This is a genomic window from Telmatospirillum siberiense, from assembly GCF_002845745.1.
Classification (GTDB): domain Bacteria; phylum Pseudomonadota; class Alphaproteobacteria; order Rhodospirillales; family Magnetospirillaceae; genus Telmatospirillum; species Telmatospirillum siberiense.
On the sequence record NZ_PIUM01000002.1, the window covers coordinates 115,344 to 230,686 of the forward strand.

The 115,343-nt window shown below is 61.8% G+C and carries 101 protein-coding genes (2 of these 101 cut by a window edge); 62 read left to right on the top strand and 39 right to left on the bottom strand.

Annotation, left to right across the window (positions count from 1 at the left end; all coding sequences use genetic code 11):
- From flhB to CWS72_RS02500, 7 genes are all read left to right on the top strand, one after another.
- Positions 1-949 carry the 3' portion of a flagellar biosynthesis protein FlhB gene (flhB, locus tag CWS72_RS02470; protein WP_101248988.1) on the top strand. Its footprint begins 122 nt before the window's first position, so 949 of the gene's 1,071 nt are visible here — the last part of the coding sequence; its start codon lies beyond the left edge, outside the window; its stop codon occupies positions 947-949.
- A gap of 10 nt (positions 950-959) precedes the next feature.
- Positions 960-3,350, top strand: a complete 2,391-nt coding sequence (locus CWS72_RS02475; RefSeq protein WP_241911537.1) for a hybrid sensor histidine kinase/response regulator — start codon at positions 960-962, stop codon at positions 3,348-3,350.
- A 154-nt stretch (positions 3,351-3,504) separates the two neighbouring features.
- Positions 3,505-4,584, top strand: a complete 1,080-nt coding sequence (gene recA, locus CWS72_RS02480) for a recombinase RecA (protein ID WP_101248989.1) — start codon at positions 3,505-3,507, stop codon at positions 4,582-4,584.
- Between the two features lie 184 nt (positions 4,585-4,768).
- Positions 4,769-5,230, top strand: a complete 462-nt coding sequence (locus tag CWS72_RS02485) for a hypothetical protein (RefSeq protein ID WP_146002597.1) — start codon at positions 4,769-4,771, stop codon at positions 5,228-5,230.
- A 43-nt stretch (positions 5,231-5,273) separates the two neighbouring features.
- Positions 5,274-6,878, top strand: coding sequence for a sensor domain-containing diguanylate cyclase (locus CWS72_RS02490; protein WP_158240474.1), 1,605 nt, complete (start codon positions 5,274-5,276; stop codon positions 6,876-6,878).
- Positions 6,879-7,023: 145 nt separating this feature from the next.
- Positions 7,024-9,663, top strand: coding sequence for an alanine--tRNA ligase (gene alaS, locus CWS72_RS02495; RefSeq protein WP_101248992.1), 2,640 nt, complete (start codon positions 7,024-7,026; stop codon positions 9,661-9,663).
- Positions 9,664-9,818: 155 nt separating this feature from the next.
- Positions 9,819-10,169: a phasin family protein gene (locus CWS72_RS02500; RefSeq protein WP_101248993.1), complete on the top strand. Its 351-nt coding sequence runs from the start codon at positions 9,819-9,821 to the stop codon at positions 10,167-10,169.
- A gap of 163 nt (positions 10,170-10,332) precedes the next feature.
- Here the strand turns inward: CWS72_RS02500 and CWS72_RS02505 are convergent, their stop codons facing one another.
- A complete protein-coding gene (locus CWS72_RS02505; protein ID WP_199175514.1) occupies positions 10,333-12,120 on the bottom strand; it encodes an HD family phosphohydrolase in 1,788 nt (595 codons plus the stop codon).
- 141 nt (positions 12,121-12,261) lie between these two features.
- Between CWS72_RS02505 and CWS72_RS02510 the strand changes: the two genes are divergently transcribed.
- Both CWS72_RS02510 and CWS72_RS02515 read left to right on the top strand, forming a co-directional pair.
- Positions 12,262-13,785 (top strand): UbiD family decarboxylase, encoded by a 1,524-nt coding sequence (locus CWS72_RS02510; protein WP_101248994.1) that lies wholly within the window; start codon positions 12,262-12,264, stop codon positions 13,783-13,785.
- 71 nt (positions 13,786-13,856) lie between these two features.
- Positions 13,857-15,200 carry a TldD/PmbA family protein gene (locus CWS72_RS02515; RefSeq protein WP_101248995.1) on the top strand — a complete coding sequence of 448 codons (1,344 nt, stop codon included), beginning with the start codon at positions 13,857-13,859 and terminating at the stop codon, positions 15,198-15,200.
- A 359-nt stretch (positions 15,201-15,559) separates the two neighbouring features.
- On the opposite strand, the gene CWS72_RS02520 is transcribed toward CWS72_RS02515, so the two are convergent.
- Positions 15,560-16,489 carry a LysR family transcriptional regulator gene (locus CWS72_RS02520; RefSeq protein WP_158240475.1) on the bottom strand — a complete coding sequence of 310 codons (930 nt, stop codon included), beginning with the start codon at positions 16,487-16,489 and terminating at the stop codon, positions 15,560-15,562.
- Positions 16,490-16,916: 427 nt separating this feature from the next.
- Between CWS72_RS02520 and CWS72_RS02525 the strand changes: the two genes are divergently transcribed.
- The 11 genes from CWS72_RS02525 to CWS72_RS27645 all read left to right on the top strand — a co-directional run bounded on the left by CWS72_RS02525 (position 16,917) and on the right by CWS72_RS27645 (position 29,372).
- Positions 16,917-19,073 carry a TonB-dependent siderophore receptor gene (locus CWS72_RS02525; RefSeq protein ID WP_101248997.1) on the top strand — a complete coding sequence of 719 codons (2,157 nt, stop codon included), beginning with the start codon at positions 16,917-16,919 and terminating at the stop codon, positions 19,071-19,073.
- Between the two features lie 4 nt (positions 19,074-19,077).
- Positions 19,078-20,052, top strand: coding sequence for an iron-siderophore ABC transporter substrate-binding protein (locus CWS72_RS02530; RefSeq protein WP_158240476.1), 975 nt, complete (start codon positions 19,078-19,080; stop codon positions 20,050-20,052).
- A gap of 4 nt (positions 20,053-20,056) precedes the next feature.
- A complete protein-coding gene (locus tag CWS72_RS02535) occupies positions 20,057-21,064 on the top strand; it encodes a FecCD family ABC transporter permease (RefSeq protein WP_101248999.1) in 1,008 nt (335 codons plus the stop codon).
- Entirely contained in the window at positions 21,061-22,086 is a 1,026-nt protein-coding gene (locus CWS72_RS02540) for a FecCD family ABC transporter permease (RefSeq protein WP_199175515.1), read from the top strand. Before CWS72_RS02535 ends, CWS72_RS02540 begins: the two co-directional genes overlap by 4 nt.
- The gene (locus CWS72_RS02545) at positions 22,086-22,913 is read left to right on the top strand and encodes an ABC transporter ATP-binding protein (protein WP_101249000.1); all 828 of its coding nucleotides are present in this window, start codon (positions 22,086-22,088) and stop codon (positions 22,911-22,913) included. Before CWS72_RS02540 ends, CWS72_RS02545 begins: the two co-directional genes overlap by 1 nt.
- 106 nt (positions 22,914-23,019) lie before the next feature.
- On the top strand, positions 23,020-23,550 hold the full coding sequence (locus tag CWS72_RS02550) for an RNA polymerase sigma factor (protein WP_158240477.1): 531 nt from the start codon (positions 23,020-23,022) through the stop codon (positions 23,548-23,550).
- Between the two features lie 133 nt (positions 23,551-23,683).
- Positions 23,684-24,640 (top strand): FecR family protein, encoded by a 957-nt coding sequence (locus CWS72_RS02555; protein ID WP_158240478.1) that lies wholly within the window; start codon positions 23,684-23,686, stop codon positions 24,638-24,640.
- An 82-nt stretch (positions 24,641-24,722) separates the two neighbouring features.
- The gene (locus CWS72_RS02560) at positions 24,723-27,224 is read left to right on the top strand and encodes a TonB-dependent siderophore receptor (protein ID WP_101249003.1); all 2,502 of its coding nucleotides are present in this window, start codon (positions 24,723-24,725) and stop codon (positions 27,222-27,224) included.
- A gap of 50 nt (positions 27,225-27,274) precedes the next feature.
- On the top strand, positions 27,275-27,544 hold the full coding sequence (locus CWS72_RS02565) for a DUF3649 domain-containing protein (protein WP_199175516.1): 270 nt from the start codon (positions 27,275-27,277) through the stop codon (positions 27,542-27,544).
- Positions 27,541-29,049, top strand: coding sequence for a PepSY-associated TM helix domain-containing protein (locus CWS72_RS02570; protein ID WP_101249005.1), 1,509 nt, complete (start codon positions 27,541-27,543; stop codon positions 29,047-29,049). Before CWS72_RS02565 ends, CWS72_RS02570 begins: the two co-directional genes overlap by 4 nt.
- Entirely contained in the window at positions 29,046-29,372 is a 327-nt protein-coding gene (locus tag CWS72_RS27645; RefSeq protein WP_158240479.1) for a DUF3325 domain-containing protein, read from the top strand. The genes CWS72_RS02570 and CWS72_RS27645 overlap by 4 nt, the downstream gene beginning before the upstream one ends.
- 148 nt (positions 29,373-29,520) lie before the next feature.
- On the opposite strand, the gene CWS72_RS02580 is transcribed toward CWS72_RS27645, so the two are convergent.
- Positions 29,521-30,438 carry a diacylglycerol/lipid kinase family protein gene (locus tag CWS72_RS02580; protein WP_199175517.1) on the bottom strand — a complete coding sequence of 306 codons (918 nt, stop codon included), beginning with the start codon at positions 30,436-30,438 and terminating at the stop codon, positions 29,521-29,523.
- Positions 30,439-30,620: 182 nt separating this feature from the next.
- Here CWS72_RS02580 and CWS72_RS02585 point away from each other — a divergent pair, with 182 nt between their 5' ends.
- The 4 genes from CWS72_RS02585 to mutL all read left to right on the top strand — a co-directional run bounded on the left by CWS72_RS02585 (position 30,621) and on the right by mutL (position 36,176).
- Entirely contained in the window at positions 30,621-31,415 is a 795-nt protein-coding gene (locus CWS72_RS02585) for a UDP-2,3-diacylglucosamine diphosphatase (RefSeq protein WP_101249212.1), read from the top strand.
- A gap of 19 nt (positions 31,416-31,434) precedes the next feature.
- Positions 31,435-32,484 carry a glycosyltransferase family 4 protein gene (locus CWS72_RS02590; RefSeq protein WP_101249007.1) on the top strand — a complete coding sequence of 350 codons (1,050 nt, stop codon included), beginning with the start codon at positions 31,435-31,437 and terminating at the stop codon, positions 32,482-32,484.
- Positions 32,485-32,606: 122 nt separating this feature from the next.
- Complete coding sequence (pgi, locus tag CWS72_RS02595; protein ID WP_101249008.1) at positions 32,607-34,244, top strand: glucose-6-phosphate isomerase; 1,638 nt, start codon at positions 32,607-32,609, stop codon at positions 34,242-34,244.
- 120 nt (positions 34,245-34,364) lie between these two features.
- On the top strand, positions 34,365-36,176 hold the full coding sequence (gene mutL / locus CWS72_RS02600) for a DNA mismatch repair endonuclease MutL (RefSeq protein WP_101249213.1): 1,812 nt from the start codon (positions 34,365-34,367) through the stop codon (positions 36,174-36,176).
- Positions 36,177-36,242: 66 nt separating this feature from the next.
- Here mutL and CWS72_RS02605 read toward each other — a convergent pair whose 3' ends face one another.
- The 4 genes from CWS72_RS02605 to CWS72_RS02620 all read right to left on the bottom strand — a co-directional run bounded on the left by CWS72_RS02605 (position 36,243) and on the right by CWS72_RS02620 (position 39,974).
- Positions 36,243-37,637 (bottom strand): glycosyltransferase family 32 protein, encoded by a 1,395-nt coding sequence (locus CWS72_RS02605; protein ID WP_101249009.1) that lies wholly within the window; start codon positions 37,635-37,637, stop codon positions 36,243-36,245.
- A gap of 165 nt (positions 37,638-37,802) precedes the next feature.
- Positions 37,803-38,369 carry a 16S rRNA (guanine(966)-N(2))-methyltransferase RsmD gene (gene rsmD / locus CWS72_RS02610; RefSeq protein ID WP_101249010.1) on the bottom strand — a complete coding sequence of 189 codons (567 nt, stop codon included), beginning with the start codon at positions 38,367-38,369 and terminating at the stop codon, positions 37,803-37,805.
- Entirely contained in the window at positions 38,344-39,243 is a 900-nt protein-coding gene (locus CWS72_RS02615) for a pseudouridine synthase (RefSeq protein ID WP_101249011.1), read from the bottom strand. The genes rsmD and CWS72_RS02615 overlap by 26 nt, the downstream gene beginning before the upstream one ends.
- A complete protein-coding gene (locus CWS72_RS02620) occupies positions 39,240-39,974 on the bottom strand; it encodes a gamma-glutamyl-gamma-aminobutyrate hydrolase family protein (protein WP_420824041.1) in 735 nt (244 codons plus the stop codon). Before CWS72_RS02620 ends, CWS72_RS02615 begins: the two co-directional genes overlap by 4 nt.
- A gap of 140 nt (positions 39,975-40,114) precedes the next feature.
- Here CWS72_RS02620 and CWS72_RS02625 point away from each other — a divergent pair, with 140 nt between their 5' ends.
- Together CWS72_RS02625 and CWS72_RS02630 are read left to right on the top strand one after the other, a co-directional pair.
- The gene (locus CWS72_RS02625) at positions 40,115-40,531 is read left to right on the top strand and encodes a hypothetical protein (protein ID WP_146002599.1); all 417 of its coding nucleotides are present in this window, start codon (positions 40,115-40,117) and stop codon (positions 40,529-40,531) included.
- A gap of 226 nt (positions 40,532-40,757) precedes the next feature.
- Entirely contained in the window at positions 40,758-41,198 is a 441-nt protein-coding gene (locus CWS72_RS02630) for a nucleoside deaminase (protein WP_199175518.1), read from the top strand.
- Positions 41,199-41,211: 13 nt separating this feature from the next.
- Here the strand turns inward: CWS72_RS02630 and purD are convergent, their stop codons facing one another.
- The 4 genes from purD to CWS72_RS02645 all read right to left on the bottom strand — a co-directional run bounded on the left by purD (position 41,212) and on the right by CWS72_RS02645 (position 44,916).
- Entirely contained in the window at positions 41,212-42,486 is a 1,275-nt protein-coding gene (gene purD, locus CWS72_RS02635; RefSeq protein ID WP_101249013.1) for a phosphoribosylamine--glycine ligase, read from the bottom strand.
- Between the two features lie 71 nt (positions 42,487-42,557).
- Positions 42,558-43,649, bottom strand: coding sequence for a glycosyl transferase family 90 (locus CWS72_RS02640; protein WP_158240480.1), 1,092 nt, complete (start codon positions 43,647-43,649; stop codon positions 42,558-42,560).
- 59 nt (positions 43,650-43,708) lie between these two features.
- On the bottom strand, positions 43,709-44,083 hold the full coding sequence (locus tag CWS72_RS27650; RefSeq protein WP_158240481.1) for a hypothetical protein: 375 nt from the start codon (positions 44,081-44,083) through the stop codon (positions 43,709-43,711).
- Positions 44,084-44,091: 8 nt separating this feature from the next.
- The gene (locus CWS72_RS02645; RefSeq protein WP_101249015.1) at positions 44,092-44,916 is read right to left on the bottom strand and encodes a glycosyltransferase family 25 protein; all 825 of its coding nucleotides are present in this window, start codon (positions 44,914-44,916) and stop codon (positions 44,092-44,094) included.
- A 157-nt stretch (positions 44,917-45,073) separates the two neighbouring features.
- Between CWS72_RS02645 and xseA the strand changes: the two genes are divergently transcribed.
- The 6 genes from xseA (at position 45,074) to CWS72_RS02675 (ending at position 51,069) form a co-directional block, all read left to right on the top strand.
- Positions 45,074-46,597 carry an exodeoxyribonuclease VII large subunit gene (gene xseA, locus CWS72_RS02650; protein ID WP_101249016.1) on the top strand — a complete coding sequence of 508 codons (1,524 nt, stop codon included), beginning with the start codon at positions 45,074-45,076 and terminating at the stop codon, positions 46,595-46,597.
- Between the two features lie 91 nt (positions 46,598-46,688).
- A complete protein-coding gene (locus CWS72_RS02655) occupies positions 46,689-47,438 on the top strand; it encodes a glycosyltransferase family 2 protein (protein ID WP_101249017.1) in 750 nt (249 codons plus the stop codon).
- Between the two features lie 7 nt (positions 47,439-47,445).
- On the top strand, positions 47,446-48,162 hold the full coding sequence (locus CWS72_RS02660; protein WP_101249018.1) for a TVP38/TMEM64 family protein: 717 nt from the start codon (positions 47,446-47,448) through the stop codon (positions 48,160-48,162).
- Between the two features lie 239 nt (positions 48,163-48,401).
- The gene (gene groES, locus CWS72_RS02665; RefSeq protein WP_101249019.1) at positions 48,402-48,689 is read left to right on the top strand and encodes a co-chaperone GroES; all 288 of its coding nucleotides are present in this window, start codon (positions 48,402-48,404) and stop codon (positions 48,687-48,689) included.
- A gap of 18 nt (positions 48,690-48,707) precedes the next feature.
- Positions 48,708-50,351 carry a chaperonin GroEL gene (groL, locus tag CWS72_RS02670; protein WP_101249020.1) on the top strand — a complete coding sequence of 548 codons (1,644 nt, stop codon included), beginning with the start codon at positions 48,708-48,710 and terminating at the stop codon, positions 50,349-50,351.
- A 271-nt stretch (positions 50,352-50,622) separates the two neighbouring features.
- Entirely contained in the window at positions 50,623-51,069 is a 447-nt protein-coding gene (locus CWS72_RS02675; protein ID WP_101249021.1) for a response regulator, read from the top strand.
- Positions 51,070-51,229: 160 nt separating this feature from the next.
- On the opposite strand, the gene CWS72_RS02680 is transcribed toward CWS72_RS02675, so the two are convergent.
- Positions 51,230-51,904 (bottom strand): response regulator, encoded by a 675-nt coding sequence (locus CWS72_RS02680; protein ID WP_101249216.1) that lies wholly within the window; start codon positions 51,902-51,904, stop codon positions 51,230-51,232.
- 434 nt (positions 51,905-52,338) lie between these two features.
- Positions 52,339-53,325, bottom strand: a complete 987-nt coding sequence (locus CWS72_RS02685) for a sensor histidine kinase (RefSeq protein WP_158240482.1) — start codon at positions 53,323-53,325, stop codon at positions 52,339-52,341.
- 291 nt (positions 53,326-53,616) lie between these two features.
- On the opposite strand from CWS72_RS02685, the gene CWS72_RS02690 reads away from it, so the two are divergent.
- Positions 53,617-55,203, top strand: coding sequence for a peptide chain release factor 3 (locus tag CWS72_RS02690; protein WP_101249217.1), 1,587 nt, complete (start codon positions 53,617-53,619; stop codon positions 55,201-55,203).
- A 134-nt stretch (positions 55,204-55,337) separates the two neighbouring features.
- Here the strand turns inward: CWS72_RS02690 and CWS72_RS02695 are convergent, their stop codons facing one another.
- On the bottom strand, positions 55,338-55,640 hold the full coding sequence (locus CWS72_RS02695) for a hypothetical protein (RefSeq protein WP_101249023.1): 303 nt from the start codon (positions 55,638-55,640) through the stop codon (positions 55,338-55,340).
- A gap of 321 nt (positions 55,641-55,961) precedes the next feature.
- Between CWS72_RS02695 and CWS72_RS02700 the strand changes: the two genes are divergently transcribed.
- Positions 55,962-56,930 (top strand): cell envelope integrity EipB family protein, encoded by a 969-nt coding sequence (locus CWS72_RS02700; RefSeq protein ID WP_241911538.1) that lies wholly within the window; start codon positions 55,962-55,964, stop codon positions 56,928-56,930.
- Between the two features lie 7 nt (positions 56,931-56,937).
- Positions 56,938-58,071: a GGDEF domain-containing protein gene (locus CWS72_RS02705; RefSeq protein WP_101249024.1), complete on the top strand. Its 1,134-nt coding sequence runs from the start codon at positions 56,938-56,940 to the stop codon at positions 58,069-58,071.
- A 122-nt stretch (positions 58,072-58,193) separates the two neighbouring features.
- Here the strand turns inward: CWS72_RS02705 and CWS72_RS02710 are convergent, their stop codons facing one another.
- The gene (locus tag CWS72_RS02710; RefSeq protein WP_101249025.1) at positions 58,194-58,955 is read right to left on the bottom strand and encodes an SDR family NAD(P)-dependent oxidoreductase; all 762 of its coding nucleotides are present in this window, start codon (positions 58,953-58,955) and stop codon (positions 58,194-58,196) included.
- A gap of 143 nt (positions 58,956-59,098) precedes the next feature.
- On the opposite strand from CWS72_RS02710, the gene CWS72_RS02715 reads away from it, so the two are divergent.
- Together CWS72_RS02715 and gmk are read left to right on the top strand one after the other, a co-directional pair.
- On the top strand, positions 59,099-59,995 hold the full coding sequence (locus CWS72_RS02715; protein WP_338056139.1) for a YicC/YloC family endoribonuclease: 897 nt from the start codon (positions 59,099-59,101) through the stop codon (positions 59,993-59,995).
- A complete protein-coding gene (gene gmk / locus CWS72_RS02720; protein WP_101249026.1) occupies positions 59,992-60,657 on the top strand; it encodes a guanylate kinase in 666 nt (221 codons plus the stop codon). The genes CWS72_RS02715 and gmk overlap by 4 nt, the downstream gene beginning before the upstream one ends.
- 136 nt (positions 60,658-60,793) lie before the next feature.
- Here the strand turns inward: gmk and CWS72_RS02725 are convergent, their stop codons facing one another.
- The gene (locus CWS72_RS02725) at positions 60,794-61,900 is read right to left on the bottom strand and encodes a substrate-binding domain-containing protein (RefSeq protein WP_101249027.1); all 1,107 of its coding nucleotides are present in this window, start codon (positions 61,898-61,900) and stop codon (positions 60,794-60,796) included.
- Positions 61,897-63,099 (bottom strand): alpha-hydroxy-acid oxidizing protein, encoded by a 1,203-nt coding sequence (locus CWS72_RS02730; protein WP_146002600.1) that lies wholly within the window; start codon positions 63,097-63,099, stop codon positions 61,897-61,899. Before CWS72_RS02730 ends, CWS72_RS02725 begins: the two co-directional genes overlap by 4 nt.
- Before the next feature lie 405 nt (positions 63,100-63,504).
- On the opposite strand from CWS72_RS02730, the gene CWS72_RS02735 reads away from it, so the two are divergent.
- Complete coding sequence (locus CWS72_RS02735) at positions 63,505-64,356, top strand: LysR family transcriptional regulator (RefSeq protein WP_101249028.1); 852 nt, start codon at positions 63,505-63,507, stop codon at positions 64,354-64,356.
- Positions 64,357-64,450: 94 nt separating this feature from the next.
- Here the strand turns inward: CWS72_RS02735 and rsmA are convergent, their stop codons facing one another.
- The 11 genes from rsmA to fabI form a co-directional block, all read right to left on the bottom strand.
- A complete protein-coding gene (gene rsmA / locus CWS72_RS02740; protein WP_101249029.1) occupies positions 64,451-65,281 on the bottom strand; it encodes a 16S rRNA (adenine(1518)-N(6)/adenine(1519)-N(6))-dimethyltransferase RsmA in 831 nt (276 codons plus the stop codon).
- Positions 65,274-66,272, bottom strand: coding sequence for a 4-hydroxythreonine-4-phosphate dehydrogenase PdxA (pdxA, locus tag CWS72_RS02745; protein ID WP_101249030.1), 999 nt, complete (start codon positions 66,270-66,272; stop codon positions 65,274-65,276). Before pdxA ends, rsmA begins: the two co-directional genes overlap by 8 nt.
- 16 nt (positions 66,273-66,288) lie before the next feature.
- Positions 66,289-67,560, bottom strand: coding sequence for a peptidylprolyl isomerase (locus tag CWS72_RS02750; protein WP_101249031.1), 1,272 nt, complete (start codon positions 67,558-67,560; stop codon positions 66,289-66,291).
- A 3-nt stretch (positions 67,561-67,563) separates the two neighbouring features.
- Positions 67,564-69,906 carry an LPS-assembly protein LptD gene (locus CWS72_RS02755; RefSeq protein WP_146002601.1) on the bottom strand — a complete coding sequence of 781 codons (2,343 nt, stop codon included), beginning with the start codon at positions 69,904-69,906 and terminating at the stop codon, positions 67,564-67,566.
- Between the two features lie 15 nt (positions 69,907-69,921).
- Positions 69,922-71,043 (bottom strand): LPS export ABC transporter permease LptF, encoded by a 1,122-nt coding sequence (gene lptF, locus CWS72_RS02760; protein WP_101249033.1) that lies wholly within the window; start codon positions 71,041-71,043, stop codon positions 69,922-69,924.
- Positions 71,044-71,181: 138 nt separating this feature from the next.
- The gene (locus CWS72_RS02765; protein WP_101249034.1) at positions 71,182-72,591 is read right to left on the bottom strand and encodes an FAD-binding oxidoreductase; all 1,410 of its coding nucleotides are present in this window, start codon (positions 72,589-72,591) and stop codon (positions 71,182-71,184) included.
- A gap of 64 nt (positions 72,592-72,655) precedes the next feature.
- Entirely contained in the window at positions 72,656-73,600 is a 945-nt protein-coding gene (locus tag CWS72_RS02770) for an L-threonylcarbamoyladenylate synthase (protein WP_101249035.1), read from the bottom strand.
- A 285-nt stretch (positions 73,601-73,885) separates the two neighbouring features.
- Positions 73,886-74,668, bottom strand: a complete 783-nt coding sequence (cysQ, locus tag CWS72_RS02775; protein ID WP_338056141.1) for a 3'(2'),5'-bisphosphate nucleotidase CysQ — start codon at positions 74,666-74,668, stop codon at positions 73,886-73,888.
- A 73-nt stretch (positions 74,669-74,741) separates the two neighbouring features.
- Entirely contained in the window at positions 74,742-76,154 is a 1,413-nt protein-coding gene (gene amrB, locus CWS72_RS02780; RefSeq protein WP_101249036.1) for an AmmeMemoRadiSam system protein B, read from the bottom strand.
- A 230-nt stretch (positions 76,155-76,384) separates the two neighbouring features.
- On the bottom strand, positions 76,385-77,470 hold the full coding sequence (gene aroC, locus CWS72_RS02785) for a chorismate synthase (protein ID WP_101249037.1): 1,086 nt from the start codon (positions 77,468-77,470) through the stop codon (positions 76,385-76,387).
- 6 nt (positions 77,471-77,476) lie between these two features.
- A complete protein-coding gene (fabI, locus tag CWS72_RS02790) occupies positions 77,477-78,292 on the bottom strand; it encodes an enoyl-ACP reductase FabI (protein WP_101249038.1) in 816 nt (271 codons plus the stop codon).
- A gap of 110 nt (positions 78,293-78,402) precedes the next feature.
- Here fabI and CWS72_RS02795 point away from each other — a divergent pair, with 110 nt between their 5' ends.
- The 4 genes from CWS72_RS02795 (at position 78,403) to CWS72_RS02810 (ending at position 81,016) form a co-directional block, all read left to right on the top strand.
- Positions 78,403-79,710: a YihY family inner membrane protein gene (locus CWS72_RS02795; protein WP_101249039.1), complete on the top strand. Its 1,308-nt coding sequence runs from the start codon at positions 78,403-78,405 to the stop codon at positions 79,708-79,710.
- Positions 79,707-80,096 carry a copper resistance CopC family protein gene (locus CWS72_RS02800; RefSeq protein ID WP_101249040.1) on the top strand — a complete coding sequence of 130 codons (390 nt, stop codon included), beginning with the start codon at positions 79,707-79,709 and terminating at the stop codon, positions 80,094-80,096. The genes CWS72_RS02795 and CWS72_RS02800 overlap by 4 nt, the downstream gene beginning before the upstream one ends.
- Positions 80,097-80,174: 78 nt before the next feature.
- Entirely contained in the window at positions 80,175-80,414 is a 240-nt protein-coding gene (locus CWS72_RS02805; protein WP_101249041.1) for a hypothetical protein, read from the top strand.
- Positions 80,414-81,016, top strand: a complete 603-nt coding sequence (locus CWS72_RS02810; protein WP_101249042.1) for an ATPase — start codon at positions 80,414-80,416, stop codon at positions 81,014-81,016. The genes CWS72_RS02805 and CWS72_RS02810 overlap by 1 nt, the downstream gene beginning before the upstream one ends.
- A 47-nt stretch (positions 81,017-81,063) precedes the next feature.
- On the opposite strand, the gene CWS72_RS02815 is transcribed toward CWS72_RS02810, so the two are convergent.
- Positions 81,064-82,002 carry a DnaJ C-terminal domain-containing protein gene (locus CWS72_RS02815; RefSeq protein WP_101249043.1) on the bottom strand — a complete coding sequence of 313 codons (939 nt, stop codon included), beginning with the start codon at positions 82,000-82,002 and terminating at the stop codon, positions 81,064-81,066.
- A 223-nt stretch (positions 82,003-82,225) separates the two neighbouring features.
- On the opposite strand from CWS72_RS02815, the gene pdxH reads away from it, so the two are divergent.
- The 5 genes from pdxH (at position 82,226) to CWS72_RS02840 (ending at position 88,937) form a co-directional block, all read left to right on the top strand.
- Positions 82,226-82,819, top strand: a complete 594-nt coding sequence (pdxH, locus tag CWS72_RS02820; protein WP_101249044.1) for a pyridoxamine 5'-phosphate oxidase — start codon at positions 82,226-82,228, stop codon at positions 82,817-82,819.
- A complete protein-coding gene (locus CWS72_RS02825; protein WP_146002602.1) occupies positions 82,816-83,781 on the top strand; it encodes a cation diffusion facilitator family transporter in 966 nt (321 codons plus the stop codon). Before pdxH ends, CWS72_RS02825 begins: the two co-directional genes overlap by 4 nt.
- Positions 83,778-85,304 carry a bifunctional aminoglycoside phosphotransferase/ATP-binding protein gene (locus tag CWS72_RS02830; protein WP_101249045.1) on the top strand — a complete coding sequence of 509 codons (1,527 nt, stop codon included), beginning with the start codon at positions 83,778-83,780 and terminating at the stop codon, positions 85,302-85,304. Before CWS72_RS02825 ends, CWS72_RS02830 begins: the two co-directional genes overlap by 4 nt.
- An 85-nt stretch (positions 85,305-85,389) precedes the next feature.
- Complete coding sequence (locus CWS72_RS02835) at positions 85,390-86,262, top strand: universal stress protein (protein WP_101249046.1); 873 nt, start codon at positions 85,390-85,392, stop codon at positions 86,260-86,262.
- Positions 86,263-86,471: 209 nt separating this feature from the next.
- Positions 86,472-88,937: an ATP-binding protein gene (locus tag CWS72_RS02840; protein WP_101249047.1), complete on the top strand. Its 2,466-nt coding sequence runs from the start codon at positions 86,472-86,474 to the stop codon at positions 88,935-88,937.
- A gap of 124 nt (positions 88,938-89,061) precedes the next feature.
- Here CWS72_RS02840 and CWS72_RS02845 read toward each other — a convergent pair whose 3' ends face one another.
- Positions 89,062-90,465 carry a sigma-54 interaction domain-containing protein gene (locus CWS72_RS02845; protein WP_241911539.1) on the bottom strand — a complete coding sequence of 468 codons (1,404 nt, stop codon included), beginning with the start codon at positions 90,463-90,465 and terminating at the stop codon, positions 89,062-89,064.
- A gap of 357 nt (positions 90,466-90,822) precedes the next feature.
- Here CWS72_RS02845 and CWS72_RS02850 point away from each other — a divergent pair, with 357 nt between their 5' ends.
- From CWS72_RS02850 to CWS72_RS02875, 6 genes are all read left to right on the top strand, one after another.
- A complete protein-coding gene (locus tag CWS72_RS02850) occupies positions 90,823-92,226 on the top strand; it encodes a GntP family permease (protein ID WP_101249048.1) in 1,404 nt (467 codons plus the stop codon).
- A gap of 106 nt (positions 92,227-92,332) precedes the next feature.
- Positions 92,333-93,115 carry a 3-hydroxybutyrate dehydrogenase gene (locus tag CWS72_RS02855; protein WP_101249049.1) on the top strand — a complete coding sequence of 261 codons (783 nt, stop codon included), beginning with the start codon at positions 92,333-92,335 and terminating at the stop codon, positions 93,113-93,115.
- A 52-nt stretch (positions 93,116-93,167) separates the two neighbouring features.
- Entirely contained in the window at positions 93,168-93,833 is a 666-nt protein-coding gene (locus CWS72_RS02860; RefSeq protein ID WP_101249050.1) for a CoA transferase subunit A, read from the top strand.
- Positions 93,823-94,485, top strand: a complete 663-nt coding sequence (locus CWS72_RS02865) for a 3-oxoacid CoA-transferase subunit B (RefSeq protein WP_101249051.1) — start codon at positions 93,823-93,825, stop codon at positions 94,483-94,485. Before CWS72_RS02860 ends, CWS72_RS02865 begins: the two co-directional genes overlap by 11 nt.
- A gap of 414 nt (positions 94,486-94,899) precedes the next feature.
- Positions 94,900-96,225 carry a GH1 family beta-glucosidase gene (locus CWS72_RS02870; protein WP_101249052.1) on the top strand — a complete coding sequence of 442 codons (1,326 nt, stop codon included), beginning with the start codon at positions 94,900-94,902 and terminating at the stop codon, positions 96,223-96,225.
- A 56-nt stretch (positions 96,226-96,281) separates the two neighbouring features.
- Positions 96,282-98,066 (top strand): ABC transporter ATP-binding protein/permease, encoded by a 1,785-nt coding sequence (locus CWS72_RS02875; protein WP_101249053.1) that lies wholly within the window; start codon positions 96,282-96,284, stop codon positions 98,064-98,066.
- A gap of 29 nt (positions 98,067-98,095) precedes the next feature.
- On the opposite strand, the gene CWS72_RS02880 is transcribed toward CWS72_RS02875, so the two are convergent.
- On the bottom strand, positions 98,096-98,767 hold the full coding sequence (locus CWS72_RS02880) for a TetR/AcrR family transcriptional regulator (protein ID WP_199175519.1): 672 nt from the start codon (positions 98,765-98,767) through the stop codon (positions 98,096-98,098).
- A 110-nt stretch (positions 98,768-98,877) separates the two neighbouring features.
- Between CWS72_RS02880 and CWS72_RS02885 the strand changes: the two genes are divergently transcribed.
- Complete coding sequence (locus CWS72_RS02885) at positions 98,878-100,086, top strand: multidrug effflux MFS transporter (RefSeq protein ID WP_101249054.1); 1,209 nt, start codon at positions 98,878-98,880, stop codon at positions 100,084-100,086.
- Here the strand turns inward: CWS72_RS02885 and CWS72_RS02890 are convergent.
- Positions 100,081-101,445, bottom strand: a complete 1,365-nt coding sequence (locus CWS72_RS02890; RefSeq protein ID WP_101249055.1) for a GH1 family beta-glucosidase — start codon at positions 101,443-101,445, stop codon at positions 100,081-100,083. The two genes, CWS72_RS02885 and CWS72_RS02890, sit on opposite strands and share 6 nt — an antisense overlap.
- Before the next feature lie 115 nt (positions 101,446-101,560).
- Between CWS72_RS02890 and CWS72_RS02895 the strand changes: the two genes are divergently transcribed.
- The 8 genes from CWS72_RS02895 (at position 101,561) to CWS72_RS02930 (ending at position 109,551) form a co-directional block, all read left to right on the top strand.
- Positions 101,561-102,919, top strand: a complete 1,359-nt coding sequence (locus CWS72_RS02895) for a GH1 family beta-glucosidase (protein WP_101249056.1) — start codon at positions 101,561-101,563, stop codon at positions 102,917-102,919.
- A gap of 61 nt (positions 102,920-102,980) precedes the next feature.
- Positions 102,981-103,238, top strand: coding sequence for a hypothetical protein (locus tag CWS72_RS02900; protein WP_101249057.1), 258 nt, complete (start codon positions 102,981-102,983; stop codon positions 103,236-103,238).
- A gap of 301 nt (positions 103,239-103,539) precedes the next feature.
- Entirely contained in the window at positions 103,540-104,292 is a 753-nt protein-coding gene (locus CWS72_RS02905; RefSeq protein ID WP_101249058.1) for an IclR family transcriptional regulator, read from the top strand.
- 30 nt (positions 104,293-104,322) lie between these two features.
- Positions 104,323-105,048, top strand: a complete 726-nt coding sequence (locus CWS72_RS02910; protein ID WP_101249059.1) for a PIG-L deacetylase family protein — start codon at positions 104,323-104,325, stop codon at positions 105,046-105,048.
- Positions 105,045-105,749 (top strand): 4-carboxy-4-hydroxy-2-oxoadipate aldolase/oxaloacetate decarboxylase, encoded by a 705-nt coding sequence (locus CWS72_RS02915; protein ID WP_101249060.1) that lies wholly within the window; start codon positions 105,045-105,047, stop codon positions 105,747-105,749. The genes CWS72_RS02910 and CWS72_RS02915 overlap by 4 nt, the downstream gene beginning before the upstream one ends.
- A 42-nt stretch (positions 105,750-105,791) precedes the next feature.
- Positions 105,792-107,060 (top strand): MFS transporter, encoded by a 1,269-nt coding sequence (locus tag CWS72_RS02920; RefSeq protein ID WP_101249061.1) that lies wholly within the window; start codon positions 105,792-105,794, stop codon positions 107,058-107,060.
- Between the two features lie 183 nt (positions 107,061-107,243).
- Positions 107,244-108,875, top strand: a complete 1,632-nt coding sequence (locus tag CWS72_RS02925; protein ID WP_158240483.1) for a methyl-accepting chemotaxis protein — start codon at positions 107,244-107,246, stop codon at positions 108,873-108,875.
- Between the two features lie 169 nt (positions 108,876-109,044).
- Complete coding sequence (locus CWS72_RS02930) at positions 109,045-109,551, top strand: DUF1993 domain-containing protein (RefSeq protein WP_101249063.1); 507 nt, start codon at positions 109,045-109,047, stop codon at positions 109,549-109,551.
- Between the two features lie 72 nt (positions 109,552-109,623).
- Here the strand turns inward: CWS72_RS02930 and CWS72_RS02935 are convergent, their stop codons facing one another.
- The 7 genes from CWS72_RS02935 to CWS72_RS02965 form a co-directional block, all read right to left on the bottom strand.
- Positions 109,624-110,799 (bottom strand): acetyl-CoA C-acetyltransferase, encoded by a 1,176-nt coding sequence (locus CWS72_RS02935; protein WP_101249064.1) that lies wholly within the window; start codon positions 110,797-110,799, stop codon positions 109,624-109,626.
- A 59-nt stretch (positions 110,800-110,858) separates the two neighbouring features.
- Positions 110,859-111,515 carry a 3-oxoacid CoA-transferase subunit B gene (locus CWS72_RS02940; RefSeq protein ID WP_101249065.1) on the bottom strand — a complete coding sequence of 219 codons (657 nt, stop codon included), beginning with the start codon at positions 111,513-111,515 and terminating at the stop codon, positions 110,859-110,861.
- A complete protein-coding gene (locus tag CWS72_RS02945; protein WP_101249066.1) occupies positions 111,508-112,170 on the bottom strand; it encodes a CoA transferase subunit A in 663 nt (220 codons plus the stop codon). The genes CWS72_RS02940 and CWS72_RS02945 overlap by 8 nt, the downstream gene beginning before the upstream one ends.
- A gap of 80 nt (positions 112,171-112,250) precedes the next feature.
- Complete coding sequence (locus tag CWS72_RS02950) at positions 112,251-112,895, bottom strand: CoA-transferase (RefSeq protein ID WP_101249067.1); 645 nt, start codon at positions 112,893-112,895, stop codon at positions 112,251-112,253.
- Between the two features lie 12 nt (positions 112,896-112,907).
- On the bottom strand, positions 112,908-113,564 hold the full coding sequence (locus CWS72_RS02955) for a CoA transferase subunit A (RefSeq protein WP_101249068.1): 657 nt from the start codon (positions 113,562-113,564) through the stop codon (positions 112,908-112,910).
- 2 nt (positions 113,565-113,566) lie between these two features.
- Positions 113,567-114,736 (bottom strand): thiolase family protein, encoded by a 1,170-nt coding sequence (locus CWS72_RS02960; RefSeq protein ID WP_101249069.1) that lies wholly within the window; start codon positions 114,734-114,736, stop codon positions 113,567-113,569.
- An 82-nt stretch (positions 114,737-114,818) separates the two neighbouring features.
- A protein-coding gene (locus tag CWS72_RS02965) for a beta-keto acid cleavage family enzyme (RefSeq protein ID WP_101249070.1) crosses the window boundary here: on the bottom strand, positions 114,819-115,343 show its 3' portion. 321 nt of this gene lie beyond the right edge of the window; 525 of the gene's 846 nt are visible here — the last part of the coding sequence; its start codon lies beyond the right edge, outside the window; it ends in the stop codon at positions 114,819-114,821.

Consider the following 115,343-nt stretch of genomic DNA (forward strand, 5'->3'; position numbering starts at 1 on the left):
GGCCGTTTTCGTTTGGCTGATTGCGCCGCTTTCGATGGTTCGGCTGCGCGATTATCTGGCGCGTTTCCTTGGGGAGCCGCACGCCATCCGCGTGACGACGGGCGAGGAATTGAGCGTCGTGACCAGCGATCTGCTCGCCAATATCGGCCTCGCCATGGTTATGCCGTTCGCCTTTCTTCTTCTCGTCGGCCTGACGGCGTCGGTCGGACAGACCGGATGGGTGGTGTCGACCGAAAAATTGACGCCCGACATCTCCAAGCTTAATCCGGTGGCGGGATTCGGCCGGCTTTTTTCGGTCCATTCGCTCGTCGAATTGTTGAAAAGCGTCGCCAAACTGGTGGTCGTCGGGGTCATTTGCTACCTGGTCCTCAGGCCCCGGGTTAGCGAGTTGGATTTGCTGCCGTCCATGGAGATGGCCGCCATCCTCACCTATCTGCATCAGCTCCTGGTGCGGCTGATGATGGTCGTCGCCACCGTCATGGTGGTGATTGCCGTATCCGACTGGTTTTATCAGCGTCACGCCTACATGCAGAAGCTGAAGATGACCAAGCAGGAGGTGAAGGAGGAGAACAAGCAGAGCGAAGGCGATCCGCTGATCAAATCCCGCTTGAGGGGATTGCGGATGGCTCGCGCCCGCCAGCGGATGATGGCCGCTGTGCCGAAAGCCGACGTCGTGGTCACCAACCCGACCCATTTCGCCTGCGCCTTGAAATATGACAGCGAAACCATGAATGCGCCGACCCTCGTGGCGAAGGGACAGGATCTGGTCGCTTTCCGCATCCGGGAGATCGCCAAGGAAAATAATGTTCCGATCGTCGAAAATCCCCCGCTGGCGCGGGCATTGTATGCGACAGTGGATTTGGACAGGGAAGTCCCGCCCGATCATTACAAGGCAGTGGCCGAGGTGATCAGTTATGTCATGCGTCTCAAAGGCAAGCTCCGCCGCTGAGGCGTTGCGAATGCCGGCGGTCTGGTCGATGGTGGTTTCCATCGGTCTGCTGACCGCCGCGGCTTTATTTCCCATGCCCGGTGATTGGTGGGCGCTCGGTCCCATTGCCGCGGCGGCGTTGGGTTCCGGCAGTCTGGTCTGCCTGTTGCGCGGGCTTACGCGGCGCGCGGAGGGGGCGGAGCGGGTTCGGCGCTTGTCCGCCGCCCTGAATGCCGATCATCGCGCAAGACTGGTTTATGATCAGAATGGCGTCGTTTTGGCGCGTAATGAGCTGGCCCGCACCCTATTCGGACCGGACGACGATCCTTGTGCCGTCCTCGCCAACCGCGCCCAGGGAGACGAACGCGCCGACGAGGAGTTTGCGCGGCTGAAGCTGGCGGCCCGGCGCGGGGGTACCTATGTCGCCGAAATTTCCGTGATCGGCGCCGACGGAATCCGCGATTGGCTGTCGGTCTCCGTCCATCCGTTGGATGGAGGAGGCGTGCTGTGGTCGGGCGAAGATATTTCGGCACGCCGGGCCATCGAGGAGACGTTGCGGCGCGAGCATGAAATGCTGGCCGATTTCATCGATTTCATGCCCGTCGGTTTCTATTCGGCGGATACCGAAGGACGCTTCCGCTTCGTTAATCAGCATCTGGCGGAATGGCTGGGGCATTCCGCCGACACCTTGATCGGCATGGACCTGGTCGATGTTCTGGGGGTCATTCCCAATCCGGAGGAGGATCGTGCCGAAATGCGCCTCAAAGGGCGCAACGGCGACGTCTTCCAAGCCTTTGTCACCCACACCGTGTTCGATGAGGGCGGCGAGACCCTGACCAGATCCGTGGTCGTGCGCGACCTGATGCCGGAGCGCCACTGGGAAAGGGTTCTCAGGACTTCGGAACGCAGGTTTCATTGGCTGTTCGATGATGCGCCGGTCGGTATCGTCCTGGTCGATCCCGACACCTCGGTCAGTTTGTGCAATGCGGCCTTCACCACGATGATCGGTCTGGAGGCGGATGCGGTGAACGGCCTTCCCGTCGCGGAATTCATCGCCGCCGAGGATCGGGCCGCGGCCACCGATCAATTGGCCCGTGTCCTGATGGGAACCAGCCCGGGCGCCCATCTCCCGGTTCGCCTGGCCGGCCGCGATCGCGAAATGGTCGCCACGCTGTTCGTCAGTCCGGCCGCCGAGGAAGGCGCGGTTTCCGGCCTGATGCTGCACTTCATTGATACGACCGAGCAGAAAAATCTCGAGCTGCAGTTTGCGCAAAGCCAGAAAATGCAGGCCATGGGGCAGCTTGCGGGCGGCGTGGCCCACGACTTCAATAATCTGCTGACCGCGATGATCGGCTTTTGTGATCTTCTTCTTCAGCGCCATGGACCGGGCGACGCGTCTTTCGCCGATATCATGCAAATCAAGCAGAACGCCAACCGCGCCGCCAGCCTGGTCCGCCAATTGCTCGCTTTTTCGCGGCGCCAGGCCTTGCAGCCCAGGCTTTTCGACGTTACGGATGCGCTGGCCGAACTCTCCAATCTGTTGCGGCGACTGCTGGGCGAGACCATTGAATTGTCGATCACCCATGGCCGGGATCTGGGCCTGGTGCGGGTCGACCCCGGGCAGTTCGACCAGGTCATCATCAATCTGGCGGTCAATGCCCGCGACGCCATGCCGGGCGGCGGCCAATTGACCGTCGTCACCAAAGCGATCCATATCGATCGCCCCTATCAGCGCGGTGCCGACGTGATGCCGCCGGGAAACTACGTCCTGATCGAGGTGGCCGACACCGGGACGGGCATCAGCCAGGACAATCTGGGCCGGATTTTCGAACCCTTCTTCTCGACCAAGGAGGTCGGGGCGGGGACGGGGCTCGGTTTATCGACAGTCTATGGTATCGTCCGGCAAACCGACGGATTCGTTTTTGTCGACAGTCAGCCCGGCCATGGTTCGACTTTTTCCATCTATTTGCCGCGCCTTGATCCGGCGGAGGCCGGCGCCAGGGTGAAATCTGTGCCGGTCGACCAGTCGCCGCATGCCGGCGATTTGACCGGCACGGGAACCATCCTCATCGTTGAAGACGAGGACGCGGTGAGGCTTTTCGGCGCGCGGGCGTTGCGCAACAAAGGTTATCGCGTGCTGGAGGCCCGTTCGGGCGAATCGGCGCTGGACGTCCTGCGCGGCGAGGACGGCATCGATGTGCTGGTCAGCGATGTGGTCATGCCCGGAATGGATGGAGCCACTCTGGCCCGTCTTGTCCGCATGGAGCGGCCGCGGATTCAAGTGATCCTGATGTCCGGCTATGCCGAAGACGTCGCTCTCGGCGAATTTTCCGGCGAGGACGGAATTCATTTTTTGCCGAAGCCGTTTTCGCTGAAACAACTGGCCGGCAAGGTCAAGGACGTGATGGGGGAGGTGCGGTGAACCCCGCCGAAGCCGGAGACGCCGTTCAACGACACTCGCCTTCTCGGGAAAAGAACAATAGGAGAACTTCTTTTCTTGCAAGATGGAACAAATAGGGTACAGTGTTGCGGATTGCATCGCCCTTGCAAGGTATGGAATAACTGGGGACCGCAACATGACTCAGACCGCACTTCGGCTGGTGGACAAGGATACGATGGATAAGCAGAAAGCTTTGGATGCCGCGTTGACTCAGATCGAGCGCGCGTTCGGCAAGGGCTCTATCATGCGCATGGGCAGCCATGACGTGGTCGATATCGAGTCCATTTCCACCGGTTCGTTGGGTTTGGACATCGGATTGGGCATCGGCGGCCTTCCGCGTGGACGCATCGTCGAAATCTATGGGCCGGAAAGTTCGGGCAAGACGACGCTGGCCCTGCATGTGATTGCCGAGGCGCAGAAGAAAGGCGGAACCTGCGCCTTCGTCGATGCCGAACACGCGCTCGATCCGGCTTATGCCCGCAAGCTGGGGGTCAACCTCGATGAGTTGCTGATTTCCCAGCCCGACGCCGGTGAACAGGCGTTGGAAATATCCGATACTCTCGTCCGCTCCGGCGCCATCGACGTGCTGGTGGTGGACTCGGTGGCGGCATTGGTCCCCCGGGCCGAACTGGAAGGCGAGATGGGGGATTCCCATGTCGGTCTTCAGGCCCGGCTGATGAGTCAGGCGCTGCGCAAATTGACGGCGACGGTGTCGCGCTCGAATTGCATGGTCATCTTCATCAACCAGATCCGCATGAAAATCGGTGTGATGTTCGGCAGTCCGGAAACAACCACCGGCGGTAATGCGCTGAAGTTCTACGCCTCCGTCCGTCTGGACATCCGTCGTATCGGCAGCATCAAGGACCGTGACGAGGTCGTCGGAAACCAGACCCGGGTCAAGGTGGTGAAGAACAAGATGGCTCCCCCGTTCAAGGTCGTCGAGTTCGACATCATGTATGGCGAGGGCATCTCCAAAACCGGCGAACTGATCGATCTTGGGGTTAAGGCCGGAGTGGTCGAGAAGTCCGGGGCCTGGTTCTCCTACAACTCCCAGCGGATCGGTCAGGGGCGCGAGAACGCAAAAACCTTTCTGCGTGACAATCCCGCCATGGCGGCCGAGATCGAAGCCACGATCCGACAGAACGCCGGTATGATTTCCGATGTCTTGAGTGGCGCCGTGTCGGTGGATGCCGATGGCGTGGTGACCGAGGAATAATCTTTTCCGGTTGTGCCCCGGTGCGATTGTCGTCGCACCGGGGATATTTTTATCCGCCGGGGGACGGGGCTGTCCCCAATTGGGGATGTTGGAATCCCCCGTGATTGGCCAATCCTGTTTTGGCATCGAGGCGCCGATGGACTTTTCCATCCAGCCCCTTTCGCCGCGTCTGCAGGAGAAACTCATGGCCAGAATATCAATCACCGCCGATATCGTCGCGCTCTCGACCGGCAGTATCGTGCTTGCCGGTTTGGCCGGGCCGCTGTTGAGTTCAGATCAGGCCGGAGGCGACCTGTTGCTTAACGGCCATTATCAGCCGTTGCTGCTGGGAATGCTCGGGGTCGTCATGGTTCTTTTGCCCCTGGTCCGGCGCGTCGTCAGACAAATCTGCGATCCCCTCGACATCGTCGAGTTCGACGAGATGGCCCGTTCCTTGCGCCGGGTTGGTCTCGGCAACCGGGTGCAGACGGTCAATCTTTATCTGGCCGAACAGGATGACGCCGCCTGCCGGATGATTTTCCGGGATCGGCAAGACCTGTGGGATTGGCTCGGCGAAGCCTACCGGGATGAAACCTTGCGTTTGCAAATGCTCCCCCAGGCCGCCCTCCGCGTGGTTGAGGCCGGCCGGCCGCCAAAAGACCTTTGAAAAATTCGAGGGTGGGCGAGGGGGGCGGACAAGGATTGCTTCCATGTTTGTGGCGCTTGCGAAGAAGATCTTCAATTTCAGCAGCCTGACCGTTCGATTGGTTGTTCTGGTCAACGCTCTCCTCATCGTCGGAGGTGTGGGGCAGATTTTCCTTTTCGGCAGCTATATGCGAAACGACATGGTCGCGGTGTCATCTTCCCAGTTGCAAGCGATGGCTCATCATGTCGCCGAGGACATCGATAGAGACATCATCTGCCGTCGCGATTTTCTGCAGGCGCTGGCGTCTCATGCGCCCCGGCAGATGCCGGTCGATGCTTCGGCGTGGCGGGCCTGGGTCGGAGGTTTCCTCGGTATCGGCAATCTGTTTCCCGGTGGCATCCGACTCGTTGACGAAAGCGGTCGCCTTTTGGCCAGGGATCCGACATTCCCCGAACCGGTCGACGATCTCCCGGTTGACGCTGATTTGATCGCTCGGGCGATCCAGAACGGTTTCGCCGCGGACCTTCCCGGGAAAGGGGAGCAAGTCAGCGCACCAGTACTGGAAATGGCGGTGCCGATCCGGGACCAGGGCGGTCAGGTGCGGGGATTGCTGATCGGGATGACGCCATTGCGCAGTTCATCTTTTTTTGGCGCCTTTACCAGCACCAGGATAGGCAAGACCGGTGACCTGATTCTTGTCTCCTCCCGCGACGATGTGTTGATGACGGCTTCGGAGACGGATGTCGTCCTGCATCCGCTTCCCCTGAAAAGCAGGGATTCCCTGTATGGCAAGGGAGTGACGCCCTCCCAGGGGGTGGGGATAGATATGCGCGCCGACGGGGTTCGGGAACTGGCGGCGACCGCCGCGGTGCCGACCTTGGGTTGGTCAGTGGTGGCGAGGGTGCCGACCCGGGAAATCTTCGCCTCCGTCGACTATCTGGAATCCTTTATCCTGCAAACAGCTCTCGCGGCATGCGTCGTCATCTCCGTCTTCCTCGTTTTCAGCGTGCGGCATCTTTTGCGCCATCTGCGATATGCGGCATCGCATGCGGATCAGATGACGCTCGCGAAAATTCCATTCGAAAGTCTTCCCGTGGCGCGCGACGACGAGGTCGGGCACCTGACCAAGGCGTTCAACCGCTTATTGGCGACGTTGTTGGCCAGTCGAGCCGATCTCGACTATCTCGCGCACCACGATGACCTGACCGGGGTGGCCAACCGGAAGCAGTTCAATGACAGCCTGGATGGGTATTTGGCGCGCGCCCGACGGCAGGGCAAAGGACTGGCCCTTCTTTATCTCGATCTCGACGGGTTCAAGCCGATCAACGACAGCTTCGGTCACGAGGCCGGTGACGAGGTGTTGCGCCACGTCGCCAGACGGTTGGCCAAGGTGACGCGCAAGGGGGATCTGCTCGCCCGTTTCGGCGGAGACGAATTCGTGCTGCTGATCAGCGACCTCCATGATATCGCCGCCGAAGCGGCCTTGGTGGCGAGAAAATGCGAAACCGCCCTGGTCTCGCCGATTTCCTACAAGGGCCATAACCTGCATGTCGGTCTGTCGATCGGCATAGCGCGGTTTCCCATCGACGGCCAAACCGCCGAGGAACTGTTGGCTCGGGCCGATCACGCGATGTACCGGGCCAAACGCGGCAAGGTCCGTCTGGCCTGACAAGACCGGAAAGAGCGGTTCGGATCACCCTCGCCTCGCCTTGACGCGATGGACACCCGTCAACGGGCTTGTTACAACAGCATTTCCGTTGGGCTAGACGGTCCAGGCGCGCCAGCGCACCGTCGGTGTGGGTACAAAGAAGGTCATGCAAACAGCAAACGATATCCGCAGCACATTTCTCGACTTCTTCGCCAAGAACGGCCATACCCCGGTGCCGTCCAGTCCCCTGGTGCCTCGTAACGATCCGACCTTGATGTTCACCAATGCCGGCATGGTGCAGTTCAAGAACGTCTTCACCGGCATGGAGAAGCGGGATTATCTGCGCGCCACCACCTCGCAGAAATGCGTTCGCGCCGGCGGCAAGCACAACGATCTGGATAATGTCGGCTATACGGCCCGGCACCACACCTTCTTCGAAATGCTTGGGAATTTTTCCTTCGGCGATTATTTCAAGGAAGGCGCCATCGATTTCGCCTGGCGGCTGATCACCAAGGAATACGGTCTGGCGGCCGATCGTCTGCTGGTCACCGTCTATCACACCGACGACGACGCGTTCAATTTGTGGCGCAAGATCTCGGGCCTGCCGGAATCGCGGATCATCCGCATCCCGACCTCGGACAATTTCTGGGCGATGGGCGATACCGGTCCCTGCGGCCCATGTTCGGAAATCTTCTACGATCACGGCCCTGAGATCGCCGGGGGACCTCCCGGCAGCGCGGATGCCGACGGTGATCGCTTCATCGAGATCTGGAATCTGGTGTTCATGCAGTATGAACAGGTCACGCCGGATCAGCGGATCGATCTGCCGAGGCCGTCCATCGATACGGGCATGGGACTGGAACGCCTGGCCGCCGTGCTGCAGGGTCAACACGACAACTATGATATCGATCTGTTCCGCGCCTTGATCTCGGCCTCCGCGGATGCTTCGGGCGCCGCCGCCGACGGCCCCTATCGCGTGTCCCATCGGGTGATTGCCGACCATCTGCGGTCGTCGAGTTTCCTGATCGCCGACGGCGTGCTGCCGTCGAACGATGGCCGCGGTTACGTGCTGCGCCGGATCATGCGCCGTGCCATGCGGCACGCTCATCTGATGGGATGCACCGATCCCCTGATGTGGAAACTGGTTCCCGCCCTGGTCGCCCAGATGGGCCAGGCCTTCCCTGAACTGGTTCGCGCGCAACCCCTGATCACCGAGACTCTGAAACTCGAAGAGGAACGCTTCAAGCAGACCCTGGAACGCGGGCTGAAGCTTCTGGACGAGGAATCGGCTCGGCTCGGCTCTTCCGATCGTTTGAACGGCGAGGTGGCGTTCCGTCTTTACGACACGTTCGGCTTCCCCCTCGATCTCACGCAGGACGCCTTGAAGGCGCGCGGCATCAGCGTCGATGTCGACGGCTTCAACGCCGCCATGGCTCGCCAACGCGCCGAGGCCCGCAAGGCCTGGTCCGGTTCGGGCGAGGCGGCGACCGAGGCTGTGTGGTTTGAGACCCGTGAAAAGGTGGGAGCCAGCGAGTTCCTGGGATATGACACCGAGCGGGCGGAAGGTCAGATCGTCGCCCTGCTGGTGGATGGCAAGCCTGTCGAGAAGGCCGGCACCGGGGCAAGCGTCGCCGTGATCGCCAATCAGACGCCGTTTTACGGCGAATCCGGTGGTCAGATGGGGGATGCGGGAACCATCGTCGTGGCCGGTAAGGGACGGGTCACGGTTACCGATGCCCATAAGAAACTGGGCGATCTTATCGTGCATCTGGGGAGCGTCGTGGAAGGCGAGGTCGCCGTGGGCGATTTCGCCGATCTGCAGGTCGAGGGCGTGCGGCGTGGCGCCTTGCGGGCTCACCATTCGGCGACCCATCTGCTGCATGCTGCGCTTCGCCGACATCTGGGTGAGCATGTGACGCAAAAAGGCTCTCTGGTCGCGCCCGACCGCCTGCGCTTCGACATCAGTCATAACAAGGGATTGTCGCCCGAGGAGATTCGTCTCGTCGAAGATGACGTCAATCTTCACGTCCGGGCCAATTTGCCGGTCGACACTCGCCTGATGACTCCCGATGCCGCCATTACCGCCGGCGCCATGGCGCTTTTCGGCGAAAAATACGGTGATGAGGTCCGTGTCGTTTCGATGGGCGAGGGCCCCGACACCTATTCGGTCGAACTGTGCGGGGGGACCCATGTCCGGCGCACGGGCGATATCGGTTTGTTCAAGCTGGTCGCGGAAAGCGCCGTCGCCGCCGGAGTGCGTCGCATCGAAGCCGTCGTCGGTGCCGCGGCGGAGTCCTGGGTGGTCGAACAGTCCGATCTGCTGGGCCGCGCCGCCCAATCCTTGAAGGCGACGCCGGGTGAATTGCCGGTCCGTATCGAGACCCTGATCGAAGACCGGCGCCGGTTGGAGCGCGAGCTTTCCGAGCTTCGCCGCCAGATGGCAACCGGGGGAGCCCAGGCGGCGGCCAACAAAACGGTGGCGGGCGTAACCTTTGCCGCCCGTAAGCTGGATGGCGTGCCGGCCAAGGATCTCAAGGGCATGGCCGACGAAATCAAGAAACAGATCGGATCCGGAGTGGTCGCCCTGGTCGGTGCCGCGGACGGAAAGGCTTCCCTGGTGGTGGCGGTAACGGATGATCTGACGTCCCGGTTCTCGGCCGTGGATCTGGTTCGTATCGGCTCCGAGGCGCTGGGAGGCAAGGGTGGCGGTGGCCGGCCCGATATGGCCCAGGCCGGCGGTCCCGACAATGGACAAGTGGAAAAGGCCCTGTCGGCCATAGAAGAGGCCTTGGCCGCCTCGGCCTGAAGATAAGGATGTCGGCCAAGGGTATTTTTGTGCACTGCACAAAAATACCCTTGCAACCGGAGGAAGAATTGATATTCTCTCCATTGTGCAGTGCAGCATAAGCGATCGGGGATTACCCGCGCGTTGCCATTATCGCCCCCAGGAGAGGTGCCGTCATGACCGTTCAGAATTTCGATCAGATCGTCGCTTTCAGTAAGGAAAATGTCGAGGCGTTGGTGAAAAGCGGTTCTTTGGCCGTAAAAGGCCTCGAAGAACTGACCAAGGCCTATACGACCCTGGCCAATCAGTCGATCGAGCAGACCTCCAGCGCCGTCAAGGCGTTGACGTCGGCCAAAAATCCCGGCGAATTTCAAAGCATCTACGGTGATCTTGCCAAGAGCAATTTTGAGGCCCTGTTTTCGGAAAGCCGCAAGATCCAGGAATTGGCCAACAGCGTGGTGACCAGCAGCTTCGCGCCGCTGAACGCCCGCGTCCAGGCTCTGTCCGGTATTTTCAAGGCCGCTTGACCGGTCTTCGCGGTGTTCCGTCATCGCGAGTTTGGCTGCGGTTGGCGCCTAATTTGCGCGGGATGAAAAGGGACACCGGCCTTCGTGCCGGTGTCCGCCGCTCCGTTGCCTGACCTGAAAAAGCGCGCAAACGGCGAGGGGCAAATATAGGGATTAATCTCCGCTATTGTGCCGCCGTCTTCACATATTGGCCGATATCGACCTCGTCGATCTGCTCGGGCTGCAAGAAGGCCTCGGCATACTGTTTGTAGACGCCCGAGGTGAGGAACAGTTCGAAAAGATCGGGGTCCAGATGGTTGTCCTTTTTCATGAAGGACATGATCCTGATGCATTCGGACAATTTCTTCGGTGTCTTGTAAGGGCGGTCGCATGCGGTCAGGGCCTCGAAGATATCGGCAATGGCGATGATACGGGCCGGGACGCTCATCTGTTGGCGGGTCAGGCCCTTCGGATAGCCGCTTCCGTCCATTTTCTCGTGATGTCCGCCCGCCCATTCGGGGACGCGCTTCAGGGTCTTGGGGAAGGGCAGCGCTTCCAGCATCATGATGGTCTGGACGATGTGGTCGTTGATATGGAAGCGGTCCTCGGCGGTCAGGGTTCCCCGGCCGACCGACAGATTGTAGAGCTCTCCCAGATTGAATTTATGCGGCGGTGGCTTGACGACGAATCCCCTGGAGGTGTCCTCGCCCAAGGTCGGTTCGTCCCAGGCGATGATATGTTCGGGTTTATCGGCCAGCAGGAACTCGGTGGCTGGCAGGGGCGCCTTTTCCGCCGGCTTGCGATGGGCTTCCTCCCATGACAGGCCGATGTCGTCGTCCAGCGTGCGCTGCCAGGTGACGGCCGCAATGATTTTCAGACGCTCGATCTTGTCGGGCGCCATGAATTCCCCGCCAAGGTTGCATTCGGCGACGAAACCGTAGTCCGCGTCGATTTCGGCCAATCTGCGGTTCCGCTCCTCCGCCAGCGCCGCCGCGTCGCCACCCGCTGCGACCGCCTTCCAATAGGCGATCTCGACGTCGCGCTTGACCACCTCGAAGCGCATGCGGATTTCATGCAACCGGTTGTAAAGGGTTTCCAATTTGGTGGATTTGTCGACCACATATTCCGGGGTCGTCACCTTGCCGCAATCATGCAGCCCTCCCGCGACCTCAAGGGCGTACCATTCATCCTCGGACAGGCGGAAATCGGCGAAGGGGCCTCTGGTCGCGGCGGAAGCGGCGCGAGCCAGCATATTGGTCAACTCGGGAACCCGGCGGCAATGTCCTCCGGTATAGGCGGATTTCGCGTCGATGGCGTTGGCGAGAACCTGAATGAAGGCTTTGAACAGATCTTTCTGCGCGTCGAGCAGCATTTGATTGTCGAGCGCTACCGCCGCGTGACTGGCCAAGGCCTCGATGAGGGGAGCGACGTCGGACGAAAATGGAATCGTCCCACCGGACGGATCGCGGGCATTGATCAATTGCAGCACGCCGACCACGTCGGCGTCGTGATTCTTTAGGGGAACGGTAAGAAACGAGGTCGAACGGTAGCCGTTCTTGGCGTCAAAAGCCTCGGTGCCGGTGAAGTCGAATATGTCGGTATCGTAGGCGTCGGCGATGTTGACCGTGCTGCCGCTGAGGGCTGCATGGCTCGATACATTCTGATGGTTGGGGCGGCCGGCCTCGTCGAACAGGCGAACCGGGGGAAGGGGGACGGGCTGTCCGGTGGTACCGCCGAGGGCGATCCCGAGGCTGTCGTTTCTCACGATCTCGAAGCGGAGCTCACATCCCGTCTCATCGGTCAGATAAAGCGTCCCCCCATCGGCGTTGGTCAATTCCTTGGCGCCGAGCAGGATCATTTCCATCAGAAGGTTGTGATCGCGCTCCGCCGACAGGGCGATCCCCAGTTCGATCAGACGCCGATAGCGGAATTCACGCATGTCGGTGCCCGGTTCCGTCGTCGGCGACGTCATACGTTCGACCCCCTGCAAACGTCATAGTTGCGGCACGTTATCATGGAGTTGGGCGTCATGGCTGGGAAATCCAAGGCATCCCTTGACGGCGGCGGACATTGGCCGTCCAATGTCGTTCCCTTGACGGCTAGACGACGAAACATGCCCTATTCCTCATTGCGCGATTTTATGGCCCGTCTCGAAAAAGAAGGGCGCCTGGTGCGCGTCTCCGAACCGGTTTCTCCGGTTCTGGAGATTACCGAGATCCAGACCCGTCTCCTGGCGGAGGGCGGACCGGCCGTCCTGTTCGAAAACGTCGTCGGCCCCGATGGCAGGCGTTACGAGATGCCGGTGCTGGTCAACCTCTTCGGGACCATCGAACGGGTCGCGTGGGGCATGGATCGGGAGCCAGGCCAATTGCGTGAAGTCGGCGAGACGCTGGCTTTCCTCAAGCAGCCGGAGCCTCCGGGGGGCTGGCGGGAGGCCATCGAGATGCTGCCGCTGTTGAGAACCGTCATGGCCATGCGGCCGAAAACGGTGGGATCGGCGCCTTGCCAGGAGATCGTCCTGACGGGAGACGACATCGATCTGTCGCGGCTGCCGATCCAGTCCTGCTGGCCGGGTGAGCCGGCGCCGCTGATCACCTGGCCGGTGGTGGTGACCCAAGGGCCGCGCGCGTCCGGCAGTGACGCCGATCGCCGGGACTCGTTCAATCTGGGCATCTATCGGATGCAGGTGACGGGGCCACGGACGACGTTGATGCGTTGGCTGCGCCACCGTGGCGGTGCCCAGCATCATCAGCGCTGGGCTCGCGAGAAAGCCGAGCCTCTTCCCGCCGCCGTCGTCATCGGGGCCGATCCCGCCACCATCCTGGCCGCCGTGACGCCGGTCCCCGATACGCTGTCGGAATATCAGTTCGCCGGTCTGCTGCGTGGACGCAAAGTCGATCTCGTCGATTGTAAGACCGTGCCGCTCAAGGTGCCCGCGCAGGCGGAGATCGTCCTCGAAGGCCATGTCTCGCTGACCGATTATGGCGATGAGGGGCCCTATGGCGACCACACGGGCTATTACAACGCCGTCGAGCAGTTTCCCGTCTTCACCGTTTCGGCGATCACCATGCGCCGGGACCCCATCTATCTCTCCACCTTCACCGGCCGTCCTCCCGACGAGCCCTCGGTGCTGGGCGAGGCGTTGAACGAGGTGTTCATCCCTCTGCTGACCCAGCAGTTTCCCGAGATCGTCGATTTCTGGTTGCCGCCGGAAGGATGTTCCTACCGGATCGCCGTGGTCTCCATCCGCAAGTCCTATCCGGGCCATGCCCGGCGCGTGATGATGGGGGTCTGGTCGTTCCTGCGGCAATTCATCTACACCAAGTTCGTCATCGTGGTGGACGACGATATCAACGCCAGGGACTGGAAGGATGTGATGTGGGCCATATCGACCCGCATGGATCCCGCCCGCGATATCATGGTGATTGAAAACACCCCGATCGATTACCTCGATTTCGCTTCGCCCGACTCCGGGCTTGGTGGCAAACTGGGTATGGATGCCACCAACAAGATGCCGCCCGAAACCCACCGCGATTGGGGCGTCAAGATCCGAATGGACGAGAAGGTGATCGAGGAGGTCACCGACAAATGGTCCCGCTACGGCTTGCCCGGCAGTGGTCGTCCCATTTGGAAATGACCGGCCGCTGTCCTATCTGAATCGATAGTTCGAATTTAAATTTATCGTCCGAGACGTTAAGGAGCCCGAATATGGTCGCCGAGGAAGCCCTCAGCCTGTTGACCGATCTCATCGCCAAAGCCAAGACATTGGGGGCCGACGCCGCCGATGCCCTGCTGGTCGATCAGGCTTCGCTGTCGGTGGCCTATCGTCTTGGCCAGCCGGAAAAAGTCGAACGCTCGGAGTCCGGAGATGTCGGGCTCCGCGTTTTCATCGGCAAGCGTCAGGCCCTGGTGTCGTCGTCCGACCGCGGCCGCCAGGCCCTCGATGACCTGGCCGATCGTGCCGTCGCCATGGCCAGGGCGGTGCCCGAGGATCCTTTTTGCGGTTTGGCCGATCCCTCGCAACTGGCGCGTGATCTGCCGCCGCTCGATATCTGCGACGCCGTCGAGCCGGCACCCGAGACGCTGGTCGACTGGGCGCAGCGCGCTGAAGAGGCGGCCCGCGCCGTTCCGGGCGTGACCAATTCGGAAGGGGCGGAAGCCGGGTGGGGAAAAAGCATGGTGGCTCTCGCCGGGTCGAACGGCCTGGCCCATAGTTACAGCGTCAGCAGCGTGCAGATTTCCGCAGCGGTGCTGGCCGGCGACGCCAAGGGCGGCATGGAGCGGGACTATGATTTCTCTTCGGCGGTTTACGCCTCCGATCTGCGTTCGCCGGAGGACGTCGGTCATGGCGCCGGCCATCGGGCGGTGCGCCGGTTGGGCGCTCACAAGGTCAAGACGGCACGGGTGCCGGTGATTTTCGATCCGCGGGTTTCGCGCGGTCTGCTCGGCCATTTGTCCGGGGCGATCAACGGAAGCTCCATCGCCCGCGGGACCAGTTTCCTGAAGGATAGTTTGGGAAAACAAATCCTTCCGGCCGGCGTGACGGTCATCGACGACCCGCACCGGCAGCGGGGGCTTCGCTCCAAGCCCTGCGACGGCGAGGGGGTGGCCAACCGGCGCCGCGCCATCATCGAGAATGGCGTTCTGACCACATGGTTGCTCGATCTGCGGTCGGCCCGGCAACTTGGCCTGGAAACCACCGGCCACGCCTCACGGGGCGTGAGTTCCCCGCCCTCGCCGTCGGTGACCAATCTCTGGCTGGAGCCGGGGGCCGTCACGCCCGCCGAATTGCTGTCCGACATCGCCGACGGCTTTTACGTGACCGAATTGTTCGGCATGGGCGTCAATGGCGTCACCGGCGATTATTCGCGGGGGGCGGCGGGTTTCTGGATTTCCGGCGGCGAGATCGCCTATCCGGTCAGCGAGGTGACGGTGGCGGGCAATCTCAAGGAGATGTTCCTCAATCTGACGCCGGCCAACGATCTCGTCTTCCGTTACGGCATGGACGCGCCGACCGTGCGTATCGACGGCTTGACCGTCGCCGGGGCGTGAGCGGAGCAATCAGCTAGGGGGGCATGGCCCCCCCTTGATGGGAGGCTTAAGGCTTCTCCCATTGCTCCGGTTCCCAATGGCTTGAAAGGCAATCCCGGATATTTTGAACCACCAAGGCACCAAGACACCAAGGCGCCTTTCGGATCATCCGGCGGCGGCCAATCTGCGCCGCAGGCATTCGGCCTACAGCCGGTGACCGGACGGGAAAAGGCCGGTGGCACACTCCGCCACCTTGGTGCCTTGGTGGTTAATCAAAAGCCGGAGCGCGCCGGAAGCATCAAGAGGATGAAAAGCATCTGGCCAATTGCCAATGTCCAAACGTCAGTACACGGCTTCAGGACTGCTTCGCACCCTTTGCCTTAATTTGTCCCGGGCAAAGTCCCTCCTTCGTCATCCATGAGGGCCTGGCGTATCCATCTGGCCGCCGGGCCCAGGATGTCGTCGCGCCGATAGGCCAGGTGCATCGGAAGCGGGCGGCACCAGTCGCTATCGGTAACGCCTTCGGCTTCCAGCCGGACCAGTCGTCCCGCGTCCAGATCCGCCCGGGCGAGGGCAAGCGGCAGGCGCCCCCATGCCAGTCCGCTGAGAATGGCGTTTTTCTTGAAGCCCATGTCGTTGATCCGCCAGATCACGCCTTCCGGTGAATTGAACATCCGCTGCCTGGGGTGCCGCGAGGCGTTGGCCATGACGATCTGCACCTGTTCGCGGAAAGCCTCCGGCGGAATGGGGCCGGTCATGAGGCCGAGCGGGTGATCCGGGGCCGCCACGGGAACCCGCGCGATCATGCCGATGGGGTGGCTGGCCAGTTCGGGGAACTGCGCGATGACGGGGCCTGCGATGCCCAGGGTGGCGGTCCCGTCGACGACGGCCATGGCCACCGCATGCAGCGAATCGATCGTGATGCGGGCCCGAACGATGGGGAATTCTCGGTTGAAGCGCGCCAGAACCGCAATGAGACGGGCTGTCGGGAAGGCGCAATCGACGGCCAGCAGCAATTTTCGTTCGATGCCCTGGGCCATGCTGTCGGCCGACCGTTGCAGGGTGCGCATCTCCAGGGCCAGGCGTCGGGCCATCGGCACCAGGGCCCGTCCCTCCGTCGTCAGGATGGGCAGTCTGGCCGAGCGGTCGAACAATGTGATCCCCAGATCGGTTTCCAGCTTCTGAATAGCGTAGGTCACGCTCGATTGGGGGCGGTTCATCATCTTGGCGGCGGCCGAGAAATTGCCGTGTTCGACGACCGCAAGAAAGGTCGTGATCTGATCAATGGAAGGAAGAGATGCGCTCATCATGGCTCTTCTATCAAAAAACATGATGGAAATGCGTGGTTTTTTGGGGATTGTCCACACATTATTCCTCGGGTTATTGTCTTTTCGTGTCGGGTGGTGCCGGTTGTTATTGTGGTAATTGTTGAATACATCGACATGTTTTTATGTGTTGTCTAAGTCGTGGTCGGGTAGATCGGTGGCTGCCTTCAGTATTGAGGCCGTCTTCCGACGGTGGCGCAAACAATGCTGCAAGTCGTTTCGGCGGTGGTTCCCCGGATTTTAGTTGATAATGATGTGCAATTGCAATTTGAGGACCGTTTCCATATGCGTTGAATCTTAGCGTCGGGACCGCCCGGATTATTGGCCGAGAGGCGGGCTTCAGGGGGTGTTTCCGGTTAACAAATGCGAATAAGACGCATTATACTTATCCGTTGGTAAGGGGTCGTGAGTGATGAAGCAGGTGGCGATGCGTCCGGTGGTGGCCGGTATTGCGGGGGTGGCGATGATGGTCGGGGCCTCGGGTTTCGGGCAAAGCGTGGTCGCGGAGGAGGCTTCCTCGGCATCCGATGCGATCGCGCTGCCGGCCGTCGCGGTGGAAGGGGCGAAGACGGACGACGGTGCGACGGGGGCGGTGACCGGATTCGTCGCCCAGGGAGGTCGCAGCGCGACCAAGACCGCCACCGATCTGGTCGAGACGCCGCAAGCCATCACCGTGATCAGCCGGGATCGGTTGGATGCGACCAACAGCCGGAGCGTTGCCGATGCCATCCGCTATACCGCCGGCGTCAGCGATTACGGCGGGCGCGATGACCCTCGCGGTTACGGCGGAACCATTCGCGGCTTTTCCGCCGACACCTATCTCGATGGCCTGCGTCTGCCGGATGCCTCCGCCTCCCAGACCTTCGATCTCGAGCCTTATGGGCTGGAGCGGTTGGAGGTGCTGCGCGGCGCCAGTTCAGCACTCTATGGTGGCGGCAGTCTGGGCGGCATCATCAACGGCGTGAGCAAGGTGCCGCGCGCCGACCAGGTCAACGAGTTGGCAATCCAAAGCGGGTCGTTCAACCGTATCCAGGGGGCTGCGGATCTGGGCGGTGACGTCAGCGCGGACGGCTCGCTGTTGTGGCGCCTGAATGCCCTGGTCCGCGATTCCGATACCGACTTCAATGATATCAAGAACAATCGACTCTATGTGGCACCATCCCTGAAATGGATCGGCGATAAATCCAGCTTTACGCTTCTGGCCAGTCATACCCAGATCGACGCCGGGTCGTCGGCGCAGTTCCTGCCGGCGCTGGGAACGGTCCTATATAATCCGAAAGGTAAGATCGCCCGCGATTTCCTGGTGGGCGATCCCAATTTCGACATTTATTCAAAACGGCAGACCTCGGTCGGCTATCAGTTCGAACATCAGTTCAATCCAGACCTGAGTTTCCGGCAGAATGTCCGCTTCGCTCACATGGATCTGAATTATCGCTTCGTCACCGCGGTGGCGTTGCTTTCCGACAATCGGACCCTGACCCGCCAGGCGCTGTTGCAGTCGTCGACCTACAACAATGTCTCGATGGACAATCAAGTGGAATACAAGGTCAATACGGGCCTGGTTTCCCATGATTTCCTGGCCGGTCTCGACTTTTCCTCGCAATTCATCGCGCTTCGGCGCGGCCAGGGCACGGCGCCATCGCTGGATATCTTCAATCCGGTCTACCGCGCGGTCACCTCTCCCGGCTATGCCAATAAGATCAACACCAATCAGACGGAATCGCAGACCGGCCTCTATGGCCAGGACCAGATCGGCCTCGGCAACTGGCGTCTGATTCTGACCGGCCGGCAGGATTTCGCTGACAGCGATCTCGTCAACAACAACAGCCATACCACGACCCAAAGCAGTCCCCAGGCGTTCACCTACCGGACGGCGTTGCTCTATGCCTTCCCGGTCGGTATTTCGCCCTATGTCGCCTATGCCACGTCGTTCCAGCCGCAGAGCGGCACCGATGTCAGCGGATCGCCGTTTTCGCCGCTGACCGGCGATCAGGTGGAACTTGGCGTCAAATATCAGCCGCCGGGAAGCTCGACGCTGTTCTCCGTCGCCACTTACGATCTGACGCAGCAGAACGTGCTGACGACCGATCCCAACAATTCGAGCTACAACGTCGAAACCGGAGAAATCCGGACGCGCGGTGTCGAATTCGAGGTTTTGGGCAGCCTGGCCGAACAGGTCAATTTCATCGCGGCCCTGACCTTCCAGGATCCCCGGATCACCAAAAGCAATGTGGCGGGAGAGGTCGGCAACCGGCCGACCACGGTGCCCAGCCGGATGGCCTCGCTCTATCTGGACAAGACCTGGGCACTCGACGAGCGTGTGGCGGTCGGCCTTGGCGGCGGGGTTCGCTACCAGGGTACGACCGAAGGCACCGATCCGAACACTTTCGAGGTGCCCAGCCAGACCGTTTTCGATCTCAACGGCCATGTCGATTACGAGCGCTGGCGCTTGCAGGTCAATGCCACCAACGTGACCGACGAGACCATCTACGCGGCCTGTACCCGAACGGTCTCCTGCTCCTATGGAACGGGGCGGGCGGTGTTCGCCACCCTGTCCTATCGGTGGTAAGGCCATGAGCATGCCCAGCCTTCGTCACCATCTGTCGCTGCTTGCCGCCGTCTTGTGCCTATTGGCGGCGGCGATCCATCCGCTCCGCGCCGAGACGGCATTGCCCGGGGGCGAAGGCGGCGCTCAGCCGGACGGAGTGTTCCCGCGCCAGCTTCGCCATCCGTTCGGTGAAACCCGGATTCCCTCGGCGCCATCCCGTATCGTCGTCCTGTCCACCGGACAGATCGATGCGGCTTTGACCTTGGGCGTGGTTCCTGTCGGCGCCACCCGCGTCGAGGGGCGGGGCCTTTACGGCGCCTATCTTGCGGATGCCTTCGCTTCCCAGCGGGCGAAACTCGATGCCATGGCCGATCTCGGCGGACGGGCCAGTCCCGATGTGGAGGCGATCGCCCAGCTTCATCCCGATCTTATCTTGATGAATGCCGCCCTGCTGAAGCGGGATCTCTATGAGCGGTTGTCCCGGATCGCTCCCACCGTGGTCACGCATGGCACGGGGGTCAATTGGCAGGTGGATTTCCTGCTGCTGGCCGACGCGCTGGGCAAACGCGGAACGGCGGAGGCCTTTCTCGATCGCTTCCACGCCGACGCGCGCGCCGATGCGGTCCGATGGCGCGATCATCCTCCGGCGGTGTCCTTTTTGATGTCTCTCGCCGGTCGGACGCGGGTCTTCGGGGTGTCCTCCTTTGCCGGGGGCATTGCACAGGAACTCGGGCTGGTGCGACCCGCGGATCAGCGGTTTTCCGAAACGTCGCAGGATATCAGTGCCGAACTGCTGGATCGTGCCGATGCGGACTGGATCTTTTTCGCGGGACGCGGAGGAGCGCGTGAGGGCGTCGCCGCCTCGCCCCTCTGGCCCACCTTGAATGCCGTTCGCGCGAGGCATGCCGTTGCCGTCGACCTTGATGCCTTTTATCTGAATGCCGGCCCGACCGCCGCCCGTCATGTTCTCGATACCGTTGCCTCCGCGATCGGCCGCTGATCCCATGGCGCGGGGAAGGCCCTCCACGTCCGGCTCTCGCCTGGCCGGCCTGCTCGGCCTCGGCTGCCTGCTGCTGGTTCTGCTGGCCGCCAGCATCGCCGTCGGGGCGAGAACCCTGTCCCTGTCCGATCTTTGGCATGTCCTGCTGCATGCCGATGACGGGCGGACGTCGGTCATCGTCTGGCAACTTCGTTTGCCACGGACCTTGATGGGGGCCGTCGTCGGAGCGGCATTGGGAACCGCGGGGGCGTTGACCCAGGCGCTTTGCCGCAATGCGCTGGCCGAACCGGGGCTGCTGGGGATCAATGCCGGAGCGGCCTTGGCCGTGGTCCTGGGGATGGCGCTGTCCGTTGCGCCCGGTCTGGCCGGACAGGCCGGGCTTGCCCTTTTCGGGGCGATGATCGCGGCTCTTGGCGTTCACGCCCTCGACCGTATTGCTCCCGGCGATCGCCGTGGGGTGCATCTGGTGCTGACGGGCGCCGCGGTCTCGGCGTCGATCCGTGCCTGTACCGGGATCATCACCATGTCCGACAGCGGGGTTTTCGATAATTACCGCTTCTGGGTGGTCGGCTCGCTCAGTCGACCGCTCCCGGTGGGGATCAATGCCGTTCTGGTTATTCTGCTTCTGCTCGCGGGGCTGTCCTCGTTATGGGGTGGGCGGCTGAACGCGCTGGCCCTGGGCGAGGAGCCGATGCGTGCGCTTGGGCTGCGGCCGGGGGCGACGCGTCTCGGGCTGTTCGGCGCCATCGTCCTGCTTTGCGGCCTGTCGACGGCTCTGGTCGGACCGATCGCCTTCCTCGGCCTCGTCGTGCCGCATTCCGCCCGTCTGTTGATCGGGGGCGATTGGCGGTGGATCCTGCCTTATTCGGCGGTGCTGGGGGCTTTGCTGCTGATCGCTGCCGATATCTTGGGCCGCCTCATCGTTTCTCCGGGCGAACTGGAGGCGGGAATCGTCATCGCCTTCCTTGGAGCGCCGTTGTTGCTGTGGCTGGTGAACCGGCGGCCGATATGATGCGCCATTCCCTATCGGTTCCAGCCGGCGGCGCGGCGCGGGGGCGCCGGGGAGCCGTTTCCGCGGCCCTCGGTCTTCTGGCGGTCGCCCTGAGCATCGCGGCGCTCAGTCTCCTTCGCGGTAGTTATGGACTGTCTGCCGATCAGGTCTGGCTGGCATTAAACGGCCAGGCCGACGCCATGGGGCATCTGATCATTCTGGAGATGCGGTTGCCGCGCCTGATCGCCGCCGTGGTCGTGGGGATCTGTCTCGGAGTGGCCGGCGCGATCTTTCAAGGCCTGTGCCGCAATCCCCTGGCCAGTCCCGACGTCATGGGTTTCACCACCGGCGCGGCCACCGGCGCTTTGGCAGGCATCCTCCTGTTGGGCGCCTCAGGCACCGCGATTGGCGCTCTGCTGGGCGGAGCGGGGGCGGGACTGCTGGTTCAACTGGTGAGCCGGGGCCGGCTGCGCGGCGATTCTTTCATTCTGAGCGGTGTGGGCGTGACCGCGATGCTTGCCGCTTTCAACGAATATCTGGTGACCAGGGTCGATCTTGAAAAAGCCGAGATGGCGAAGACCTGGCTGTTCGGCAGTCTGGCCGGCGCGTCCTGGAGCCATCTTGTCCTGGCGGTGCCGGCGATGATCATCCTGTTGGTGGCGGTTGCCGTGCTCTGGCCGCGCATGCGGCTGCTGGCGATGGGTGACGACCTCGCCACCGCGCTTGGTTTGCCGACCCGGTCGAGCCGCCTGTGGCTGACGGTCTTCGGAATCTGTCTGACCGTTCTGGCCACCACGCTGGCCGGGCCTGTGCATTTTCTGGCGCTTGCCGCTGCGCCCCTGGCCCGCCGCCTGTTCCGCACCCCCGACAGCGGCCTGGCCGGGTCGGCGGCGATGGGGGCGGTGTTGATGATGTTCGCCGACTTCCTGGCGCAGCGGCTGATGGCTCCGTTCCAGATCCCGGTCGGTCTGATTACCGGCGCGGTCGGCGGTGTTTATCTCGTGGTGTTGTTGTCCTGGTCGCGTCGGAAGGGAAAAGTCTGATGTCATGTGATTCCGCCCCGTTCGGATCGCTCCCGTCCCGCCTGGGCGCGCGGCGGATCACCGTCGCCTACCGCGACCGGGTGGTTCTCGACCAACTGTCTCTCGATATCCCGGATGGCGCCTTCACCGTGATTATCGGCGCCAACGGCTGCGGAAAATCCACATTGCTGCGGGCTCTGGCCCGCATCGTCGCGCCGGCGGGGGGATCCGTGCTGCTCGACGGCGCCGAGATCGCCGGCTATCACACCAAGGAGGTCGCCCGGCGCCTGGGACTGCTTCCCCAGGACTCGGTGGTCCCGGACGACATCACGGTGTTCGACCTGGTGTCGCGGGGGCGCTATCCCCATCAGGAATTTCTGCGGCGCTGGTCGGCGGCCGACGATCGCGCCGTCGCCGAGGCGTTGGCGGCGACCGGACTCGGCGAGCTTGCCGATCGGTTCGTCGATGAGCTGTCGGGCGGGCAGCGCCAAAGAGCCTGGATCTCCCTGGTGCTGGCGCAGCAAACGCCGTTGATGCTGCTCGATGAGCCGACTCGCGCGCTCGACATTGCCCATCAAATCGAATTGCTCGATTTGATGGGACGACTTAATCGCGATCATGGCCGTACGCTGGTCGCGGTCCTGCACGATCTCAACCAGGCTTTTCGCTATGCCGATCACCTGATCGCCATGCGCAACGGCGCGATCGTCGCCCAGGGCACCCCGGCGGAATTGGTGTCGGCGGCATTCATCGAGCAGTTGTTCGGTCTGCGCAGTGTGGTCATCGATGATCCGGTTTCCGGCCGTCCGCTGGTCATTCCGGTGGGGGAGGCTCATTCCGGAACATAACGGCGCGGGAGGGGATCTTCCGCCTCTTAATGCGCTTGCGAATCATTATCATCTAACATAGGGTTTGTTTTCCCGGCATGCCGCCGGAGAAGGGAGAGCAGCGCCGGTGGGGCCACCTCGTCTGGATATCGGGCATTTGTTCAGCGCGCATCGCAAGGAATTATTGAGGTTTCTTCAGCGTTGCCTGGGGGAACGGCCCGAGTTTCGCGAGACGGCCGCCGATCTGGTGCAGGACAGCTTCCTGAGGCTCTCCGCCGCCCGGGGAGACACTTCGGATCTGATCGAGAACCCTCGAGCCATGCTGTTTCGCATCGCCCGCAATCTTGCCACCGATACCTTGCGCCACGAGCGCGTGACGGCAAATCTGTTCGACCCCGGCGGCATGGACGATACCCTGGTGGCGGCGGACCCTTCACCGGAGAGGCAGGTCCTGGACCGTGATCTGCTGTCCCGCCTGCATCTCGCCATGGGCGAGCTTTCGCCGTTGCAGCGTCAGGTCCTGACCCTGAAGCGACTGCATGGTCTCAGCCATGCGGAAATCGCCGCGCAAACGGGGCTCAGTCCGGCGGCCATCGAAAAGACCCTGACCCGGGCCCTGCAACGGTTGCGCCGGGTCTTGGGGGACTCTTTCCCATGACTTTCGGCCAAGCCTTTGGTCCGGGTCCGGGTCCGTCCGCTTCGTCCGTCATAGATGACGGAACTTTCCGAATTCCGTCGATGTGTGTCCCATGAGTATTGTGCCGTTATTTTCATCTGACCACCCGGAATCGGTGAGCGACACGGCTCTGGAATGGCTTGTCCTCCTCGACGATGGGGGGGCGCCCGCCTTGCGGGAGGCTTGCGCGGCCTGGCGGGCGGCCGATCCCGCCCACGAGCGTGCCTGGCAAGAGGCGCTCGCGCTGTGGCGCAGTCCGGAATTGGCGGTCGCGCTGGCTGTCGATCGGCCGTTGCGGCGGAGGGAACCGGCGGGTTCGATCCGGCGACTGACGGCTTTGGCGGCGATGCTGGCCTTGGCGATTTTCGGCGCGGCCTGGTCGATCCCCTCGCCGATCGCGCCGCTGCGCTGGGCCTTGGCCGATTTGCGCGCTCCCTTGCATGATCTGCGGGCGCTCACCTTGCCGGATGGCACCCGGATCACGCTCGATGCGGCGTCTGCGGCGGACATGGCATTCACGCCCGACCGTCGCCGGTTGCGTCTTCAAGGCGGACGCATGGTGGTCGAGGCCGCCCATGATGCGTCCCGTCCCCTGGAGGTTGAAACCGACCTGGGAGTGGTCACCGTGGTCGGGACCCGTTTCCTGGTCGATACCGCGCCGGGGGAATTGAGCGTCGCCGTGCAGGAGGGGCGCGTCGCCGTGGAAAGCCGGGCCGGAAACGTTTTGTTGACGCCCGGGCAGCGATTGCGCCTGGAGGACGGCGCGGAAGGCGGCGCGCCGCCGTCGTCCGTCGTTGAACCGGTCGATCCCGATCTCGTCGCCGATGCGGCCGGTGGCTGGCGGAATTTCAAGGGAACCCCCCTGGCTGAGGTGCTGGCCGAGATCGGACGCTATCGCTGGGCGCCGATCCTGCTTGCCGACCATGCGCTCGACGCCCTGCCGGTGACCGCGCGGCTCCAGGTGGCGGCGCCCGAGCGGGCGCTCGCGGCGCTTGCCTCGACCATGCCGGTGAGTTTCGAGGCGTGGCCCGGCGGGGTGTTGCTGGCCGCCCCTTCCAATCCGCCGAAATAAATTACCGACGCCGCTGTCCGGGTTTGCTCGGTTCCCCCGTCATATAATGCGAACGATACGCATTTGCATAAATGGGGATGACATGAAGATTTCGGTTTGTAGGCCGGCGGAACGGTTGTTTCGGGCGGTCGTCTTGGCGGGGGCATCGGGACTGGTCCTGATGGCGGCGTTGGAGCGGGGCCTTGCGGCCGAGCCGCCGGTCCAGCCGGTTTTCGCCGCGCAGCGTTTTTCTTTCGATTTACCCGCCCAGCCGCTGACCGAGGCCCTCAATGCCTTCAGCCGGATCACCGGGCTGCAGTTGGTGCTCACCGGGACGCGCCTGGAGGGGCGGCGGTCCTCGTCCGTGAAGGGCGATCTGACGGCCGACGAGGCGCTGCGGGCGCTGCTTGCCGGCAGCGGCCTGAGCTATCGCCTGGGTGGCGGCGATACGGTCAGCCTGGTGGAAACGCCGCAGAGCGGCGACGCCACCATCCTGGCGCCGATCAGCGTCGAGGGGCAGGTGGCGGATCGGGAAACGGCATGGGGTCCCGTCAGCGGCATGGTCGCCAACCATGCCGCCGGCGGCACCAAGACGGATACACCACTGATCGAGACGCCCCAATCCGTTTCCGTGGTGACCCGTGACGAGATGGATGTGCGGAAGGCCCATAGTCTGGCCGACGCGTTGGGCTATACCGCCGGCGTGCGGGCCGGCACCATGGGCGATTCCAACGGTTATGGCGGCGACAGCACATCGATTCGCGGCTTCGGCGGCGATGGCACCACCGGTCCCTCCGACAATGAATATCTCGACGGCATGCGCTTCGGCGGCAGCGGCTATGTGGTCTCCGGCCTCGATCCCTTCATGTTCGAACGGATCGAGGTTTTGAAGGGGCCCGCCTCGGTGCTTTACGGACAGAGCACGCCGGGCGGCATCGTCAATATGGTGAGCAAGCGGCCCACCGATCAGCCGCAGGGCGAGGTCGAGTTCCAGACGGGAAGCTACGGCCGTCTGCAGGGCAGCTTCGATGTCAGCGACCGTGCCGACCCGGATGGCAAATTGCTCTATCGGGTGTCGGGCATTGGTTGGGATACGGATTCGCAAACCAAATTTTCCCACCGAATGCGTCTGGCCATTGCGCCCGCCGTTACGATCCGCCCCAACCCCGATACCTCTCTGACCATTCTCACGCGCTATCAGAAGGATGACTTCGGAGGGTCGCCCCTCAACTGGCTTCCCGCCTACGGCACCGTGCTTTCCAATCCCAACGGCAGGATTTCACGCGAATTTTTTGCCGGTGATCCCAATTACAACAAGTGGCGGCGTGAAAATGTCGGGGCTGGATATCTGTTCGAGCATCATGTCAGCGATGTCTGGACGGTCCGTCAGAATGCCCGTTACATGCACAACTCGCTCGATTTCGCCAATGTCTATATCAGCACCCTGTCCAGCCTGACGACCGCCAAACGCCAGGCTTTCGGCATGGTCGAACATTCCAACGACGGGACCATCGATAATCAGGCGGAGGCGAAATTCGCCACCGGCATCCTGGCCCATAAAGTTTTGTTCGGCGTTGACGACCAGATCTTTCGCAACGACACCAATCGCGTCTGGCAGTCGTCGGCCGCCACCATCAATCTCTATGACCCCAGCTATTATCTGAGCTTCAACCCCAAGCCCTACCAGAAGAGCAGGACCGCAGCGAACCAGAACGGCCTTTATCTGCAGGACCAGATCACGCTGGGCCGGGTGATCGGTGTTTTCGGGTTGCGTCAGGATTGGTTCGACAGCCGTACCGACAATCAGTTGACAGGGACGCATACCAATCAGAGCAGCGACGCCCTGACCAAAAAGGCCGCGGTGATGTATCGCTTCGACAGCGGCGCCGCCCCTTATTTCAGCTATTCGGAATCCTTCGATCCGACGGTCGGCACCTATCTGGTGGGCGGCATTCCCGCCAAGCCCAGCGACGGCAAGCAGTACGAACTGGGGGTCAAGTATCAGCCACCCGGATATAACAGCCTGCTTACGGCCTCGGTGTTCGATCTGTTCCGCACCAACGTCGCCACCACCGATCCCAATAATCCCGGTTACGCGGTGCAAAGCGGCGAGGTCGAATCGCGCGGCTTGGAATTGGAGGGCAAGGCAAGCCTGGCCGAGGGTCTGAACGCGACCGCCGCCTATACCTATCTCGACGCCAAGGTGACGTCGAGCAACGACACCGCCACGGGAATCGACGGCGTCACCGTTACCCAGAAAGGCAAGCGTCCGGCACGGATCCCCGAACATTCCGCCTCGTTCTGGCTCGATTACGCGGTACAGGGCGGTCAATTCCGAGGGGTCGGTTTCGGCGGCGGGACCCGCTATGTCGGGCCGACCGAGGGCGACGACGCCAATAGTTTCCGGGTTCCCGGATTTTTGCTGTTCGATGCGATGGTGCAATATGACCTCGCCGGCCTCGGGTCGTCATTCCGTGGCTGGTCGACCAGCGTGACGGCGACCAATCTGGCTGACACCCGATATGTCTCCTCCTGCTTGGCCGCGGTTCGCTGCTATTACGGCGCCGGACGGACGGTTTATGCCGCGTTGAAATACCGATGGTAGGAGGGCTTTTGCGCGCGTCGGGGGGGACCCGGCGCACGACCGGGGCAGGCATGCGCTCCAGACTGGGGCCGGCGGTTCTCGGCGGTTATCCGCTGGCGGCGGCCTGGGTCATGGCCGTGCCGGTCTTGTGGGCGGCCATTTATCCGGACGATCCGTTCAGGCTGGCGGACGGCGTGCTGATCGGTTCGATGAGCGCTTTCGCGGTTTGTGCCCTGGCCGTCCTGTGGGCGTTCGCCGCGCCGACGGCGCGGCATGCCTGGATCGGCCTTTTGGGGCCGGCGTTCCTGTTGGCCTTGATGGCGGGGCTGGGTGCGCCATGAGGCACGGCTTCCGACAGGCGATGGCTCTCTTGCATAGCTGGGCGGGATTGGTGCCGGGCTGGCTTCTGTTCGCTGTCTTTCTCACGGGAAGCCTCAGTTATTTCCGGCCCGAGATTTCCCAATGGACCAGGCCCGAACTGCCGTCCGGCGCGATGTCGGATCCGGGCCGCGACGTCCGGGCGGCGCAGGATTATCTGACGAGGACCGCACCGGACGCGACCCGCTGGCTGATCGAAATGCCATTGGCCCGTCTGCCTCTGACCGGCGTCACGCTCTGGAGGGAGCGGGGTGCGGGGCCGCACTACCGCCATGACCTGCTCGATCCGCGCCAAGGCATGCCGATCGCGGCGCGGGCCACGCATGGTGGAGACTTTTTCTATTACTTCCATTTCGATCTACATATGCCCTGGCGTCTCGGTCGTCTCATCGTCGGTTTCTCGGCCATGGCCATGCTGGTTGCCCTGCTGACCGGTCTGATCGTGCATCGGCGTCTGTTCGCCGATTTCTTCACTTTCCGGCCGGGGAAGGGGCCGCGTTCCTGGCTTGACGCCCACAATGCCTGCGGCGTCCTCGCCTTGCCCTACCATGTGATGATCACCTATTCGGGGCTGGTGATTCTGATGTCGCTTTACCTGCCCTGGGGCATCGATCTCCTGTATGGGACGGACCGCGCCCGCTTTTTCGCCGAGGCGGGCCAGAACTTCCGGCCGCCGCCGGCCGCCGGTGTCCCTGCCGGACTGGTCGATCTGGCATCCCTGATGCCGGAGGCGGCGCGTCGTTGGCCGGGCGAGGCGGTCGGTCGGATCGACGTCTATGGACCGGGGGACGCGGCGGCACGGGTGGTTTTCACCGTGGCCGACGACGCGCGTCTGTCCCATGCGCGGGCACGGCTGATTTTCGACGGCGTCGGCGGAACCCTGCTGTCGGAACCGGAAAACGGCTTGCCCGGCCCGGCCCGGTTGGAACGCGCCCTCTATGGGATGCATCTCGGTCGTTTCGGCGGCCCCCTTTTGCACGCCCTGTTCTTCTGCTCGGGTTTGTTGGGGGCGGCGATGGTGGGGGCCGGTCTGATTCTCTGGACGGGCAAGCGGCGGGCGGCGGGGGAAACCCATCCCGTCGCCGAGGCGCTCAATTTGGCCGTGATCGGGGGACTGCCGATCGCCATTGCCGCCTTCTTCTGGGCCAATCGCCTGCTGCCGGTGGGATTGGCCGCGCGGGCCGATCGGGAAGGGCTTTGTTTTTTCGCAGCCTGGATGGTGGCGGGCATTCATGCCGCCCTTCATCGTGACGCCGCCGCCTGGAGGACGCAGTTTCGATGTGCCGCGGGGCTTTTTCTGGCGTTGCCCGTGCTGGACGGCCTGACCACAAGCCATGGCTTGCCGGTCAGCCTGCCGGCCGGGGACTGGCTGTTCGCCGGTTTCGATCTGGCTTTTCTGGCGGGGGGAGGGGGAATGGCCGGCTTGTCCCTGTTGTCCCGCCGCAACCGTCGCCGGGTGGCGAAATGACGCTGCTGGCTTTCGCGCTGACCTATGGCGGGTGGTGGGCGCTGGCCGCCGGGATGGCCCGGCACGGGGGGCCGATGCTGGGAAGGGGGGCCTTCCCGGCGGTGCTGGCGCCAGTTCTGCGCGCCACCGGCGGCGGTCTTCTCGTCCTGTCGTTTTTCACGGCCGCCGGAGAATATGGCTGGGACATCGGTCCGGTTGCCTGGTGCGGACTTGGCAGCGTCGGCGCGGTACCGCTGGTGCTGATGCTGGCGTGGCGGCCGGCGCTGGCGGCGTTGCCGGTCGCGCCGCTTCTGGCGATCGGCTGGTGGCTGTCCGGCTTTTAGGCTCTGGGCCGAAACAATCGCTCCAGAGCCTAAGGGTTTATATGATGCCTGCGCCTCCGGCTTCGGCCGGCTCATGCGCCGCTCGGGCTTCAGGGCTTGGAGCGATCATTTCGCCCCAAGCCCTTAGGACAAAAATAGAGAACGACGATCAGGCCGGAACGATCAGTTCCAATGTTTCCACCGCGACGGAAATCTCCACCGGCAAGGTGGCGATGATGTCGCCATCCCCTTGTACCGGCAGCCCGTTCTGCCCGTCGATCCTGATCACGCGGCCCGACAGGATCCGCACATCGGGCAATCTCGACAGGCGGCCCAGTATCAGGGCCGCGCCGTAGCGCAGGGCGTGCGCCCAGCCGCCCCGTTCGAGAAGGCAGACCTGGAAGACGGGCATTTCCAGACTGGCCTCGGGGGCGGCGATGAACGGGCCGCCGTAGTGGCGTCCGTTGCAGACCACCACCGAACAGGCGTCGAATGTCCGGCCGTCGATGCCGACCCGGCAGGGGGGGAAGCCATAGCGAAGCGCCTGGGTCAGCGTTTCCAGGACATAGGCGATCTTGCCGGTGTGGCGTTTCAAGGCGAGGTCGACATTGGCCACCACATGGGCATCGAAACCGACGCCGGCCATCATGATGAAGTGGCGCCCGTTGGCCTTGCCCAGATGAACCCTTTGCCGCCCGCCGGAAACGATCGCTTTCGCGATGATCGGGGGTTGACCGCGCAGGCCGATCTCCTGGGCCAGGACGTTGGCGGTGCCCAAGGGGATGATGGCCAGCGGCGGCACCGGCCCCCGCGCCTTGATCAGGCCGTTGGCCACCTCGTTGATGGTTCCGTCACCGCCAGCCGCCACCACCACGTCGTAATCGGTGGCGGATAATCCTTCGGCGGTGCTTTCGGCGTCGCCGGGGCGGGTCGTCTCATGCAAGGTCAGTTCGCCGCCCAGGATCTCAAGATCGCGCAACGTCGCCTTCAGGCGACGACGGCGCCATTGGCCGGCGGACGGATTGTAGATCACCAGAATGCGCCGTCGGGGCGCGCCTTCTTCCGATCGGGCCTGAGTGGTCGTCATATGCATGGAGCCCGTCTATACCTGGAGCCACAATGAATGAAGCATGAAACTTGCGTTACAATATTTTGTCTATTTTGTGAAATAATAAATCAGAGACACTATCCTTATGTACAGATGATTGCTCGAACTACTATAAGAAGATTTTAGAGTAATAAGTTTTTTGGTGTATGGGCGTGGTGGCGATGACGGTGATGTCCGGCGTGCAGAATTACCGCGCGATCTGGATCTCCGACGTGCATTTGGGCACACGGGGCTGTAAGGCCGAATTTCTTCTCGATTTCCTGAAGAATACCGAATCCGACTATCTTTATCTTGTCGGCGATATGATCGACGGTTGGCGGCTTCGGCGATCCTGGTACTGGCCGCAGGCCCATAACGACGTGGTGCAGAAGCTGCTGCGCAAGGCCCGGAAGGGAACCAAGGTGTTCTTCATTCCGGGCAATCACGACGAATTCGCCCGCGACTACCTTGATTTCAATTTCGGCGAAGTGGTGGTGCTGAACGAAACCATCCACCAGATGGTCGACGGCCGGCGGTTCCTCGTCATGCATGGCGATCAGTTTGACGGGGTGGTCAAATACGCCAAGTGGCTGGCTCATCTGGGGGACCATGCCTACACCATCGCGCTGGCCGTGAATCATTGGTTCAATTGGGCCCGGCGTAAACTGGGTTACGAATATTGGTCGCTGTCCGCCTATCTCAAGCACAAGGTGAAGAACGCCGTACAGTTCATCGCCAAATTCGAGGAGGCGATGACCGACGTGGCGCGTTACCGCGGAGTGGACGGCGTCATTTGCGGCCATATCCACCATGCCGAGCTCAGGCAGTTCGGAGACATTTGCTACGGCAATGACGGCGACTGGGTCGAAAGCTGCACGGCGCTGGTGGAACATTTCGACGGACGGCTGGAAATCCTCCGCTGGACCGAGACCCGCCAGCTTTCGCTGTTCGAAGACCATATGGCGGCCTCTCCCTGAACCGATTGCGGGATCTCTCATGCGAATTCTTGTGGTGACCGATGCTTGGTATCCTCAGGTCAACGGCGTGGTGCGCACGCTGGGGACCTTGCGCGACGAACTGACGCGGTTCGGGCACGAGACGATCTTCGTGACACCCGACCAATTCCGTTCACTGCCCTGTCCGACTTATCCCGAGATCCGTCTGGCCATCCGTCCCGGCCGGCGCATGGCGAGAACGATCGAGGCCAATCAGCCTTGCGCCATCCATATCGCCACGGAAGGGCCCCTCGGCTGGGCCGCCCGGCGCTATTGCCTGAAACGGCGGGTTCCTTTTACGACGGCCTATCATACCAAGTTTCCCGAATATATCCGGGCCCGCTTCCGGGTGCCGCTGCCCTTGAGCTACAAGGTGATGCGGCGGTTCCATGCGCCGTCCTCGACCATCATGGTGGCCACCCAGACCATTCAAAGCGAGTTGGAGACCCGTGGTTTCCAGCGGATCAGGCGTTGGTCGCGGGGGGTCGACACGACATTGTTCCGCCCTCGCAGTCGAGAGGAGCTAAAGGGTCTGGTGCCAGACCTGCTCGCTTTGCAAAAGCCGATCTTCCTCTATGTCGGGCGCGTCGCCGTCGAAAAGAACATCGCCGCCTTCCTCGGGGCCGATCTGTCGGGAACGAAGGTCGTGGTGGGGGATGGGCCGCAGATCGACGAGCTTCGCCGCCGGCATCCCGATGTGCTGTTCACCGGCGCCAAGCAGGGCGAGGAATTGGCCGCCCATTACTCCGCCGCCTCGGTCTTCGTCTTTCCCAGCCGGACGGATACCTTCGGACTGGTTCTGCTGGAGGCGCTGGCCTCGGGCGTTCCGGTCGCCGCCTATCCCGTGCCGGGCCCGCTGGATGTCATCGGGAATTCACCTGCCGGCGTCCTCGATCGCGATCTGGCCGTCGCCGCCCGTGCCGCCCTGGGGATTTCCGCCGACGTTTGCCGTGCCCACGCCCTGTCCTTTTCGTGGGAGGCCTGTACCCATCAATTCCTCGACAATCTTTCGCCTTTCGACCCTCTCGCCCTGATCGAGAGCGGTTCATAAAGTCCACCGCGACTTCCAGGAGATCGATGACGTCATAGCCGGGTAGACCCTTGAGGGATGGCCGTGGCGGAGTTGCTCTGCTACCGTGCCATCAGTTTTTGTCGATCCTGGTGGAATCAGCCATGCGCTCATTGACCGCCTTGCCGGCCTGGCAAGACCTCGCCCGGCATTTCGAAACCGTCCAATCCCTTCATATGCGAGATCTGTTCGCCAAGGATGCGGAGCGCTTTCAGCGCTTTTCGCTACGGCTTGACGATCTGCTGCTCGATTACTCGAAGAATCGCGTCACGCGGCAGACCATGGACCTGCTGGTCGGTCTTGCCGTCGAAAGCGGTGTCGAGGAGCGTCGCGCCGCCATGTTCGACGGCCAGCGCATCAATGTCACCGAAAACCGTGCCGTGCTGCATGTGGCGTTACGCAATCGTTCGGACCGGCCAATTCGCGTCGATGGGGTCGACGTGATGCCGGAGGTGCGCCGTGTGCTGGAGCAGATGCGCGTCTTTTCGGAGGCGGTGCGGAGCGGTGCATGGCGGGGCGCCAGCGGCCAGCGGATCACCGACGTGGTCAATATCGGCATCGGGGGATCCGATCTGGGGCCGGTGATGGTGACCGAGGCCTTGAAACCCTTCGCCCAGGATGGGCTCGCCTGTCATTTCGTCTCCAACGTCGATGCCAGCCATATCCATCAGGTGCTGAAGGGCTGCCGGCCGGAAACGACCTTGTTCATCGTGGCCTCGAAGACCTTCACCACCCAGGAAACCCTGGCCAATGCTCAAACCGCCCGGGCCTGGACGGTGGCGGCGCTGGGTGAGGACGCGGTGGCCCGGCATTTCGTGGCGCTTTCGACCAACCGGGAGGCCGTCGCCGCCTTCGGCATCGACACCGACAATATGTTCGCCTTCTGGGATTGGGTCGGCGGCCGCTATTCGCTGTGGTCGGCCATCGGATTGTCGATCGCCATCTCCGTCGGGTTCGGGCGTTTCGAGGAGCTGCTGGCCGGCGCCTACGACATGGACGAGCATTTCCGGACGGCGCCGCTGGCCGCCAACATGCCGGTGATCATGGCGCTGCTGGGTGTCTGGTATATCGACTTCTTCGGCGCCACCACCCTCGCGGTGTTGCCCTACGATCAATATCTGCATCGCTTTCCCGCCTATCTCCAGCAGGCGGACATGGAAAGCAACGGCAAAAGCGTCACCTGTGATGGACGGGCGGTGGACTATCAGACCGGTCCGGTGCTCTTCGGCGAGGCGGGAACCAACGGACAGCATGCCTTCTATCAACTGATCCACCAGGGCACGCGGCTGGTACCGGCCGATTTTCTCGCCGCGGCGAAAAGCCAGAATCCCATCGGCGATCACCATCGTTTGCTGTTGTCCAATTTCTTCGCTCAGACGGAGGCCCTGATGACGGGAAAGCCGGCCGAAGCGGTGCGCGCCGAACTGACCCGGCAGGGCCTTTCCGGTCAGGCGCTGGAGGAGGCCATTCCACATCGGACGTTTGCCGGTAACCGCCCGACCAATTCCCTGCTTTACGCCGAATTGTCGCCACGCACCCTGGGGCGTCTGATCGCGCTTTACGAACATAAGATTTTCGTGCAGGGCGTGATCTGGCAAATCAACAGCTTCGACCAGTGGGGGGTCGAGTTGGGCAAGCAACTGGCGAAAGTCATCCTGCCGGAGTTGGGGGGCGCGCAGCCGGTTTCCTCGCACGACAGTTCGACGAATGGGTTGATCGGGCATTATAAGGCGCTGCGTTAGGCTTCTTTCCCGTTTCGATGGATGTCGGGCGCCATTCCGCTCGGTTCGGAATTCCTCGCGCCGATCAGCGCGGAGAGGTATTACGCAGACGATATATTTCTGGAGCAAGGTGCCGCCCCGATGACCATCCGTCTTCTTCCTTCCAATCTGGTCAATCAGATTGCCGCCGGCGAGGTGATCGAACGGCCGGCCTCGGCGGTCAAGGAACTGGTGGAAAACGCCATCGACGCCGGTGCCAGCCGCGTCGATGTGGTGTTGGCCGAGGGAGGGCAGGCGCTGATCTCGGTGACCGACGACGGCAGCGGTATGGCGGCGGATGAACTCAGCCTGGCGCTGGAACGCCACGCCACTTCAAAATTACCCGAGGATGATCTGGCCCATATCCGCCATATGGGTTTTCGTGGCGAAGCCTTGCCTTCCATCGGTTCGGTATCCCGGCTCCGGATGACCAGCCGGCCGAAAGGCGCGGACACCGCCTGGACGGTTCTGGTGGAGGGGGGGCTGAAAGGACAGCCCGAGCCGGCCGCCCATCCCGCGGGCACGCGCGTCGAGGTGCGGGACCTGTTCTTCGCCACCCCGGCCCGCTTGAAATTCCTCAAGCATCCGCGGACCGAACTGATCCATGCCCGCGAAGTGCTGGAGCGCCTGGCCATGGCGCATCCACGCGTCGCCTTCACCCTGTCCGACGAGGCGCGTTCGATTCTGAAGCTGCCGGCTTGCGGCGGCGATGACGAAACGGCCCGTCTCGAGCGGCTGATCGCCGTGCTGGGGCGTGAGTTTGGGCCGGCTTCGCTGGAGGTTCTGGCCGATCGCGAAGGTGTCCGCCTGTCGGGCCGGATCGGTTTGCCGACCTTCAACAAGGCGACCTCGGCCGCGCAATATCTGTTCGTCAACGGGCGTCCGGTGCGGGATCGCCTGTTGGGCGGCGCCGTGCGCGCGGCCTATCAGGACGTGCTGGCCCATGATCGCCATGCCGTGGTGTCGTTGTTTCTCGACCTGCCCTCCGATGCCGTGGACGTCAATGTGCACCCGGCCAAGGCCGAGGTGCGGTTCCGCGACCAGGGACTGGTGCGCGGTCTGATCGTCAGCGCCCTGAAACATACCTTGGCCGGCGCGGGGCATCGCGCCGCCGCGCCCTCCGGCAATCTGGGCGCTTTGGGCGCCTTTCATGCGCCGGAAATCCGGCTTCCGATGCATGGTGGCGGCGCTTCCGGCTGGCAGCCGCCCTTCCGGCCGCGGCAGGACGATTTCGATCGCGCGTCGTTGGCTCAGGCGCCGTTGGGATTTTCCGACGTCGCTCCGCAGGGCCGACCGTTCGTTCCCGATCGGACGGAAGAGGAAACGGCGGTTTCCTATCCGCTGGGTGTGGCGCGGGGGCAGGTTCACGATACCTACATCATCGCGCAGACCGCCGATGGCTTGGTCATCGTCGACCAGCACGCCGCCCATGAGCGACTGGTCTACGAACGCATGAAGGATGCCATCGCCGCCGGTGGTATCGCCCGCCAGGGGTTGCTGATTCCGGAAGTCGTCGAAATGGAGGAGATCGCTTGCGCCCGCCTGTTGCCCCGTGCTTCCGAACTGGCCGCGCTGGGACTGGTGCTGGAGTCCTTCGGGCCGGGGGCGGTGGTGGTACGGGAGGTTCCGGCTTTGTTGGGCGATTGCGACGTGCAGGGGCTGGTCCGCGACCTGGCCGACCAATTGGCCGAATGGGGCGAGGCCTTGGCATTGCAGGATCGCCTGGCCCATGTCTGCGGAACCATGGCCTGTCATTCCAGCGTTCGGGCCGGGCGCAAGCTCAACGGAGCGGAGATGAACGCTCTTCTTCGCCAGATGGAGGCGACGCCCAATTCAGGCCAGTGCAATCACGGGCGGCCGACCTATGTCGAATTGAAGCTGGCCGATATAGAAAAATTGTTCGGTCGCAGGTAGTGGATTCTGATGGGTTTCCCATTCTTTTGGCAATTCCGGGTCCCGATTTTACGATTCTCGTAATCGTTAAAAGCCATTTATCACTTTAAGACAATCACGGAAAATATTGGGAAAACCGTAATCGACGAACAGGCTTTCGCAATATTGTGAGAAAAAATCTTTTCTATAGGCAATCAAGGAGCTGTCGGCATTTATTAGGTGGTATTCGTCAATAAGCTGCCCTTGAAGTGCCCATTTATCAAAATCCTGCATTCCGGAATAACAAAACTCTAAGATGAGCGGCTTGGTTCCGGATAGTAATATGCGATTGAATATTTCAATCTTATTGTCAAACTCGTTGAATGATATGACGTCTGGACATTTATTTTCATGATATGATAATAATTCTGATATATCAACCTGATATTGTTTGTTATTTTCCTTTGACGCGGTCGGCGTCGCATTTACAATTTTAACGTTATTATTATTTGAGTAGTTCTTTTCCAATTTTTGGAAGAGAACCGTATCCGCTTCAGCCAATAACGCCGTTGGATCGTAGTTGATCATAACAGGCCGGAGAGCGTTGTTCCGTATTCCGTCCCCGGCGCCAAGCTGCCAGAGAATGGCGGACGGGTTGGTGGTCAGAAGATATGAGCATGTCTTAAAGAGATCAAAGTAACGAGGATTTGTCGGTGAAATGATGTGGCCGAGTAAGGCATTCTTGGCCAACCGAAGTTCGTTCCGCCGAAAATTGCGCAGTTCTCTGACAAAATTAATTATTTCTGTTTTCGCTCCACATTCCGGAAAATATTTGAGCATATTTTCCGATTCCGTCGCATCGCTGTGAAGAAGTTTCTGCACGGATTTGAGGATTTTTTGCTCATCGGACGCCCAGCTTCCTCCCCACACATGGATGCCGAAAACTTTGCCGAGATCTTTCTCCCAGATCGAGGAAAAGGGCTTGTCAAAGCCGTAAGGGTAAAACGTTTCAGCGGGGAGCTCCGTATAACGCTCTTCCTGCAAAAGCCTCCCCAAGAAGAAGGGGCCTGTCTGGTGATTCGGAGGGTTCTCATTGATGTCGGACATCTGATTTATTGCATCGGAAGCCCGCTTCATCGTGGGGTTGCGCGCCGTCGATGCCATGAAGGCGTTCGAACAGAAGGTGCCTGGCTCGACATCGCAAAGTAAAAGATCGCCGGGATAGTCGGTGTGATCAAAATAATTCAGCGGCATCATATCGCAGTCGAGATAGATACCGCCATGTCTGTACAAAATTTCGTACCGCGCAACGTCCGCTTTCCTAGCAGGGCTGTCCGCTTCCCGAATTTTTGTTATGGATGAAAAATCCTTAACATTGTCATCACCCCATGTCGTGAACTCGTAGGATGGAAATTGCCGCTGCCAAGCATTCCACCAATTTTCATATTCTTCAGGAATATCGGAAGGGCCGAACCAAATGCGATGTATTTGACGAGGGATCATATCTCTTTATCTACCTGGCTAAGTCAGGTATCTCCTTCTCGGAAGGCCCGTAATTAATTTACCATATGTGCGTAGATAGAGGGGCTGGGATTCTTTCACGATGGTGACGCATATTGTTCAGTCTGAGATCGCTTCCCGGCGTAATGAAGATTAAGGCATTACGCTTTAAACGCAGGACGCTTCACTGGTGAAGCGCAGGAAGATCAGTCTGGCGGCGCCGTACTTGCGTTCGTCGACGATGGACAGATTCCCGATCGGCGAGGAGAAAGGTTCTCCCGCCGCGACTTCGACCACCACCAGGGCGTCGGGCGCGACCCAGCCCTGGGCAAGCAGGGCCGGCAGGGCGGCCTGGGCCAGGCCGCTTTTGTATGGGGGGTCCATCAGCACGATCCGGCATGGCGCGGGGGCCTTGGGGGGCTTGGTCGCGTCATTGCGCAGGATCGACACCTGCTTGTCGACGCCCATCTTCCGGACATTGGCGTGAATGACGGCAAAGGCGCTGCCGTCGGTTTCCAGGAAGCTGGCCCGCGCGGCGCCGCGCGAAAGGGCTTCCAGCCCCAGGGCCCCGGAACCGGCGAATGCGTCCAGGACATGGGCGTCCTGCAACGGCGGCTCCCCGTGCCCCAGGATGTTGAACAGGGCTTCACGGGCCCGGTCAGAGGTCGGACGGGTGGCTTGTCCCTCGGGGGCGAGCAGCACGCGCCCCTTATGACGGCCGGCGACGATCCGCATGGGTCTTGGTCCTGCTCCGGGGGGATGAGGGGGTGGTATGATCCTGTCTGTCGCTTTTCGGCTTGCTGCTTCTCAGGCGTCCGGGTTTCGGCGATGGGGCCGGCTCTTCCCCCGGGGCTCCGGCCTTGGTGGAACCTCTGTCGCCCAATTGCTCCTTGAGGACGCGGGAGGGAACTTCGTCAGCCATGCCCGGTTCCAAAAGACCGAGTTGAAAGGGGCCGTAGGCGATCCGGATCAATCGGCTGACCGTCCAGCCGAGATGCTCCATCACCTTGCGGATTTCCCGGTTCTTGCCCTCTTTGAGGCTGACGGTGAGCCAGGCATTGGAACCTTGCTGTCGATCGAGCAGGGCCTTGATCGGTCCATAAGCGACCCCTTCAACGGTGACGCCCCGTTCCAACTCGGCCAATTGCTTCAGATCGGGCGTTCCATGGACTCGCACGCGATAACGGCGGACCCAGCCGGTGGTCGGCAGTTCCAGGCGCCGGGCGAGTTCGCCGTCGTTGGTCAGCAGGAGCAGTCCTTCGGAATTGAGATCGAGGCGCCCGACCGAGATGACGCGGGGTATTCCTTCGGGGAGGCGGTCGAAAACGGTCGGTCTGCCTTGCGGATCCTTGTGACTGGTTACCAGTCCGGTAGGCTTGTGATATCGCCACAGGCGGGTTCGCTCGGCCTCGGGCAGGGGCTTGCCGTCAACGATGATGATGCTCGATTCGGTGACGGTGACTGCGGGCGAGGTGAGCTTCTGGCCATCGACGCTGACGCGCCCATCGGCGATCCAGCGTTCGGCGTCGCGTCGCGAACAGAGTCCCGCCCGGGCCAGGCGTTTGGCAATGCGTTCGCCCTTGGCGGCGTCGTGAGGTGCGTCGGTCATGGGCGGGAGGCCTCAATGAAGGCGTGAAAAAGAGCCGTGTCGGCGGGATTGATTGCGAATTCCGGGTGCCATTGAACACCGAGACAGAAACGGCGTCCAGGAACCTCGATTCCTTCTATCACGCCGTCGGTGGCGATGGCATTCACAATGACCTCCTCGGGCAGCGTCTTGACCGCCTGATGATGGGAGCTATTGACGGCTAATGTCCGGCAATTGGCGATTGCGGCCAATCGAGAGCCTTCGGTGATGGTGATCTCATGACCGGCCTGATTGCGCGGATTGGACTGCTCGTGGGCGAGGGGCGCGGGAATTTCGTCGGGAATATGCTGAATGAGCGTGCCGCCCAGGGCCACGGCCAGCAACTGTTCGCCGCCGCAAATACCGAAGATGGGAAGATTCCGCTCCAGCGCTCCGGTGATCATGGCCAGTTCGAATTGTGTGCGTCGTTCCTTCAGCCTGACGCGATCATGATGGACGGTCGCGCCGAACAGGGTGGGATTGACGTCGAAGGCTCCTCCGGTGACGATCAATCCGTCGAGACGATCGAGATAGTCGCCGGCGAATTCGGGATGATGGGGTAGTGGCAGCGGCAGGCCGCCGGCCCGGCCGACAGCGTCGCAATAGTTCCTGCGCAGCGCATACCAGGGAAATGCCGAGTAGCCGCCAGGCTCTTCGCTGTCCAACGTGATGCCGATGGTGGGAAAGGTCATGGCTGCCACTTTAGCGTCCATTTCCCTGCCTGTCATCCATCGCCCCTTTGAGAAAAATAATGGCGTTTCCATCCGGAATTACGGTCGAACTTTACACATTTCGTTGACATTTTGTTCGCATATGAGCACACAGGGCGGCGCATATTGCTTGAGGAATGCCGATGTTCGTCTCCGTCCAGCCGAAACCGCATTCGATTTTCTCCTTCGTATTCGGATTCGCTCTTTTGCCCTTCGCCGCTTTGGCGGCCGATCAGCAACAGCACTGTCCGGTGCCCAGTGCCGTGAACGACCACGTCGTCTGCCGCAAGGGATGCGATCCCAACGCCGACAAGCAGTATCTCGAAAAATTGGCAAAGGATATCCAGAAGGCCAAAGCGCCGGTTTGCCTTCTCGCTCTGGTCGATCCCAGGGATCGAGGTTATTCGAAGAAGCTGGCGATCAAGAGAGTTCTCTGGGTGAGGGACACCCTGGTCGAGAACGGGGTTTTGCTTAATACCATCGCGGTCGAATTGCGTCCTCTGCAAGCCGATGCCCAGAAGGCGGGACTGCAAAGCGTCGATGTCATTCTGGGCCATTGAAGGACGGGGTAATCGGGTGAACCCGATTACCCCGCATTAAATTTTGTCCCTCACGCGCCGGGCGGCGGACATCCGTCCGCCTGGGCTTCCTCCGCTGACGCTGCGGGGCGCTCAGTGCGCCAACGCGACGGGAAGCATCTTCGGAAGAGCAACGCCCGCGCGTTCACCCGATCACCCGGCATTGAAGGACGGCGACGGCGATCCCGGCGCGTGATAGATCTTTTCCATGAATCCGTTTCTGGCGATTGCCATTGCCGAAGCCGAGGCTGCCGGCATGCGTGGCGAAGTCCCGGTGGGCGCCGTTGTGGTGAAGGCCGGAGAGGTGCTGTCGCGTGCCGGCAATCGGGTCGAGGAGCGTGCCGATCCGACGGCTCACGCCGAAATCCTCGCTCTCCGCGCTGCCGCCGAGAGGCTGGGCGAGCCGCGTCTGGAGGAATGTGATCTCTGGGTGACGCTTGAGCCTTGTCCGATGTGCGCCGCCGCCATTTCATTCGCGCGGATCCGCCGGCTTTATTTCGGCGCCTACGACGCCAAGGGGGGGGGGGTCGATCATGGGCCGCGAATATTCGACCATCCGACCTGTCACCATCGTCCCGAGGTGGTGGGCGGGATGGAGGAAAGCCGGATGGCGGAATTGCTGAGGGCGTTCTTTCGCGAACGGCGTTGACGGGAAGCGCCGGTCAGCGCTTGATGGCGCGCCAGCCGATGTCCCGCCGGCAGAACCCTTCCGGCCAGCGGATCCGGTCGATGGCCTGATAGGCTCGCGTCTGCGCCTCGGCCACGGATGCGCCGCTTGCGGTGATTCCGAGAACGCGCCCGCCGGTGGCGACGATTTGGCCCCGGGCGTTCCGTTCGGTGCCGGCATGAAGGACCCGCACCCCCTCCACTTGGTTCGCCTGGTCCAGGCCTTCGATGACGCTGCCTTTGCGGTAACTGCCCGGATAGCCCTTTGCCGCCATGACCACGACCAGAGCCGGGTCGTCGGACCATTCCACCGTTTTTCCCGCCAATTGGCCCTCGGCCGCGGCCAGCATCAAGGCGACGATGTCCGAGGCGAGGCGGGCCATCAGCACTTGGCATTCGGGATCGCCGAAGCGGACGTTGTATTCGAGCAGCTTCGGCTCGCCCTCGTCGATCATCAGGCCGGCGAACAGGATGCCGCGATAGGGGCGGCCCTCGGCGGCCATTCCCCGCACGGTCGGCAGGATGCAGCGTTCCATCACCTTGGCCTCGATGTCCGGCGTAACGACGGGGGCCGGTGAATAGGCGCCCATGCCGCCGGTGTTAGGGCCGGTGTCTCCATCGCCCACCCGTTTGTGATCCTGTGCCGCGGCCAGGGGGAGGGCGGTGGTTCCATCGACGATGGCGAAAAAGCTGGCCTCTTCCCCAGTAAGGAACTCCTCGATGACCAATTCGTCGCCGGCCGCGCCGAACAATTTGTCGCCCATCATCGCATCGACCGCCGCCAGGGCTTCATCGAGGCTGGTCGCCACCACCACGCCCTTGCCTGCGGCCAAGCCATCGGTCTTGACGACGATCGGGGCCCCCTTGGCGCGAATGAACGCCTTGGCAGCGTCGGCGTCGGTGAAACGGCCGTAGCCGGCGGTGGGAATATCGTATTTGGCCAGGATATCCTTCATGAAGCCCTTGGACCCTTCCAAGGCCGCCGCCGCGGCGCTGGGCCCGAAGGCTTTGACGCCTGCCGCCGCCAGCTTGTCGGCCAGCCCGAGCACCAGGGGCGCCTCGGGCCCGATCACCACGAAATCGACGGCGTTGGTTCGGGCGAAGGCGGTCAGATCATCGACCTGTTCGACGCCGATGGGGACCAGGGTGGCGAATTCGGCGATGCCGGCATTGCCCGGCGCGCACAGCAATTCAGTGCAGAGCGGTGAACGACGGATCGCCCAGCACAGTGCATGTTCGCGTCCACCGGAACCAACGACCAGAATTTTCATATCGGCACTCCCCTCGTTCGGCGCGCTTTTAGCACAAATGTCGCCGGGCGCGGAGAGGGGATTGTTTCAGTTCAGATTCGCCGCCAATTTCCGATCAGCGTGGCCTGGGCCTCGGCCCAGGCCGCCGGCAGTTGAATTGTTGCGGCCAGCGCGGCGCCGTTGGCGGCGATCCGCTCGCATTCTGCGGGATGTGTCAGCGCCCATTCCATCTTTTCGTCGAGATCGGAAAGGTCCGCCGCGATGGGAATATGGGTATCCCAATCCTTCAAGCGATCATAGTACCACTGACGAAAGCCCTCGGCGGAACGCACCTTGAACACCGTCGAGCCCATGATGAATTTCTCGATCAGGCTCCATGAGTTCGTATGGCCGTCGATATCGATCTGATATTTGTAATCGCAGAAATCCTTTTTCGCGATCGGGTCCCCCAGCAGCCCCGCCGAGGTGATGGCTTGCCGCAAGTGGGGTTCGCCGATCTGCCCCATTTCGGTGATGGCGATATCCATATGGTCTGCGAATCTGCTCGCCCGGCTGGCGGCGCACAGATGCAGGCGGGGAAGCCAATCCCAGGCGGGCGAGGTGTCGGCGGCCGGCGTATAGCTTCTCCGCCCGGTCGTCGTGCCGCGCCAGAACAGAACGTTCTTTCGGTTAGTCCATGGTTGTGCCTGGCTCGCCGCATGCACTCTCAGTCCATCGTAATTCTGAAAAATATAGAGATAGGGGTCTAAAATGAGCCCTGTCTGTGGAAGTGCCGACGAATAGGCGAAGCGGTAGTATGGGCCTTCGTCGAAGCCGTCGCCGGTATCGAAGACGCATTGATAGGTTTCCGGCCCGGAAATGAAGCGGGCAACGTCGGAGCAGAGGTGGCCGAGCATGGGCATGCGCCGGAAGTCGCTGCAGGGGCGGGCGATGAATTCCAGCATCGCGATAAAGGTGATCTCGCTTTGCGAGATGTTGGCGATGATATGTTCTTCGGAGGCGAGATGCGGGAGCGAATCTCTCGTCACCAGCTTGAAGGAAATGGGGAGCGCGCTATGGGCCGCGACGAGGCAGGTATAGGTCTGCTCGAATAATTCCTTTGCCTCGGCAAATCGGTTGTCGTCGATCGCTTCCTGGGCGAGTTGAGCCAAATGTTGCGCCGTGGCCATGGGGTCCGCAGTCATGGAACTCGTCAGTCTTTCGAAAAGAGGTGCGTCGAAGTGCGCCCTGGTAAGGGCGTAGGTTATATCTTCTTCTTGTAAGCGTTGCCGGCGAAGGGGGTTTGGCTTAAAGGTGCCGCGCCATCGTCGGTTTTCAGCGAATTCGCATATTGCTCCCGCCATTCCCGGTCGGTTTGGCCGGAACGTTTTCGTGCCTGCGACTTCTTGACGCAGTCTTCGATCATCTTGGCCATCGGGTCGGGTTTTTTCGTTGGTGTCGGCTTCTTTTTCCTGGGCATGCGGGAATCTCCTTCATGACCGTCGGGGAGGAAGGAAAGAAGGTACCTGGACGGGACTCCAGAATGGCCGGCCGGCGAGCCGAAGTCCATGGTGACGGTATCGTGGCCGCGACAGGGGATCGCCTGTTCAAGCGGATCTCGCCCCACGCCATTCGTCAATCAGGGATTCATATATAGAGAAAATTCGATGACAGAGCGAGTTTCAACAGATCGGCAAAAGCCGCCGTCTCGCGGTCAACTAATTTCTGGTCGAGATCGGCCAGTGCTTCCTGAATCTCTTCTACGGAACGTTCCGCCCAGATAAGTTTCCGGAAGAGATCGCAGGTCAGATCCGTGATTGCTTTCTTTTGATTTTGTATTTGAGAGCTCTGAGATAATGGGGATCCCGTCGTGACGAATGGGAATGTCACGCAAGCGTTTATTTTCTGATCCCAAATCAATTGGCGCAGGACCATGTCATAGGGGGTGTCAAAATTTTTAACGGACGTCAATAAGTTGAGTAATTTTCCTTTGGATGATCCATTTATTACGTAAGCGGCAGAGCCCGCAAATGTCGGCATCTGTCTCAGATTCATAACCGTAACGAGATCATTTTTAAATTGAGCGCGGCGCACCTTGTAGAGAAGGATCATCTCGTGAATATCTGTGATTATAACATCAGTATACATCATATCCCAGGACAGTGGATCCAATGTGTTGATTAAATTATCTATGATGTTCTGCGTTTTCTGTCCCATAATGCTGTCGTCTTCAATAATCATCACGGGGCCTGGGTATTTTTCAGACTTTTTCAGGGCTCCGATATGGCTGAGAAAACAGGCTTTCTCCGCTGGCTGGCTTTTCCCCTTTATTTCTTGTTCGTGGACGAATTTCGTGTCTACGGCTTCGTATCTTTTGAGTGTCCAATTGTTCTGATTATTTTTTAAAAAATTAGCCTCCAGGGCATGGCGTCGATCCAGTTGCTCCGCGAGGTTGATATAAATGCAATGCATATTCGATTCCTTAATCGACTATTCCCACTACGTTAACTTGGGAGCGCTCCGTGGTGAAGGGGGCTTTCCATCGTGGCGTGACTTGCGGTAGGAGTGCCGTCTCCCTATCCTCTGGCGGAAGCCTCGCATGGGGCCTCGTTTCGAGCAGCGAGAGGTCATGGCCGAAATAACCGATGACGTTCCGGCGTCGCACAATTTTCCGGAATATTCCGTCAGCGAGATCTCCAACGCGCTGAAGCGTACCGTCGAACAGACTTATGACAATGTGCGGGTGAAGGGGGAGATCTCGGGGTTCAAACGGCATAGCTCGGGACATCTCTATTTCGCCCTCAAGGATAGCGAGGCGGTGCTCGATGCCGTTTGCTGGCGCGGTTCCGCCGGGCGGCTGTCGATCCGGCCGGAGGACGGGATGGAGGTGGTGGCCACCGGTCGCCTGACCACCTATCCCGGTCGATCGAAATATCAGATGGTGATCGAGCGGCTGGAATTGGCCGGACAGGGCGCCCTACTCAAACTGCTGGAGGATCGCAAGCGGCGCTTGGCCGCCGAGGGGGTGTTCGATCAGGCGCGAAAAAAGGCGCTGCCTTTCCTGCCCGAGGTGATCGGTGTGGTGACCTCGCCGACCGGGGCGGTGATTCGCGATATCTTGCATCGCTTGGCCGACCGTTTTCCCCGGCATGTGTTGTTGTGGCCCGTCGCCGTGCAGGGCGAGGGGGCGGCCGAGCAGGTGGCCGCCGCCATCGCCGGGTTCAATCGGATCCAAGCCGGTGGTCCGGTTCCCAGGCCCGACCTTTTGATCGTCGCGCGCGGTGGCGGTTCGCTTGAGGATTTATGGGCCTTCAATGAAGAGGTGGTGGTGAGGGCCGTCGCCGCTTCGGAGATTCCGCTGATTTCCGCAGTCGGTCACGAGACGGACACCACATTGATCGATTTCGTCTCCGACCTCAGGGCGCCGACGCCCACCGGAGCCGCCGAAATGGCTGTGCCGGTGCGCCGTGACCTGATGCTGCAGACCATCGAGCTGGGGCGACGGTTGATCTTCGCGGTCGGACGCATGGTCGAGGAGCGCAGGACCCGTCTTGAGGGGCTGTCCCGGGGGTTGCCGGACCTTCGCCGCCGTATCGAGGATCTGATGCGCATTCTCGATGATCGCGCCGAACGTCTGGCCAATGCGCTTCCCAATGATCTGGCGCGCCGTCGGGCCTCCATGATGCATATCTCGGCGCGTCTGCGCCACCCGCGCGAACAGATCGCGCAAAAACGCCACGCCCTGGAGCAGCAGTCAACCCGGCTCGAAGCGGCCGTCCGCGCCGTTCGCGCCGCCGAGGCGGCGCGTCTGGAACGGCAGGATCTGGCCTTGCGTCAAATGGCGTCTCGTCTCGGCGCCGCATGGCCCCGATTGATCGAGGCGCGGCGCGGCCAGATCGAGCGATCCGGGGCTTTGCTGGACAGCTTTTCCTACGAACAGGTGCTGCGGCGTGGTTTCGCCCTGGTCCGCGATGCGGCGGGCGAGGCGGTGACGGCGGCGGAGAAGGCGCATCCCGGCGATCATTGGACCATCACATTTCAGGGCCAGCAATCGGTGCCGGTGGTCGTCGACGGGGAGCATGAACCGGCGAAGTCTACCCCTCGGAAACCGTCCGGCAAGGGGGCTGACGTCCGCCAGGGGACGCTGCTGTAAGCGGGGCGGAAGAAAGCGGTTCCGCCTCCGGACGCTCCGTTGTAAGAAAGGGCGCTTTTTGGTTTTCGACGGTCAGGATAGTTGAGACGCAATGTCCGATAAGGATCTTTCCCCACCCCGGATCGCCGTGGTGGTACCGGTCAAGAACGAGGCCGATAACATCCTGCCGCTGTTGGGCGAAATCACGGCGGCCCTGTCCGACCGCTGGCCGTTCGAGATCGTTTATGTCGATGACGGCAGCGACGACGAAACTCCGGCGGTTCTTGCCGCCGCCAAACGGGATTTCCCCCAGCTTCGGCTTGTCCGGCACCGTGAGAGCTGCGGACAAAGCCAGGCCGTGGCCACCGGCGTAAAGGCCGCCCGCGCGCCTTATATCGCGACGCTGGACGGTGACGGGCAGAACGATCCGGCCGATATTCCGGCTTTGTTCGAGCGTTTTCTGTCCGCCTCGGAAAGCGACCGGGATCTGCTCCTGATCGCCGGTTTCCGCCAGAAACGTCAGGACAATGGTCTGCGCCGGCTGTCTTCGAAGGTGGCCAACGGTATCCGCGCCTCCCTGCTGAACGACGCGACCCCGGATTCGGGATGCGGCCTCAAGCTGTTCAGCCGTGACGCCTTCCTCGATATGCCACGTTTCAATCACATGCACCGGTTCCTGCCGGCCTTGATGATCCGGCGCGGCGGCGACGTCGTTTCCGTGCGGGTCAATCATCGCCCGCGCGAGCGGGGCGTTTCGAAATATGGTCTGTGGAATCGTCTTTGGGTCGGGATCGTCGATCTCTTCGGTGTGATGTGGTTGCAGCGCCGGGCCAGCGTTCCGATCATCGACCGTCGGGACTGACGCTCCGATGAGCGAGGAATCGCACGAAGTGACGGTGGCGGGAGTGAAGCTTCGGCTGCTGGTCAAAGGGCTCACCGTGATGGTCACCCTCGTCCTTCTCGGTTGGGGACTGAAGGTCTCCGGGCTGGGCGAAATGCTCGATACCCATTGGGTCGATTCGGAGATTCGCGGCCATGGATTGGCCGGCGAGGCGATCTTCCTGGCAATCGGCAGCCTCGTCATCGCCGTGGGATTGCCACGGCAAGCGGTCTGTTTTCTGGCCGGTTACGCCTTTGGTCTGGGGGGCGGCACAGTTTGGGCGTCGCTGGCTTCGATTGTCGGCTGCATGGGGTGCTTTCTGTATGCGAGAGTGCTTGGCCGCGATCTTGTCATGCATAAATTCGCCGGGCGGGTTCGGCGCATCGACGAGTTTTTGCGCGATAATCCCCTGACGATGACGGTGTTGATACGGTTTCTGCCGGTCGGCAGCAATCTGCTGACCAATCTGATGGCCGGAGTGTCCTCGGTGCGACCATGGCCCTTTTTCGCCGGATCGATCCTGGGCTATTTGCCGCAGACCGTGGTTTTCGTCTTGTTGGGGAGCGGCATTCAGGTCGATCCGGTGCAGCGCGTCTCCCTGAGTGTCCTGCTGTTCGTCGCTTCGGCGATTCTCGGGGTCTATCTCTATAAGCGGCTGCGCCACGGTCGCAGCCTCGATGCGACGATCGATCAGGAAATGGAATGATACCGGCGAGCTGTTGATCAGACTTGTTCGCGGATATGACCGGTCATCCGTCGAAATTCCCTGGCGAAACAAAAAATTAACGGCGGAAAGTTGCCGTTTCTCGGCTTTGCGAGGGGGAATCGGCTTGACAGATGAGGGGGCTCCCCTTAGATCGTTGGCACTCACCCGATGAGAGTGCTAATAACACCCTTCATTTGGTGTTCCTTTTTTTAGTAAACGAATATTGACGGAGGTTGTGAATGAGTTTCAGACCGCTCCATGACCGCGTTGTGGTCAAGCGTCTCGAGCAGGAAGAGAAGACCGCGGGCGGCATCATCATTCCCGACACGGCCAAGGAAAAGCCCTCCCAGGGCGAGGTCGTCGCAGTCGGTCCGGGTGCGCGGGGTGAGGACGGCAAGCTGGTTGCTCTTGATGTCAAGGCTGGCGACCGGGTGCTGTTCGGCAAATGGTCCGGCACCGAGGTGAAGATCGACGGACAGGATCTGTTGATCATGAAGGAATCGGACATTCTCGGCATTATCGCCTAAGCAAGGGACAGACGAAAAATGGCTGCGAAAGAAGTAAAATTCGGTACCGACGCCCGCGCGCGCTTGCTGCGCGGCGTCGACATCCTGGCTGATGCGGTGAAAGTGACCCTGGGGCCGAAGGGCCGCAATGTGGTCATCGAGAAGTCGTTCGGCGCTCCGCGCATCACCAAGGACGGCGTTACCGTCGCCAAGGAAGTCGAACTTTCTGACAAGTTCGAGAATCTGGGCGCTCAGATGGTGCGCGAAGTCGCCTCCAAGACCAACGATCTGGCTGGTGACGGCACCACCACGGCGACCGTTCTGGCTCAGTCCATCGTCCGTGAGGGCGCCAAGGCGGTTGCCGCCGGCCTCAATCCGATGGATCTGAAGCGCGGCATTGATCTGGCCGTTCTGGCCGTCGTCGCCGACGTCAAGAAGCGTTCGAAGAAGGTTTCGAGCAACGGCGAAATCGCTCAGGTCGGCATCATTTCGGCCAACGGCGACAAGGAAATCGGCGAGAAGATCGCCGAGGCCATGCAGAAGGTCGGCAACGAGGGTGTGATCACCGTCGAGGAGGCCAAGGGCCTGGACTTCGAGTTGGACGTGGTCGAGGGCATGCAGTTCGACCGTGGCTACACCTCGCCCTATTTTGTCACCAACGCCGAAAAGATGACCGTCGAGCTGGAAAACCCCTACATCCTGCTCCACGAGAAGAAGCTCTCGGGCCTGCAGCCCCTGCTGCCGGTTCTCGAGGCGGTCGTGCAGTCCGGCCGTCCCCTGCTGATCATCGCCGAGGACGTCGAGGGCGAGGCCCTGGCCACCCTGGTGGTCAACAAGCTGCGTGGCGGGCTCAAGGTTGCCGCCGTCAAGGCGCCGGGCTTCGGTGATCGCCGCAAGGCCATGCTGGAAGACATCTCCATCCTCACCGGCGGTCAGGTCATCTCCGAGGATCTGGGTATCAAGCTGGAGAGCGTCACCGTGGCTGATCTGGGCACCGCGAAGCGCGTGACCATCACCAAGGAAGACACCACCATCGTCGATGGTGCCGGCAAGAAGAAGGACATCGAGGGCCGCATCAAGCAGATCCGTGCGCAGGTCGAAGAGACCACGTCGGATTACGACCGCGAGAAGCTGCAGGAACGCTTGGCCAAGCTGGCCGGCGGTGTTGCGGTGATCAAGGTCGGTGGCAGCTCGGAAGTCGAAGTGAAGGAGCGCAAGGATCGCGTCGACGACGCCCTGCACGCCACCCGTGCCGCGGTGGAAGAGGGTGTTATCGCCGGTGGCGGCGTTGCGTTGCTGCATGCCATCCGCAGCCTCGACGCGGTGAAGCACGACAACAACGATCAGAAGGTCGGTATCGACATCGTCCGCCGGGCCCTGCAGGCGCCGGTGCGTCAGATCGCCGAGAATGCCGGTCATGACGGTGCCGTGGTTGCCGGCAAGCTGCTCGAGAGCAAGGACACCAACTGGGGCTTCGATGCTCAGAAGGGCGAATATACCGACCTGATCAAGGCCGGCATCATCGACCCGACCAAGGTGGTCCGTACCGCTCTGCAGGATGCGGCTTCCGTTGCCGGTCTGCTGATCACCACCGAGGCCCTGATTGCCGAGAAGCCTGAGAAGAAGGCTGCTCCGGCCGGTGGCCCGGGCGGCATGGGTGGCATGGGCGACATGGACTTCTAAGTCCGGGTTCCCGAAGCCAGCCTTCGAACTACAAGGCAGGGCCGCGTCGAAAGACGCGGCCCTTGCTGTTTGTGGTGGTGGGATGTGTGAGAGGGGACGTTCCTTCCCGCATGGCCGATTCGCGGCTCCTCATTGCGGGTGATTCTTGGGTAACCTGGACCTTCGGCATAGATAACTATGACCGTCGGTAGGTTTCATCCCTCCTATCAACGGGGGCACTATGAATAACCGTTGATATAAGGGACGGATCTACTGGGGTTTGTGTGAAGCGATGGTTGAGGTAGGGGAAACAGCCAAAGGGTTGGCGGACGACGGTCTGCGGTCCGTTCCGGTTAGCGGGCTCGCCCCGTTGGTGGCTGTGGTCGAAGACGAAACGATCGTCATGATCGGCTATCAGATGTTGTTCGAGAGTTGGGGGTATCGGGTGGTTGCCGCGGGGGCTGCGGCGGATGTGCTGGCGGGCTTATCGCCGGGAGATTCTCCGGATGTGATTATCGCGGACTATCGCTTGCGCGACGGACAGACAGGTGTCTCTGCGATCCGAGCGATCCAGGGGGCTTTTCGGAAGTCGATACCGGGTATTCTGATTACCGGGGATACCGGCGCTGAACGGTTGCGCGAGGCCGCCGCAAGCGGTCTGCCGATCCTGCATAAGCCGGTGAATGGTTCGCAATTACGCGAGTTGTTGAAACGCAGTCTGGCGCAAGGCGAGGAATAAGCCGCGCAAGGAGGCCCGGCCCGTCTGATTCAAGGGCAATCGGATGAAGCGATTGCCCTGTTTTCTTGCGTCCGGCACGGGCACACAAGAAAACAGGCCGACGATGTCGGCCTGTAGGATGTTTCCCCATTGTTCTTCTTGTTTGGCGGAGTCTCGGACGTTAGCGGCTGAACGATGCCGTATCTGTTTTCGTCAGACCCAATTGCGAAGCCGCGACGACCGCTCGTGTCCGGTTGTTGACGTTCAACGCTTTCAGAATGGCGGTAACATGCAGTTTGACCGTACCTTCGGCCAATTGCAGGACTCGGGCGATTTCCTTGTTCGATTTGCCCTGTCCCAGAAGAGTAAGGACCTCGCGCTGCCGTGGCGTCAGGAAGGAGGCGTTGTTTTCCTGGCCGGCATTGCCGATGGGTTCGGAAAGGGCATTGTCGCTGCTTTGATCGAGAAGAGCCGGCGGCAGATAAACGCCTCCGGAAAGCACCAGCTTGAGGGCGCTCAGCATGACACGGCTGCTCGACGTTTTCGGAATGAAGCCGGCGGCTCCCAGGTTGACCGCCTGCAGGACATGGCGGCGATCATCGGACGCCGACAAAACGATGATCGGTACGTCGCTAGGCAAGGTCTTGCGTAAATTTTGCAATCCCTCGCTCCACGGCATGCCGGGCATTCCCAAATCGAGCAGGACTATGCCAACGTCGCTTTCCGTTTCCGCCAGTGTGATCGCCTGCGGATAATCGCAGGCCTCGACAATGGATACGGTTCCATCAAGTTGGGTCAGAACGTGACGCAGGCCATCACGAAATAATTCGTGGTCGTCGGCAATTAAGATTTTCATGGGTTTGTCACCAAGCTGCACGGCGTTCCACCCTTTCGTCAATTCGCCCATTTAACCCCCACCACCTTTAGGATATCGCATCGCCTTACATGAGGCGAATCGCTTTTTTCCGCTACGTAGTATAAGTAGCACACCCGCTTATGCAAAAAGACCTTTGGTATTGAACTTATAGCGATATAACGAAGATTATTATTCAACTAAAAAAGGAATTTTGCGGAACTGAATGGGTGTGAATCGGGAGATAATATTCATCCTACAATAGGGGGGCTTTCGTGTCGACCCCACAGAAACCGCCGCTTGCTTGGTATCTATCGAGACACCATGGAAATCCAGCCCAGATGGAGGGCTTTTGAAAAAATCGTATATTGAATATAACTGGTTGGTTCACGAGGGTTATCTTTACGAGTTTAAATCTAGCACAACTTATAATTGCGCTACTCGGCGTGAATTGCCGATGTCGGATTCCTTGTTCGCTCATACAGGTGCGCCGATGCCGGAAGAATGATAGCGAACATCGAGCCTTTGCCGACCAGGGACCGCACTTCGATCTGCAAGCCTAAGAGCTGGCTCAGCCGCTCGACGATCGCCAATCCGAGACCCAATCCTTGCCGTTCGGTGCCGACGCCGCGGGACAACTGGCGAAATTCCCGGAATATTTCTTTCTGGTCTTCCTGTGCGATGCCCATGCCGCTGTCCCAAATTTCCACGCGCAATGCCTTGTTCCGTCTGAGGCATCCCACCAATACCCCACCTGACCGCGTATAGCGGATGGCGTTCGACAGAAGATTGCGCAATATCCGTTCGAGCAGGGCCGGATCACTGCGGACGACGGCACTGGTCCTGATGACCCGGAAACGAAGCCCTTTGCGTTCGGCCAGTGGTTCGAATTCCAAGGACATCCTATCGAATAGGCTTTGCAACGGAAAGGCGACCGAGTGGGCCTCGACTGCGCCGGCGTCCAGGCGCGAAATGTCGAGGAGTCCATCCAGCAAATGTTCCAGGGCTTCAAGCGAGCCTTCGATCTTGTCGACGATATTTTTGATATCGGCGGGGAGTTGCCGTTGCGCCAATGTGGCGACGAACAGCCCCAAAGCCTGCAATGGTTGGCGCAAATCATGACTGGCCGCCGCCAGGAAGCGTGTTTTGCTATGGTCGGCCAGTTGAGCGGCCTCTCGTTCCGTTTCGCGCTCGGCGATGACGACGGCGAGACGCCGACGCGTCTCGTCGAGATCCCGGCTCAATGCGGCGAGGAGCGTCGCTACATCGTCGGGGCGCATCCGCAGAATGGCGGCTTGATCGTTGTTGGCGTCGGACGAGGCCGTCAGTGCCTCGCAGACCCGGCGCATATGGCGGCGCAGCCGCAACCAAAGAAGAGCGAAGCCCAATGTCGAAAAAGCGAAGAGCAGCGCCGGAAGCCACATCGGGCTATCCGCTAAATCTCGAATTAAACTATTTATTCCGCTCGCTAGATCCATATTGAATCTCCGGTAGCGAAATTGAGCGCCATATCCATTATGGATGTTTTCCGGGAGATCTTGACTTTCTGATCCTAGCATCGAGAGACTGCTTATAGGCGATGATAGCACCTGCTCGACAATCTAGGAATGAAGTCGTTATAGCATTGAAATGTTTTGCAGGGAGAACTTTGCGTCGCCCGCGCCATATAAAGATTGCTTGCTTTTTTTATCGCAAACCTGGAAAACCGCGACACCATGACTGCCTTGTCCGATGCCGTTGCTCTCAGGCGCACGTTCGCCATCATTTCCCATCCCGACGCCGGTAAGACGACGCTGACCGAGAAACTTCTGCTTTTCGGAGGCGCCATCCAGATGGCCGGGGCCGTCCGTGCGCGCGGAGAACAGCGCCGGGCGCGTTCGGACTGGATGTCGATCGAGCGTGAGCGGGGAATTTCCGTCACCGCATCGGTCATGTCCTTCGAACATGGCGGCTTGTCGTTCAATTTGCTCGACACGCCCGGCCATGAGGATTTCAGCGAGGATACCTATCGAACCCTGACGGCGGTCGATTCCGCCGTGATGGTTCTCGATGCCGCCAAGGGCATCGAAACCCAGACCAGGAAATTGTTCGAGGTCTGCCGCCTGCGCGACGTGCCCATCGTGACCTTCATCAATAAGGTGGATCGCGAAGGCCGCGAGACGTTCGACTTGCTTGATGAAATCGAAAAGACCCTCGCTTTGGATGTTTGTCCGCTGACATGGCCGATCGGCATGGGGCGCGATCTGAAGGGGGTTTATGACCTGACCGCCGATCAGGTCGTCCTGTTCGAGCAGACCCGGGGTGACCATCTGCCCGAGGGGATCGACATGCCCCTGGAGGATCCGCGATTGGACGGCCTTGTCGGTGCCGATGCCGCGGCCCGGCTTCGGGAGGAAGTGGAACTGGTGCGCGGCGCTTGTCCGTCGTTCGACCTGGAGGCCTTTCGCGCGGGACATTTAAGCCCGGTCTTCTTCGGCTCGGCCTTGCGAAACTTCGGCGTCCGGGAACTGTTGAACGGCATCGGCCGGCTGGCGCCGCCGCCCAGGCAGCAGTCCGCCGATCCGCGCGTTATCGACCCCCTCGAAGAGACGGTCAGCGGTTTTGTCTTCAAGGTGCAGGCGAACATGGATCCCAATCACCGGGATCGGATCGCCTTCTTTCGCCTTTGCTCGGGCCGTTTCAAGCGTGGCATGAAATTAAAGCACGTCCGTTCCGGCAAATTGATGGCGATCGGCAACCCGGTTTTCTTCCTGGCCCGCGATCGCGAACTGGCCGAGGAAGCTTTTCCCGGTGATATCATGGGTATTCCCAATCATGGCGCGCTCAGAATAGGCGATACCCTGACCGAGGGAGAGGATGTCCGTTTCAACGGAATTCCCAGCTTCGCTCCGGAAGTGCTGCGTCGCGTTCGTTTGGACGATCCCATGAAAGCCAAGCAGTTGCGCAAGGCGTTGGAAGATCTGGCGGAAGAGGGGGTGAGCCAATTGTTCAAACCCCTGAACGGGGCCAGTTGGATCGTTGGCGTGGTCGGGCAACTGCAGTTCGAGGTGATCGCCAATCGGATCGAAAGCGAATATAGCCTGAAGGCCGGTTTTGAAGAGGCTCCGTTCGAGACGGCGCGATGGGTTCACAGCGAGGATAAGCTGCTGATCAAGCGCTTTGTCGAGGCCAACACCTCCTCGATGGCTGAAGACCGGGATGGCGCGTTGGTTTTCCTGGCCCGCAATTCGTGGGCCTTGGGACGTGCCCAGCAGGATTTTCCGGACATCGTCTTCTCTGCGACCCGCGAGCAGCACGGTTAGAGCTGGGAGCATTTCGACCGAAACGCTCCCTTGAGGCCTAACGGCGTCCAAGTTTCCAAAGTCTGACGTTCCGCACCGAGGAAAACGGGCCGTGGCGCCTACGCCCGGTATTTTCGGACGAAGCCGAATTGGCGTCAGCGGCCGGGTCGCAGGTTTTCCCCCGGGGCGTAGAGAAGTGCCAGAATCTTTTCGATTCTGCGAATTTGGGGATCGTCCGGCGGATTGTGCCGTTGAAAGAACGCCAAGCGCTCCTCCCATTCCCGAACCATGTCGCGCGGCCGGTCCGGGGCCGCGGGGCGGCCGGTCAGGGCTGCGACGGTGGTATTGTAGTCGGGATGCAATTCGACGTGGAATCCGGCCACGCGATAATCGGGCCAGTTCAGATCTCCGCTGAGATACCTCTCATGCGCCCATTCGGCCAGCTGTCTGGGCGACATGTGGCGACCGCCGGAGGCCCCCGGAGGGGGGAGCGCGGGCCTGATCAAAGCATCACTTGGGCGGCTGGCGGAAGAAAACGGATTTCCCGAATCGTCTAGAGGGGCCTCGAGTCGTGGATCCTTGCGGTTGAGACGTGGCTCTTCGAGACTATGTTTATTAAACAAAAAATCGAGTTTCATTTGCAATCGGCCAAGCTTACAGCCACATCTAAAGCCTCAAAGGGATCTTTGCGGCGCAAGCGCCGTGCCACGAGTTTAAGACTAGGATTTCCGCGTGTTTGAGGCGAAAGAGACACCGAAAACTCCGCCGATGGACGGGCAATGATTGCCGGGTATCGGGTAATTTTGACCGAGAGGCGTTTTCAAGTGAATATTTATAAAAGTCGGTGCCTGACTATCGCTTCTTTAATAATTTTGTATAATGTCGCCGCTCTGATGCGGTGGAGGTGCGCAATGATGTCGCGGGTTGCTGGTTTGGCGCTGGGTGGTCTTTTCGCGGCCTGTGTGGCCGGCGAAGCCCTGGCCGCGCCGGCCGGAGCGGAGTTGGCGCCGCATCGGGCTGTTTATGCGATGGCGCTTAACGCCACCAAGCCTGGCGGCGGGGTGACCGGCGCTTCCGGCGCCATGACCTATAAGTTCGGCGACTCCTGTGATGGCTGGACCGTTGAAAATCGCACGGCCCTGACATTTGCCTATAGTGACGGTGCGCCGGTGGCCACGACCTGGGATTTCGTCACGTGGGAATCCAAGGATGGGTTGCATTACCGTTTCCGCGTTCGCAGCACCCGCGATGGCGTCGTCAGTGAGGAAATCGACGGTGTCGCCAACCTGGATGGACAGGGCAAGGGTGGTGTCGCCAAGTTTTCGTTGCCAGAGCAGAAAACCATGCGTTTGCCCAAGGGGACGCTGTTCCCGACCGAGCATACCATTCGCCTGCTTGAGCATGCGCAGCGCGGCGAGCATATGCTTGAGAGGGTGCTGTTCGACGGCACCGGCTCCGATGGCCCGTTCGACGTGAACGCCGTCATCGGCAAGCTGTTTCCGGCCAATGCCAATATTTCTCCCGCCGCGGCCAATCCGGCGGTGAATTCGGCCCTCCTTTCGGCTCCGTCCTGGCGTATGCAGATGGCTTTCTTCGCGCCCGCCGCCAACGAGCCGACCCCTGATTATGAAGTGGCGTTGCGTTATTATCTGAATGGTGTGGCCGACGAGGTCGTACAGTCCTTCGGCAATTTCAGCCTGAAGGGAACCTTGCAAAAATTGGAACCCCTGCCCAAGCCGGATTGCTGATTACACAATGCAGAACCTGGTCCACGAGGTGATGGATCAGCGATTGCTCGAATTGTTGGATGCCTGGCGTGAGGCCTTTTATCCCAGCGAGTCGATCGATGACCCCAAACATCGGTTCGCCCGGTTCCTCGACCATTTGCTGGTTATTGGAATCGACGGCGTGAAAAGCCGCTATCTTCATTATGGACACAACTTCACCGAGCGGTTTGGAACGGATCTTACCGGAAAGGTTATAGATCTGTTGCCGACGGAAATCCTGCCGGCCGAGCGGCGGGGCATGCTGGCTTTCGAATATACCTATGCGCGCCGCGTGCAGCGTCCTCTCTGGCGATCCTATACGGCGGAGTTCGGCGATGGCCAGACGGAGACGTGGCAACGTCTGGTATTGCCCGCCGGCAAGGGGCGTCTCGTCGTCGGCGCTTTCGCCACGGCGACTCCGCCACCGCACGGTGGTCCGGAACTGTTGACCGATGGGGTCGCGCTGCTGCGTTTCCTGATCGAGCGGGTTCCGGTGGTCATCGACAGCCGGGGCGATATTCTGGAACTGGCTTTGTCGCTGGAAAGTTTCAGCGATACCCAGCAGCAAATGGCCGAATTGGAGGAATGGGCGACATTGGACGCCCTGACCGGAGTGGCCAATCTTCGTCATTTTCATCATCTGGCCGGCCTCGAATTGGACCATGCCTATCGCATGGGGCGGTCGATCTCGGTCCTGATCCTCGATATCGACCATTTCAAGAAGATCAATGACAGTTGGGGGCACGCCGTCGGTGACGAGGCTTTGAAGGCTTTCGCCGGTGCCTGTCGCAAGGCATTGCGGGAGCCTGACATCCTCGGGCGGATCGGAGGGGAGGAATTTGCCGTCGCCCTGCCGAATACCCGGATAGACGAGGCGCAGATGATCGCCGAGCGTCTGCGCCGTCAGGTCGAGCAGGTGTCGTTGCCGCTGTCTCAGGGAGGGGTCGTCCAATTCACCGTGAGCATCGGGGTGGCGACATCCATGCGCGTAAGGGCGAGCCGTGCGGAAAGACCTGATATTCGTTCCTTGCTGGCCATCGCCGACGGGGCTCTTTACCGTTCGAAGTCAGAAGGACGGAACCGCATCAGCGTGGCCCAGGATAGCGAGGCGAAGAGCGGCTAAGGCTCTGGGTCGAAATAATCGCCCCAGAGCCTTAGCGTATTATGACGCCTGCGCCACCGGCTTCGGCGGGCTCAAGCGCCGCTCGGGCTCAAGGGCCTGGTTCGGTCATTCCGTCCCAGGCCCTAACTCTTGGCCGGCAGGCGGGCCAGGAATGGGTCGGTCCAACCGGGCGGCAATATCGACATCATCCAGATGACGAGAGCCATCGGCCAGGGGTAGGCGAGGCGGGCCCGGTTCGCATCGATGCCTCGGCGCATCAGTTGTCCGGCTTTTTCCGCGCTCATCAGGAACGGCATGGGAAAACGGTTGACCGCCGTCATGGGGGTTTCGACGAATCCCGGACAAATGACAGTGAGTCCGATGCCATCGCGGGCCAAGACACCCCGCATACCCTCGCCCCAGATCCGAACGGCGGCTTTGCTCGCGCAGTAGGCCGGCGCCGTCGGCATGCCGCGAAATCCGGCCAGGGACGCCATCAGAGCGATCTGTCCCGTCCGGCGCGGCCGCATGGCATCGATCGCCGGCAATACCGTATTGATCACGCCGTCGAAATTGACCTTAAAGATCCGGCGGGTCTGTTCCGCCGTTTCATCGCCGGTGGTTCCGGTTCCCGCGGAAATGCCGGCGTTGGCGATCACCAGATCGAGGGGCGCCGTCCCGTCGGAACGGGTGATCCACTCGGCCATCCGTCCGGCGTCGGTGACGTCGATAAGGGCGGTACTGGCTTGTGCGCCCAAAATCCGGCAGGCATCGGCGACCTCTCCAAGGCGTGGCCCGTCGCGGCCGGACAAGAAAAGATATCCACCATCCTTGGCATAGGCGAGTGCCAACGCTCTGCCAAGGCCGCTGGAGGCTCCCGTGATCAAAACGTTGCGTCGCGTCATGGAGGGGAGAGTAGCAGGGGGGCGGGCGTGGCGGGAAGGGGGCGGATCAATCATGGGGCGCGCATTCGACCGCCCTGGAAGGTTGTTGCCCGCGGAGACACACGGTATAACCCTGTCTTGCTTGAATATTTCGATTTGAGGATATGGCCTTGAGCGTCAACAGCATGACCGGCTACGCCCGAACGCAGGGACAAGACGACGCCGTGACCTGGATTTGGGAGGTCAAAAGCGTCAATGGCCGTGGTCTTGAGATGCGGGCACGTCTTCCCGCCGGCTATGATCATTTGGATCTGCCGGTCCGAGATGCCGTCCAGAAACGTTTCAAACGCGGCAATCTCAGTATTTCCCTCAATATCGATCGTGTGAGGAAGGATGCCCCGCTGGCCGTCAACGAGGCCGTTCTCGCCCAATATGTCGCTGTTGCCCGGCGATGGCACGAGAAGGCGCCCGACCTCGGCTTGCCGCGCATCGACGGGCTGTTGGCCCTGAAGGGCGTTCTGGAGGTCGGCGAGGAGGATGTCCCGCCGGAGGTGGAGGAACGCCGTTCGAAAGCCCTGCTGGAGGGCTTCCGGCAGACCCTTGAGGCCATGGCCGCCATGCGCGCCGCCGAAGGCCGCCGGTTGGCCGAGGTCCTCGGAGGACATCTGACGGAAATCAACGCCCTGGTCGAGCGGGCGGAATCCCTGGGGAGCTTCGATCCGCTCACCATCAAGGAGCGCCTCAGGCTGCAGATCACCGCCCTGCTTGACGCGGTGCCGGCCTTGTCGGAAGAACGGCTGGCGCAGGAGGCGGCCCTGCTCGCCGCCAAGGCCGACGTGCGCGAGGAACTGGATCGGTTGAAAGCCCATCTGGCGGCCGCCCGGGAAATGCTGGCTGCCGGTGAGGCGGTCGGCCGGAAATTGGACTTCCTGTGCCAGGAGTTCAATCGCGAGGCCAATACCCTCTGTTCCAAAGCCAATGATATCGAACTCACGCGGATCGGTTTGGCGCTGAAAGCCATCATCGAACAGTTCCGCGAGCAGGTGCAGAACATCGAATGACGAGCGGTTCCTCCTCTTCCCCCCTTTCGCCGCCGTCGATTCGGCGCCGTGGTCTGATGCTGGTTCTGTCGTCGCCGTCAGGAGCCGGCAAGACGACCATCTCGCGTGCCCTGCTGGCCAAGGATGCCAACATCGTCATGTCCGTTTCGGCGACGACGCGGCCTCCCCGGCCCGGCGAAGTGGAAGGCGAGGATTATTTTTTCATCGAGCGGCCCCGTTTCGACGCCATGGTGCAAGGAGGGGAGCTTCTTGAGCACGCCCGTGTGTTCGATAATCATTACGGCACGCCGCGCGCGCCGGTCGAGCGGGCTCTGGCCGACGGCCGGGATATCCTGTTCGATATCGACTGGCAGGGAACCCAGCAACTGCGGCAGAACGCCCGCGCCGATCTCGTGAGCATCTTCGTGTTGCCTCCCTCGGTGGGAGAGTTGGAGCGGCGGTTGCGCAGCCGGGGGCAGGACAGTGTCGAAGTGGTGCAAAAGCGCATGGCCAAGGCGGGTGACGAAATGAGCCATTGGCCGGAATACGACTATATCATCGTCAATGTCGACCTGGCCGGCAGCGTCGCTGCCGTCGAGGCCATCCTTGCCGCCGAGCGTCTGAAGCGGGAGCGGCAGGTTGGTCTGGCCGATTTCGTCAACGGTCTGCGGGGGCAGGGCTGACTGTTCAGGAGACGCAGCGATAATAAACCGCTGCCACCACTCCGTTGTCACCGCCGCGCAAGCGGGGGACCCAGGCTGCCTGCTGGGTCCTGCTTGCGCGGGAATGACGATGTGATTCGTTTATTTCCGTGCGTCGCTATTTCACCGGAACGAAACTTTTTCCGACGATGGCCTGACCATCCGGGGTCAGGATGAAATCGAAGAAGCTCTTGATCGGCCCGGTGAGTTGCTGGGCGATCAGGATCAACGGGCGTTTCAGCGGATAAGCCCCCGATTGCACGGCCTCCCGGCTGGGCGCGGCGCCGTCGACGGTGATAGCCTTGACATGCGGCGTGGCGAAGGACATGGACGAGGCGGCGATGCCGCTCTCATCCTGGGCGAGGTCCTCGATACAGTCGGTGGCGTCGTCCAACTCCTTCAGGGGGCCGTATTTTTCGGTCCCCAGAACCATGTCCTGGAATGCCTTGACGGTCGCCCGCCCGCCCGTCAGTTTTTCGCTATAGACCGTAATCGCCTTGTCGGACCCTCCGAACTGTTTCCAGTTGGTGGCTCGGCCGGTGAAGATTTCCTTCAGATCGGCCTTACTCAATCCGGTGACCGGATTCTTAGGGTTGACGAACACGCCCATCACATCGAAGCCGATGACCTCATGGACGGCGATCTGGGCCTTTTGCTGTTCGGACATTTCGCTGGCCAGTCCGCCCAACTGGGTGCGGCCTTCGAGAACGGCCTTAAAGCCCGCGTTTGCCCCAGCCCCGCCGATGGCGCCGAATGGAATGCCGGTCCGTTCGGTGAATAGTTTGCTGGCTTCGGGCAGGATTTTGGTGCCGATGGTCGTGGCGCCTTCGTAGGTGAGCGGCAGGGCTGCGGCGGAAGCCTGGGCCGCGGCGGCCTTCCGCATCTGAAGTGTGTCTGCGGCCGCTTGCTGGAAGGTGGCGGACTGGGGCACGTCGCGGTGGCAGCCGTCACACGTCTTGAAAGCTGCTTTTCCGTTGTGGCAGGCGAAACAGGATGCGTCCTTTTTGTGATCGGCGAGGGTGATCAATCCTTTCTTTTGCGTCTGGAACAGTTGGAGATGGCAGTCGTTGCAAACATATCCTTTCGAGGCGTGCAACTGGCCATCGAAGGTGACGCGGCCTTGCCCGCCACCTCCATACAGAATGGTCTCACCGCTCGTCGCCCAGGCGCTTTGCGTGAACCCGGCGAGAGCGAGCAGGACCAGAAGGCCTGGGAGTTTTCTCATGCCCGGACCTCGGAAATGGTATCGGGGGAGACGTTGCGCGCCGTCGCCGTCCCGGTCAACACCATGGAATCGATCAATTCCGTCCGGATGCCGTTGAGGATCAAGGCCACGCCTTCTTTTCCAGCGCCATGGGCGCCGCGCACCAGGGGGCGACCGCACATGGTCGCATCGGCGCCCAGGGCCAGGAGTTTCAGCACGTCGGCACCGTGACGCACCGCGCCGTCGGCGATAATGGTAATCTTGCCCTTCACCCTGTCGGCGATCGCCGGAAGGATCTGCGCGACGCCCGGTGTGTGATCGAGCACCCGGCCCCCGTGATTGGAAACGCCGATGGCTCGGGCGCCGGCATCGACGGCGATTTCCGCCTCACGAGCCGACATGACGCCCTTGATGAAGAAGGGCAGCGTCGTTGACTTGGCCAATTCGGCCAATTGCTTCGGCGTCTTCGGTTCGACGGTTTGGCCGGCGACGGCACGGGCGGCCCGTCCGGCGGAATCGATGTCGATGCCGAAGGCAACGGCCCCGGCTTCCTCGACCATGCGGATCCGCTTGATGATCTCGTCTTGTGTCTTCGGCTTGATGATGACCACGACCTTGCCGCCATACTGCTTGACGACGGCCATTCGTCGCTGGAAGACCTCCATGGGGTCGCCGATGCCATCGGCGACCAGGCCGATCGTGCCGGCCATGCGACAGCCGCCGATGATCGCGTCGACATAGTCTTCCTCGGTCATCTTGCCGCCCATGTTGTAAGTCACCCCGCCGGTGGCCGCAGCCATGACGGGCAAGGACAGGGTCTCGCCGAATACGACGACCGAGGCGTCGGGCTTCTTGACGTCGTGGAATGTTCGCATTTCGAGATTCAGGCGGGCCAGCGAATCGAAATTGTTCCGGAAGGCTGCGCCGGAACCGATGCCGCCGAAGCCGGGAACTTCGCCGGCGCAGGCGACACCGTTGCACTCCGGACAGACGCGACAGCGGGGATAGAGCTTCTCGCGTGCTACCCGCAGGACCTCGGCCATGGTCAAGGTGCCACCCGCCGCGGCCAGAGGCTGGGAACTTGCCGCCGCGGTTTCGGCGGCTTTGGCTTCCGCGCTGGCAACCATCGGGGCCAGCACCGCTCCGGCGCCGGCCACGGTGGCGTTCAGTAGAAAATTGCGACGGTCGAGTCCGCTCTTGTCGTGACTTTCGATACCCATGGATTTCCTCCTTGATCGGGTGTGATGGAATGGTTCTGGACGGGAAGTCGTTGCTCGCAACGCGCGTGTTTCGTGGGGGCGGGAATGGCGAGATGATTCGATCGCTCTTTCACGTCTCCGATATATCAATCGCCATTCGGAAAAATTTGAAAATTAAACAAATTTCTAAAATCAATACTTAAAATATCGAAAATATTAACTTTATTTACCAAGTAACATTATTAATATTTTTCATTTTATAATGATATTCAGATTTATCATGGTGTAATGCGCATCTCGTATAGTGATCACAATTCCGTAGCCGCCGGAGGGAACCTCGCCGTAATTTATTCCTGTAAAAACATTATGGAAATAGGAAGACTTTTTGAAGCCGCCTTGTCATGATCATTGCTATCGGAATTGACGATGAACGGTCTTGCCATGTTCGATCCTGTCCTTCTCTCCACCTTCGTGGAGGTGGCTCGCGCGGGCAGCTTTTCCGAAGCTGGTCGTCGCCTCGGTTTGTCCCAGTCCACCGTCAGCGAGCAGGTCCGCCGTCTGGAGCGTCTGGCCGAGCGCCGTCTTTTCGTGCGCGATACTCATCGGGTGGCCTTGACGGCGGATGGCGATGCGATGGTCCGCTTTGCGCGCACCATTCTCGACGTCAACGAACATGCCAGGCGCTATTTCGCGGGTTCCGCCAAGCGGCAGCGGCTTCGGCTGGGGGCGTCGGAGAATTTCGTACGCAGCCGACTGCCGTCGGTCCTGCATGATTTCCTGTCCCGCACTTCCGATGTCGATCTCGAACTCACCGTTGGATTGAGCGATTCTCTTTTCGACCTGCTTGATGCGGGGGAACTGGATATGGTTCTCGGCAAGCGAAGGCCGGGGGAGGCGCGGGGCCAGTTGATCCGGCGGGAAAGGATGGTCTGGATCGGAACGCACGGCACCGTGGTCCGGCCGGAGACGCCCATTCCGCTCGTGATGTATCCCCCGCCCAGCATGTCTCGCGCCATGGCCATTGAGGCGTTGGAAAAGGCGGGACTCGCCTGGAGGATCGTCTGCACCTGCGATGGGTTGATGGGGTTGCAGGCGGCGACCTTGGGTGGCTTCGGGGTGATGGTTCAGCCGCAGAGCATGATTCCGGCGGGGCTGATCGAACTGCCGCCGTCACCGATGCTGCCCGATCTCGGGGACGTTGAGTTCGTCGTGGCTTCGGCCACCCGTCATCCCCGGGGGGCGACGGCCGAACTCACCGAGGTGCTCCTGAGGCACTGATGGCGTGACGCAGAAAAAACGTCATTTTTTATAGAGAATCCCCGTGCCCCTCGCGAGTGAGACGGGTGTTTACCCGTAAGCCTTGAAAGCGGGGTCACCGGCGAGCGTCGAGCGCCTTGGCGAGAGCGCAAAATTCCGCGACCGTCAATTCCTCGGCGCGGACGGTCGGAGAAATGGATGCGGCCTCCAGCAACGCATCGCTGTCGCCCAGAGCCTTCAGGCTCGATCGCAACATCTTGCGGCGTTGTCCGAAAGCGGCGGCGGTGACCTTCTCCAGGCTTTCCATGCGGACCGGTGCCAGAGGGAGTGCTCTCGGCACCAGGTGAACCACCGTGCTGACGACTTTCGGCGGCGGGGTGAAGGCTTCCCGGGCAATATTGAAGAGGGGGCGGACGTCGCAACGCCATTGCGTGATGACCGACAGGCGTCCGTAATCGGAATCGCCCGGCGCGGCGGCCAGGCGATCGACGACTTCCTTCTGGAACATCAAGGTCAGGCTTTCGAAGGCGTCGGCTTGCCGCAGCCATCCGATGAGCAAAGCCGTCGAAATGTTGTAGGGCAGGTTGGCGACGATCCGGCGTGGAGCATCGCCCAGAGTGGACGCGTCGATCGCCAGGGCATCGCCGGCGACGACCTCAAGGCGCCCCGGATAGGCTTCGGCGATTTCCCGTTGGATAAGAACAGCCCGATCATCCCGTTCGACGGCGATGACGAGACGGGCGCCGGCCTCCAGCAGGGCCCGCGTCAATCCGCCGGGGCCGGGGCCGATTTCAATGGTGGTTCCGGCCGACAGATCTCCGGCGGACCGGGCGATACGTCCGGTCAGGTTGAGATCGAACAGGAAGTGCTGTCCGAGAGATTTGCGCGCGGCCAAGCCATGCGCCTTGATGACGTCGCGCAAAGGGGGGAGGGGGTGTTCAGCCACGGTGGTCCGCCATTGTCCGCGCCATGGTCAGCGCGGCGATCAGGCTGTCGGGATGGGCCCGTCCGCTGCCCGCCAAATCGAGGGCGGTGCCGTGATCGGGGGAGGTGCGGATGAAGGGCAATCCCAGCGTGACATTGACCCCGCCATCGAAGTCCAATGTCTTCAGGGGAATCAACGCCTGATCATGGTACATGCAGAGGGCCGCGTCATATCCCGCCCGCGCCCTGGGATGGAACATGGTATCGGCGGCAAGGGGGCCGAAGGCGTCGATTCCTTGACGGCAGAGGGACTCCACCGCCGGCCTCACGATTTCCTCGTCCTCCGATCCCATGGCGCCATTCTCGCCGGCGTGTGGATTGAGGCCGGCGACGGCCAGACGAGGGCTTGAGATGCCGAAGTCCTCCCGCAAAGCCTTGGCCGTCAAAATTCCGGTGTCGACGATCTCATCGATCGACAGCGCCGCGATGGCCGCCCTGAGCGGCAGATGGACGGTGACGGGGACGACCTTGAGCTGCGGCGCGGCCAGCATCATGACCACGCGGGGGCTTTCTGCCAGCGCGGCGAGAAATTCCGTATGGCCGGGAAAGGGGAAGCCCGCGTCGTAAAGAACCTTCTTATGGATCGGATTGGTGACCACGGCGGCCGCTTGTCCGGACCGGGTCAGTCGCACCGCCTCTTCGATCGCGGCGATAACGGCCTGGGCGTTGGCCGGGTCGGTGATTCCTGGCCGACTGGGGGATGGCAGTGATCGGTGCAGGACGGGCAGAGCGTCATCGAAGCAGGCGAGCGCCTGCTCGGGATGGTCGATCGGTTGGATCCGCACTCCCGGATCCAACCGATCGGCAAGCCTGGTCACCCTGTCGGCATCGTCGATGAGGAAGAAGGGCGCCAGGTCCGCCGTCTTTCTGCGCCGCCAGGCGGCCAGGGCGATGTCCCCGCCGATTCCGGCGGGTTCGCCCATGGTCAGCGCCAATGGCAGGGCCTTCGTCACGGATGAGCCTGCCTGGTCAGACGCGGATCTCGACGAAAGCGGCGCGTCGAAGATCCCGCAGATACCGTCTCGCCATGATGTCCATCTGGTCGTCTTCCAGACGCGTGCGGATTTCGTCGCGCGACGGCAAGCCGCCTTTCGGGTCGATGCGTCCGCACACGGTGAACAGCCGGCGGACGTTGCCGTCGTCCATCGGCTGGCTTAGCTGGCCCTGTTTAAGGTCGAGGACCAGCGCCGCGATGGCCGGAGGAATTTCGGAACGTCTGACCTTGGCGTTCCGATTATATTCCGCCGTGGCGACGTTCTGCTTGAGCCGCTGTTCATAATCATCGCAGCTCTTGCCGGATGCGATGACGTCGCGCACCTGCTGCAACTGCGCATCGCGTTCAGCTGGAGTGGAGCCCGGCAGGATGGGCAATTGGATGGTCATGATGTCGTAGAACGGCTCGGTTTCTTCGCTTTGACCGGCGATGCGCTTATCGCGCAGCAGCATAATATGGTAGCCGTCCACAGTGCGGATGGGCGGGGTGATGTTGCCTTTGTCGAGCTTGGCCAAGGCGTCCGTCAGTTCGTCGTCCAGGGATCCTTGCGAAACCCAGCCGAGATCGCCGCCGGCCGCGCCGGTCTGGCTGAATTGGCGGGCCAGAGCGGGGAAGGGCGCACCCTGGCGCATCTGTTCGATCAGGCGCTCGGCCAGCGTTCTGACCTCGGTATCGCGTCGTGGGTCATCGACCGAGAGAAAAATTTCGGCGACCAGATATTCCGGTTTGCCGAGGTTGGCTTTCAGGGTGGCCAATCGGGCGTCGATCTCGGCCTCGCCGACATGCAGATCGGGGATCAACTCGTGCCGGACCACACGCACCCAGCTCATTTCGGCGTTGATCTGCTGGCGCAGGGTTTCGAGTTCGATGCCCTTGCTCTGCAGAAACGGTTCGAACGCTCCGGGCGGCATGCGGTTCTGACGTTCGATATTATTGATGCTGTTGGCGATTTCGGCGGGGGCCACGGTGATCTTGAGCCGCTTCGCCTCCTGCGTCTTCAGGCGGTCGTCGACCAGGCCGCGCAGAACCTGGGGGCCGATCCTGGTACGGGATTCCAGCGTATCGGGGAGATTGGACGAGGCCAGCGCCAGACGCATGCGCTGCTCAAGATCGTGCAGCGTGATGATGTCGTCGTTGACCACGGCGGCGACCCGTTCGGTCTCCTGGGCGGCGAGGGGAGCACTGCAGACCAGCAGGATAGCCAGGCCACGCAGAACGAGAAGGAATTGAGAGCGGATCGTCATCATGGTTCAGAATACGTCCACAGGGAATTGGGCCAAAGTCTTGAAGTTGATGCTGAGCGTGAAATAGTGCCCCGCAGTGAAGGTCTTGACGGTGGTGTGGCTGGAACCGGCGTTGGCGGTTATCTGGAAACACTCGTCTTCGTAAATCACCCTGACGCCCGTCTGTAGCGGGGCGGCGCCGGCGCCAAGATTCTGCGTAGTGTATAGCTGTGTCGACCAATAATGCGAAGCCTGCACCGACAGGGTCCCGGTCAGTTGTTCTCGCGCGTCGAACAGGCTGGTGGGATTCAACCGATCGTAAAAAACATAACTCGTCTGCAAATTCAACGGCTTCGGTCCGATGGACGTGTTGATCTCGCTGCGCCGCAGGGTCAGGCTGTCCTTATCCATCCTGAAGCCGTATTGCACGGTGAAATTGGAGGACGGCGAAACCCCGGCCCGTCCGACGATATCCGAGACATGATGGTCGAGACCACTGCCTTGTGGGAATACCGCCTCCGGATGCACCTGGTAGGACTGTCCGAGCACGACATCCGCCGTTCCCATGCCGCGATTGACGATGGTGTATTGTCCACCATAGGCCACGCGCGGCCCGGTCAGCACACGATCATATCCCGTGCCGGGATTGGCTTTGAAGATGTTGGTGTCGTCCAGTTCGAAATCGAGGCTGTCCTCGTTCGGGATCTTGCTGGTGTTGCCGCCATAAGGGCTGGCCGTCGCGACGACGATCGGCGAAATGGTTTGAGAGGAATGTTCTCCCAGCCGGGTGAATGGGTAGCGCCAATCGACGGATGCCATGGGAATCGATCGGGCCCGGTTATATTGTTTGTTGTCGTCGGTTGTGACGTGGTCGCTGTTGTAGCCGTCGGCCCGGACCGACGCGCTGATCTTGTAGATCTCGCCGTCGGCGGCGGTATAGGGCAGGTTCCAGCCCGTCAAGGTATTGACCCGCCGGCTGTTAACCCCGTCCTGGCGGGTGATCACCGCGGCGTGGGTGTCGAAATTCCAATAGCTGCCGTAGCGGCCGGGATTGCCTACATAGCTGTAGGTGGCCATCGGGAAGACCACCGGCGACTTCGGGGTGGTTGAGGTGGGCGTGCTCAGGCTTTGGAACGAATAGGCCTCGAAAGCCGTATAACTCCGTTCGTCGAAGCCTTCCAGGTAGGGGCGGGAGGTCAGATAGGGCTGGGGCGTGTGGTAACCGAAGGTGGTCAGGTAATAGCGGTCGGAGGCCCGCTGGACCGCATATCCCGCTCTCCAGGTGTCGTCCAGGTCGAAACGGCCGTAGGCATCCACATGCCAACCGACCGTCGCCTTGGTTTCGACGGTCGATTCCGGCATGTTGGTGACGCTGAACGTCGTCTTGGTGCCGCCGTAAATGTTCCGCCAGCGATGAACGAGGGCCAGTTGCTCGTAATTGCCGTCGTTGCTGGAGCTTGAACTGCTGCTGCTGCTGCTGCTGCTGCTGCTCAATCCGCTGACGGTCGCCATGGGGGTCAAGGTGATGTCCTGATAGGGATCGATCACCTGGAAATAAGGGATGCGGATGCCAGTGCCGACGATGGTGTTATTGAGAACGGACGGCGGCAGCAATCCGCTTTTGCGTTTTATCGTCGGATCGGCGTGCGAGAGATAGGGGGTATAGGCGACGGGGACGCCGTCCATCTCCAGCCAGGCATCGTTATATTCGATGAGATGTTCGATTTCATCGTGGGTGATGCGGTTGGCTTTCATCTGCCAGAGCGGTGGCGATCCGCTATTGTCGGCGCAGGGCTTGCAGGCCGTGTAGACGCCTTTCTCGAAGACGCTGCGGTCGCCGGCGACCCGGTTGCCGCTGTTGGCGGCGATACGCGAGTCATCGACCATCAGGATGCGGATGCCCTTCGTCGTCGCGGTCTTCATATCGCCGGTGAGTTCGATGTAATCGGCGAAGGTTACGTCACCCGTGGTCTCGGTCAGGCTGACGTTGCCGGTGGCGATGATCACGTCCTGCTTCAAATTGTAGGACAAGGCGTCGGCCAGCAGGATCCGCTCGCCCTGATCGACCTCGACGTGACCGCGGGCGGTTACCGTGTTGAGATCGCGATCATGGACGATCTGATCGGCGGTGATCAGGGCCGGCTGGTTTTCGTTCTGCGAGCTCTTGCGCTTTGGGCGCGTGGTGGCTCGCTGCCGCTGGGAACCGCTTCCGGTGGCCGTCGCGGCGTCGGGACTGGCGTCAGCGCTGCTTTTATCCGTTCCGCCCGTCGGCGTGGAGCCGTCAGCGGTGGATTGCTGAGCGTCTGCGGGCAGGCCGAAGGCGACGACGGAGGCGACGGCAAGCATTACGGAGGAAAGACGGCGGGACAAGATTCAGCGCTCTCCTCAGCCTGGCGGTAATCTGACCGCCGGAGCAGCCTTTTTGAACGACGGCGCCAGCAATACCCAGGCTCCGATCACCGAAGGCAGCATGGGGGCCAGGTACATGAGGGGAATCAGGGACAGGTTCCTGGTGGCCAAATTCGAAACGCCCAGTGCCATCGCTTGAATCAGCACCATCAGGATGATGGCGAGAATCAGGCGGTCCATCTGGCCTCGCCGATTGAACCACCCGGACAACAGGCAGGCCGTCGCCAGAAAGGCGAAGGAAAAATGATAAAGCGGAGAAGACAGGCGTTGGTGTCCCTCGACGCGGAATTGACGAAATGCGGTTGAGCCCACTTGCGCCTCGGTGACAGAAAAAAGTTCTTTTGTCGGCCGCTCGCGGGCATCGCGCGAGCGTTCCTCCGTTGGATCGGAGGAGTCATTGAATTCCATCGCATAATTGTCGAAATATAGCAACGAAAGGCGATCGGATCCGCGCGTTACCTGTTCTCTGGTGCCATTGATCATCAAGACCTTCGGCGTGCCGTTGTCGGTCTTGATCAGAGCACCCCGTTCCGCCATCAAAGTGATGGTGTTCATCGGATTGCGCCGGTCATAGACGATGATGCCCAACAACTCGCCGGCGGGGCTGCGGGCCTTGACATAGACGGTGAGGCCGGTGCCGATCTGATTGAACTGGCCCTCCTGCAGCATGACGTTGGTCGCACTGGAGCGGAGCGCCCACTGTAACTGGTGGAACTCCTCCACGGCCCGCGGGATGACCCAGATATTGAATACGAAACCGATGACCGTGCTGATGCCGGCGAGGAGCAGCGCCGGTTGGGCGAGGGTCCAGTGGCTGAGCCCCGCGGCGCGCAGAACTACGAGTTCCCGGTCGGCGATCAGCTTGTTGTAGGTGAACAAGACGACGGCGAACAGTGAGACTGGCAGAATGACGGTCAGCAGGTTGGGCATCACCAGAAGCGTCAGCTTCAGGAAAATGCCGACCGAAGCCCCCTTGTTGACGGTCAGTTCAACAAAGCGCAGTGATTGCGTCAGCCAAAGGATCGTGGTCAGACCGATGGTGACCAGCACCATGCCGACGGCGAGTTGACGCAGGATATAGCGGACGATTCCCAGCATGCGGCCGGATTATGACGGCGGACTGTGACGAAGAACAGGCAAAACCTGGGTGCGCTGTCGTTTTCCCGACGGCGTTCGGCCGTTTGTCCCGCGGATGAGTATGGTGCGTCGGGTCAAGATCTCGAAATCCGCGTCCGCTTATACGATTTTGCCGGGATTCATCAGGCCGCGAGGGTCGAAGGCCGCTTTGATCCGTTTCATCAGATCCAACTCCAATGGCGCCTTGTAATGTGCCAGTTCGTTTTTCTTCAATTGGCCGATGCCATGTTCGGCGCTGATCGACCCCTGTATGCCGACGACGATGTCGTGAACGATTCTGTTCATGCGGGCCCATTCGCCGATATAGGCCTGTTTGTCGGCGCCGATCGGCTGGCTCAGATTGAAGTGGATATTGCCGTCGCCGACATGACCGAAGGGCACGGGGCGGATGCCGGGGATGGCGGCTTCCACGGCCAGGCTTGCCTGGCGGATGAACTCGGGGACCGCCGAAATCGGGACGGAGACATCGTGCTTGATGCTTCCCCCCTCACGTTTCTGGGCTTCCGGGATGCCTTCGCGGATGCGCCACAGGGCCTGCTGCCGTTCGGACGAGGAGGCAATAACGGCATCGACCACCTCGCCTTCCTCCATGGCGTCACCGAGCAAGGTTTCGAGGCTCTCCTGGAGATTGGCGTCGGCGCGCGACGAGGACAGCTCCATCAGGACGTACCAGTCATGACGCTCGGCCAGGGGGTCGGTTACTCCATGGACGTGTTTCACGGCTATTTCGAGTCCGATCCGGGGGATCAGCTCGAATGTGGTGACGCTGTCGCCGGTGGCCGCGCGGGCGCGCGACAGGAGGGCAAGCGCCGCGTCGAGGGAGCCGAGCGCGCAGAACGCCGTCTGGATGTCCGTGGGTTTCGGGAACAGCTTGAGTACCGCGGCGGTGATGATGCCCAGGGAGCCTTCGCTGCCGATGAACAGATGCTTGAGATCGTAACCGGTGTTGTCCTTGCGCAGGGTGCGCAGCCCGTCCCAAATCCGCCCATCGGGAAGAACCACCTCAAGACCCATGACCAAGTCCCGGGCATTTCCGTAACGCAGAACACCCGCGCCGCCGGCATTGGTGGCGATGGTCCCGCCGATTTGAGCGCTGCCCTCGGCACCGAAGCTCAGGGGATAGAGGCAATCTGCGTCGCTGGCCGTGTCCTGCACCGTCTGCAAGATGACGCCGGCTTCGACCGTCATGGTGAAATTCACCGGATCGATAGCGCGGATCTTGTTCATCCGCGACACATTGAGAATGATTTCCGAGCCTGTGGTGTCGGGGGACGCACCACCGCAGAGGCCGGTATTGCCGCCCTGCGGCACGATGCCGATACCCTGTTCGGCGCAAAGGCGAACGACCGCCGCCACTTCCTCGGTGGATCCGGGACGGACGACCGCGAGAGCCTTTCCGTGGAAAAGGCCGCGCTGCTCTTCCAGATATGGGGCCATCTCGGATGCGCCGGTCAGCAAGCCTTGCGGTCCGACGACGGCGGCGATGCGCGCCAGAATGTCTTGGGTCATGGTTCCAGCATTTAACGCCAACAGCGCTTGGAGACAAGCGTTGTTGGGGGCTCCGTCCGCGGTGTCAGGCGCGGGGCGCGGCGGCGCGGCGCAAGCGGTCGTTGATGGCCAGGCCGAGACCGTTCTCGGGGATCGGCATCACGGCGATTCCCTCGAATTCGTTCCGGTCGAGGCTCCGCAGCATGGAAAAGAGATTGGCGGCCGCTTCGGCCAGATCGCCTGTGGGGCTGAGGTTGAGCGTGGCGCCGTCCGCCCGTCCGAACGCGAGCAAAGCCTCGTTCTCGCGGACGTTGGATGCGTTCAGGCGGACCGGCAGGTTGGGCGCATAGTGGCTGCTCAGCATGCCCGGCGATCGGGGGGCATTCGGCTGGTCGGCACCGGCCACCCACACGTCTCCCAGGATTTCCCTCAGGGTTTCAAGGGTGACGCCACCCGGCCGCAGCAGGGTCGGCGAGGCAGTCGAGAGGTCGATCACCGTCGATTCGACGCCGACCTGACAGGGGCCGCCGTCGAGAATCATCGCCAGTGCCTGGCCCAATCCTTCGTCGACGTGGCGGGCCGTGGTCGGGCTGATCCGTCCCGACGGGTTGGCGCTCGGCCCCGCGATCGGAATCCCCACGGCTTCAAACAGCGCCAGGGCGACAGGATGCGACGGCACCCGCACGGCGACGCTATCCAATCCCGCCGAGGCCAACAGGGAGACCGGCGAACCCGGTCGGCGCGGAAGCACCATGGTCAGGGGGCCGGGCCAGAAGCGCTTCGCCAGGCGGTGAGCCCGTTCGTCCATGATCACCGCCTCCTCGAACGATCGGGCGTTGGGGCCGTGAATGATCAGGGGATTGAAGGCGGGACGCCCTTTGGCTGCGAAAATCGCGGCGACGGCAAGGTCATTGGTGGCGTCGCCCCCCAGGCCGTAAACCGTTTCGGTGGGGAAGGCGACCAAAGAGCCGGAACGAAGCAGGCCGGCGGCCTCGGCGATGGCTGCGGCGGTGGGTGCGATGATGGACATGGTCACTGTTCAAAAGCGGGGCGCAAAAGGCGCCGATTGCTGGAACGCGAGGGGGAAAACGTCAAATAGCAAAAGCCCCGGACAAATGAAAGGGCCGCCTTTCAGGAAGGCGGCCCCAGTTCGCTTGTTTTTTGGAGCGGACCATCGATTTTCGTGATCCGGAGCCACGTCACCGCAAAGGCATGTGCGGCGGCTGAAAGGTGGGCGATGTCATCGCTCACGGCCACCATAATCTATCAATCCCTAATTAAAGTCAAGGAAACGCTGATCGCGTACCGGTGGGGTTTATCGCAGGGCCGGGCGTTCCGTGCCCCAGGCGACGAAGGGTGGATTGGTAAAACCGGGCTTGCCATAGACGAGGGCCGAGCCGTCCGGTTGGCTGAGACAACCGCCGGCCGCGGCGAGAATGGCATGTCCGGCGGCAATGTCCCATTCCATGGTGGGGCCGAAGCGGGGATAGAGATCGGCCTCGCCGGCGGCGATCAGGGCGAATTTCAGCGAACTTCCGGAGTTGCGGATTTCGGAGACGGAAAATGGGCGGATGAAGGACTCGAACTGTTCTGGATTGCGGTGCGAGCGGCTGGACAGCACGGTCAGTCCCCGCTCCGGCGGTATGCGGCAGTGGATGGGTCTGGGCGCGGCGCCTTTCTCCTCGACGCTCGCCTCGTCGGGGACGGCGGCGAACATGCGGTCCAGGACGGGCGCGTAAAGCACCCCCAGGCGGGGTGCGCCATCCCAGATCAGCCCGATATTGACCGTGAATTCTCCGTTGCGATTGACGAATTCCTTGGTGCCGTCCAGGGGATCGACGAGCCAGAATCGTCCACCGGACACATCGACCTGGGCGCCGGCCGACATGGCTTCCTCCGAGACAATCGGAATATCCGGCGCGATCTGGCGCAATCCGGCCAGGATGATGGCTTCCGCGCGCAGGTCCGCCTCGGTGACCGGGGAGGCGTCGTCCTTGCGGGTAACGGCGAAGTCGCTTCCATAGACGTCGAGAATGGCTTTGCCCGCCTCGCGGGCCAGGGATTTGATGGTGGGAAGCATCCGGTAAAAATCGATCACGGGGAAAAGCCTCTGGTCTTCGGGAGGGAGAAAGACTTTCTCCCGGCCAGTCCTTCCGATCAACCCTCTTCGCTCATGAATCCGGGCGCTCGTCGAATTCGACCGCGTGGAAACGTCGGGCGGTGAAGGAGTGTGACCAATGATGGTCGGGCAAGCCGGCCTTGCGTTTCAAATGGTGGAGGAAATCCTTGGGATCGGGCAGCATCTCCCACACGATCGGCAGGAACAGCGCCCGGTGTGTTCCATCCTCGATGATCAGGCCGTCCTCGCGGGGGCGCAATTGGGCCAGGAGATCGGCTTCGCTGGTGAAGCGAATCGGCTCCGGCGGAGTCAGCACCGAAAGCGATAGCTCGATCTCCCCCCATTCCGCCGGGCTCAGCGGCGTGAAGCGCGGGTCGCGGAAGGCGGCGGCCGTGGCATTGTCGAGAATGTCGTCGGCCAGGGGCCGCCAGGCGACGGCGGACCCGATACATCCACGGAGATCCCCGTGCTTCTTCAAGGTTACGAAACTGGCACCGGGCGCGTCCAGGAATGCCGGCAGGCCTTGCGGGCGCGGGCAGTCCTGCCCGTTCAGCCGGGCATTGATGGATTGACGGGCCAGGGCGAGCAACAAGGGGGCGTGCCGGCGCAAGGTCGCCGCGCCGTTTTCCTGCTGGTCCCGCGTGCCGGACAGGTTTTCCTTCGGACGGAATATCCAGCCGCCATAGCCGACGACCCGGTCGCGCGGCCCGGCGGTATCGCCGGAATTGCGCAGGTCGAGGGTTTCCACGGTCAGGCCGTGGCGACGGGCCTCGAGAAGAAGGCCGGCGATGGGGGTGCGCCCACAAGCCTGGTCGTAAGCGATGGCGCCCAGATCGAGCCGTTCGATCGCCCGACTGGTGGTCCCGTCCATTTGCCGGGCGTGGTCGTAGTCATGATAATGGCTGAGGTCGGAACTGACGACGACCAGCGTTTCATTCCCACCCCAGAGCGCTTCCATCGCGGCGGCCACCAGTTCCGGAGAGGCGTCGCCCACCACCACGGGAATCAGGGTGAAATCGTCGAGGACGGTTTGCAGAAACGGCAGATGCACCTCAAGGCTGTGTTCCTGGGCGTGCGCGGCGTCGAGGGTGGCCACCCCTTGCAGGCGGAGCAGGCCGCCGATGGCTTGCCGATCGAGGGGGACGCGGCCCAGCGGCGTTTCGAAAAAATCCACCGACGGCACGGCAAGCCCGGGAAAGGCCACCCGGTGCGAGGGGCCGAACAGCACGACGCGGCGGATCTCCCGCCGGGCCTCTTTGATCCGGGCGTAAACGCTGGCCGCGATCGGTCCCGAATAGACGTAGCCGGCATGAGGGGCGATGATCGCCTTGGGGAAGGGCGCGTCGGCCTCCTCGGCCCGCTTCGCCGGCGCGCCGTCCAGGAACCGCCGCACGTCACCCGCGAGAATCGCGGGGTCGGCCGCATAGAACATGCCGGCGACGGCGGCATGACGGACGAGACTCATGGTCTGCCCCGCAGGTTGTTCGACGAAGGGTGCCTTAAGTTTAACGCAAAGCGGGAGTTCTCAGAAGCGGCAAGGCATCTAAGGGCTCGTCGCGAGACAATCGCTCCGACCCTTCGTTTCATATGACGCTTCCGCTTCGCTCCAGCGGGCTCAAGCGTCGCTCGGGCTTAAGGGCCCGTTGTTTCGATAATTCATTAACGGGCCCTAAAAGTGGTGGTGCGCTCTTCGGCTCAAAGTCCGCATTGACCGCGATGGCGCAGCAGGTGGTCGGCCAGGGTCACCGCCAGCATGGCTTCGGCCACCGGAACGCCGCGGATGGCCACGCAGGGGTCGTGGCGCCCCTTGGTCGAAACGTCCACGTCGTTGCCCTGCCGGTCGACGGAGGCCTGCGGCGAGAGGATCGAGCTCGTCGGTTTGATCGCCATGCGGGCGACGATGGTCTGTCCCGTCGAGATGCCCCCCAGAATGCCGCCGGCATGATTGGACTGGAAGGCGACCTTGCCATCCTGCATCCTCATCTGATCGGCGTTTTCCTCGCCTGAAAGGAGGGCTGCTGCGAATCCGTCGCCGATCTCCACGCCCTTGACCGCGTTGATGCTCATCAGGGCCTTGGCGATATCGGCGTCGAGCTTGTCATAGACCGGCTCGCCCAGGCCGACGGGCACGTTCTCGGCCACCACCTCGACGATACCGCCGATGGAGGAGCCGCTTTTGCGAATGCCGTCCAGGTAATCGGCCCATTGTTCGGCCGCCTGGGCGTCGGGGCACCAGAAAGGATTATCGCCGACCGCCGTCCAATCCCAACGGCTTCTATCGATGGCATGGGGCCCCATCCGGACCATGGCGCCGCGAATGACGACACCACCCGGCACCAGGCTGTCGAGCACCTTGCGGGCGACGGCGCCGGCGGCGACGCGCATCGCCGTTTCACGGGCGGACGAGCGCCCGCCCCCCCGATAGTCGCGGATGCCGTACTTCGCCTGATAGGTATAGTCGGCGTGACCGGGGCGGAAGCGTTCGGCGATTTCGGAATAGTCCTTCGATCGCTGGTCGGTGTTTTCGATCAGCAGGCCGACCGGTGTTCCGGTGGTCCGGTCTTCGAAAACACCGGAGAGGATTTTCACCTCGTCGGCTTCACGGCGCTGGGTGGTATAACGCGACTGGCCCGGCTTGCGCCGGTCCAGCCACGGTTGGATGTCGTTTTCGCTCAAGGCGATACGCGGCGGCACGCCATCGATCACGCAGCCGATCGCCGGCCCATGGCTTTCGCCGAAGGTGGTGAAACGGAACAGGGTGCCGAAGGCGTTGCCGGCCATGGGCGATCACTCCACGACGGAAATATCGGGAGCGTCGACGGCTTTCATGCCGACGACGTGATAGCCGGCGTCCACGTGATGGACTTCGCCGGTGACGCCGCTTGACAGATCGGACAGGAGATAGAGGCCCGACCGGCCGACATCATCGATAGTGACGTTGCGCTTCAAGGGCGAGTTGTACTGATTCCATTTCAGAATATAGCGGAAGTCGCCGATGCCCGAAGCGGCCAGGGTTTTGATCGGTCCGGCCGACAGAGCGTTGACGCGGATGTTCTTGCCACCCAGGTCGACCGCCAGATAACGGACGCTGGCTTCGAGAGCCGCCTTCGCCACGCCCATCACGTTGTAGTGCGGCATCACCCGTTCCGCGCCATAATAGGTGAGCGTTACCAGGCTGCCGCCTTCGGTCATCAAGGGAACGGCCCGCTTGGTGATCGCGGTGAAGGAGTAGCACGAGATGAGCATCGTGCGGCTGAAGTTGTCGGCCGAGGTATCGACGTACTGGCCCTTCAGTTCTTCCTTGTCGGAATAGGCGATGGCATGCACGACGAAATCGAGGCGACCCCATTTTTTTGCAAGGGTGTCGAAAACGGCGTCGATGCTGCTTTCATCGGTTACGTCGCAAGGCAGGACCACATCGCAACCGATGCCCTCGGCCAGCGGGCGGACCCGCTTTTCCAAAGCTTCGCCTTGAAAGGTGAAGGCCAGTTCGGCACCGTGTTCGTGAGCCGCCTTGGCGATACCCCACGCGATGGAACGATCATTGGCCACGCCCATGACGAGGCCTCTCTTGCCGGCCAGAAGAGCCGAAGAAACGGTCATACAGTCCTCTCTCAGAGATTCTTTGCGCCACACCTGATGGCAAAACGCGCGCATCCTACACCAAAGCGGGATATGGTCAAAGCACGGCGCATCCGCGGCGAAGGAGGGCCATGATCGCGACCTTCTCTATGAAAGGCGGCCGCTACGTCCGCCTCGCTCTTTATGTCGGACGGCGCTTTCGGGCCGACGGCGCTTTCGACATGGCGTCGTCCCTGGCTTATACCTCCTTGTTGTCCCTGGTCCCGCTGCTGGCGATCGGGTTGGCCGTCCTGGCGGCCTTTCCGGTTTTCGACGCGGTGCGCGACAATTTGCAGGCGACGCTTTTCCGTTATGTGGTGCCCTCGGTCGGCGAACAGGTGCAGGGCTATATCGCCGGATTCGTCAGGAATGCCGGCAAGCTGACGGCGGCGGGGGTGATCGGTCTGGCCTTCAGCGCGATCATGGTGCTCGTTACCATCGAAAGTTCGCTCAACCAGATTTTTCGGGTGACGACGCCCAGGACTCCGATGTCCCGCCTGCTGGTCTATTGGACGGCGCTGACTTTGGGGCCGCTTATGCTGGGGGCCAGCTTTTCCCTGTCGGCGTGGCTCTATGCGGCAAGCGACTGGGCGGCGCGCGCCGGATTGTGGAGCATCGTCCGCCTGGTCACCGGAGCGGCGCCGGCCGTTCTGCTGATGGTCGCCTTCGCTCTTCTATATTCAAGCGTGCCCAACCGCCGTGTCAGGCCGATCGACGCCGCCCTCGGCGGCATCGCCGCCGGGCTGGCTTTCGCCGCCTTGCGCTGGGGGTTTGGCCTGTATGTGGCCAATGTCAAAGCCTATCAGTCGATTTACGGCGCGGTGGCGAGCGTGCCGATCTTTCTGTTCTGGACATATCTATCCTGGATGGTCGTTCTGTTCGGGGCGGAGTTGACGGCGGCTTTGCCGGAGTGGCGGCGCTCCCGCGAAACCTTGGGCGAAAGGCTGTCGGAGCGGCAAAAACTGGCTTCGGCCTTGTCCCTGCTCCAGGTTCTCCTTCTCGAGGCGAGGGGGGCGGCGCGGGGCTGCGGACGCAGCGATCTTCTTGAGCAGACCGGCGAAGCGGAGGCAGATTTGCAGGCTGTTCTCGATCCGTTATGCCGGTCCGGTTTCGTCGCCGAGACCGAATCCGGCCGATACTTTCTGGGACGCGACCCGAGCTGCGCGACTTTGGCCGACGTCGTTCGTGCCCTCGATCTCGGGTTGGGCGGTCATGGCGGGGCGGAAGGGGAAACGCCGGTCATGAATCGCATTGCCGGGCGGCTGGACGATATCGCGCGCAGCGAAGACGCCGCGCTTGACCTGACGCTGAACAGCATTTTGGATAGTCCCATGAAGCCGCCGTCATCCGAACGCAAAGAGAAGGGCGCCGCCGGGCAGGCGGCGCGGCATTCCCCATGAGCATTCCGCGCCTCCCCGGCTTTTGGCTCGCCATCGCCACCGCCGTCCTTTGCCTGTCCTGGTCGTCACGGGCGGCGATGGCGAAAGACCGCCTCGATCTGCGATCCAGCGATCCTGCCGCCGAGGCGGTCGTGGAGACTTCTCCGTCCGAGGTGGTGCTGACCTTCAGCGCTCCCGTCGAGCCGGCCTATTCCTTTATCGCGGTGCTCGACGGCAACGGCCGGCGTATCGACGTCGGCCATATGGAACGCGACAAGACGAGGGCCGCCGTCGTCCACGTTCCTCTGTTCGCCAAGGCGCAAGGACCCTGCCTGGTGAATTGGCGCATGGTCGGACGGGAAGGGCAATCGGCCAACGGCAGTTTTTCCTTCGTCGTGGCGCGGTGACCGGCCGAGGGGACTTGCAATTCGGCGTCCATAATCGAATATTTTTGCAGTTTCGGTGCCGATTTAAGGAGCAACGCCATGAGTCTCCAGCCCCGCCTTCAGGAAGACGATCTCGATCGGCTCTGGAATGACCTGCCGCGCTTGATCGAACAGGATGACGGTTATGCGGTGAAGGAGCTTTTGGCCAAGGGAATTCCCGCATATTACAGCGAAGATGACACCCCGGAAGGTTTGTTGATCCGGGAAAATCCGGACGGGACAAGGCAGCTTGTACGCGTCAGCTTCGACGGTGATGACATCGTCATTCAGAACCTCTGATGTCGCGCCCCCAGCTTTGGGTTTTCGCTGGACCCAATGGAGCCGGAAAGTCGACCTTGGTCCGGAGATACTGGGTTGCCGCGCGGATTCCCGTGGTCAATCCCGATGATATCGCCCGGTCGATCAAGCCGGGTCATCGTGGTGAGGCCGCGATCATGTTTCTGGCAGGAAAAGAGGCCGCGAAACTCCGACAAGAGCATCTTGCATCCGCACGATCGTTCGCGATCGAAACAACGTTGAGCGGCCATTCCGAACTGCGTGTCATGGAGGATGCTCGCGCCGCAGGTTTCAAAGTCAACCTGATTTTCTTGGGGATCGCTGGGCCTGAGACCTCTTTTGCCCGTGTGCGCGGTCGGGTTCGTGATGGCGGGCACGACGTCCCTGTCGTCGACATTCGGCGACGCTACGCTCGTACCATGGAGAACCTTCAAACGGCATTTCAACTCGCGCACCGAAGCTTTGTCCTGGATAATCAGGGGAAATATCGTCCCCGTCTTCTGTTCGTCCTCGATGAAGGGCGGCCGCGCCGAGTGGCCCGTGTCCTGCCGGGGTGGGCTCAGCGGGCATTCGGCTCGCTCGGGGACGCTCAAGGTCTTATCTGACGCTTCCACGGGTGTCCGTGCATGACGGGGCCCGCCGAAGGCCCTCGTTAACTCATGCCGACCTTGCTCCGCACGTCGTAGGGATGCTTGGCCGTCCAGGATTTTAAAAAGCTCTCAAGTTCGCCGTCGGGAGGCTCGGGAAGCACTACCTTCAGCGTGACCAGTTGATCTCCGCGCGCCTTGCCATGGGGAGCGCCCTTGCCCTTGAGACGGAGCACGGTGCCGCTGTTGGATCCGGCCGGGATGGTCAATGTGACCTTTCCGTCGACGGTGGGGACGGTCACCTTGCCGCCGAGGACGGCTTCCGGCAGCGTCACCGGAACGGTGGCCAGAATGTCGTTGCCGTCGCGCGAGAAGAACGGGTGGGATTCCACTTTCATCTCGATCAGGGCGTCGCCGGCCGGCCCGTTGCTGCGTCCGGGGTGGCCCTGGCCTTTGAGCCGCAGTTTCGCTCCGTCCTTGGTGCCGGCGGGAACCTTGACATCGAGATTCTTTCCCGTCGGCAAGGTGATCCGCTTGGTGGTGCCCATGACGGATTCGGTGAAGCTGATCCGCAGCGAGTATTCCGCATCCGCCCCCTTCGTCGGCGAAGCCTCGTCGGATTCGAACGGGTTCCATCCACCCGCCCGGCCCTTGCTGCGCCGGCGCAAAAGCTCGGCGAAAATGTCGTCGGCGCTGTTGCCGAAGCGGAAGCCGTCGGAAGACCTGCCGCCGGACGCTGCGCCGTCGCCGAATCCACCGCGATAGCCATAGCGGGGCTTCTCGGCGCCGGAGGCGTCGATTTCGCCGGCATCGAAACGCGCGCGCTTCGCCTGATCGCCTAACAGATCATAGGCGGAACTGACCTTCTTGAATTTCTCTTCCGCCTGTTTGTTATCGGGATTGACGTCGGGATGAAGGCTTCGCGCCAATTTTCGATACGCACTTTTAATCTGGTCTTGCGTGGCGTCGCGGGCGACGCCCAGCAGTTTATAGGGATCGTCCACAGGAATTTTACCTTCTCAAACATATGCCGGGGTTCCCGTCCTCCGGGACGTCCCCATCTGTTAATGTTTCAAGATAGTGGGTTCGCGAACGACTTTCCAGCGATCAGAGGCGTGCTATAACAGGACTCTAGCAAGTCACATCGATGGGCAGCGCAGACTGCCGCGCCAATGACGGCGTTGGTCATGTTTAGCCCCGTATCACGGAAATGAAAATGGACGGCGAATGATGGCGGACGATGCCAAAGATCCCATTGCCCTGTTCGGCGAATGGATGCAGGACGCGGAAAAGCACGAGCCGAACGATCCCAACGCGATGGCGCTGGCCACCAGCACTCCCGATGGACACCCGTCCGTCCGCATGGTTCTGCTGAAGGGGTATGACGAAACCGGTTTCGTTTTCTACACCAATCTGGAAAGCCGCAAAGGTGGCGAACTGCTGGCCAATCCCCAGGCGTCGTTATGTCTGCATTGGAAAAGCATGCGCCGGCAGATCCGCATCGATGGCGGGGTCGTGCCGGTGAGCGCCGCGGAGGCGGATGCCTACTTCGCCAGCCGGGCCCGCGGCAGCCAGATCGGCGCCTGGGCCTCGAGGCAGTCGCGCCCGATGACGGGGCGCTTCGATCTGGAACGCAGGATCGCCGAATACGCGGCCAAATTCGGTTTCGGCGCCGTGCCGCGGCCGGAGCACTGGTCGGGGTTTCGTCTGGTGCCGCGCAGCATCGAATTCTGGCAGGACCGAACCTTCCGGCTGCACGAGCGGTTCGTCTATAATCGTGGCGCCGATGGAGCGTGGCAGACGGAGCAGTTGTTCCCATGACCGAGGCGGTGTTCCCGGACGGGCAATTGATGCGCCGGGCCACCTATCTGTCGGTGGCGGTGGGGAGCTTGCTGATCGTCGTCAAGCTGGTGGCGTGGGGTGCCACCGATTCGGTGGCGCTGCTCTCCACCCTGATCGATTCCACGCTGGATACCGTCGCCTCGCTGGTCAATCTTTTCGCGGTGCGGCAGGCCTTGCAGCCGGCGGACCACCAGCACCGCTTCGGCCATGGCAAGGCCGAGCCGCTGGCGGGGCTGGCACAATCGACCTTCATCGCCGGTTCCGCGTTATTTCTGGTGGGCGAAGCCGGAAAGCGGATGTTTTTTCCCGAAGCCGTCGATCATGCTCCGCTCGGCATCGCCGTCATGGCGTTTTCAATCGTCATGACCGTGGGGCTGGTGCTTTTTCAACGCTACGTCATCCGGCGAACCGGTTCCCTGGCGATCGATGCCGATCATCTGCATTACGTCGGCGATCTTGGGATGAACATGTGCGTCATCGTCTCGCTCATTCTCTCGGCGCAATTCGGCTTCGAATGGGCCGATCCCCTGTTCGCCCTGGGTATCGCCGGGTTTCTGGTCTATTCGGCGGCGACCATCGCCTGGCGCTCCCTCCATCTGCTGATGGACCGGGAGTTTCCGGACGAGGACCGCAAACGGATTGCCGAGATTTGCCAGGCTCATCCCGATGTGCATGATATTCACGATCTCAGGACCCGTTCGGCCGGATTGCAAGGTTTCATCCAATTGCATCTTGAACTCGATCCCGACATCAGCCTGAAACGCGCTCACGTCATCAGCGATGAGGTCGAGGCCGGCCTTCGCAAGGCTTTCCCCGCCGCCGACGTGATCATTCACCAGGATCCCGCGGGAACCATGGAGCGGAAGGATCCTTTCGACGGGGAACGCTATGCGACGCGTGATGCTTCGCGAACGGTTCCGCGCAGGAGCAGGGCGTCGTGACCGCCGATTCTCAAGCCGAACTGGTGGCTTGGCTGTCCTTGCCGTCGAGTTACGGTCAGGGTGTCACGTCGGTTGACCGGATCGACACCCATATTTCCTCGATCTTTCTGGCCGGAGAGCGCGCCTACAAGCTCAAGCGGGCGGTGCGCCTGCCATTCCTCGACTTCACCACCCTCGAACAACGGCGGACGGCGTGCGAACGGGAACTGGTGGTCAATCGCCGGACGGCGCCCGAACTTTATCTGGGGCTGGTCGCGGTGACCCGTGACAAGGGGGGAGCGCTTGCCTTCGATGGCGAGGGCGCCACCGTCGATTGGGTGATCGTCATGGCGCGGTTCGACCAGGAACATCTCTTCGACCGGTTGGCCGCCAAGGGGGGGCTGGCGCGCGACGACGCGCGCGCCCTGGCCGACGTGATCGCCAGTTTCCATCAATCGGCAGAACCCCAGTCCGAATGGGGGGGCGAGGCCGGGGCCAGCTTCACCATCAACACCAATCAGGCGAGTTTGGCCCGGTTCGCTCCGGGGCTTTTCGATCCGGCCCAGGTGGGCGCGGTCACCGATGGATCGCTGGCCTGGCTTTTCAGGCTGTCGCCGCTGTTGGAGCGGCGGCGGCTGAATGGCTTGGTCCGGCGTTGCCACGGCGATTTGCATCTCGGCAACATCTGTTTGTTCAAGGGGCGTCCGACCCTTTTCGACGCCATCGAGTTCAACGAGGAATTCGCCTGTATCGACGTCTTCTACGATCTTTCCTTCCTCATCATGGATCTGGAGGCCCGAGGGCTTCCCGACCTGGCGTCGGCGGTGTTCAATCGCTATCTGGAACGGACCGGTGATTTCGACGCTTTGCCCGCTTTGCCGCTTTTCCTGTCGTTGCGGGCGGCCATCCGCGCGCATGTTTGCGCCGCCACGGCCGAGGCAGGTGGACGGGCGGAGAAGCGTGGCGAGGCTGTGGCCTATTTGGCGAGAGCTGGGGCCTATCTCGCGCCGTCGCCACCGCGTTTGCTGGCGGTCGGCGGCCTGTCGGGCAGCGGAAAATCGCGTCTGGCCGCCGATCTGGCCCCTTTCGTCGGAGCTGCGCCGGGTGCCGTCGCCTTGCGAAGCGACGTCCTGCGCAAACATCTGGCCGGTATCGATCCTTTCACCCGGCTGTCCGCCGAGGGCTACAGCGAGGAGATGACCGGGCGCACCTACGCGACACTTTATGAACAGGCCGAGCGGATCTTGCGCGCGGGACATGCTGTGATCGCCGATGCGGTTTTCTCCCGTCCCGAACAGCGGGCCGCGATCGAGGCGGTGGCGTCACGCGCTGGGGTCCCGTTCGATGGCCTTTGGCTCGACGCCGATCCAAAGGTTTTGCGCGAGCGGGTCGACGCACGGCGCAACGATGCGTCGGATGCCACCGTGGCCGTCCTGGAACGCCAGTTGACTTATCCCCTGGGAGATATCTTCTGGCGCCGCTATGACGCCTCGGGCGGCAAGGCGGAGACCTTTCTCGCCGTGCGGAAAGATTTGGCGATATGAGAAAACTGGCGCTGTTCCCTTAAGAGTGGAAGGGGCATAATCGTTCAAGCGGCGAATTAAAAGCCACTGCACGAGGAGGTAAGCCATGACTGGCTATCGAACGATCCTCGCCTGCCTCAGCGACGCCGACACCGCGCCTGCAACATTGGGGTTGGCTCTCTTGGTGGGGCGCAATCACGCGGCCCATATCGAAGCGCTCCATGTCCGAATCGATCCCGCCAGCGCCATTCCCTTGGTTGGAGAAGGAATGTCGGGAGCGATGGTCGAGGAAATGCTGACGGTCGCCGAGAAGCAGGCGACCGAACGGGCCCAGGGAATTCGCGCCCTGTTCGATAAGATCTGCACGAGTGAAGGGGTTGACCAGGCCGAAGCGCCGTTTTCCGATCCGCGGCTTTCGGCCCATTGGCGAGAGGAAATCGGGCGGGAGGAGGAGGTTCTGGCCGAGACCGGGCGTCTGTCCGATCTTCTGGTTCTGGCTCGTCCGATGCCGGAGAGCGATGTCCCTTCGATCATGACCCTGAATGCGGCCCTGATGGAAAGCGGGCGGCCGTTGTTGCTGGCTCCCCCCACCTTGCCGGCCAGTGTCGGCAGGAAAGTGGCGGTCTTCTGGAACGGCAGCATTGAGGCCGCACGTGCCGTGGGAGCGGCTTTGCCCTTCCTGCGTCAGGCCGATGAGGTCGTCATCCTGTCCGCCCGCGAGGAGGAAGCCACCTCGCCCGGAGAACTGGTCAAATATCTGGCTTGGCATGGCGTCTCGGCGAGCAAGCATTGCTTCCCGGCCAGCAGCGCGGCCGGCGGGCAGGTCGCACAGATTCTGCTCGACGAGGCGGTGACGCGCGGCGCAGATCTTGTTGTCATGGGCGCCTACACCCACAGCCGACTGCGTCAGTTGATCATGGGGGGCGTGACCCGTCACGTTCTGCATTTCGCTAAATTGCCGGTCCTGCTCTGCCACTAATTCCGGTGTGACGGCGTTGTTTTTCATCCGGGCCCCGGCGGCAATGGCGTCGGGGCCCGGAGTCTATCCGGCCGGGGTAATCGCATTGCGGGAGAAAACGGAGAAACATATTATAATCTTTTGGTGGAGGCGGCGTTCTCGCAAGGCCTGCGCTCTATCCGTTGTCCCGCCCGGCTTCCGGTGGCGGCGTCGCTTCGCGGAGATGCGGGATGAAAGTCCGTCGCGAACCTATCGAAATGCCTCGGGGCTTCACCGGAAAGGGAATTTTCGCCGCCGCCGTGCTGATCGATCTGTTCGTGATCGCCCTGGTCGGCCTGGCAATTCATCAGAGCTATCTGCAATCGCGAAGCCGGGTGGAGGCCGCCGCCGGCAATCTGTCGCGGGTTTTGGAACAGAGCGTCGTCGGCGTCATCGAGAGGATCGATTTGGGTTTGCGCGCCGTCGCCGACGAGTTCGAGCGGGAGAGGTCGTCGGATGTTTCCGATGAGCAGCGCTTCGCCCGCATCTTCAAAGCGCAGAAGGAGCGTCTGCCCGATATCATATCCCTCCGGGTGGCGGGTCCTACCGGGCTGGTGATCGGCGGGACTCCCGAAATCGCGGGCCCCCCCGTTTCCATCGCCGACCGGGACTATTTCATTCGTCTTCGCGCCGATCCGCAGGCTGGGCTGGTTCTTTCCAAGCCATTGGAGGGAAGGGCTAGTCCGGGGTGGTCGATCGTCTTCGCCCGCAGGCTTTCCATGCCGGATGGCTCATTCGCCGGCATAGTCCTGGCGGCGGTCGGTCTTGACCGCTTTCAGGAGCTGTTTTCCACCCTGGATGTCGGTCCGCACGGCTCCGTCAGCCTGCGTGACGGCGATTTCGTTTTGCTGGCGCGCTTTCCCCAGGTTCCGGACACCGCCAATCTCGCCGGAGTCAGGACCCCGTCGAAGGAATTCCAGAAGCGCGTGCGGGAGCATCCGAATGGTGGGCTTTACCGGGCGCGGGCGAGCATCGACGATGTCGAAAGGGTCTTCTCCTTTCGCAAACTATCCTCCCATCCTCTTTACGTCATCGTCGGATTGGCGGAGGTCGACAATCTGACGGAATGGAGAAATGGCGCGATGGCCCTGGGCGGGCTGGCCGCCTGTTTCGTCATTACGACGTTGCTGGCCGGCCGGTTTCTGGAGCGGAGCTGGAAGGCGCGGGAACGGGCCTTGTCGGAAGCCGAGGTAGCCACCGCCCGGCTGCGGGCGATCCTGCAGAACTCCCCCATCGGGCTGGGGATCGTCGGCATCGATCGGACCTTGCAGTTGGTCAACAAAACCCTGGCGGACATTTTCGGCATATCGTCCGAAGGCCTGCTCGGCCAATCCGCGGAAAGGCTTTACGGCTCCCGGGCGCAATTCGACGATCTGGGGCGCCGCGCCTACCCCGTCATCCTTTCGGGCGGGACCTTCAGCGATCAGATCCTCATGCATCGTCAGGACGCCAGCACCTTCTGGTGCAGGATGCGCGCCCGGTTGCTCGACGTCGGCTCACCGTCCCTTGGCGTCGCCTGGGTGATGGAGGACATCAGCGAGCAGAAGCGCAATGAACAGCAGTTGGCTCTTTACCGCAGTCTGATCGAATATACGTCGGACTGCGTCTATGTGATCAGTCCGCGCCAAGGGTTCCGGATGGTCTTCGCCAACGATGCCGCCTGCGCCCATTATGGCGTTCCGCGCGAAGAACTGTTGACTTGGCGTCTGCCGGACTGGGACGTCGGCCTGCAGGACACCGAAGCCCTCGATGAGTTTTGGCATGAGGTGAAACTGAAGAAATCCCTGCTGATCGAAACGAAGCACCGCGTGCATACCGGTGCGCAGGCCAGTGCGCTGGTCCCCGTCGAAATGTCGGCGAACTATCTGTTCCACGAGGGGGAGGAGTTCATCGCCGGTTATTTCCACAACACCGTCGCCCGCATGGCCGCCGAGCGTGCGCTAACCGACAAGACGCGGGAACTTGCCCGTTCCAATACCGATCTGGAGCAGTTCGCTTATGTCGCCTCGCACGATCTCAGGGAGCCCTTGCGGATGGTGAGTTCCTATCTCGGGCTTCTGGAGCGGCGTCTCGCCGGTCACTTAAGCGACGAGGCTCGGGAATTTATCGGCTATGCCAAGGACGGCGCCGAGCGGATGGATCGGCTGATTCTCGATCTGCTCGATTATTCGAGGATTGGCCGCGCCAGCCGCCCCCTTGAACCCGTCTGCCTGGCCGAGGTGGTGGCGGAGGTGGCCGGTAATCTGAAAACCCGGATCGAGGAAGTCGGCGGGGTGCTGGAGATTCATCCGGCGATGCCGACTGTATTGGGCGACCGCCAGGAACTGGTGCGGCTATTTCAGAACCTGGTCGCCAACGCGCTGAAATATCATGCTCCCGATTGTCCGCCGAAAGTCGTCATCACTGCCCGGCAGCGGCGCAAGGAATGGGTGGTATCGGTGGCGGACAATGGCATTGGTATCGCACCTCAGCATTTCGAGCGCATTTTCGGCATTTTCCAACGACTTCATCCTCGCCGCGACTATGACGGCACCGGCATCGGACTGGCCGTCTGCAAGAAGATCGTGGAGCATCACGGAGGCGCCATCTGGGTCCAGTCGACTCCTGGCGAGGGCAGCGAATTTTTTGTCTCTTTTCCTGAAGTAACAGGCTCGTAGGGCCTGTCGCGAAATAATCGCTCCTGGCCCGACGGTTTCATATGACGCTTCCGCTCCGCTCCAGCGGGCTCAAACGCCGCTCCGGCTCAAGGGCCTGTTGATTCGATAACGTGTCAACAGGCCCTCAGTCCTTGGACATCATGCCGAAGGCGGCCATCCGTTCGTAGAGCGACGCCCTGGAAATCGCCAACAGTTTGGCCGCCGCCGACCTGTTGCCGCCCGCTTGCAGCAGGGCGGCGGAGATCGCCGCCCTTTCCGCCTGGCCGACCACCGTGGCCAGCGCCTGGACCGGCGGGGGCGAGTCGTTGGCCGGCGGTGCCGGCGGTCGCGGCAGAATGGCCGCGAAATGTTCGGCGGTCAGCACCGGTGCCTCGACGAGCATGCAAACCCGTTCCAGAATATTGTGCAGTTCTCGGACATTGCCCGGCCAATCATGGGCTTTCAGCGCCTCGATGGCGGAGCGGTCAAGTTCGCGAGGGCCTTCGCCCAGCCTCAGACGCAGGAGATCGAGGATGCTCTCCGCCAGGATTTCGATGTCTTCGCCCCTTTGGCGCAAGGGGGGCAGGGTGATCGGCAGCACATTGATCCGGTAATAAAGGTCGGCGCGGAACAGGTTGGCCCGCACCAGCGCGGCCAGGTCGCGGCTGGTGGCCGCGATGATCCGGACATCGATGCGCAGAACCTTGTTGCTGCCCAGAGGCTCGATTTCCTTTTCCTGCAGGGCTCGCAGCAATTTCGTCTGCATGGACAGGGGCATGTCGCCGATTTCATCGAGAAACAGGGTGCCGCCGTTGGCCAGCTGGAACTTGCCGTCGCGCCCGCGCGGGTCGGCCCCGGTATAGGCGCCGGGAGCGACGCCGAAAAACTCGGCCTCCAGCAGCGCTTCCGGGACGGCGGCGACATTGATGCTGACCATCGGCCTCAACGCCCTGGCGCTGGCCGCGTGGATGGCATGAGCCAGCAGTTCCTTGCCGGTTCCGGTCTCCCCCATCAGCAGGACAGTGCTGTCCATCTGGGCGGCCCGGCGGGCCAGGGTCTTGACCTGGCGCACCTCCTCGCTGGTCCCGAGGAATTGCGAGAAGGTGTATTTGGCCTGCCGTTCGCCGGCCAATTCCCGGCGCGTGCGGTTCAGCTCTTCCTGCAGTTTGGAGAATTTGAACACCAGGGGTTTGAGATATTCGGCCCGGTCGAACAGGACGAGGCCGATACCGCCCTGGATTTCGCCATTTTCTCCCAGAAGCGGCAAGCGGATGACGACGAAGGAGCGGACACCGAACTCCATGATATCGAGCAGGATGGGTTTGCCGGTGGTCACCACCTGGCGCATCAGGCTGTTGGGAATGACCTCTTCGACCACCTTGCCGGTGACATCGTAATCGATCCCCAGCAGGGCCTTGTATTTATCGTCCATCCAGGCGATGCGGACGTCGCGGTCGACGGCCACCAGCCCTTCGCAGATGGAGGCCATATGGTCGAACATCGATTGCACCGCCCGTTTGCGGATATCCTCCGGGCCGATCGCCATCATTTTTCTCCCGCCCCAGTGGGCCAACCAATTGAATTGTGGAGGGCCCGCTTGTCAGCTCTGTCCGGCTTTCCGGGCATAGTGTCCGATTTCTTGGACGTTCACAACCTGCGGGAATGGCACAGTCCGGGTTATGGCACCTGGGATACTGTCCGCCAAAGCGGACAGAAGTCTCGCCATCGGCTTGGGGGCATTCGATAAAACCCCAGGAAAACCGCGACTTTTGCGGTGTTCGTCCAATGGCATAAGCGTTGCACTCGGCTGTGGTACGGCGACGGACCGGACTTTTAAGTCCGACCGTGCCGGCAATGACAAGGCTCGACCCGAAAACGGGCAATGCCAACCCAAGGAGGAACACCAATGAGTTTCCTGATCTGTATCGGGGCACTGCTTTTTTTGATGTTCGTCGCCTACCGGGGCTTCAGCGTGATCCTTTTCGCGCCCATCGCCGCCCTGGGGGCCGTACTGCTGACCAATCCATCGTTGGTGCTGCCGGTCTACAGCGGTCTGTTCATGGATAAGATGGTCTTCTTCATCCAGAACTATTTCCCGGTGTTTCTGCTGGGAGCGCTGTTCGGCAAGGTCATCGAGATGTCGGGATTCGCCCGTGCCATCGTGACCGCGGTCATCGGGATGGTCGGGCGCAAGCGGGCCGTGCTTTCGATCGTGCTGGTCGGCGGCCTTCTGACCTATGGCGGCGTCTCGCTGTTCGTCGTGGTTTTCGCCGTCTATCCCTTCGCCGCCGAAATGTTCCGCCAGGGCAATCTGCCCAAGCGGTTGATTCCAGGAACCATCGCGCTCGGCGCCTTCACCCTGACCATGGATAGCCTGCCCGGCACGCCGCAAATCCAGAACGTCATACCGACCACCTTCTTCAAGACCGACATCTATGCCGCGCCGATTCTGGGAACCATCGGCGGGATCTTCATTCTGGTGTGCGGCGTCGCCTATCTGGAATGGCGTCTGAAGCAGGCCGAGGCCGACGGCGAGGGCTATGGCAGCGGACATAGCCAGGAGCCCGATCCCGACGTCATTGCCGGCACATCCATCGTCAATCCGGTGATCGCCATCCTGCCGCTCTTCGTCGTGGGTATCATGAACCTGGTGTTCACCAAGCTGATTTTTCCCACTTACTACGCCTCGGCCAATGCCGAGATTAATCTTCCCGGCCTGGCCAAGCCGATCGCCGTCGTCGTGAAGACGCAGATCGGCATCTGGTCGGTCGAGGCCGCCCTGGTGCTGGGCATCCTGACTGTCGTGCTGTTCGCGTTCAAAACCATTTCGACCAAATTCGCCGACGGCAGCAAGGCGGCCGTCGCCGGATCGCTCCTGGCCTCGGTCAACACGGCCACCGAATACGGGTTCGGCGCGGTGATCGCCGCACTTCCCGGCTTCATGGTCATCAAGGACGCGTTGCAGGCCATTCCCAATCCGCTGGTCAACGAGGCGATCACGGTGACCACGCTGGCCGGCGTCACCGGATCGGCGTCCGGCGGCATGGGCATCGCCCTGGCCGCCATGGCCAATCAATTCGTCGCCTCCGCCAATGCCGCCGGCATTCCTCTAGAGGTGTTGCACCGGGTGGCGGCGATGGCCAGCGGCGGCATGGACACCCTGCCGCACAACGGCGCGGTCATTACCCTGCTGGCCGTCACCGGGCTTACTCATCGGCAGTCCTACATGGATATCTTCGCCATCACCTGCATCAAAACCGCGGCCGTCTTCCTTGTCATCCTGGTCTACTACCTGACCGGGCTGGTCTGAACGTCGCCGAACGGCCGTTTCCGCGGGGTACGCGCGGGAACGGCGGGGTCATCATCACGGCATCCGTGCGGATCCGGACGCCGTTAAAAAAAGGAAGGAAACAGCCATGCTGAAGGGATTGACCGCCGTCGTCACCGGATCGACCAGCGGGATTGGTCTGGGAATCGCCACGGCTCTTGCCGCCGAGGGCGCCGATATCATGCTGAACGGTTTCGGCGATCCCGCCGTCATCGAAAGCCTGCGTGCCGGCCTGGCGACCGAATTCGGTGTTCAGGTCGTTTACAACGGCGCCGATTTGTCCACGGCGGCCGGATGCGAGGCCCTGGTCGAAGACGCCGAGGAGCGCCTGGGCAAGGTGGATATCCTGGTCAACAATGCCGGCATCCAGCATGTGGCGCGCGTCGAGAATTTTCCGGTCGAGCGCTGGGATGCGGTGATTTCCATCAATCTGTCCTCGGCGTTCCACACCATGCGCAAGGCATTGCCTGGCATGCAGAAGAGGGGTTTCGGCCGGATCATCAACATCGCGTCGGCTCACGGTTTGGTGGCGTCGGCGGAAAAGTCGGCCTATGTCGCCGCCAAGCATGGTCTGGTCGGCCTGACCAAAGTGGTGGCGCTGGAAAATGCCGAAAGCCCGATCACCTGTAACGCCATTTGTCCGGGCTGGGTGCTGACCCCCCTGGTCCGGGCGCAGATCGAGGCGCGGGCCCGGACCGAAGGGAAAAGTGTGGCCCAGGCCGAGCGCGAACTGCTGATCGAGAAACAGCCTTCGGCGCGCTTTACCACCGTCGAGCAATTGGGCGCTGTGGCGGTGTTCCTGTCCAGCCCGGGAGCGGCCAATATCACCGGCGCATCGTTGCCGGTCGATGGCGGCTGGGTGGCGCGATGAGCGTTGCTGCGGGGAGGGGCCGGCAGTCCGGCGAGATCATGAGGGGGCGCGAATGAGCAAGGCTGTCAGTGTCACCAGGGCTGTCGAGATGGTTCCCGACGGTGCCTCATTGTTGATCGGCGGTTTCATGGGAGTCGGTTCGCCGCACCGCGTCATCGCCGAGCTGGTTCGCCAGGGCCGCAAGGATCTGACGGTCATCGCCAATGATTCGGCGCGTCCGGGCTTCGGCATCGGACAACTCATCGACGCCCGGCTGGTTCGCAAACTGGTGACCAGCCACATCGGGACCAATCCCGAAACGCAACGCCAGATGATCGCCGGCGAGACCGAGGTCGATCTGGTGCCGCAGGGGACTTTGGCCGAGCGTATCCGGGCCGGTGGGTTCGGACTGGGCGGCGTGCTGACCCCGACCGGTGTCGGTACCGTCGTCGCCGAAGGCAAACGAACGATCGAGGTGGACGGTAAGGTCTTCCTGTTGGAAGAACCGTTGAAGGCCGATTTCGCCCTGCTTTTCTGCCGACGGGCTGATTACCTGGGAAATCTGGACTATTTCCTGACGGCCAGGAACTTCAATCCCCTCATGGCCACCGCCGGCGGAACCGTGATCGCCGAACCCAACGAGATCGTGCCGACAGGCGTCATTCCGCCCGACGAGGTGGTGACGCCGCATGTTCTGGTCGATCATTTCATCGAGAAGGGGGCTTCCCATGGACGATAAGGTCACCATCGCCAGGCGCGTCGCCCTGGAATTGCGTGAAGGCGATCTGGTCAATCTGGGGATCGGCCTGCCGACCACCGTGGCCCGTTATCTGCCGGCCGGCGTCACCGTGCATTTCCAGTCCGAAAACGGCATCATCGGCATGGCGCCGGTGCCCGAGGCGGGGCTGGAGGCCGAATTCCTCACCGATGCCGGCGGCGGTTATATCGGCGCCGTGCCCGGGGCCGCCGCTTTCGACAGTTGCATGTCGTTCGGGCTGATCCGGGGCGGACATCTGGATGTTACCGTGCTGGGCGGCCTGCAAGTCGATGAACTGGGGCAATTGGCCAATTGGATGGTGCCCGGAAAGATGGTTCCCGGCATGGGCGGCGCCATGGATCTGGTCAGCGGAGCGCGGCGGGTGATCGTCGCCATGACCCATACCGCCAAGGGCGAGGCCAAGGTCTTGAAACGCTGCACTTTGCCGCTCACCTCGGTGCGCCGTGTCGATTTGCTGGTCACCGAACTCGCGGTGATCGAGCCGACCGGGGAGGGGCTGGTGCTGCGCGAACGGGCCCCCGGTGTTTCGATAGAACAAGTGATCGCCGCGACCGAGGCCCATCTGATCGTTCCTGAGAGCGTTCCGGAAATGGCCATCGGCGCGGCGGTGTGAAAACTGGCGGGGCGACGGGGGCGCCGCCATCCGGCGGTGCTCCCCGGTCTGCGACGGGATAACGCGGCGAGGTATGTACCTGATGAAGATAAGGCCTTCTTCCGTGTGCGTTGTTTTTATGCCAAGTACATTCTAGAAATAAAAATAGATATTATGATAATAATCTACATATATACACAATATATATTGCGTGAATTTTGCAAATTTTTAAAGATGCATGCGTGATTTCGGCAAATTTTACTGTCTGTTGAAACGAGATGATAACCGCTCTAATTTAGAAAGGTGTCGCCCGCATATTTTCCAATGGATGGCTGGCGGGATGCCGATTCTTGATGCATCCTGGACATCATCGTATCTTGATGTCTGTCCGGCGCGGTCGTTCGCCCCGGATGAATCCAGGAGGGAGCGGCGGCCATGACCAATGTGATCTTTCCCCGGGATTTTCTGTGGGGCGCCTCGACTTCATCCTATCAAATCGAAGGGGCCCTCGACGCCGACGGGCGGGGGCCTTGCGTGTGGGATACCTTCGCGGCGGAGGGGCGGATTTCCGACGGCAGCACGGCGGCCGTCGCCTGCGATCATTACCATCGCTGGCCGGAAGACATCGCGCTCATGCGGGCCGCCGGTTTCAACGCCTATCGCTTCTCCATCGCCTGGCCGCGGGTGCTGCCGACGGGGACCGGCGCCGTCAATGGCAAGGGGCTCGATTTCTACGATCGGCTGGTCGACGGTCTGCTGGCCGCCGGCATTCGTCCGATGGCCTGTCTTTATCACTGGGATCTGCCGCAACCGCTGGAGGATCGCGGCGGCTGGCAGGGCCGCGAGATCATCGGTCCCTTCGCCGATTACGCCGCCATCGTCGCGGCGCGCTTGGCCGATCGCGTCAAGGACTGGATGATGCTGAACGAGCCCAATGTGGTGGCCATCTTCGGCTATGGTGTCGGAGAGCACGCGCCGGGCCATAAACTGGGCGAAGTCGGCATGCTCAGGGCGCTGCATCATCAAAATCTGGCACAAGGCCAGGCGTTGCGGGCGCTGCGCGCGGCGCATGCCGATCTTCGGCTGGGAACGGTGATCAATCTTCAGCCATGCCGCGCCGAATCGGCGAAGGCCGAGGACGTCGCCGCCGCCGCCCGCTGGGATGCCGTGTGGAACCGCGTCCCGCTCGATGGAGTGCTGCGCGGGCGCATCCCCCCGTTGCTCGCCGAAAAAATGGCCGGCTTCGTCCTGCCGGGGGACGAGGCTGCGATCGGCTATCCGATCGATCTGTTGGGGATCAATTATTATTCCCGCATGACGATGAAATACGAGACCGGGCATCCCTTCGACGTCTGGTGGGGCGATGCCCATTGCGAGCGATGGACAGACATGGCCTGGCCGGTGCAACCGGACGGCCTTTACGACCTGCTGGCCGAACTGAAACGGGACTATGACAATCCCGCCGTCTATATCGCGGAAAATGGTGCGGCCTACGAGGATGTCCCCGGTCCGGACGGCGAGGTGCATGACGAGGCCCGGGTCGCCTTCCTGAGGGATCACCTGGCCAGCGTCGGACGCGCCGTCGCCGACGGCTGCAACGTCAAAGGGTATTTGTGCTGGAGTTTGCTCGACAATTTCGAATGGGCGTTCGGATTGTCGAAGCGGTTCGGCATCGTCAGGGTCGACTATCAGACGCTGAAACGCACGCCCAAGGACAGTTACCGCTTCTTCAGCCAAGTGGCGAAGTCGGGGCGCCTGTAAGGGACTGACGCCCGCCGGAAGCGGGGCGCGGGAGATCGCCGGGGGAGAACGACCGAGTGGGGGCAGTACGTCATTTGAAACGCAAGCAAACCAGGGTCCCGCCAGTCGTCGAGCAACCGGCTTTCGGGCGTCGTTTCCTGCAGCTTGCCAGTGGTTATTGGCGCAGCGAGAAAAGATGGTCGATCCGTCTGCTGACCATCTCTCTGGTCATTCTCACCATCGGTCAGGTTACCGAACCGGTGCTGTTCAATCTGTGGAGCGAACGGCTGTTCGATGCCCTTGAGCAGCGTTCGATGGATCGCTTCCTGATGGTCGGTGCGATGATCGCCGGCATCATTGTCTTCAACATCGGCGTTCAGATCCTGCATTTGCGGGTCAAGCGCCGCCTGCAGTTCGGCTGGCGGCGCTGGTTGTCCCAGCAGATTTTGGAACAATGGCTGTCGCGCGGGCGGCATCATCAGTTGAGCTACTTTCCTGGCGATCACGACAATCCCGACGGACGGATCGCCGAAGACATCCGTATCACCACCGAATATGCGATCGACCTCGGACATTCGCTGCTCTATTGCGCCATCCTGCTGTTCAGTTTCACCAACATTCTGTGGATGCTGTCCGGCAGACTCGACGTGACCCTGGGCGGAGTCAGCCTGAGCATTCCCGGCTATCTGCTTTATATCGCGATTCTCTACGCGGCCATCGGAACCACCATCGCCCTGCTGCTGGGCCGCCCCCTGGTCCGCGCGGTCAATCGCCGGCAGGGGCTGGAGGCCGATTACCGGTTCGGCCTCGTCAGGGTGCGCGAACATGCCCAGCCCATCGCGCTCCTGCATGCCGAGAAGGAGGAGCGCCGCCATCTGTTCTCGCTGTTGAAAGGCGTGCGCGCCGGCTGGTACGGACAGACCGGGGCGCTTTCCATCGTGACCTATTTCAGTGCCGGCTATTCGGTGCTCTGTGCCGCCTTTCCCCTGTTGATTTCGGCGCCTCGCTACATTTCCGGGGCGATTTCCCTGGGCGTGCTGATGCAAACGGCGCAGGCGTTCCAACAGACGGTGTCGGCGCTGTCCTGGCCGGTCGACAATCTGGGGCGGGCGGCCGAATGGAAGGCCTCGGTCGAACGCGTTCTCGGACTGAAGGACGCCCTGGCCAAGCTCGATCTCGATGTCGAACAGGGGGACCGCCGCATCCTGGTCGAACATTCGCAGGAGGGGAAGACCCTGCTGTTCGAGGATCTGGCCGTCGACGACGCCAACGCGCATCTGATGATCGAACCCTTCACGGCGGAGATCCTTCCCGGTGAAAGGGTTCTGATCGTCGGCGATCCGGCCGCGGCGGTGACCCTTTTCCGGGCGGTGGCGCGCGTCTGGCCATGGGGGCGCGGGCGCATCGCGTTGCCGGCCCATACCAGGGTCTATTTCATGCCGCAGCGGCCCTATCTGCCATCCGGCCCGTTGCGTCACGCCCTGTGCTATCCGGACAGCGGCGAGTCCCTGCCCGACGAGAAGGCGGCCGCCGTCCTGGCCCAGGTGGGGTTGCCTTATCTGACCAAGCGTCTCTACGACAATGCGGCCTGGGAGGATATCCTGGCCCTGGCGGAACAGCAGCGCCTGGGGTTCGCCCGTCTGCTGATCCGGCGTCCCGACTGGATCTTCCTCGAAGACGCCACCGATGCCCTGGGCGCGGCGGGCGAACAGGACATGTTGCAGATGCTGGACCAGGAATTTCCGCAAGCGACGTTCCTCACCATCGCCAGCCATGCCATCGTCGAGGGCCGTTTCGACCGCAAATTCGTTCTCGAACGCAATTCGGGCGGTGTCGTCGTCCACGAGGAGAACGTGGTTTAGCCGGCGGCATCATCCGCCGGAATTTGATATTACACGTTCCCGCGCGGGCGGACGCCATTCAGAAAAACCTTGATGCACCGCCTTATGTAATCGCATTGCCGCCCGCCGCCGGGCCATTCGACGTCGTCCGGTTCCCTGTGGATGATGGCGCCGAGGATCATGTCCATCAGCATGTGGGCGCCGCATTCCGGATCATCGATCTCGATGCGGCCCCGTTCACGTTGACGCTCCAGCCATTCGGCCAATTCGGCGCGTGACCTGTCTCTGCCGTGGCGGTTGAAGACATCCCTGATTTCGGGAAACTGCGCCGCCTCGATCGTCACCGACCGGGCGAAGGCCATCCGCGCGCGGTCCATTTCCGGTTCGATGTCGCTCCTGAAAATTCGTTCCAGCGCGTCTTGGAGCGGCAGGTCGTCATAGTCGCCGGGCAGATCCAGCATGGTTTGCCGATGGCTGTCGACGACCGCGGTGAACAGCTCCAGCTTGCCGGAAAATAGCCGGTAGAGCGTCTGCTTGGAGACGCGGCAACCGGCCGCCACCTCGTCGGTCGTCGTCCGTCCGTATCCCTTTTTTACGAACAATTCCGCCGCTTTTCGCAAGATGAGCGATTTCTGCGCGTCGTCGGGCGTGACTTTCGGTCGTCCGCGCTTGCGGATGGGGGGCTGAGGCATGTTGCGGACCAATTCTGTTGACGACGTCATCTTGTTCGAATATCAGTACTGATAAGTTCTGTAAATGGAGTTCTGGGGGCCGCTTCGTTCCGTCCGTGACGGAGACGTCGGTCTCTCAGCTGTCTTATAAGGAAAATCGGATGACAATGAGCGAGCCGGCGGCCAGGCCGGACGTCAGTAGCACGCGCCTGACGATCGTTCTCGGCGCGCTGACGGCGTTTGCGCCGTTCTCGACGGATATGTATCTGGCAAGTTTTTCCAGCATCGCCGAAAGCCTGCACACCGGCCTGGGCGAAGTGCAATTCACGCTGTCCGTTTTCTTCTTCGGACTGGCCTTGGGACAGTTGTTCTATGGTCCGCTGATCGACCGGTTCGGCCGGCGAATTCCGCTGCTTGCCGGCATCGCGCTCTATATCGTGGCCTCCCTGCTCATCGTCGTCGCCCCCGACATCACCACCTTCACGGTCCTTCGTCTGCTGCAGGCCCTGGGCGGCTGCACCGGCATGATCATCAGCCGGGCCATCGTCCGCGACCTGTTCGACGAAAGGGGATCCGCGCGCATTCTGTCCTCCATGATGGTGGTGCAGGGGTTGGGACCGATCATCGCTCCCATTTGCGGCGGATATCTCCTGACCCTTGTCGATTGGCGAGGCGTATTCGTCTTTCTCGTGCTGTTCGGGGTCTGCTGTTTCCTGGCGGTGATGCGCCATATTCCCGAAACACTGCCGGCGGGGCGACGGTATCGGACCAGTCTGCCCCGGCTTCTGATCGTCTTCTGCGAGCTGTTGAGCGACCGGCGTTTCATCGTGCCGACCGTGGCCGGTGGCTTCGGTCTTGCCACCCTTTTCGCGTTTATCAGCGGATCGCCCTTCGTTTTCATGGAGTTGCACGGAGCGAGCCGGCAACAATACGGTTGGCTGTTCGGCCTGTGCGCTTTCTGCATGGTCGCCGCCGCCCGACTGAGCGGAATGCTGCTGCGCCGGTTTCAGCCGCGCGCCGTGTTGTTCGCCGCGCTTGCTGCCGAGACGGCCTTCGCCATCGTCCTGGCGTCCTTAAGCCGGACGCCGTCATTGCCGGTCCTGATGATCCCCTTGTGTCTCTGCATGGCGACGATTCCGCTGATCGGCGCCACCTCCACCGCGGTCGCCATGAGCGCCTGCGGCAATCAGGCGGGCAGCGCCTCCTCCCTCGTTGGTGTGATGCAATTCGGCCTGGCCAGTCTCGCCAGCGCCCTGGTCGGTCTTTTCCACAACGGCACGGCCTTTCCGATGACCGTCGTCATTCTTGGCTGCAGTCTGGGCGGCTTCGCCCTTCTGGTCGTGGGACGGCGTGGGCGCCCCGTCCTATAGCGTTCCCTTGATCAGATCGCGGTACCAGCGGGCGGATGCCTTCAGGATGCGTTCCTGGGTGGCGTAATCGACGAAAATGATGCCGAAGCGGTCGCCGTAACCGGCGCCCCATTCGAAATTGTCGAGCAGCGACCAGACGAAATAGCCGCGCACATCGGCGCCGCTTTCCCTTGCCCGCTGCATGGCGGCGACCTGGCCGGCCAGATAGGCGACGCGGTCCTGGTCATCCAGCTCGTCTTTTTCGTTGGGGGCCTCCCGCGACTGGGTGCCATAGCCGCTTTCCGTCACATAGACCGGCAGCCGGTAGCGACTGGTGAGACCTCTCAACGTGTCTTCGAAGGCGGAAGGATCGATCGGCCAGCCGACGCCGGTTTTCGGCAAGGCGTCGGGCAGCGCCCCGAAAACGAAGCCCCACAGCATGTTGGGCTCGGCCTTGCCATACATCGGGGCGTAATGGTTGAGGCCGAACCAGTCGATCGGCCGGCAGATGCGGGCCATGTCGCCGGCCTGCACATAGGGTTCGATCGCCCGGGCGATCTGCGGCGGGTAATGGCCGAGAATCTGCGGATCGGGGAAGGCCAGATTCCAGTGCTCGTTGAAAAGTTCGGTGGCGGCGACGTCTTCCGGTGCGTTGGAGGACGGGCGGCAGGGTTGCACGCTGTGGATGGCGCCGATCGACGCCTCCGGCACATGGGCGCGCAGCACGTCGACGGCGGCGCCATGGGCCAGATTGACGTGATGGATGGTCTTCAGATGGGCGCCCCGGTCGCTGATGCTGGGGGCTCCCCAGCCGAAAGCGTAGCCGAACAGGGTGAACACCGAGAATTCGTTGAAGGTGGCCCAATGCTTGACCCTGTCGCCGTAACGCCTGGCCGCCAGCACCGCATAGTCGGCGAACCAGCCGGCGCTGTCGCGGTTGGTCCATCCGCCCAGATCGTCGAGCCCCTGCGGCAGGTCCCAGTGATAGAGGGTCGCCCAGGGGGTGATGCCGGCTTCCAGCAGGGCATCGATCAGCCGGTCGTAGAAATCCAGGCCCTTCTGATTGACCGGCCCCTTGCCGGTGGGCAGCAGGCGGGGCCAGGACAACGAGAAACGATAGGCGTCGAGACCCAGTTCACCCATTAGCCGGACGTCTTCGGGATAGCGATGGTAATGGTCGCAAGCCACGTCGCCGTTGTGGCCGTGGTTCACCCGGTCCTTCATCTTGCAGAAGCTGTCCCAGATGCTGGGGCCACGGCCATCCTCCGTGGCCGCTCCCTCGATCTGATAGGCCGAGGTGGAGGCTCCCCACAGGAAGTCGGGGGGAAAGCGGAAGGATGCGGACGCCGTCCGGGATGATGTCTTGGCAAGCCTGGTCATGGCGTCTCCTCCGCTTAAGGCATTGGCAAATTATGCGCTTTTCACGGATAATTTGCCAAAGAACGTGTGGTTATCGCGGTCGGCCATGAATGCCGCCGCTTTGAGGGAGTGAGCCATGGCCAAGCAACCCCGGACGATTTCCGTCGGACAGCAGGGGCTGCCGCCCGGCTTTCTGTGGGGGGTCTCCACCTCGGCCTATCAGATCGAGGGCGCCGTCGCCGAGGACGGGCGCGGCCCCAGCATCTGGGATACCCGCTGCAAAATGAAGGGTGGCGTCGGCGACGGCAGCACCGGCGATGTCTCCTGCGACCACTACCACCGCTGGCCGGAAGACATCCGGCTGATGCAGGATATCGGTGTCGATGCCTATCGTTTCTCGTTGTCCTGGCCTCGCCTGCTGCCCACCGGCAAGGGGCCGGTCAATCAGAAGGGCCTGGATTTCTACGACCGGCTGATCGATGCCCTGCTGGAAGCCGGCATCACTCCCTGGGCGACCCTCTATCACTGGGACCTGCCGCAGGGGCTCGACGATCTGGGCGGATGGACCAACCGCGACAGCGCCGGCTGGTTCGCCGACTATGCGGTGCTGGCGGCCAGGCGTTACGGCGACAGGGTCAAGCATTGGGCCACCTTCAACGAATTCTCGGTGTTCACCCTGTTCGGCTACGCCATCGACTGGGCGGCGCCGGGCGTCACCGACCGCATCGCCCATCTGAAGGCCATCCACCACGTCAATCTGGCCCATGGCGCCGCCGTCGACGTGCTGCGCGCCCATGTTCCGGAGGCGTCGATCGGCGCCATTCATAACCGCCAGCAGGTGTTGCCGGAGGGCGGAAAACCTGAAAACCAGGCGGCGGCCAGCCTGCTCGACGAGCATTGGAACCTGGCCTTCCCCGATCCGCAGATCCTCGGCCATTACCCGCCGCAGATCGCCCGGGCGATCGAACCCTATGTGCAGGCCGGCGACATGGCCCGCATCTGCCGGCCGACCGACTGGTTCGGCCTCAATCACTATGGTCCCATCTTCGCCAGGAACGATCCCGGCAAGACCTGGGGATTCGGCTGGGGCGACGCGCCGGCCGGCTCGCCCGACCATGGGATCGGCTGGCCGATTTTCCCCGAGATGTTCCGCGACGAACTGATCGAACTGACCAGGCGTTACCGGCTGCCGGTCTATATCACCGAAAACGGCTGCGGCGGCGACCGGGACAAACCCGATGCGCAAGGCCGGGTGATCGATGAACACCGCATCAAATATCTGGAGCTCTATCATCAGGCGATGCGGGACGCCTTGGCCGGCGGCGCCGATGTGCGGGGCTATTTCGTCTGGTCCTTGCTCGACAATTTTGAATGGGGGGCCGGCTATGGTCAGCGTTTCGGACTGATCTACGTCGATTTCCCGACGCAAAAGCGCATTCCCAAGGCATCCGCCCGTTGGTATGCCGAATTGATTCGGCGGATGAAAAGCGCCTGATTCCGAACGGTTTGGTGTTATTCTCTGGTTCTCCAAACCAGACCTGACGGGAGAACAGATCATGGGTGCGAACGACTGGAAAACCGTTTCAACCGACCAATATGCGGCCGATGGCGTGACCAGCGTCGAGCGTGCCGAGTTCGGCCGCTCCGTCGTCGACATCTTTCCCTGCACGGTCAACAAGGGAAAATGGAAGTATGTGATCGACGGCAAAGTCTGGGGCTGGGCCGACGACCGCGACGCGGCGATGCGCGAAGGCGAAATCAGCGGCTGGGATTCCGAGGAAAACAATCTGTACGGCCGGCATCTGCGCCCCTGATGGTCGGTATCCGTCCATAGTGACGGTGGATCCATTCCTTTGAGATTCCTCGAATGACACGGTGACATGCTGCCGGCGTGACCAACACATCGGCAGGACGGGAAAGGCGCCGCCATTCCTCGCCGGCTCCCGGATTCAGACATCTCAAGTCTCGTCGTTTTATCAGAGCGTTTATCGCCCTTATCCTCCGAAGGAGTGTTGCTCCCACGGGGCGGCGTTGACGTTTTTGCGCCGGCTTGCTATCGTTCTATCAGAAAGATCAATGTTCTGTCTGACAGAACGATAGATGATGGAGCCACCCATGACGCGATCGCGAGGGGTTGTGCAGATGCCAAAGGACAGCGAGCCGAGCGGGGTGGATGTCCTCGATCGCGCTTTCGCCATCCTCTTCGCGTTCCGTTCCGACGATGCGGGTTTGAGCCTGGCGGAGTTGTCGGAGCGAACCGGCCTTTACAAAAGTACCCTGTTGCGCCTCGCCGGCGCGCTGATTCATCACAAGTTCCTGAGCCGCCTCGATGACGGTCGCTATCGTCTGGGGCCGGCGTCCTTCGTGCTGGGGTGCCATTACCAGGCGGGGCTGCGACTGGGCGACGTGCTCCTGCCCCTGATGCGGGAACTGAACCGCGAGTTCGGCGAAGCCGTGTCCTTCCATATTCGCGAGGGGGACCGGCGTATCTGCCTTCATCGGATCGATTCCACTTTCTCGATCCGGGCGCAAGTCCGGGAAGGGGACGTGCAAGGTCTGGAACTGGGGGCGGGCGGGCGTGTGCTCCTGGCGTTCTCTGGCGCGGAGGGGGAACCCTATGAAAGCGTCCGCCGGTCCCATTCCTACATGTCCTTCGGCGAGCGGGATCCGGAAACCGCCGGTATTTCGGTACCCGTCTTCGGCATTGGGCAGCGGCTGCAGGGCGCGCTGGGAATAGTCGGGCCGACCTCCCGCGTCGATCGCCCCTTCATGGAGCGGGTTCGCGGCCGCTTGCTCGCCGTTGCCGCCGAGGCGACGGAGGCCCTTGGCGGCAATTCGGCATCCCTGCGGCACGCGGCTGCGCTCTAAGCGATCCACCGGCAAGAGGAACATTCCACCATGTCCAACTCGTCTAAAACCGCCCTGGTCATCAGCGCCCACTCGGCAGATTTCGTCTGGCGCGCCGGTGGGGCCATCGCGCTTTACGCGTCGCGCGGCTACGCGGTCAGCGTCGTTTGCCTGTCCTTCGGCGAGCGGGGAGAATCGGCGAAGCTTTGGCGGCAAGCCGGCATGACCCTGGATCAGGTCAAGACGGCCCGCCGCGATGAGGCGGAGAAGGCGGCGGAGATCCTGGGGGCCAAGCTGCGCTGTTTCGATCTGGGTGATTACCCGTTACGGGTGCCCGACGAGACGATCATGGAATTGGCCGATCTCTATCGGGAGATCGCTCCGGAATTCGTCCTCACCCATTCGCTGGACGATCCTTACAATTTCGACCATTCGCTGGCCTCCCGCGTTGCCCAGGAGGCCCGCATCATCGCCCAGGCCCATGGTCATCGGCCCGAGCTGACGCCGGTGCTGGGGGCGCCGCCGATCTTTCTGTTCGAACCGCATCAGCCCGAGCAATGCCATTGGCATCCCAATACCCTGCTCGACATTTCGCCGGTTTGGGACAAGAAGCGCGCCGCCTTCGAGACGATGGCGGCTCAGGAACATCTCTGGGAGTACTACACCCGCGTCGCCCTGCAGCGCGGCGTGCAGGCCTCGCGCAATTCCAACCTGAAAATTCGCTACGCCGAAGGCTATCAACGGTTGTTTCCGCAGGTCACGGAGGAACTGGCATGACCACAGGAATCGTCGTCACCAGGAAACCGAGCTTCTCCAAGGATCTGGCAGAGCGTTTGGCCGGACTTGGGGTGGCGACGGTGCATGAGGCGATGGGACGGAGCGGCCTCATGCGCCCTTATCTGCGCCCGATCTATGCGGGGGCGCGTATCGCCGGACCGGCGGTGACCATCCTGGCGCAGCCGGGTGACAACTGGATGCTGCATGTGGCCGTCGAGCAATGCTCTCCCGGCGACGTCGTGGTGCTGGCCTGCACCACGGAGAATAACGACGGCATGTTCGGCGACCTGCTGGCGACATCGATGAAGGCCCGCGGCGTCGCCGGATTGATCATCGACGCCGGTTGCCGCGATACCGATACGCTGCAGGGCATGGGATTTCCGGTCTGGTCGAAAGCCATCCATGCGCGGGGCACGGTCAAGGCGACGTTGGGCTCGGTCAATGTGCCGATCATCTGTGCCGGCACTCTGGTCCATCCCGGCGACGCCATCGTCGCCGACGATGACGGCGTGGTGGTGGTGCCCAATCGGGCCGTCGAACGAGCCGTCTCGCTGGGCGAGGAGCGTGTCCGCCTGGAGGAAGCCAAGAGGGCCCGCTTGGCCGCCGGGGAACTCGGTCTCGATATCTACAACATGCGTCCGAAGCTTGAGGCCATGGGACTGCGCTATGTCGAATCGCTGGATGAGGTGGACCCAGCGTAGCAATAACGCGGCAGAAAATAACCGATTTGGGGAGGTCGAAGAATGTTGACTTGGTTCACTCAGCTCTCGAAGCAGGAGAAATGGACCTTCTGGGCCTGTTTCAGCGGCTGGGGGCTCGATGCCATGGATACCCAGATGTACGCCTTGGCCATCCCCACGCTGATTTCATTGTGGGGAATGAGCAAGGGGCAGGCTGGCATTCTGGGCACCGCCGTGCTGATCATGGCGGCCCTCGGCGGTTGGCTCGCCGGAATGCTGTCCGACCGTATCGGCCGGGTTCGCGTTCTGCAGATCACCATCCTTTGGTTTTCCGCCTTCACCTTCCTTTCCGGTCTCACCAATTCCTTCTGGGAACTGCTCGCCGCCCGCAGTCTGCAGGGCATCGGCTTCGGCGGTGAATGGGCTGTCGGCTCGGTCCTGATCAGCGAGGCGATCAGCCCCCGGGTGCGCGGCCGGGTCGTCGGCGCCATCCAGGCAGGTTGGGCTATCGGCTATGGCATCGCGGTGCTGATATCGACGGTTCTGTTCAGCCTGTTGCCGGCGGACCTCGCCTGGCGCGTCTTCTTCTTCATCGGCCTGCTGCCGGCACTTCTGGTGCTGTGGATCCGCCGCAACATCCAGGACGCGGCGATCTTTCGGGAATCGCGACAGGCCACGGGCGGCGCGCCCACCGTTTCCGTCTGGCAGATTTTCGGCCGGGCGCATCTCGCCACCACGCTCAAGGCTACTCTGCTGACCACGGGGATCTACGGCGGCAACTATGTGATGATCACCTGGCTGCCGGCCTATCTGAAGATGTCGCTGCATCTTTCCGTCCTTAATGTTGGCGCCTATCTCGCCGTCAACATTCTGGGCAGTTTCGCTGGCGCCTTTCTGAACGGCTGGATGGCCGATTTTCTTGGACGCCGCAAGACCTTCATGGTGAACGCCTGTCTCCAGGTCATCGCGGTCGGCATCTACACCATGGCTCCGATCAATACGATCGCCATCTTCTTCATGGGTTTCGTTCTGGGAACCCTGCAATCGGGCACGGCGGCAGGGACCGGCGCCTTCCTGGCCGAGTTGTTCCCGACCCATATCCGCGGCACCGCCCAAGGTTTCTGCGGCAACGGCGGCCGGGCCATCGGGGCGGTGATGCCGGCGCTGGTCGGCATCATCAGCGCCGACATGCCGCTCGGCGCCGCCATGGGGCTCGGCGCCTGCTCCGCTTATTTCGTGGTGGTCGTGTTTGCCGCCCTGCTGCCGGAAACCCGTGGTCGGGATCTGCGTTCGATGACCGTGGCCGCCGACGACAAGCCTTCCGGGAACTGACGAAAGGTCTTCGAAAACGGATAGGCGCCAGTTGTCGGCGTCCTGTCCGCGATGCCCGTGTTCCCCGCCTGACGCCATCCGTCAGGCGGGTCGTTGTTTTGTTTCAGTTCGGGGAGCATGGCGCCCATGGTTGCTCTTTTCAGTCGAATTACGTCAAAGATCCTTGTTATTCCGATTGTCGCGATGCTCGCCTTGGCCCTGGTCGGAGCCGCTTCCGTCCATACCATCGGGGCGATCACCACCGACGAACATCAGTCTCGGGCCCGGATCGCGGCGGAGATCGCCGCGACCATCGTCGAGGGTTTCGAGGCCAAGGTGGCGAAGGGCGAGATCGCCGATGCCCAGGCCCAGGAGATGGCCAAGGACATCCTGCGGAGCTTGCGTTACGACGGCAGCGAATATGTGACGGTCCACGATCTGGCCAACGTCACCCTGGTCAACGGTCCTTTCCGCCAGCAGGAGGGCAAGTCATCGGCGGACGCCAAGGATCCGAACGGCACCTATTTCGCCCGCGACATGCTGGCGCAGGCGAAATCGGGTGGCGGGTTCAATTATTATCTATGGCCGAAGACGGCCAATACGCCGCCGGTGCGCAAGGTCGCCTATTCAAAAATGGCGGCCGGCGACTGGAAGTGGGAAGTGACGTCGGGAATCTATCTCGATACGGTCGAGGCCGCGTTTCAAGCCAACGCCTGGCGGATGGGGGCCGCAGTGGCGGTGCTGGCCCTGCTGACCCTGGGACTGGCCGTCTGGTTCGGTCGTGGCCTGATCCGCCCGATTCTTGTCTTGACTACGGTGACCCATCATCTGGCCGAAGGCGATTTGACGGTGGTCGTTCCCGGTCGTGAACGCAGGGATGAGATGGGGACTCTGGCCAAGGCGATCGATGTGCTGAAGGAAAAGTCGGTCGAGGCCGCTCACCTGCGTGTCGCTCAGGATCGCATGAAGATGGAGGCGGCGAAGGAACGGCAGGCGGCAATGCATGCGCTGGCCGATGGCTTCGAGTCCTCGGTCAAGAAAGTGGTCGATAGCATGGGGGCCTCGGTGAGCGATATGGAAAACTCGGCCAATGTTCTGAGTTTGGCGGCCGAGGAGGCCAACGGACGGACGACCTCGGCCGCCGTCGCCGCCGAGGAGACCAGCGCCAATGTCAGTACGGTTTCGGCGGCGACCGAGGAGCTCTTCTCCTCGATTCAGGAAATTTCGCGCCAGATCTCCCAATCCTCGATGATCGCCACTGACGCCGTTTCCGAGGCCGAGCGGACCAACCAGGCCATGGCGGCTTTGGAGGATTCGGTCAAGCGGATCGGCGACATCGTCGAATTGATCAACAGCATCGCATCCCAGACCAATCTTCTGGCCTTGAACGCCACCATCGAGGCGGCCCGTGCCGGCGAGGCCGGCAAGGGCTTCGCCGTCGTGGCATCGGAAGTGAAATCGCTGGCCACGCAAACGGCGCGTGCGACCGAGGATATCCAGGCCAAGGTCGCGGAGATCCACACGATGACCGGTTCGGCGGTTTCAGCTATCCGAGGTATCGGTGAAACAGTGGGGCGGATGAATGAGATCACCACCACCGTCGCCGCCGCCGTCGAGGAGCAGGGCGCTGCGACCCAGGAAATTGCCGGTAGCGTGCATCAGGCGGCGGAGGGAACGCGGCAGGTCTCTGACGACGTGTCGGTTGCCCAGCGCGCCGCGTCGAAGACCGGTTCGGTGGCTGCGAATGTTCTGGGGGCTGCCGGCTCTCTTGCCCAAGAGGCCGAACGGCTCCGGGCCGAGGTTGATTGTTTCCTGCAAGGCGTGCGAGCCGTATGACCTGAGCGGTTCGCCCGTAACGGCCGCCCTTGGGGCGGTGGCCAGACCGATGGATATCGGCGTCCGGCGGGCACAATGAGGGCGAGCCACCGAAGTGGCTCGCCGGTATAATAAGGCCTCAACCAATTGAATTGTGCCAGGAACCATCCATTCTGCCGGAGTTGTTACCATGTCCCTTTCCATGTACCAGGTCTCCATCCCCGTTTTTCAGCGGACCTTGAACAGTCTCTCGGTTCTTCTCGAGAAGGGTGCCGCTTTTGCCGAGGCCAGGAAGATCGATCCTTCGGTGCTGCTCAACGCGCGCCTGGCTCCCGATATGTTCCCGCTGGTCCGCCAGGTTCAGATCGCCAGCGACACGGCCAAGGGGGCAGGGGCCCGGCTGGCCAACATCGACATCCCCAGCTTCCCGGATGAGGAGGCGTCGTTTGCCGATTTGCAGGCCCGGATCACCAAGACCCTGGATTTCCTGAACGGCATCCACGCGACGCAGATCGACGGCAGTGAAGAGCGGACCGTCATCTTGAAGACCCATAGCGGCGAGGTGAGCTTCACCGGACAGTCCTATCTGCTGTTCTTCGCCCTTCCCAACTTCTATTTCCACGTCACCTCGGCCTACGCCATCCTGCGGCACAACGGAGTGGAGATCGGCAAGCTGGATTATCTGGGCGGTCTTTAACCGGATTTCACCACGAAGGCGCGAAGACGGGATCGCCTCTTCGTCATCTTCGTGGTGAGTTTTCCGTTGCCGTTAAGGACGTTCGACGCAGAGCGCGATTCCCATGCCGCCGCCGATACATAAGGTGGCCAGTCCCTTCCTGGCGTTCTGTCGGCGCATCTGATGGAGCAGCGTGACCAGGATGCGGGCGCCCGACGCGCCGATGGGATGGCCGAGCGCGATGGCGCCGCCGTTGACGTTCACCTTGGCGGTATCCCAGCCCAGGTCGTGGTTGACGGCCAGGGCCTGGGCGGCGAAGGCTTCATTCGCTTCGATCAGGTCGAGATCGTCGATGTTCCAGCCGGCCTTCTTCAGCGCCAGGCGGCTGGCGGGAATCGGCCCCGTGCCCATGATTGCCGGATCGACGCCCGCCGTCCCCCAGGAGACGATGCGGGCCAAGGGCTCGATGCCGCGTTTGGCGGCGTTCTCTTCGCTCATCAATAGAAGGGCGGCCGCGCCATCATTGAGACCCGAGGCGTTGCCGGCGGTCACCGTGCCGTCCTTGGAGAAGGCCGGGCGCAGCTTGGCCAAGCCTTCAAGCGTCGTTCCCGCCTTGGGGTGCTCGTCGACGGAAACGACGGTTTCGCCCTTGCGTCCCTTGATCGTCACCGGGGCGATTTCATCGGCAAAGCGCCCCGCCGTCATCGCGGCTTCCGCCTTTTGCTGGGACGCAGCGGCGAACGCATCCTGCATCTCGCGCGAGAGCGACCACTGCTTTGCGATATTTTCGGCGGTAACGCCCATGTGATAATCGTTGAAGGCGTCCCACAGGCCGTCCTTGATCATCGTATCGACAAACTCGGCCGCCCCCATCCTGACGCCGCCCCGCAGATGCGCCGCATGCACGGACTGGCTCATGCTTTCCTGGCCGCCGGCAATGACGATCTCGGCGTCGCCCATTCCGATGGCCTGATAGCCGAAGGCCACCGCCCGCAAGCCGGACCCGCAGACCTGATTGATGGTGATGGCGGATCGTTCGACCGGAATTCCGGCATCGACCGAGGATTGCCGTGCCGGGTTCTGGCCCTGGCCGGCCGTCAGAACCTGCCCCAGAATCACTTCGCTGACTTCCTGGGGGGCCACCTTGGCGCGTGACAGCACCTCACGGATGGCGATTTCGCCCAAAGCGCGGGCGGAAAGGGGGCTGAGCGCGCCGTTGAAACTTCCCACCGGCGTGCGAACGGCTTCTGCGATGACGATTGCTGACATGATTTTGGGTCTCTATTTTTTCGAGTTCAATATCGAACCCATTCCTCGCCGGGAACGGGTTAGGCCGCTACCGCCATGACGGAAACGTCGTCGGGGACGATCAGATGCGCCTGGGTCGCCGCCAGAACCTGATCGACGCTGACGCCGGGGGCCACCTCGCTCAGCACCAACCCCTCCGGCGTCGTCCGGATGACCGCCATTTCGGTCACGATCAGGTCGACACTGCGGATCGACGTCAGCGGCAAGGTGCAGCGCTTGAGGATTTTCGGCGCTCCCTTCGCGGTGTGGGTCATCGCCACGATGACCCGCTTCGCTCCGGAAACCAGGTCCATCGCGCCGCCCATTCCCGGTACCATCTTGCCGGGAACCATCCAGTTCGCCAGTTGTCCCAGTTCGTCCACCTGCAATCCGCCCAACACGGTGATGTCCAGATGCCCGCCCCTTATCAGGCCGAAAGACATCGCCGAATCGAAGGCGAAAGCTCCCGGCAAGGCGCCGATGGGCGCGCCTCCGGCATCGGTCAGGTCGGCCGACGGCGACACGCCGGCGGGAAGCGCCTGCATGCCGACGATGCCATTTTCCGATTGAAAGGAGACGTCGATGCCGGGCGGCAGATATTGGGCGACCATGGTCGGAAGCCCGATCCCCAGATTGACCAGATCGCCATCCTTCAGTTCGAGGGCGACACGCCGGGCGATCAGTGTCTTGTCATCCATTCTTTTTCTCCTGAGGCACGAGATAGTCGACGACCACATGAGGCGTGACGACGGAATCGGGATCGATAGCGCCGACCGGAACGATATCCTCGGCCTCGGCGATCACCACCTCCGCCGCCATGGCGATCAGCGGATTGAAGTTCCTTGCGGTAAAGGCGTAGGAGAGATTGCCGCGATAGTCTGCGCGCTTGGCATTGACCAGGGCGAAGTCGGCGCTGATCGGAAGTTCGACCAGGAACGTCCGCCCGTCGATGTCGATGGTCCGTTTTCCGTCCTCGACGACGGTCCCCACGCCGGTCGGCGTCACGATGGCACCCAGACCGAAGCCTGCGGCCCGGACCCGTTCGGCCAGGGTCCCTTGCGGCACGAGATCGACCTCAAGACTGCCCGCGATCATCTGGGCCTGCGTTTCCGGGTTGGTCCCGATGTGACTGGCGACCACCTTCTTCACCAGCTTGGCGGAAATCAGCTTGCCGATGCCGACGCCCGGCCGCGCCGTGTCGTTGGCGATCACCGTCAGATCTTTTTTTCCTTGGCGCACCAATTCGTCGATCAGGCCGTGCGGCGAACCGCACCCCATGAACCCGCCGATCATCAGAATTGCTCCGTCCGGAATTCGGTCCACAGCTTCTTTTATTGTCGTCGACTTGCTCATCGAAGGTCTCCGCAGAGCTTGAATTGGCCAAATGACTTTGTTTGGAAGGGGAGGGCGGTCGATGTCGGGCACCCCTAAATTTATCGTTCCATTTGCTTGAGAGAGCTGGAAACGATGAGGCGCGGCTCGACCTGACGCTGAATATCCTCAGGGGAAAGCCCGTCCAGGACTTCCACCAGCAGCAAACCCTGGGGCGTCACATCGATCACGCATTGTTCCGTCACGACGTGGTTGACGCAGCGTTTTCCCGTCAGCGGATAGCTGCAGTCCTTGACGATTTTCGGGGAACCGTTCTTGGCGCACAATTCCATGGCCACGATGACTTTGCGGACGCCGTTGACGAGATCCATGGCTCCGCCCATGCCAAATTTCCCGCCGGGCCGCGTCCAATTGGCAAGATCGCCGTTTTCAGCGATTTGCAGTCCACCCAGCACCGTGGCGGCCAGCCTTCCCGAGCGCACAATGGCGAAAGACTCGGCGCTGTCGAAGGCGCAGGAACCGAAGACCGGGACGAATTCGGTGGAACTGGCGTTCGAAAAAGCTTCGACTTTTTGAACTCCGGTCGCCGCCGGACCAACGCCGATAAAGCCGTTTTCCGTGTGAAACATCACGCCCGGCACGGCGTAATCCGAGCACATGCCGGGAATGCCGACTCCAAGATTGACCACATCGCCGGCCTTGAAATATTCGGCCGCTCTTTTGGCGATTCTGTTGCGGATATCCATGCGACTGCCCCCCTACTTCGCCAAAACCATATCGACATAGACGCCGGGAGTGCCGATGCGATCGATGCCGATCTCGTCCACGTCCATCAGCATGTCGGCGTCGACCAGGGTGAGGTCCGCCGCCGTCGCGATCAGCGGATTGAAGTTTCGCATGGTCCCCCGGTAAGCGAGATTGCCCAGGGGGTCGGCCATCCGTGCCCGGACCAGCCCGATATCGGCGCGCAAGGCGGTTTCCAGCAGATATTTTTCGCCGGTGCCGTTGACTTCGACGATCTGGCGTCCCTCTTCCACCACGGTTCCCAGGCCCGTCTTGGTGAGCACGCCCCCCAGTCCGGCGCCGCCGCAACGGACACGCTCGACCAGGCTGCCTTGCGGAACGAACTCCACCTCGATCTCGCCGGCCTCCAGCATGGCCACCACTTCGGTATTCCTGCCGATGTAGGAGGTGATGATCTTGTCGACCAGACGATGATGGAACAGGCGCCCCAGGGTGAGATTGGCGTCGGCGGAGTCGATGGAAATGACGGTAAGATGCCTGGCTCCGCTGTCGATGACGCATTGGATCAGGGCGTTGGGGGTGCCGTGGTTGTGCATTCCCCCGCACATCACCGTCTGACCGTCCTTGAACTGGGCGATGATTTCATCGCGCGATCGGATTTTTCCCGGCATGATTATTCTCTCGTCAGAAGCACGGCCACGCCCTGTCCACCGCCGACGCAGAAAGTGATGACGGCCTTGTTCAGATTGCGGCGTTTCATCTCATAGAGCGTTTTCGCGGTCAGGATGGCGCCGGTGCCGGCCAGGGGATGCCCCATGGCGATGGCGCCGCCGTTGGGATTGACCCTGTCGATGTCCATGCCGATATCCCTGATGCAGGCCAGCGACTGGGAGGCGAAAGCCTCGTTCAGCTCCCACAAATCGATGTCCTGGACCGAGCAGGCGGTCTGCTTCATCAACTTGGCGGTCGCGGCGATGGGACCGACGCCCATGATGTTGGGATCCACGCCCGCGGCGGCATAGCCACGGAAGACGCCGAGGATCTCCAGGCCGGCTTTTTTGGCGAGAGCGCGCTCCATGATCACCATGGCACCCGCCCCATCGCTCATCGGCGAGCTGTTGCCGGCGGTGACGATGCCGTCCGAGATGAAACATGGCCGCAGGGCCGACAACGTCTCCACGCTACAGTCGGCCCGCACCGATTCATCGCGGGTGACCACGGTATCGGTGCCCTTCTTGCCCTTGATCACGATGGGCACGATCTGTTCGTCGAAGAGGCCGTCCTTCCAGGCCTTTGCCGCCAACTGATGGCTGCGGGTCGAGAACACGTCGAGCTCCTGACGGGTGAAGCCATATTTTTTGGCAACATTTTCGGCGGTGATGCCCATGGTCACATGACCGATACGATCCGGCGCCGTGTGGATGTCGACGAACTGGGGCGGCTGCACCGAATAGGCGACGTCGCATTTCTCCAGCGAATAGGTGCGCCGGGAATCGCTTTCCACACCGCCGGCGACGATGATGTCGGCGAAACCGGCCATGATCTGGATGGCGCCATAGGCGAGCGCGTTGAGGGAGGCGGCGCACTGTCGGTCCAGCGTGATACCCGGTACCGAAAGGGGCAGATCCGCTTCGAGCGCGACCATCCGGCCCATATTGTTGATTTCGTTGTTCATCAGATTGCCGAAGATCACGTCATCGATCCTTTCCGGATCGATTTTCGCCCGGCGCACAGCTTCCTTCACCGCCACGGCGCCCAGAATATGCGCGGGCACCGATGCCAGTGTTCCGCGACATCTGCCAATCGGCGTCCGTACCGCCGATACGATTACGGCCTCTCTCATAAAAATGGCTCCATCTCTTCGACGCCTTTTTCCGGCGTTGTCGTGGCGGGGAAGCTGCCCCGACGATTGATCGTTCCCGGGGTCAACGCCTGAGCGGCTTGATGCTTAGGATCTCTCTCGCCTCGGCGGGGGTCGCGGGGGCCTTCCCGAAGAGACGAATGGCCTCGGCGGCTCGTTCCACCAGTTGCACGTTGGTGGCCTTCACGCCCTTGCTGAAATAGACGTTGTCTTCCAGTCCCACGCGCACGTTGCCGCCCAGGGCCAAGGCGCCGTAGAGAATGGGCAAATGGTCTTTGCCGATGCCGAAGGCCGACCAGGTGGAGCCTTCGGGAATCTTGGACTTGAGATAGAGCAGGTTTTCCACCGTCGCGGCCATGCCTCCCAGTACGCCGAGGCAGAACTGGAAGTGACCGGGTTGGGTGAGCTTGCCCTGGCGGACGAAGTAATCGGCAATACCCAGCATGCCGGAATCAAATATCTCGATTTCCGGCTTGATCCCGCGCGAGGTCAAAACGTCGCCAAGCTTGGCGAGAAACTGCGGAGAATTGATAAACACGCCGCCCGGCATCCAATTGAAGGAGCCCGCGTCATAAGACGCCATCTCGAC

Excerpts from the sequence above, each read along its gene's own strand:
- CWS72_RS02810 (WP_101249042.1), top strand. The coding sequence starts at position 80,414 with ATGTCGCGCCCCCAGCTTTGGGTTTTCGCTGGACCCAATGGAGCCGGA.
- CWS72_RS02900 (WP_101249057.1), top strand. The coding sequence starts at position 102,981 with ATGGGTGCGAACGACTGGAAAACCGTTTCAACCGACCAATATGCGGCC.
- CWS72_RS02655 (WP_101249017.1), top strand. The coding sequence starts at position 46,689 with ATGTCCGATAAGGATCTTTCCCCACCCCGGATCGCCGTGGTGGTACCG.
- CWS72_RS02580 (WP_199175517.1), bottom strand. The coding sequence starts at position 30,438 with ATGACGACCACTCAGGCCCGATCGGAAGAAGGCGCGCCCCGACGGCGC.
- CWS72_RS02890 (WP_101249055.1), bottom strand. The coding sequence starts at position 101,445 with ATGACCAGGCTTGCCAAGACATCATCCCGGACGGCGTCCGCATCCTTC.
- groES (WP_101249019.1), top strand. The coding sequence starts at position 48,402 with ATGAGTTTCAGACCGCTCCATGACCGCGTTGTGGTCAAGCGTCTCGAG.
- CWS72_RS02955 (WP_101249068.1), bottom strand. The coding sequence starts at position 113,564 with ATGCCGGGAAAAATCCGATCGCGCGATGAAATCATCGCCCAGTTCAAG.
- CWS72_RS02870 (WP_101249052.1), top strand. The coding sequence starts at position 94,900 with ATGACCAATGTGATCTTTCCCCGGGATTTTCTGTGGGGCGCCTCGACT.
- CWS72_RS02570 (WP_101249005.1), top strand. The coding sequence starts at position 27,541 with ATGAGGCACGGCTTCCGACAGGCGATGGCTCTCTTGCATAGCTGGGCG.
- CWS72_RS02625 (WP_146002599.1), top strand. The coding sequence starts at position 40,115 with ATGTTCGTCTCCGTCCAGCCGAAACCGCATTCGATTTTCTCCTTCGTA.
- aroC (WP_101249037.1), bottom strand. The coding sequence starts at position 77,470 with ATGGCCGGCAACGCCTTCGGCACCCTGTTCCGTTTCACCACCTTCGGC.
- CWS72_RS02700 (WP_241911538.1), top strand. The coding sequence starts at position 55,962 with ATGATTGCCGGGTATCGGGTAATTTTGACCGAGAGGCGTTTTCAAGTG.
- amrB (WP_101249036.1), bottom strand. The coding sequence starts at position 76,154 with ATGAGTCTCGTCCGTCATGCCGCCGTCGCCGGCATGTTCTATGCGGCC.
- CWS72_RS02950 (WP_101249067.1), bottom strand. The coding sequence starts at position 112,895 with ATGGATATCCGCAACAGAATCGCCAAAAGAGCGGCCGAATATTTCAAG.
- CWS72_RS02925 (WP_158240483.1), top strand. The coding sequence starts at position 107,244 with ATGCTCGCCTTGGCCCTGGTCGGAGCCGCTTCCGTCCATACCATCGGG.
- CWS72_RS02685 (WP_158240482.1), bottom strand. The coding sequence starts at position 53,325 with ATGTGGCTTCCGGCGCTGCTCTTCGCTTTTTCGACATTGGGCTTCGCT.
- CWS72_RS02855 (WP_101249049.1), top strand. The coding sequence starts at position 92,333 with ATGCTGAAGGGATTGACCGCCGTCGTCACCGGATCGACCAGCGGGATT.
- CWS72_RS02835 (WP_101249046.1), top strand. The coding sequence starts at position 85,390 with ATGACTGGCTATCGAACGATCCTCGCCTGCCTCAGCGACGCCGACACC.
- CWS72_RS02725 (WP_101249027.1), bottom strand. The coding sequence starts at position 61,900 with ATGAGAAAACTCCCAGGCCTTCTGGTCCTGCTCGCTCTCGCCGGGTTC.
- CWS72_RS02645 (WP_101249015.1), bottom strand. The coding sequence starts at position 44,916 with ATGCATTGCATTTATATCAACCTCGCGGAGCAACTGGATCGACGCCAT.
- CWS72_RS02690 (WP_101249217.1), top strand. The coding sequence starts at position 53,617 with ATGACTGCCTTGTCCGATGCCGTTGCTCTCAGGCGCACGTTCGCCATC.
- CWS72_RS02880 (WP_199175519.1), bottom strand. The coding sequence starts at position 98,767 with ATGACGTCGTCAACAGAATTGGTCCGCAACATGCCTCAGCCCCCCATC.
- CWS72_RS02585 (WP_101249212.1), top strand. The coding sequence starts at position 30,621 with ATGACGGTGATGTCCGGCGTGCAGAATTACCGCGCGATCTGGATCTCC.
- CWS72_RS02485 (WP_146002597.1), top strand. The coding sequence starts at position 4,769 with ATGGCCAGAATATCAATCACCGCCGATATCGTCGCGCTCTCGACCGGC.
- CWS72_RS02505 (WP_199175514.1), bottom strand. The coding sequence starts at position 12,120 with ATGACGTCGCCGACGACGGAACCGGGCACCGACATGCGTGAATTCCGC.
- CWS72_RS02520 (WP_158240475.1), bottom strand. The coding sequence starts at position 16,489 with ATGATGAGCGCATCTCTTCCTTCCATTGATCAGATCACGACCTTTCTT.
- lptF (WP_101249033.1), bottom strand. The coding sequence starts at position 71,043 with ATGCTGGGAATCGTCCGCTATATCCTGCGTCAACTCGCCGTCGGCATG.
- CWS72_RS02865 (WP_101249051.1), top strand. The coding sequence starts at position 93,823 with ATGGACGATAAGGTCACCATCGCCAGGCGCGTCGCCCTGGAATTGCGT.
- mutL (WP_101249213.1), top strand. The coding sequence starts at position 34,365 with ATGACCATCCGTCTTCTTCCTTCCAATCTGGTCAATCAGATTGCCGCC.
- CWS72_RS02910 (WP_101249059.1), top strand. The coding sequence starts at position 104,323 with ATGTCCAACTCGTCTAAAACCGCCCTGGTCATCAGCGCCCACTCGGCA.
- CWS72_RS02825 (WP_146002602.1), top strand. The coding sequence starts at position 82,816 with ATGACCGAGGCGGTGTTCCCGGACGGGCAATTGATGCGCCGGGCCACC.
- CWS72_RS02490 (WP_158240474.1), top strand. The coding sequence starts at position 5,274 with ATGTTTGTGGCGCTTGCGAAGAAGATCTTCAATTTCAGCAGCCTGACC.
- CWS72_RS02945 (WP_101249066.1), bottom strand. The coding sequence starts at position 112,170 with ATGAGCAAGTCGACGACAATAAAAGAAGCTGTGGACCGAATTCCGGAC.
- CWS72_RS02640 (WP_158240480.1), bottom strand. The coding sequence starts at position 43,649 with ATGACTGCGGACCCCATGGCCACGGCGCAACATTTGGCTCAACTCGCC.
- CWS72_RS02895 (WP_101249056.1), top strand. The coding sequence starts at position 101,561 with ATGGCCAAGCAACCCCGGACGATTTCCGTCGGACAGCAGGGGCTGCCG.
- CWS72_RS02500 (WP_101248993.1), top strand. The coding sequence starts at position 9,819 with ATGACCGTTCAGAATTTCGATCAGATCGTCGCTTTCAGTAAGGAAAAT.
- pgi (WP_101249008.1), top strand. The coding sequence starts at position 32,607 with ATGCGCTCATTGACCGCCTTGCCGGCCTGGCAAGACCTCGCCCGGCAT.
- fabI (WP_101249038.1), bottom strand. The coding sequence starts at position 78,292 with ATGACCGTTTCTTCGGCTCTTCTGGCCGGCAAGAGAGGCCTCGTCATG.
- CWS72_RS02705 (WP_101249024.1), top strand. The coding sequence starts at position 56,938 with ATGCAGAACCTGGTCCACGAGGTGATGGATCAGCGATTGCTCGAATTG.
- CWS72_RS02795 (WP_101249039.1), top strand. The coding sequence starts at position 78,403 with ATGATCGCGACCTTCTCTATGAAAGGCGGCCGCTACGTCCGCCTCGCT.
- CWS72_RS02565 (WP_199175516.1), top strand. The coding sequence starts at position 27,275 with ATGCGCTCCAGACTGGGGCCGGCGGTTCTCGGCGGTTATCCGCTGGCG.
- CWS72_RS02770 (WP_101249035.1), bottom strand. The coding sequence starts at position 73,600 with ATGTCCATCATCGCACCCACCGCCGCAGCCATCGCCGAGGCCGCCGGC.
- CWS72_RS02695 (WP_101249023.1), bottom strand. The coding sequence starts at position 55,640 with ATGTCGCCCAGACAGCTGGCCGAATGGGCGCATGAGAGGTATCTCAGC.
- CWS72_RS02545 (WP_101249000.1), top strand. The coding sequence starts at position 22,086 with ATGTCATGTGATTCCGCCCCGTTCGGATCGCTCCCGTCCCGCCTGGGC.
- CWS72_RS02660 (WP_101249018.1), top strand. The coding sequence starts at position 47,446 with ATGAGCGAGGAATCGCACGAAGTGACGGTGGCGGGAGTGAAGCTTCGG.
- CWS72_RS02525 (WP_101248997.1), top strand. The coding sequence starts at position 16,917 with ATGAAGCAGGTGGCGATGCGTCCGGTGGTGGCCGGTATTGCGGGGGTG.
- CWS72_RS02845 (WP_241911539.1), bottom strand. The coding sequence starts at position 90,465 with ATGATGGCGATCGGCCCGGAGGATATCCGCAAACGGGCGGTGCAATCG.
- CWS72_RS02540 (WP_199175515.1), top strand. The coding sequence starts at position 21,061 with ATGATGCGCCATTCCCTATCGGTTCCAGCCGGCGGCGCGGCGCGGGGG.
- groL (WP_101249020.1), top strand. The coding sequence starts at position 48,708 with ATGGCTGCGAAAGAAGTAAAATTCGGTACCGACGCCCGCGCGCGCTTG.
- CWS72_RS02710 (WP_101249025.1), bottom strand. The coding sequence starts at position 58,955 with ATGACGCGACGCAACGTTTTGATCACGGGAGCCTCCAGCGGCCTTGGC.
- CWS72_RS02675 (WP_101249021.1), top strand. The coding sequence starts at position 50,623 with ATGGTTGAGGTAGGGGAAACAGCCAAAGGGTTGGCGGACGACGGTCTG.
- CWS72_RS02615 (WP_101249011.1), bottom strand. The coding sequence starts at position 39,243 with ATGACCGACGCACCTCACGACGCCGCCAAGGGCGAACGCATTGCCAAA.
- CWS72_RS02735 (WP_101249028.1), top strand. The coding sequence starts at position 63,505 with ATGAACGGTCTTGCCATGTTCGATCCTGTCCTTCTCTCCACCTTCGTG.
- CWS72_RS02620 (WP_420824041.1), bottom strand. The coding sequence starts at position 39,974 with ATGGACGCTAAAGTGGCAGCCATGACCTTTCCCACCATCGGCATCACG.
- CWS72_RS02515 (WP_101248995.1), top strand. The coding sequence starts at position 13,857 with ATGGTCGCCGAGGAAGCCCTCAGCCTGTTGACCGATCTCATCGCCAAA.
- CWS72_RS02765 (WP_101249034.1), bottom strand. The coding sequence starts at position 72,591 with ATGACCCAAGACATTCTGGCGCGCATCGCCGCCGTCGTCGGACCGCAA.
- CWS72_RS02805 (WP_101249041.1), top strand. The coding sequence starts at position 80,175 with ATGAGTCTCCAGCCCCGCCTTCAGGAAGACGATCTCGATCGGCTCTGG.
- xseA (WP_101249016.1), top strand. The coding sequence starts at position 45,074 with ATGGCCGAAATAACCGATGACGTTCCGGCGTCGCACAATTTTCCGGAA.
- CWS72_RS02920 (WP_101249061.1), top strand. The coding sequence starts at position 105,792 with ATGTTGACTTGGTTCACTCAGCTCTCGAAGCAGGAGAAATGGACCTTC.
- CWS72_RS02960 (WP_101249069.1), bottom strand. The coding sequence starts at position 114,736 with ATGAGAGAGGCCGTAATCGTATCGGCGGTACGGACGCCGATTGGCAGA.
- alaS (WP_101248992.1), top strand. The coding sequence starts at position 7,024 with ATGCAAACAGCAAACGATATCCGCAGCACATTTCTCGACTTCTTCGCC.
- CWS72_RS02840 (WP_101249047.1), top strand. The coding sequence starts at position 86,472 with ATGAAAGTCCGTCGCGAACCTATCGAAATGCCTCGGGGCTTCACCGGA.
- CWS72_RS02800 (WP_101249040.1), top strand. The coding sequence starts at position 79,707 with ATGAGCATTCCGCGCCTCCCCGGCTTTTGGCTCGCCATCGCCACCGCC.
- CWS72_RS02715 (WP_338056139.1), top strand. The coding sequence starts at position 59,099 with ATGGCCTTGAGCGTCAACAGCATGACCGGCTACGCCCGAACGCAGGGA.
- CWS72_RS27645 (WP_158240479.1), top strand. The coding sequence starts at position 29,046 with ATGACGCTGCTGGCTTTCGCGCTGACCTATGGCGGGTGGTGGGCGCTG.
- CWS72_RS02510 (WP_101248994.1), top strand. The coding sequence starts at position 12,262 with ATGCCCTATTCCTCATTGCGCGATTTTATGGCCCGTCTCGAAAAAGAA.
- CWS72_RS02940 (WP_101249065.1), bottom strand. The coding sequence starts at position 111,515 with ATGGATGACAAGACACTGATCGCCCGGCGTGTCGCCCTCGAACTGAAG.
- CWS72_RS02930 (WP_101249063.1), top strand. The coding sequence starts at position 109,045 with ATGTCCCTTTCCATGTACCAGGTCTCCATCCCCGTTTTTCAGCGGACC.
- CWS72_RS02590 (WP_101249007.1), top strand. The coding sequence starts at position 31,435 with ATGCGAATTCTTGTGGTGACCGATGCTTGGTATCCTCAGGTCAACGGC.
- CWS72_RS02750 (WP_101249031.1), bottom strand. The coding sequence starts at position 67,560 with ATGATGACGATCCGCTCTCAATTCCTTCTCGTTCTGCGTGGCCTGGCT.
- CWS72_RS02605 (WP_101249009.1), bottom strand. The coding sequence starts at position 37,637 with ATGATCCCTCGTCAAATACATCGCATTTGGTTCGGCCCTTCCGATATT.
- rsmD (WP_101249010.1), bottom strand. The coding sequence starts at position 38,369 with ATGCGGATCGTCGCCGGCCGTCATAAGGGGCGCGTGCTGCTCGCCCCC.
- CWS72_RS02530 (WP_158240476.1), top strand. The coding sequence starts at position 19,078 with ATGAGCATGCCCAGCCTTCGTCACCATCTGTCGCTGCTTGCCGCCGTC.
- purD (WP_101249013.1), bottom strand. The coding sequence starts at position 42,486 with ATGAAAATTCTGGTCGTTGGTTCCGGTGGACGCGAACATGCACTGTGC.
- CWS72_RS02850 (WP_101249048.1), top strand. The coding sequence starts at position 90,823 with ATGAGTTTCCTGATCTGTATCGGGGCACTGCTTTTTTTGATGTTCGTC.
- gmk (WP_101249026.1), top strand. The coding sequence starts at position 59,992 with ATGACGAGCGGTTCCTCCTCTTCCCCCCTTTCGCCGCCGTCGATTCGG.
- CWS72_RS02860 (WP_101249050.1), top strand. The coding sequence starts at position 93,168 with ATGAGCAAGGCTGTCAGTGTCACCAGGGCTGTCGAGATGGTTCCCGAC.
- CWS72_RS02680 (WP_101249216.1), bottom strand. The coding sequence starts at position 51,904 with ATGAAAATCTTAATTGCCGACGACCACGAATTATTTCGTGATGGCCTG.
- CWS72_RS02905 (WP_101249058.1), top strand. The coding sequence starts at position 103,540 with ATGACGCGATCGCGAGGGGTTGTGCAGATGCCAAAGGACAGCGAGCCG.
- recA (WP_101248989.1), top strand. The coding sequence starts at position 3,505 with ATGACTCAGACCGCACTTCGGCTGGTGGACAAGGATACGATGGATAAG.
- CWS72_RS02535 (WP_101248999.1), top strand. The coding sequence starts at position 20,057 with ATGGCGCGGGGAAGGCCCTCCACGTCCGGCTCTCGCCTGGCCGGCCTG.
- CWS72_RS02885 (WP_101249054.1), top strand. The coding sequence starts at position 98,878 with ATGACAATGAGCGAGCCGGCGGCCAGGCCGGACGTCAGTAGCACGCGC.
- CWS72_RS02935 (WP_101249064.1), bottom strand. The coding sequence starts at position 110,799 with ATGTCAGCAATCGTCATCGCAGAAGCCGTTCGCACGCCGGTGGGAAGT.
- CWS72_RS02475 (WP_241911537.1), top strand. The coding sequence starts at position 960 with ATGCCGGCGGTCTGGTCGATGGTGGTTTCCATCGGTCTGCTGACCGCC.
- CWS72_RS02730 (WP_146002600.1), bottom strand. The coding sequence starts at position 63,099 with ATGGGTATCGAAAGTCACGACAAGAGCGGACTCGACCGTCGCAATTTT.
- pdxH (WP_101249044.1), top strand. The coding sequence starts at position 82,226 with ATGATGGCGGACGATGCCAAAGATCCCATTGCCCTGTTCGGCGAATGG.
- CWS72_RS02630 (WP_199175518.1), top strand. The coding sequence starts at position 40,758 with ATGAATCCGTTTCTGGCGATTGCCATTGCCGAAGCCGAGGCTGCCGGC.
- CWS72_RS02915 (WP_101249060.1), top strand. The coding sequence starts at position 105,045 with ATGACCACAGGAATCGTCGTCACCAGGAAACCGAGCTTCTCCAAGGAT.
- CWS72_RS02560 (WP_101249003.1), top strand. The coding sequence starts at position 24,723 with ATGAAGATTTCGGTTTGTAGGCCGGCGGAACGGTTGTTTCGGGCGGTC.